Raw genomic sequence first — 115,343 nt, 5'->3', positions numbered from 1 at the left:
CGTTGCGCCGGGCGTTCTCGCGCTCCTCAGGCGTGCGGTAATCGGTCAGGATGATGGCGAGCATGGCGGTGAAGAACGCCACGGCGATCGAAATCGCGTACACCCACATCGGCTTGAAGACGGAGATCGTCAGGAGGGAGGTGAAGGCGAAGGCGTGCGTCTGGACGCCGTCGAAGGGCGCGGACAGGATCGCGATCGTCAGGCCGCCAGCAAAGCAGCCCAGCAGCATGCGCGGGTAGATACCTTTGAAACGCAGGTGGATGCCGTACAGCGAGGGCTCCGAAATGCCACCGAACAGGCCGGCCGCGAGCGCGCCCGAGGCCGTCTGGCGCATCTGCACGTCACGCTCACGCATGGAAATAAACAGGACGCCGGCCGTCGCGCCGAAGCAGGCGAAGTTCCACGCGCCCATCGGGCCCTGGATGAAGTCGTAACCAAGGGTCTGGATGTTGATCAGCATGAGCGCGTTCAGCGGCCAGTGCAGGCCCAGGGGCACAAGGAACGGGTAGAGCATCGGGATGAGCAGCGCGAACACGAACGGCGCGTTGGAGTTCATCCAGGACAGGCCCGAACCAATCCCGGTGCCCATCCACACGCCGAGCGGGCCGATGAGGAAGGCCGTCACCGGAATCATGATGAGCATCGAGAAGAAGGGCACGAACACCATCTGGATCGACTCGGGGAAGATCTTCTTCAGGCCGTGGTAAAGGACGGCCAAGACCGCCACCATGATGAGCGGCACGAACACCTGCCCACCGTACTCATTGAGCTGCAGCGGCAGGCCGAAGATGGTGGTCGAACAGGAGGTGGTGCCGAGGGTGTCGTTCGTCGTGCACAGGGTGTCAGCGAACAGATCGGGCTTGGAGAGCTTCATGAAATCCGGCGTCATGAGGGCGGCCATGATCGTGGCGCCCAGCCAGGGGTCGACCCGCAGCTTCTTCGCCGCATTGTAGGCCACCATGATGGGCAGGAAGTAGAACACCGAACGCCACATAGCGTCAACAAACACCCAGGTCGCGGGCTTGTCCGTAGCACGGAAGTCCACGATCTCCAACGCGTCGAGCACGGCCGTGGTGGCGATGATCAGCGAGGCGCCCAGCAGAACGCCAAGGATCGGGCGGAAGGAATCCGAGAGGTATTCGAAGAAGTTGTCCAGCCAGCTGAAGCGCCCGCGGGCCTTCGAGCGGGCCTGGGCCTTGACCTCGGCGTCGGTCAGCGTGGCCGAGCCTTTCATGTCCGCAAGCGCGTTGATGGCTGTGAACATCGTTTCCACGCCGCCGCCGCAGATGACCTGCAGGCGGTCCCCGCTCTGCGGAACGACGCCGAGCACGCCGTCCGTAGCGTCGAGTGCGGCGGTATTGACCTTGCTCGCGTCATGAAGCTCAAAACGCAGGCGAGTTGCGCAGTGGGTCAACGAGCGGACATTGCCCGCGCCTCCCACGTTGTCGATGATCGAGCGTGCGCTCGTGGTTGTCGACGTCATCGTCTCCTTCTTTCGTATCGCGGTTGCCCGCTCAGTGACCCCGCCAGCGTTGGCAGAGCCCGAGGCGTCGGCCGTTCACCGGCCCGACAACAAAAAAGACCTAAGACATCGCAATTGATGCCTTAGGTCTTGCCTCAGTGAGTAACAACCCCAAGTGAAAACTGTAGGACCATGTTAACCACGTGAGAGGAATTGTGACAAGCCTTTTGTCCAATGTGTGCCACAAGCGATTGGCGCGGCTCACGGCCGCGGGCGCATCGGCCAAGGTCAGCCCATGGCTGCCTTAATTTCCGCGATGATCGCCACACGCTCGGCCGGAGACGCATCCGCGGGCACCTGCACCTTAACACCGAGGTAATCGACGACGCCGCCCGCGCCAGTCTCACCGTCCGCGCCTGCCGCGACGAATTCGGCCACGAGCTCGGGCGTCATCAGGCTGGTCGGCTCAACGCTCTTGAGAGGCAGATGCGTGTCGCCCCAGCCAGGGCCGTAGGCGGTATCCGTTCCCCCAGCACCCGAGCAGATCAGACCGGCAAGCAACCCCCGCTCGGCCAGCAGCTGCGCTTGGGCACGCGGCCGGTCGACGTCGTGCGATTCGATGACGGACCGCCCCCAATTCAGGGCAATCTTCACCCCTGCCCGTTCGCACGCTTCGATTTCTTCGCCAAGGGAAAGGAAGTTCTTCTCCCCCGCGCCTGCCCCGCCGCGCGCGTCGCAGTGTTCGAGGACGATGCCCACACCCTCGGCCGCGGCCAGTTCCCTAAGCTCGAGCAGCGATGCCACAAGCGCCTGGGCGTCGGCAATGTGGCTCGGGGCCGACTGGAACTCGATGCACTCCACCACACGCTCGCCGGCGCTCTCGTTAAGCTCCCGTACGGCGGCGAAGATCTGGCGAGCCTGCTCCAGCGCGGCGGCCCGGCCCTCCGCATCAGGTGAGGCCAGCCCAAAGCTCGGGTCCGTTCCCAACATTCGCATGGTGTCCGGGATGGCAGTGACGACGCTGTGCGGGAATCGCCCGGCGAGCTGGCCGGCGAGCCAGGCCGGATCGGCGTCGAGCCCTCCGCCACGCCACGGAATCTCGAGCCCGGTGGCTAGTTGCGTCAGGCCCGCGAGGAATTCCTCCTGCTCGTGCCGCGTGCCCGGCATGGCCGCATAAGCACCAACAATAAACATTCTTTCTCCTTATCGGGGTCGGATTGAAAAGGCGTAATCGCCGGTAGATTCGCCGGTGATCATGGGCGGGTGAAGATCGCGCATGCGCAGGATACGGCGGCGGCCCACGAGCCAGTATGTCATTCCCAGCGAGAAAATCAGGATGCCCGCGAGCACCGCAAGGCTCCCCCAATACTGCTGGTCAGTTCCGCCCGAAATCGCTACCCGGAAGGCATCCACCGAGTAACGCATCGGAGAGATAACTGACAGGGCACGGTAGAACGGGTTAAGCATATCGGTGGGGAACGTGCCGCCCGAGGCCGGCAGTTGCAAGATGAGCGCCACGAGGAACACCGCACTCTGCGGTGAGCCCAAGCCCAGGCGTACCCAGTAGGCCAGCGACATGAAGGACAATGCGGCAACGACGAGCAGCAAAACGAACAGCCACGGGTGGGCCGGGTGAAGCCCCAAGAAACCCCACACGCCTAGCCCCATAAGTAACGACGACGTCACGCCGATCACCGCGAATGGCGCAAAGCCGTGAACGGCGGTGGCGAGCACACTGCCGCGTGAGAGCGCGGCGCGCCCTGAAAGGGTCCGCATCACGAGGAAGAACGTCACCGATGACACCCACAGGGCGATGGAGAAGAAGAAGGGCGCGAGCCCGCGGCCGTAGGTTTCGGCGTCGTTATCCACCACCGTATTGATCGTCACGGGCGAGGACATGATCTCGGCGAGCCGGTCCACTTGAGCGTCGGTCAGCGCGGGGATCTTGGCCACGCCCTGCTCGAGGCCGTCGGCAAGCTTGCCGGCGCCCGTGTTGAGTTGCTGCATGGCGATGTCGAGTTTGGCAATCGCGTCGACGAGCTGGCTCGCTCCCGCCACGGCCTTCGGGATCTTGCCACTGACAGCATTGACCAACTCGGTCAGCTTCGTCTTTCCCGCATTGACCTGATCCACCCCACCCCGGATTTCGTCGGCCGCCGAGCCCACGTTGCGCAGCGCCTGGCCCACGTTGGCGAAGGAGGAATCCAATGCGCCCAGGGCGGCGTCGGCAGCCTCGACCGCCGACTTCATAGCTCCGTAGTCGAGGTGCGCCTGCAGATCCGAGGTGAGGGACATCTGGCCCGACACTGAGCTCGACAGGTCACCCAGCAACGAGGAAGAAGCCGCGATGTCTTCCTGCAACTTGGCCAAGAAGGCGGGGTCGTTAGCGAGGGCAGGATTAGCGACAATCTGGGCGAGCGCCGAACGGACGGCGTCGAGAGCACCCTTGCTCCGCCCGATCACGTGGTTGGCGTCCCCGGAGAGGCTGCCCGTTAGCTTAGCTAGGTTGAGGGCGTTGTCCTTGAGCTTGGGCAGCGTGTCGTTGACGTAGCTCCGCAGCGGGCCGAGTGCAGCCTTGACGCTGTCCTTGCCCGCCTCGAGTCCCTCAGTCATGCCGCTCAGTCCGGAGATCGAGCCGGTCGCACCCGAGACGCCGAGGAGCACGCTCGTCGCCCCGCGGTCGAGCGTCGACATCGCCTCCGATAGTCCCTTCACATCCTCCTCGAGCCCCGCCACATCGACATCGGTCAGCGCAGCATTCAGCTTCCCCACTCCGTCCGCCGCCTGGGACAGCCCATCCGAGAGCTGGCGGGCACCCGTCGCGGCGTCGTTCATGCCATCCCGAATCACCGACAACTGGCCGAAAAGCGTGGAGAAATAGGCCTGCCCGACGGCCGAGTTGACCTGCTCTTGGATAATCGACTGCATCTGGGATAGGAGTGAGCCCGCGATGAATCCGTTGGCGTCGTCGCGGTGGAACGTGATCGTGGCGCGCTCGGGCTGAAAGTGCCCCGCGGACACCAGGTTGGCCGAAAAGTTCGGCGGCACGGTGACGACCATGTACACCTCGCCATTGCTCAGCTGCCTCGCGGCCGCGGGTTCGGACTCGGGAAACTGCCAGTCGAAACCGTCTTGCCCCTTGATGGCTTCCACGAAGCGGGCGCCCGCGTCGATGGTTTGCCCGTCGAAGTCCACCGGCTTGTCGCCGTTAACGATCGCCACCTTCACCTTGTCGATCTGGTGGTAGAGGTCCCAATTCGCGTGCAGGTAAACCCCGCCATATAGCGCTGGCACGATGAGGATAAAGATGAGGGCGATCACCGGGATGCCACGGTAATGCTTAAATTCCAGCGCGGCGCTCTTGAGGGGATGGATCATGAGGCCTCCTCACTTTCCGGGGCCTGGCGGTCTTCCGCGGCCTGGCGATCTTCCGCGGCCGTCTCGCCCACGCGCACGACGACGATCTCCCCCTCGCGCCCAAGGTCCAGCGGCTCCGACGGCGCCGGCGCCTCGCTCGCCGTATCAACCGACACGGGCGGCTCCTCGATCTTGTGCACCCGCGACGTCTTCTTCGGCACCAGATGCACGCGCACCGCCCCCACCGGCGCGGCGTCCGCATTCGTCGCGCTCACAACAATCGCCTGCCCATCAAAGGCAGCCAAGCGTTGCAACGCCTCATACAGTGCCACCATCTGGTGGGCGGGCACATCCTGATCTACCCCGTCAACGACGACGACCGCCGCCGGCCGCAACATCGCCAACACAGCGCACAGCATCGCCTTCTCGGCACCCGGCAGCTCCTGATAAAGCGCACCCCGGTCAATCTGGTAGCCCAGCCAATCCTCGATCCGCTCGAAACGTTCAGTCGCGGACCTCAACCCGATGCCGTCGTAGACCGCACGCTCGGCCATCAGCTCGGCCACCGTCAAACGGTCGTCGGGCGCTGCGTATTGGCCAATCCGCCCCACACCCGTATACGCGATGAGGCCAAAAGGGTCGGCTTCGGCGTCGTGAGATGCGACCACAAGCGAACCTGTGACTCGGCGCAAGTGCCCCACCAACGCGAGCAACAACGCCGACCTACCCGAGCCGGATGTGCCGTGCACAATACACAGCACGCCGGGGTCAAGCACAAGGTCAAGCGGCCCGAAAATGGGGCCGTACACCGACGACGCCGCGAGCCGCTGGGCGCGAAGCACGCTACCGTCGTCGTTGAGCGGGAATGGATACAGGTCCTCGGCGCCCCGGCGCGCATCCCTCCGACGCTTCGTCATAAACGTCACCAGATTTCAACTAGGTTCAGACCACGAAGTCTACTCCCTAGCCGACGCCCACCCCGAGGACCCTCAGGCCCGGTTCGCCCAGAGCGTGGGCGCGATTAATTCCGCATTCCGTGCACAGGAGCAGGGATAAAGCCGCCACGCGAGACGAAGTCGGCGCTGGAGACCCGTCGAATCGGCATGACCGGCGCGTAGCCGAGCAGGCCACCGAAGTCCACCTCGTCGCCCTCCACCGTGCCCGGCGCCGGGATGACGCGCACCGCCGTCGTCTTGTGGTTCATAACCCCGATCGCCGACTCGTCCGCAATCATGCCCGCGATCGTCTGGGCCGACGCGTCACCCGGGATGGCTACCATGTCCAAGCCCACCGAGCAGATCGACGTCATCGCCTCCAGCTTCTCCACCGACAGCGTTCCCGCCCGAACCGCCTCAATCATCTGGCGGTCCTCCGAGACCGGAATGAAGGAGCCTGACAGGCCACCCACGCGCGAGCAGGCCATCATGCCACCCTTCTTGACGGCGTCGTTGAGGAGGGCCAGCGCGGCCGTGGTGCCGTGCGTGCCCACCTGTTCCAGGCCCATCGTCTCGAGGATCGCGGCCACCGAATCGCCGACCTCGGCCGTGGGCGCCAGCGACAGGTCCACGATGCCGAACGGGACACCCAGGCGCTCCGACGCAAGCTCGCCGACTAGCTGACCCGCGCGCGTAATCTTGAACGCGGCCTTCTTGATCTCCTCGGCGACGTCGTTCAGCGGCGCGCCCCTCATCCCCTCAATCGCGCGCGCGACGACGCCCGGGCCGGACACGCCCACGTTGATGACGCAGTCCGGCTCCTCAACGCCGTGGAACGCGCCCGCCATGAAGGGGTTATCCCCCACCGCGTTAGCGAAGACGACCAGCTTGGCGCAAGCAATCGCGCTGCGGTCCGCCGTGAGCTCCGCCGCTTCCTTGATGATCTGGCCAAGCTCGGCGATCGCATCCATGTTGATGCCCGCGCGGGAGGAGGCCACATTCACCGAGCCGCACACGACGTCCGTCTCCGACAACGCACGCGGCAACGACCGAATCAGGGTGCGATCCGAGGCAGTCATGCCCTTTTCGACGAGCGCCGAGTAGCCGCCGATAAAGTCGACACCGACGGCCTTCGCCGCGCGGTCGAGGGCATGGGCGACGTCGACGACGTCCCCCTCCAGGCCCGCCGTGACAAGCGCAATCGGCGTGACCGAGATACGCTTGTTCACGATCGGGATGCCAAGCTCGCGCTCAATCCCGCGTGCCACCTCAACGAGGTTCGCCGCCTGCGTGGTGACACGCTCGTAGATAGCCTCGCACGTCTCGGCCATGGTGGACCGCTTGCACGAGAGCAACGAGATGCCCATCGTCACCGTGCGAATGTCGAGGCGATATTTTTCGATCATCTCCACCGTGGAAATGATGGACTGGGCCCTAGAGTGGAAAGTCATGACGCCCCTTACAGTTCGTTCATCGCGGTAAAGAGAGCCTCGGACTGGACCCGGATCACCAGATTCTGCGCCTCTTCAACGGCGGCAAGGGCGTCCTGGAGATCGTCGATCGAGTGGGGCTCAGGGGCGGCGGCCGCGTCAGCCGTGTCGGCCGGGCGGGCGTCAGCGAGCTCGACGCGCAGGATCATGGTGAAATAGCCACCCATAAGCGTCTGCGAAATGTCGAGAATGTTGGCCTCGTGCTCGGCCAGCGCGCTCGTCACCGCCGCAACAATTCCCGAGTGATCAGATCCAGTTACCGTGATAATTGCGAACATGGGCTCATTTTAACGGGCGAGGTAGGAGTGCCAAAAATGGCCCGGGCGGGCCCGCGCACCCCTTCGCCCACCCTGCACTAAGCTGATCCGCGCTGTATTAAGTTGGCGGGGAGATTCAGGGGGTCGATGCATCATTTTTTAACAACTCGGCCAGTGTCTCACGTGGGGTCATTCCGTTCAAGACAACTCGGGCTCGGTCGTTGAGTTCGTCTTGGACGAAAGCGACTTCCTCGTCGGTGATGTCAGCGAAGTTAGTTCCCTTGGGGAAGTATTCACGAATATCACGATTCAGGCGTTCATTCGACGGACGCTGCCACGGGCTATGCGGGTCAGCGAAGTAGACCTTGATATTGGTATCGACCTTGAACTGGGCTACCTGCGCCATCTCACTACCTTGATCCCAGGTGATCGAGGAGAAGGCCTTACTGGGCAAGGTCTGAACCATCTGGGTCAGTTTCTCAATCACGGTCGGTGAATCATGGCTCACCCCAAGACGAGCGATCAGCAAAAACCGTGAAGAGCGCTCGACTAGGGTGATCAGCGCTGTGTGCTTGCCCTTACCACCACCGATAATTAAATCTCCTTCCCAGTGACCTGGCGTCAGGCGCCCATCGACCTCGTGGGGGCGCAAATCGATTGAAGCGCCCTCGACCCACGTCTTACGCCCGCGCCCGGGAGTGCCAGCAAGAGCAGAACGAGCAATACGCCGTTGACGACCCGAACGCAGTCCTTTCTCCCGTTTAAGCTCTTGCCGTAATGCCCCACCCCCGTGAACATACAAAGCCTGATAAATCGTTTCATGAGACACACGCATCTGCCGATCATCTCCATAATCATGACGCAAACGAACACTGATTTGCTGGGGAGAATAACGCTTATTTAACAGCTCAACCACCTTCTGACGCAGCGCCACATGGGTAGTAAGCTTGCCCGGCTTAGGACGAGAACGACGCTGATGAGCGCACTGATGAGCCCAGCGAGCATCATAAGAACCATCAGGAAAAGCACCACGATTAATCTCACGCGTCACCGATGACGGACTACGCCCCAAACTTAAAGCGATCTGCCGAGCCGACTTACCATCAGCTAACCCCAACCCGATCGCCACGCGCTCTTCAAGCGTCATACGCCGGCCTCGACCAACCCTGCCATTACCAACCCGGTCAACACTGGCCACGACCGTGGCCCCACCAACACGGCCCCGTTGCAAAACTTCAACCATAGGCCCCAACATAGCCTGTTTCCCACGAACCCAGTTCGGACTATGACCAACCCGTTTCGCGATCTCGGCAACCGGCAAGCCCTCAGCCGTCAACTGCCACACCCGTACCCTAGCAGCCGCACGAGCCTGCGCCGGCCCACCCTGCCCACGGACCAACACTAAACCCGCCCCACGAGCCCAGACCTGAACCGAGTGACAATTAACCTTCAACTCACGAGCAACACTTGCACACGAACGTCCAGAAGCAACCAAGGCCACCGCATGATCACGAAACGACTGCGAATAAGGCCGAATCGGCGATCTACCAACCATTCAACACACTCCAAAAAGTAGTGCATTGACCCCTGGAACCTACCGCGTAGGTTAATACAGCGCGGATCAGCTTAATAGGGCCGCGAGGCGGCGTCGGCCGGGGCCAGCCAGGGTCAACGCCCGGGTCGGTTCACCCATATACCTTCGATGTAGAGAATTGGACCGATCTTCATATATACGAAGATCGGTCCAATTTTCTACATCGCAAGTCAGGCATCGGTTGGCATCCTAGCCGCCGCCCGCACAGCCTAGCCTTGCCGGGCCTTGAATCGCGGATTCTTCTTGTTGATGACGTAGGTGTGCCCGCGGCGGCGGACCACCATCGAGCCCGGCTGCGCAGCCAGGGACTTCAGGGATGCACGAACTTTCATGAGCGCTTCCTATCTCCATAACGATTGCGGAACTTCTGGACCTGGCCAGCGGTGTCGAGGATGCGCTTCTTCCCGGTCCACATCGGATGCGAGGCCGAGGAGGTCTCAACATCAACCACGGGGTAGGTGTTGCCATCCTCCCACTCAATCGTGTTGGCCGAAGTCATGGTTGATCGAGTCAGGAACGCGAAGTTCGCTGACTTGTCGCGGAATACGACGGGGTGATAGTCGGGGTGGATCCCCTTTTTCATGGGTGTTCCTTTCAGTTGGAGGCAGATGCTCTCGTCAGAAGAGCCCCGCCGGCCTGACGGCCTTACCGGCAGATGCGGGATTACCAAGAGGCCTTGTGAACGCCGGGCAGTTCGCCGGCGAGTGCGCGCTTTCGGAACTCGACGCGCGAGAGGCCGAATTTGCGCAGGTGGCCGCGGGGTCGCCCGTCGGTGATGTCGCGATTACGCAGGCGGGTGGGGGATGCGTTGCGCGGGAGGGAGTGGAGCACCCGCATGGCCTCGTCGCGTTCGGCGTCGGTGGCATGCGGTGAGACGCTAACTTTCTTGGCCCAGGCACGCTTTTCGGCGTACTTTTCCACAACGGCGCGGCGCTGGGCGTCTCGAGCAATTTTTGATTTCTTGGCCATTAGTTCTTCTCCACAAATTCCACGTGTGCTTTGGCGAGCGGGTCGTATTTCTTGATGCGCATGCGCTCGGGGTTGGTGCGCCGGTTTTTGGTGGTGATGTAGCGGAAGTGCGTTCCGGCGGTTGATTCGAGAATGACTTTTTTGCGGATGTCTTGACTCTTTGCCATTACAGCTTTTCTCCCTTCGCTAGCATCTCGGCGACGACGGCGTCGATGCCCCGTTTGTCAATGGTCTTCATTCCTTTGGTGGATACGGTGAGCGTCACGTGTCGCTTGAGGGAGGGTACCCAGTAGCGCTTTTTCTGGATGTTGATGTTCCAGCGGCGCCGCGTTTTGCGGTGTGAGTGTGAGACGTTGTTCCCGAACCCAGGCGTTGCGCCCGTCACTTGGCATTTTCTACTCATGCGGCAATAATAGAGAATGATTCTCATTATTAGCAAGGAGTTGTGATGCAGGTTTCCCTTCTTACCACCCTCGATCCCCTTCTGCGCGACGTCGTCACCCTCGCCCTCTCCGACACCGCGGCAATCCTCGAGGTGGAGATCACGCCTGAAGGCACACAGCTCGACCTCCAGCTACCGTCCGGCGCGCGAGAGTCGGCACAGGTGGAGCTCTCACACCCCTGCATCACCTGCTCGATTCGTCATGCGGTGATTCCTTTCCTTGAGGGGCGCGACCTCGATCGCGTTATCCTCGCACTCCCTGCGACGGTCGAGAGCATCTACGTGGCCCCCGCCCTCGCCGAATACCTCGACTCGGAGCTTTTTTCCAAGATCGAGCTCGGTCACGGCGATGCGCTAGACGAGCCATTCACTCTCACCTCCATCCTTACTGCCGTGGACGCGGCCACGAGCCGCGCCCTAATCCACGCCACACCGCTTGGCGAGGCCGATCTGATCATCGACGACGACGAACGCGACGCCGGCGAGGTACTCTTCTCCAACCTTGCCCACGCGGATGTCATCCTCTCCCTCGGCGAGGATCAGATCGGCCGAGCCATTTCAGGTCACATTAACCCCGATGCGACGATCATCGAGGGCCTCGAGAACATCTCAGCTGACGTATTGTTCGAGAAGGAGCACGACGTCGACGCGGCAATTTTTCGTGTTCACCCGGTGACGTGCATGGCCGGACCGAGCAGGCAGTTGGGCCAGGAAACCCCTGACGCTGGCACCGCAGACGGTATTTGGACCGTCACATTGGAGTCGCCGCGTCCACTGGACCCGGATCGTCTCCAAGAAAGCTTTGATTCCTTGGCTCTGGATGGAATACTGATCCGCGGTTGTTTCTGGCTCCCCGGCGAACACCACGAGATTAAGACGTGGAATTCTTCGGGCACCTCGTTAACGGTCGGAGCTGCGGGCGAGTGGGACGGCGACCCGATGACGCGGCTTGTGGTTACAGGATCGGGCGAATCTGCTGAAGCGATTCGCCGGGCCTTCAACGACGCCCTGATGGGTGGGGCGATCTTCCGCCGCTGAACTCGAACTCGCGCGGGCGCCGACCTCGCGCGGCTGCCACATGCCACACTCACGCGGGTCCCGCCTGCCACCCGCCACATTACTGCGAGACCGGATCGGCGTCGGGATCGACGTTGGTGCTGTGTGGCAGGCTTGGTGTCGTGCCTGTCGAGGAGCTCCTCGATGGGGGTGAGCTCTTCAGCGTCGTACTCAGCGAGGAGGTCGCGCGCGGTGCCGGGCTCGAAGGCGAGCTTTTCAACGGGAAGTCGGCGATCGTTGGTGATCTTGACGTCGATGAGCACGGGCGTCTTGGCTCCCTTGACTTCGCTGACGATGCGGGCGAACTCGGCGCCCGTCCGTGCCGTGTAGCCCTTGACGCCGAAGCCTTCGGCCAGCTTGGCGAAGTCGACGTCGGACAGGTCGATGCCCGAATGCGGCTGGTGGGTGTCGTCCTGCTCAGCCTCAATGAAGCCCAGAGACTTATTGGTGAAGACGACGTTGATGACACCCAGCCCCTGCTCGCGCTGGGCGACGAGATCTTGGATGGTCCTGGTGGCGCCGCCGTCGCCGCTGAGGGTCCACACCTCACGCTCGGGGAACGCCAGGCCGGCGTGCGGGCCCGCAGCCTCGTTGATCACCTTGTAGATGGGTTCGAAGCGCGCCGGCGGTTCGTCCATACGCTCGGCGAACTTCGGATTCTCCGGCATCTCCTGGAAGTAGTCCTTGTTCATGTTGGCCGTGGGGGCCTGACCGATGATAGCGAGCACCGGGATGCCGTCAATCTTGGCGTCGTAGAGGCCGTTGATGAGGTGGACGGCGCCCGGACCGGCCGGGCCGAGCATGGCGCCGATCTTGCCGGTCAGCTTCGCTTCGGCGACGGCGGCCAGCGAGCCGTCTCCTCGTGGCGCACACCCACTTAGCGGATGCGGTCCTTGAAGCGGTGGATCGAGTTCATCGTCGAGTCCAGCGAACCGCCGGGGAGGCCGTAAATTCGCTTAACGCCCCAGCCCTCAAGGACCTTCATCATTGCGTCGCCTGCATTGATCTGTGCCATGTCAACTACTCCTCATCGATATCGGATCGATTGTGGAGGCGTCCTCCGCGTCTCGTAGGGGGCGTCTTCCATGCTTGCGTTAGTTGACTCTTAAACTATTATTTTCTTGTGCTCTAGTCCCCTCGATCACACGACACGGCGGGCAGATTTCCTCCAGTAGACGAGGAAAAGCAGGGCCAAGGTGTTGCCATGGCCACGGCGCCAGAGGCACCACGCCGAGAAAGGACGCACATGAAAGAGTACGAAGGCAAGGACATTGCCGTCATTTGGAAGCCAGAACTATGCCAGCACTCCGGCATTTGCTGGCGGAGGTTGCCGCAGGTCTACGACACGAAGACGCGGCCCTGGGTGCAGCCGCTCAATGCCTCAACCGAATAGCTCATCGCCCAGATCGACGCCTGCCCATTGGGCGCGCTGAGCTACCGCTGGCTCAAGGACTAGCCCTACCCTCCAAAGACTGCGCCGTAGGCAAACTTGGGGATGAGTTCGGGCCAACCTTCACGCTAACGAAGGTTGGCCCGAACTCTTTCCCCGCTTGACGACTAGCGTAGCTGCGGGCGCAGATAAGAGATTTACTTGAGGCTGTAGGTCATGTCCTCCAGCTCCACGCCCTTAGTCTCAGGGATGTGCTTAGCAACGAGCCAGATGAGGATTGCACCTACGACGGCGTAGGAGAAGTACGTCCCCGACAGCCCTATGTACTCCTTGGTCACCGGGAAGAGGAAAGTGATGAGCGTTCCACCGATCCAGTTGCCCGCTGTAGCTACACCCAGTCCAGCCGTGCGGATTTGGTTGGGGAAGATCTCGCCAAGGAAGACCCACAGCACCACGCCCCACGTGCCGCAGAAGATGATGTACACGAGATGGACACTCACAAGAGCGATGAAAGCCCAAGCGCCCGTAAGGTTGAGAGCACCCGTTTCGGTAATCGTCCCCTGAGTGAAGGTGATAGCCGCCGCCAACATGGAGACGAACATACCGATCGCACCCCACAGAAGGAGGGGACGACGGCCAACCTTGTCGATCACCGACATACCAATCAGTGTCATGATGATACCGATGACGGAAGTCAGCACGGGGATGAAGACGGAGAGGTTGCCTGCGAAACCGACCGTCGTCCACAAATCCGTGGCATACAGCAGCACGTTATTAATTCCCACCATTTGGATGAGGAAAGCAAAGGCGAGGGCAATCCATACCACCGGTCGAAGGCCGTACTTCCCATCGCGCAAGTCCGCAAAGCGTGGGCGATGCCCCGATAGCGAGGAACGAATTTCGGCAATACGCCCCTGAGGATCCATATCCGAGCCCACAGCAACGATAATCTTTTCCGCACGATCTTCCGCACCGATCGACACCAGGTAGCGTGGCGATTCAGGCAAGAAGAGGACGAAGAATCCATACAGAAGGGCCGGAAGCAATTCACTGATGAACATCCATCGCCAGGTATAGAGACCAAACCAGGCCTCGGCATCAGCAGAGCCCGTCAGCCTCACCAAGATAAAGTTCGTAATGAACGCACCAAAAATACCGAACGCGATTGCCAGTTGCTGCAACGTTCCAAGCCTGCCTCGCTTGTCTGCCGGAGCGATTTCCGCAATGTAGGCCGGCGCAATTACAGCCGAAATACCAACACCGAAGCCACCCACCAAACGCCACCACGCCAGCGCCTCAAAGCTGAACGACAGGCCGCTCATGAGCGCCGACACAGCAAAGAGCACAGCCGCCGCGACCATCACGCGCACGCGCCCGATACGATTCGCCACACCACCTGCGATTGCCGCACCCACCGCGGCACCGAGGCTGACGATTGACACCACCACACCCGTCTCCCATGAGACAAGGCCGAAACCGGTGTCACTACCCGAGACCGACCCGATCGCACCGTTAATGACGGCGACATCGAAGCCGAAGAGAAAGCCGCCAAGCGCGGCCGCCCCTGCAATCTGCAGGAGCTTACTGTTGTTGCTCATGAGGGGTCCTTTCCAAGACTGAAGTGTGAGCTGGTGATTGGTGTGGCAAGGAAGGCGCGGATGTCATCTTTAACGCGCTCCCACGTGGAGGTACCCGGAACTGACAAGGCCCCGTGGAACGTTCCCGAATACATGTGTAGCTCTACCGCAACGCCGGCGTCGGCGAGGTCTTGCGCGAAGCGCATTCCTTCATCACGGAGAGGGTCGGCAGGGTTGACAACGAGGAATGTGGGTGGCATCGCCGATGCCGCAGCGCGCGAGGGAACATAAGGCGGGACAGCATCCGAAGCGCCCATGTAATGCCGCCAAGCCACGCTTGACGCCTCAAGCGTCCATATCGGCCCATCGCGGTAGGTGTCGAACGAACGCGTGACCATTCCCGGCTCAAGGCAAGGTTCGAGCAAAACGATGCGATCGACGTCGGGCCCCTGACCACTCGCCGCAATGATGGCCAGCGCCTGCTGAGCGAGCCCAGCACCGGCCGAATCACCATAGATGTACAGCGGTAAGCCCGGATACGCCCGCGAGAGATAGTGCAGAGAACGGACACAATCCGTGGCAGCTGCAGGCCACGGCCACTCGGGGGACAGCCGGTAATCCGGACTAGCGACGACCGCACCGCCAAAGACCTCAATCAGTTCGCTATTGCGAGCATCGTCGTAGCGCGCAGCGCCTGCAATGTAACCACCACCATGAATCGAAAGCACGACGGCCCGCGGCTCAGCACCACTCCTCAAGCAACGAAGTGTAAAAGCCTCATCTGAAGAGTCCGCCTGCCGATCATCGCCGGTTTGCCCACCAAGGTGAACCTCCTCAACAGTGACACCATCAGCGGGCCGAACGTCAGCCAGCAACTCTTCACCGCGGCGACGCATCGCGAGATAGTCTTCGGCATTCTGCTCGGGAGTGGCGTCAATGACGGGCTGAAGCTCGGCGGCGATATACGGCGTCGGAGATAATGGACGCTGCCCATAACGCCTCAGAAATTCGCCAACCACACGATAGAACTCCTCAGACTGATCCCTGCGAACCGTGTGGGAGGCGTCAGAGATCAGAACCGAACTGATGTGGGGATTGCCCAGGCTTTCGAGCTCGGACTGCCCTTCTCGGCCAAACAGGACGTCGCTCTGATCCCCGGTGACCAAGAGCGTCGGCACCGATAACCCGGCCAACACCTCACGTCCGCGCATTCCCACGACGCCGGTAGCCACAAAACGTCGATCCACCTGCGTCTTGCCCTGCGCCCACGCGCCATACTCGGATGCCGGCCACGCCGTGTAAACTTTCATAAGCTCAGTAATCGCCTCACCCACATGGTCAGTCACCAGCTCTTGGCGCTTAACCAAATCTCCCGCCGAACCGCGGTAGAGCTCCCACTGGCCGTCGGTCAACAGAGCGGGATCTTCGAGGACAAGCGCCTGAATCACCTCCGGCACATCATTCGCAATCGCGCAAGCCACCGCCCCACCGAGCGAATGACCCATCAGCACAACCTTCCGACTCACACTCTGCCGAGCCGCTTCAATCACGACAGAACGAACGGCAGCCGCGATCGCACGGAGCGGGTCGGCTAGCTCGGTGTCGTCAAAGCTACGCGAGAGGCCGTGACCTAACGTATCTACGAGGTAGACCTTCCACTCGTCTTTCCATTGCCGAGCAAGATCGGACAGGGACGCCGCATTATCCGTAACTCCATGTAAGGCGACGATAACCCCCTTAACCTCACAGCCCGATACCGAATAAGATATTCCGTGACTAGCCATCAAGACTTCCTTAGCGATAAAGGAGAGGGCATCACCGCCCTAGGGTGATACATAACACCCTAGGGTGTATGTATACTGGCTGTCAACCAACCTTTTACCGGAGGACACCTCATGGAACCCAAGTACGCGAAGGTCTACGACGCTCTGCTCGAGCGCATTGCAGACATGAGCCCCGGGGAGCGGCTTGAGAGCGAGGTTAAGCTCGCTTCATCCTTCAACGTTTCCCCAATGACGGTCCGCCGCGCACTCATGCTCCTCAGCCAAAACGGTCTGACAGTCGGCATCCCCGGACGGGGCACCTTTGTTGCAGACCGCGAGGAAGCGGCGTCGACACATAGGGCTTCGCCGAGCACAACTTCGGAAGGTCGGACTACCACAGCAGAGCCACTCACACATGTCAAGCTAATTTCTGCAGCGTTGCAGACGGCCGACGAAGGAGAACGGCAGCTCCTGCACACCACCGAGGAGCCATTCATTGCCCGAATCCAACGAAACCACTATCTTGACGAGGAACACAGCAAACTCGTCGGCATTGAGGTCGCTATCATCCGAGCCGATCTCTTCCCCGGCATCCTCGGACATGATCTCTCACGAAGCCTCCCAGAAATCCTTGAAAGCGACCAGTGGCAACTACGCAAACCGATCGAGACCTCGAGGACCATCCGCGCAACAATGGCAACGGCGTCTGAGACCAAACAGCTTCACCTTGCCGCCCCTGTCCCTCTCCTCGCCCTCGAGACTTCGTTCGTCGATGGCGAGGGCCTCACGCTTGCGGAAATCACATGCAAATATCTCGGTGACCAAATCGAAATCACCCTTTAAACAAGACACGATTGCCTACCAGCTCACCGCGTAGGCAATCGGCAACTTCCGGCCCGTCTGCGGGTCAGTGACCATCATGGTCGAGATGCCAAAAGCGCGTTCGATCAGGTCAGAGTCGAGGGTCTGCTTGGTCGGGCCACTGTCGAGGATGCGCCCGTCCTTCATGACCACCACGTGGTCCGAGTATTTGGCGGCATGCACCATGTCGTGGACAACCATGACCACGGTCCGCCCGTCCCGATTGAGATCGGCGACCAGGTCGAGGATGGCCAACTGATGGGCGGGGTCGAGAAAGGTGGTCGGTTCATCGAGCAACATGATCGAACTCTGTTGGGCCAGCGTCATGGCGATCCACATGCGCTGACGTTGGCCACCCGAGAGCTGGGTTGCCGGCCGGTCGAGGTAGTCGAGCACGCGAGTCGCCGAGGCAGCCTCCTCGATCTCCCGATGATCTTCCTCCGCTAGGGAGGCGAAGGCGCCCGTGTAGGGGTAGCGCCCGAAGGCGATGAGCTCGCGCGCGACCATCCCCTCGGGAACCGTGGGTTGCTGCGGCAGAAAGGACAGGCGGCGCGCAAATTCGCGCGTGCCGAAGTCCGCGATCGAACGTCCTCCCAGGCTGATATCGCCACCTTCAATACCCAATTGTCGGCCGATCGTCTTCAAAAGCGTCGACTTTCCGCAACCGTTGGGACCGATCAGCGCGGTAATTTCTCCGCTGGGGATCTCCAGATCGATATCGCGGATGACGGGCGGTCCGCCATATCCGGCCGAGACGTTTGTACAGGTAATCTGATCGTTCATTGCTTCCCCGTAACGCTGGTGACTCGCAACACCAGATAGATGAAGTAGGGCGCGCCCGCGATGGCGATGAGGGCTCCGACAGGGATTTCCGTCGGTGCGAAGGCCCACCTTCCCACGGCGTCCGCGCCGACGACGACGGCCGCACCGCCCACCGCCGCCACGGGCAACTGCCGTGAGAGGGACTGCCCCACCAGGAGCTTGGCCGCGTGCGGCACAATCAGGCCAACGAACCCGAGAACCCCGGCGGCCGCAACGGCGGCCGACCCGGACAGCACGGCAAGGACGACCGCGCCGACGCGTAGCGCCGAGGCGGGCACCCCGATGCTCCCCATCGTCGCGTCCGACAGGACGAGCGCATTGAAATGACGCGAAAGCACGAGGGCCACAGCGAAACCGAAGGCGACGGCCGGGGCCACCGTGACGGCGTCGTTCATCGTGCGGGCGTAAAGCGAGCCCTTGAGCCAGGTCATGGCGGCGCCGGCCTCCGGAGCGGCGCGGACGAGCAGCAGCTGGGTGAGCGCGGCGAGACCAACCGAGACGGCGACGCCGGTCAGGGCGAGGCGCGTGGGGTCGGCGAACGCGCGCCCGGCGGCGAGGAAAACGAGGGCGGCACCGACGAGCGAGCCGACGAACGCGATGGGGGTCAGCGCCGCCGCGGGCAAGGCGCCGAATCCGAGGAGCGCACCGACGGCGAAGAGGCCGCCACCTGCAGTAATGCCGAGCGTGTCAGGCGCGGCGAGCGGGTTGCGCAACGCCGCCTGAAGCAACGCTCCGGAGGTGGCCATGCCGACGCCCGCCAGCACACCCACCACGATGCGCGGCATCCGGTAGCGCCAGTAGAGGGCCTCGCCGGCGAGGACGCCCGAGACGACGTCGGCAATGGAGTGTTGCACGGCCCCGATCGCCATGCCAAGAATGCTCGCTAGCACGAGGAGTGCGCTCGCCACCAGCATCGACGCCGCAAAACGGGCCTTCATCGCACCTTCCCCTCGGACCTTGACCCGATATGGCGGATGCCCCACAGCAGCAGCGGCGTGCCGGCAATTCCGGTCAAGATGCCGACGGGCGTCTCAGCCGGCGCCCACAGCATCTGCCCCACCGAGTCGGCGACCAGCAGGACCGTGGCGCCAACGAGCGCCGCGAAAGGCAGGGCGAGCCGGTGGCGCGCTCCGCACACGCGGTTGGCCACCACCGCGGCAAGCAGGCCCAGGAAGCCGATCGGGCCGGCGGCGGCAACGCACGTAGCGGTCAGGATCACCGCAAGCACCACCGCGCGCCTGCGAATCGCATCCGGGTTAGCACCAATGGAGCGGCTAATGCTCCCGCCGGCCGCAAGAACGTCGAAAGCTCGCCCGGCCAAAGCCGCGCCGGGCAGGATCACAAGGATCGCAACCGCCGCAGGTACGACGTCCGGCCAGCGCACCCCGCCCAGGCGGCCGTTGAGCCAGGCGAGCACGGTGGTTAGCTGAGCCTCGTCAAGAACGAGGAAGATCGCCGTCAGCGCACTGAAGACGGCCGAGACCGCAATCCCGAGCAGCACCATGCGCTGTATCGCGTTCGCCCCGTGTCGATCCGGGGACCTCCCCCTCATGCTGAGCGAGATCGTCAGGCCCGCCGCCAGCGCACCTCCGACGAGCGCGCCGGGAAGGATGTAGGCGCCGTGGGTCGCGCCGGTGGCAAACGTCGTCGCCACCGCGCCGAAGGCCGCGCCCGAATTGACGCCGGTGATCTGCGGATCGGCCAGCGGGTTCGACGTCGCCGTCCGAAGGAGCACGCCGGCCACGCCTAGCGCCGCACCCACAGCGATCGCGGCGGCTAGCCTGTCATGCACCACGCCCCACACCTCGTCATACAGCCAGGGAGCATCCGCAGGCGCCTCCACGCTGACGAGGCGGAGCGCAACAATGGCGAGACTGACTGCCACGCACACCGATGCGGATAGCCTTCGCACGGTCCTGCTCCCCACGAGGAGAATCCTTAGGAATTGATGATGAGGTCGAGCATTGCCTCGGCGGCCAACGGCCCGCGCGAGCGCGACCAGGTGTCCTGCTCAACGTCAACGATCGTCGGCACGACGCTCGCGAAGGGGCTGGAGCGGAAGCCCTTCGTGTCGTTGTACAAGTACATGACGTCAAGCTTCATGTCCGGTAGCTTATCGCCGGTCAGCTCAGCGACGTCAGTCTTAGACTCGATGGCACTCTTTTCACCGTCGTAGCCGTAGTCGTACCCGGCGGCCGTCAGCAGCGAGCCGGGGAAGGAATCCTTGACCCACGTGTAGAGAGTGTTCTTCGACCAGCCGATTAAGGCCGCGCGCGTCCCCGGCGCCACCTTGGCCTTAGCTTCGGCGACCTTGGCCTCGATGCGCGCCCGGAATTCGGCCGCCTTCTCTTTTGCGCCGACCTTGGCGGCGACGTCGTCCATCGCATCCAACACGTCAGTGTACGTGGCGTCCGAATAGGCCGCTGTTGGGGCGATTTCCTTCAGCTGGTCCATAATGGCTCCCTGACGCGTGGGGCTTGCGAGAATCAGATCCGGCTCAAGAGACTGGATCACCTCGAGGTTGGGCTGCTTCGCCTGGCCGACCGAGGTGATGCCGTCGAGCTGTCCTTTGAGGGTGGCGGGCGCGGCGGACTTGCCGATTTCCACGATACCGACCGGCTTGATGCCGAGGACATGGAGGATCTCTTCGTAACGCCAATCGAGCGCGACGATCCGCATGGCGGTTGGCGCAGATGCGCTCGGCGTCGTGACTTCCGATGCGCCTTTGCCTCCGGCGCAGCCCGTAAGGAGGATGCCGAGGGCGAAGATCATCGAAATGAGGGCGGAACGACGCGGGCGGCGAACACCCTGGTCATGACGTGGCGATTTTTTATTTAGCATTCCGCAATGCTATTAGGGCACCCTAACTCATTGCAATTGTTCGAGGCGTTTCACACGGTTTGACGAACCACGATTAGCAACCAGGGCTGACAAGCAACCCCTTAACAACCTAAGTTGACAGCATGGAAGCAGGTGAAGTCATACAAACAGCCATGAACACACCCAGCCCCGAGCAGGGATTGCGCGCGGTGGTCGCGCTCCACGCCGGATATAGCTGGCAGCAGATCGCCGACATCCTCGGCGTGAGCCGCCAAGCCGCCCACAAGAAATATGCCAAACGAATCGACTCCAACATCCCCGTCCCGAAGAGAACCCGATGAGCATTATGGACAACCTTCACGCGATGACCTCCCTCGCCCGCACGAGCGTAGAGGAAGCCGCACGCTTCGGCCGGCTTGGCACCGCCGTCGACCACCTCCTCCTCGCCCTCACCCTCACGGACACCCCGGCCGGGCAGCTCCTGCGCACCCAAGGAGCGGCGTATGACGCAACCCTCGCCGCGATGCGCGACGCCGAGCAAGACGCCCTCGAAAGCATCGGAGTTACCCCGCCAGCGGAGCTTCTCCCTGCCGAGCCAACAACGACCGACGGCTTCACGGAACGCGCTCACCGTGTCTTTAAGAAAGCCAAGAATGTTAGGCCCGATTACCTCGCAATCCTCGAATCACTACTGTCCGAACCGAGCGGGACGATTACCACAATTCTCAGTCGTCTTGGCACGAGTGCCGAAGAACTTCGCACCGGGATCGCAAGCGTCGATGTTACGCAGTACCAGCACAAGGAAGGCAGCGCCGATCTCACAGCTGACTCTGGTCTTGCCGCCGCACGTGCCACGACGTCGTGCCCAGCAGCTATCGCCGTCGTCATCGACTATCTCAGCGATCCGAAGAACACCACAATGTGGGAGCCAAGCCTCCAAGGGCGCACGCTCGCCGCCGACGAGGGAGCTGAACAGTGGACAGCCCCGCCGTCCGGCAAGGGAACGCAATCACGAAGAGACTGCGCGATCCGCGTCATCCGGGAAACAAGCTCGGATGAGAGCATCCGCTGGCGTTTCGAACCAATAGGTGTTCTGCGTGCAAACATCATCCATGTCACGTTCACACTCATCCCAGACGGCGAGACCACCACCGTACAGATCGTCTTACGCTTCACCCCCATGGAGCGCCCACCGGTATTGCTGCGGCTGCTACGGAAGACAATCGGTTCTCCACTCGCACGCATGCACGCCGAGAGCATCAGTGGTGCGGTCAGTAGAGCTTTCCGCCCGTAAGCCGCCGCGCTCCTCGTTGGTACGCCGCCCGCAGGCTCGCGCTACCAGTGTCGCTTCTACTTGGGGCGCTCTTATTCGCTTTGGGCAGGCTATCACGGAAAGCAACCGGAACCATTTACAGCTACCTGCTGAGCATTAAACCATAGGCCTCGGGCAGGTTACCACCCTCTTTATCGGCACACGTCGTCTAAACTGATCTCATGCACACCCTCATTTTCCTCCATGGGCTCGGCGATTCCCCTACCGCATGGGACGAGGTTGTGGCGTCACCACTTTTAGCGGATTATCGGTGTCTAACACTGCCTCTTTTCGCTCCTGAGCTCCTCGATGGCTGGTCAATCGATAAAGCAACCGATATGCTCGCCACCAAAATGGGTGGAACGCCAGCCCACATTGTCGGCTTATCGTTGGGTGCGATTGTCGCCCTCAATACCGCAATCCGCTACCCACAACATGTGGCTTCGCTAGTCCTTTCGGCTCCGCAGGCAAAACTACCGGCCACCCTCATGCGAACTCAAAAGGTGCTCATGCGACTATTGCCGCAGAGAGTGATTTGCCCTCCGGAACTCACCAAAAGACAGCTAATCGCCATTTTGGATTCCTTAAATAATCTAGACCTAACGCCCGGACTATCGGATATCAACGCGCCAACCACCGTGGCATGCGGAGCGAAAGACAAGGCCAACCTGCGTGCATCACAGCGCACCGCGGCGGCAATCCCCAATGCTTCCTTGGAGATTATCGCTGACGCAAGCCACCAATGGCATACGCAGATGCCTCAGCGATTTGCTCAACTGATCGCACACCACCTTATCCACAGCTAATTGATCACGAACGTTTTTAAAGTACCCTGTTTAGTGCCCTGGGGCTGCACTTCAATCGGGCTAATGAAACTACTCGTCCCAGTGGCCCCTAAATTACCACATGATAGGCGAGCTGACTGTTTCCGAGGCCGTCAGCTGTCAGAGTTGGTGCGGTGGAAAAGCGCGCCAATAGCGTTCGCCACCATCGCGAGCACGCTGTAGGCCGCGCCGTAAATCAGCGCGGTGTAATTGAAGAATACGAACATCGGCAATAAGAAACACGCAATCGGGGCAAACACCCATAAAATACTCAGCCCTTCTTTGACTCCATCCCATGCCGCTAGAATGACGGTAACTGCAGGTAACAAAGCAAGCAAGGTGCCGAACAAGGCAGCCACGCCACCATCGTCCGCCACACGCTGCAAGCCAAAGGAAAGCGCAGACAGCACCATATAAGACACAAAAAGCAGGGCGATGCGGAGCCAAGTGTCCTTTGTTCCGAGTCTCATGATCTCTACTCTAGTGGGGAATCAGGCAGAAAACCGACAGAAGATGGAGGATTTTGAACCGCTGTTGGCGTACGCAAAGAATAGGCCGCAATCCCGCATCGAGCATCCATACTCCATTGCGCGGGTTCCGCAGATGACCACTTACTAGTCATCACAAGGGCGGCGTCCTGAAACGCCCACTGATACTACAGCTGGTTTCTTAGAGGATCTTAGGAGACCGCGACGAGAGTGTTGTATCCAGATGAGCAGCGCCACAAAACTATTTCACGGACGATACGCTAGAACCGCGTCTCTCGGAAGGGAGTGCGAGAAAATCTGGAGATGGTGTTATGGACGCGGCCTGCCCTTTCGCCAAAAACCGCTGGAGACAATGCTTGTACGAGGAAGCCCCCACTCTCTAGTCACGATCTTCTTTGCCTGACCGACAGTGCCACCCTCAGCACAAATCCACGCGAAATTGATATTGTCATGGGCGCTCGTTGCAAGCGCTGGAATCAGCGCACTTCCTGGATCTGCGTCACCGCGGTACACAACTGAGAAATCCTTCGGTGTGTCCGGCAGAATGTAGTCTTCGGACGGCACTTCAACCATCACCGTGAGTTTTACGCGAGCTAACTGGTTAACGCGAGCCGACTCCGCGATCGCAATCGCACCAGGCAGGCCTGTTTCATCGGCTAGCAACAGATGGTGACCGCTGTCTGGTGCAGCACCATAAAGAGCAGATCCTGAGATGAAACCCACCATATCGCCGAGTGCCACTCTCCTCACCCAAGAGGAACCGGGGCCGCCATGACCGGTATTGACAATGTCTACGACGAATTCGCCCTGCCCCGGCCGAGCCTGCCGAATGGTGTACCAACGCAACTCGGGCCGATCAGACTCGGGGATAGCCCTCAATTTTGAGCGAGGGTCCAAAGCCAACTCGGGCAATACAACGTCTCGGCCGGGTGGCGGCATAAGGAGCCCGAAGTACTCGTCGGGTCCCATGAGCTCAAATTCTTTGAAATCGGCACTGAAGAAGGTCATTCGCCGGAAGCTTGGGGTGACATCCTCTATACGGATGACTTTAGCGATAAACTGAATCGGTTCGTCTCGCTGGGGTGGCAGGGCCATAGCTTGGGAAGCTATTTTTGTGTATGTCTTAAGCAAGCCGTGGCCGAATCGTTTGTTAGACATGGCAATCAGCATAGCTTGCACGTATCTATCTTCAGAAGATAGATGGTTCACAGATTGTTAAGTGCATATCACTGGTATTGATGTACGCCATAGCTGGAATTTACTACGTGGTCGAATAGCGTTTCGAGGTGAGGAACCGGCAAAAGCCGAAAGAAAGCTCAGCTAACACTTTTTGATACACGCCAGATTTTGGGTGCAGGGGTGCAGTTGTGGGCACACGTCACGGATTTTAGAGCAGAGTGCTCCACAACTCCCTCAGCGGGAGAAGTCTCAACTCCTTACGATTCGTAATCCATTGTTCAAGTGTATCCGTCAGGATACACTTGAGGTGTGAAGATTCGGCAAACCGACGTGTATGCTCACTGGTTTCGCGAGCTAAAAGATGTCTAGGACAAGGCCCGAATCAATATTGCACTTCAGCGTTGCAAAATAGCTGGCGAAGTAGTGGGTGACGTCAAGCCGGTTGGTGATGGCGTTTTTGAGATGCGAATTCACGTTGGCCCCGGCTATCGGATTTACTACATGTCAAGAGGGAACCAACTTATGCTACTAGTCATTGGTGGTGATAGGTCCACCCAGCAGCGTGACATAACCAAAGCTAAACAGCTTGCAACAGAAATTATTAGGGAGGGATCATGGGAGTAAAAATCAGCACCTGGGATGCCAGCGAATACCTTGAAACCAAGGAAGATATTGCTGCCTACCTGAACGCGGCACTCGAAGAGGGTGACCCGACTCTCCTGCAGGTCGCACTTGGTGATGTCGCCAAAGCGCGTGGTGTGACCGCTATCGCGCGAGAAGCCGGTGTTGGACGCGAGTCTCTCTACAAGTCGCTTTCCGAAAACGGCAATCCGTCCTGGCAGACCATCACAAAGGTTCTCACTGCACTCGGGCTGAAGATCGAAGTCAAAGCCATTGCGTTAGCGTAAGTAAGAACTCAACCGTTGGCCTAACACCGTTGAGCAGATGCCTAACTTATTGCAATCAATCCTGCAACAATGGAGGTGTCGCGAACGGTGGGTAGATGGAGTAGATATGGGAAAGGTAGTTGCAGTTTGGGAAGAAGAACTTCCCTATACGCCCCATCAAATCCGGCAAGTCGTCACAGATTTAGCGAAATGGCAGTGGCGTAGCGATCTATCTGATTGCAAGGTTCTCGATGAACGCAGATTTATTGAGTTTCCCAAAAAGGGAAAACCGCTACGTTTCTGCACAACCCACTTCGAAGAACCTCACATATGGGAATTTCAGATTGATTCACCAGCCCTAACTGGCACGTGGAAAGGCACTTTCGATGCGACGGAAAATGACGGTTGTCTAGTCAAATTCATCGAAGACGTACAACCTCGCCAAAGATTAATGCCCAACTGGCTGGCAAAACGCTTTCTCACTGCCTACCAAGCCCAATATTTTCATGACCTACGAAATGAACTTCAATCGCGCTATAACTAGGTCTAATCCCTGACACCCAATGCCGTCAACACCTTTCATAACGGCCCTTGCACCCCTCAGACATCGATAACACAACTCTCTCACCCGAAAACGGCCGGCCATCTCATAAGAGCTCCACCCAAGTTGATGCATTGTTTTATTCCGGAGTGTTGTACACAGTTAGCTCTGCCTGCTGGAGAGCAGAACGCCTCTAGAGATTCAGAGACCATCGAAGACCGAGCATGATACCCTGCAACATGGTTCCTGTACGCGGTACATCACGTTGGTGGAGCTAAGGGGATTCGAACCCCTGACCTTCTCATTGCGAACGAGACGCGCTACCAACTGCGCCATAGCCCCTGTCCTGATGATCATAGCACCCCAAACGGGCTACCTTCACGCCAGCCCGAACGTCTACTAGGTCACGCCCGAATTCTGCGCCCGAGTTCCGCCGGCTTCACAAACGCCCGGCGAAGTCTGTCAGCCACGCCGCGAAGGCACTTGGGGCATACGCGTACCAGTCTTGCGAAGCCTCAGGCACGACGCCGTACTCCCAGCCCGCGTCCGCCGCCATGCCTTCAACCGTGTCGACAGCATTCACCGTGTTTCTCTGCGCCGCACCATTCTTGAGCGCCGTAGCTGCCTTCATGCCACCGCGGTCCTTTGCGGCAGCGACGGCCATGCGCGGCACCGAAAGGTCGGGTGCCACACCCGCAGCGTCCACGCCAACAATCGCATCGAGATACCTGCCGGCGTCGCCAGCATCCGCCGCGCATTCCTGCCCGCGCCGGATACGCACGCCCACCTTGAGGCGCACCGCTTCTGCCCTACTGACATGCAAACGCGGTCCGGAAAGGAACAAACCCGCCACCCGGCCCGGATGCTCGGCCGCGTATTGGATCGCCGCAATAGCACCCGTCCCCTCACCCACCACGAGAACCGGCTCCGTCAGCCCCATCATGGCCAGGTCACGGTTGATCTGGGCGAGCATAGCCTTCCTGCACGCTGCGGCGTCGGAGCCCGCCCGTGCCCCGGCGTCGTGCGTGCACACAGCGGCAAACAGATCCGGAGCGACGACGGCCCAGTGAGGGGGCAGGTGATCGGCCACGGCGCGCCAGACTCCCGGCGTGCGCTCGTGGCTATGCACAAAGGCGACGGCGTTCATTACGCGCGGCGGCGGTCCAACAGGGCGTCGAGGGTGGACCCGCCACCGAGGACGTCGGAGCGAAGTTCCTCGGCGCCTGTCATCTCGGGCGCCGCGTGGGGCGCTTCGAGCTGGGCGTCGCCCAGGCGCTCGCCGAGCTGGGTGGGACGGAACGGCACCTCCGCCTCGGGCGCCTCGGGCGCAACATAGGGCTTGACCGTGCGGCGCGTGGGCTTAAGTGTGTAGGACGGCGCCTCGACCGGGCGCGGGGTCGGCCGGGCCAGACGCTGCGCACGAGCCTCAGCCACGGCGGCGGTCCGCGCAACCGTGGTTTCCTTCACCGTTACCTTCGTAGCGCCCTTCACGGTATCCGCTGCCACATCCACGGGGTCGGGAGCGTGCTTCACGACGTCGTCGTGAGGGGCCCGCCCGGTCGTCTCGGCAGTCTTGGACGGGGCCTCGGGCTTCATCTTGCCAGCACGCAGGGCTTTGTTGGCCTTGGAGATGCGTTCGTCGTCGTCGGCGTTGAGGGAAGACCATGCCGAAACGAGGTAGCCGAAGCCGACGAGGTATACTCCGCCGACGGCCGTCGTCGCGATGGCGAAACCGCTCGATAGGCTGGTCGTGCCGGCGAGGATCCAGAGTATAACCGCGAGCGCCACGAGTGCGACACCGCCGGCGAAGCCGCGTTGCTGGTAGGCACCACGCTGGGCGATGCGGGCACGAGCGCGCGAACGATCACGGGCGATGGCGCGCATCTTGGCAGCGTCGGGACCGCGGGTGCCTGTGCGCCTGGTGGGTGTGCTCATTGTTCGCTCCGTTGTAAAGATTCTTCCGTGTTCGCCGCTGGCCTGGTTGAGCGTCCGGCCGGTGATCAGCCTCAGGTCTTCTGAGTAGCGTTCACCGATCGGTGCGTCCGCGAGGACGGCTCGCTTGCGGGTGATCTGGGGTACGACGTACACCATGAGGAACAACGCTCCTACGGCAACAACCGCCCCTTCGATACCCATGCACCCACGCTATGACGAAAGCGTGGCGATGCCTGAGAATTGGCGGGGCGTGTTGCTGAGGTAGCTAAGAAGACGCGTATTCCCACCCCGGAAATCCGGCATCCTTCACAATGGTCACATCCGTAGCCTGTGACGTTACCTAGCGTTCAAAGACGAGGCATTCGAGCGAGTCGCCCACCTGCACCACACGCTGGTCCTCCGGAACGATCGCCAGGCAATTCGCCTTCGCGAGCGCGCTCAAAAGCGGCCGTGCCGGCTCGCCCAACGGCTCGACGTTATAGCCCTCGTGAGGGTTGCCCACCACACGTGCGCGCACGAACTCCCTCGTCCCGGCCGGCGACTCCCAGCCCGCCAATGCGCGCGCCATGATGGAGCGGCGGTGGATGGTGGAATATCCAGCCATGTGCCGTAGCGCGGGGCGAATAAAGACCTCGAATGCCGTCATGGCAGCAACCGGCGAACCAGGCAGACAAAACACCGTGGTGTCCTCCTCGAGGCGGCCGACACCGAGTTGGCGCCCAGGAGCCATGGCGACGTTGTCGAAGCGGACGGTTCCGAGCGGGGAAAGCACTTCCTTGAGGGTGTCACCGCCGCCGTAAGACAGGCCGCCGGTGGTAATGATGATGTCAGCACGAACGATCTGATCTTCGAGCAGCTCGCGCAGCTCCCGCTTATCATCCGTGACGGCTCCCACACGGAAGACCTCAGCTCCGGCGTCGCGAATGGCGGACGAGAGGGCGTGCGAATTCGCGTCGTAGATCTTTCCGCGGGTGGCGGGCATGCCGGGCTCTTGTAGCTCGTCACCAATTGCCATGACGACGACGCGCGGAGCCGGATGAACCATCACCGTCGAGTGACCCGCCGATGCCAGCACCGCGATCTGGCGAGAGCCGATGCGGACGCCTGCTCGAAGCAGCACCTCGCCGGCTGAGAAGTCCTCCGATCGGCGTCGTATGTTCTGCCCCGGCTTCGCCTCTGCATACAGGCGGACCTCGGCCCGGCCCTGATCCGTGTCCTCGATCGCGATCACGGCCTCCGTGCCCGCCGGAAGAACGGCGCCCGACGAAATCCTCACCGCCGCGCGCTCCACCAAAGCCGTGGGATCAACCGTATCGGCGCGCACTTCTTCCACCATCGGCAACGTGACCGGATTGTCGCGGCTCGCCCCGACGACGTCGCCCACCCGCACCGCATACCCATCACGGGCGGCCAAGTCGGCCTGCGGGACGTCAACGAACGAACGCACATCTTCGGCGAGGACGCACCCCACGGCGTCGCTCAACGCCACAGCAAATGGGGGCAACGGCGTGGCCACTGCCAGGCATTCGGCGAGATGGTCGGCAACTGACTTCATGGGGCCTCCTCAAGACTGGGACTCAGTTTACCCGAGAGCGTAGAGCGCCGATGCGAAATCGCTTTCGTGAAACAATACAAGCATGTCCATCTCTCCGTTGAGCATTCCCGACACCTCTGCGGTGGACGTCGAGGAAGCCAAGCAGATTCTGCGCGCCGCCGTACGTGAGCACCGCAAGCAACGCAATAAACGTATGATCGCCGACGTCGAATCCCACTGGGTCGAGACGGCCATGGGTTTCGTGGGTTCGCGCGAGCTGGTCGCGTGCTACGTGTCAGTCAATCAGGAGCCGCCGACTCAGGCTCTACTCGGCGCTCTTCACGAGGCCGGAAAGCGTATTCTGCTGCCGAAGCTGGGCCCTGGGCTTTCGCGCGCCTGGGGTTTCTTCGAGCCCGGGACGTCGCTGGTGCAGATGGCACCCGGCCGGCCGCCGGAGCCTGAGGGCCAGGCCTTCGATAACGACATTCTCGACGAGGTCGAGGCGATGATTATCCCCGCTTTGGCCGTTTCCCATCAGGGCGCCCGTCTTGGTCAGGGCGGCGGGTGGTACGACCGCGCCCTCAAACGCGTATCCGCGAATGCACTGGTCGGGGCGATGATTTATCCCGAAGAGTTCATTTCGGAGGCGATCCCCCAGGACGACATGGACGTCTCCATCCCCTACGTCATTCAGCCCGCCGAGGTGGTGGCCACGTTCGCCACCCGGTAGCGGGCTTGACTGGCAGAAGTTTTCCACATCCAAACCAACGACGCCATAGCCCGGTTTTCGTCCACACCCCGCGGCGTGCGATGTGCCCACTTGGCACAATCGGGCCATGGCTCACTCTCACCCGAGGCGCAAGGCGCCGACAACCGCACGTTCCTCCTCCTTCCGCGCACTCTTGTGGCGGTGGCGGTGGGTGGGAGTGGCCATCCTCGTCATCCTCGTCATCCAAGCGCTCGCGCCCGTCAAGCCTGAGGTGCCGCGCTACGCCATCGTCGTCGCTGCCAAAGATATTGCCGGTGGGAGCCTCATCGGAAAAGGCGACGTTGAGATCTGGACCTCCACTGAAGACATCCCCGGCGCCGCTCACGAACTCGAGGCGGTGATCGGTGAGCACGCCGTTGCGCCCCTTGTGGCAGGGGCACCGGTGCAATCCTCCAACCTGCTCAACTCCGAGTTTCTTCGCAGCAGACACGACGGATCGGTCATCGCGGCACTCCCCATCGCGGACGCGGGCGGGCTGGCCATGGTCCAACCCGGGGTCAGGATCGACCTCTACGCCCCTCCCGGCGAATTCTCCGAGACGCAATCCGCTACCTTTCTTGCACGCGACGTCCTCGTAGCTGGAATCGCCACCACCAAGGGAACGAGTTCGTTCCTCGGCTCGACCGCGGACACGCGCGTGTTCTACGTGGCAGTTCCCAAGCCTGGGATCGAAAAGGTGCTCGGGGTGGCCGCCAAGTCCCCCGTCCATGCCGTCCTGTCCGGCCCGGTTAGTTAGATCTTGCCGAAATGTGGTGGCACTTCATTCAAGATCGCCCGGTCGTGCGGGCTCAGCTGCGAGGCGCCGGGCTTGTTGTAGCCGCTTGGCTTCGCCGATGGCGAGCCCTGATCCGTGGCGTGAAGAACCTCCTCGGCGGAGCCGTACTCGCCCGAAGCGATGCGCTTGGCATCCACCTCAGACAGCATGACGACGCGCCGCGAGCCCCGTCGGCGCACCGGCCTGCCGGCTGCGCCGACGGCGTCGTCGATCACGGGCTCGTTCTCAGTCACGATTCTCACCGAACGGATCGCCCTCGCCCACGTCTCGGCCGTCATGACCGACGGCCAGGCCGTCGCCACTCAGGTCCAGGGGGTCATCGCCGAGGTCCAAGCCGTCCTGGCGCTCCTCGACGATCTCGTAGTCCACCTTCATGTTGAAGGGATCGTCCACCTGGGAGCCCCGCGGCTCCGAAACGGACCCCGGGTCGGCGGCTTCGTTGTCCTGACCGATGTTATCGTTGGCGTGCTCGTTAGCTTGCTCGTTGGCGTGCTCGTCGTCCTGGCCGGCGGCTTCGTTGTCTTGGCCGATGTTGTCGTTGGCGTGCTCGTTGGCGTTCTCGTCGCGCTGAACAACGTCGTCGCTAGCAAGGCTCTGCTCCGCCTCCTCAGACATGGCCTGCGTAGGAAGCGAATCGTCGGCGTCGGTCTCAACGTCGTGCGCGATATCGGCGGCATCGACGTCGTCATCTGCGCTCGGACCCGCGAGCTCTGCCTCGACGCCCTCCGGCATGCCAGGCGCGGCGACTGCCGGCTCATGTGCAACGGCGACGTGATCACCCGTCGGCTCAAGGCCCTGCTTCGGCTCGGTGTCGACGATGTTGGCTGCTACTCCCACCAGACCAGAGCGGCGCGCAACGTTGCGGAGGATGATATCCACCTGTTCACCGCGGCGTTCAATGCCGAGCTCGGAACGCAGGTCGTAGACCAGCTCGTCCTCTCCTCGCACCAAACCGTCGGATGCGATCCAGGCGATCATGTCATCCAACTGGTCATCGGTGTAAGCAGCCAAGCTCAAGCCGGGAATCACGTCCGGGCGGGCCAAACGGCGGCGTGCCACGGGAGCATCATCAATGCCCACGGCAAACCGCTGCGCAGCTTCCTGTTCCTCCAACTGCGGCGCCTGTGCGACCTCTGAGCCGTCCTCGGTCATCATCGGGACATGAACCGGCTCCGGCTCCGCCTCCAGGTGGCGCGCCCGCAATAGTGCCTCGATGGCCGATACCTGGCCAGCCGGGTCGATGAAGAGCGAGCTCGAGAACGTCTGGAAGACGGCCCAGCCCCTCGCCTGCAAGGCATAGATCCAGAACCGGTCACGGCGTCGTAACGACCGCTCGGCGACGTAAGCCTCGTCGTCCAAGACCACCGCGACCGTGAAGATACCATCCTTACCCACCACAAGCGGAATGCGCGGGGCATCCTCGTAACCATAGCTGGCCCGCGTGTCCCACCCATGTGCGCGCAGGCGCGCCGCGACATCCGCCAGTAGCGGAGCCACCTCCTCCTCATAGGTCACCTTGGTGGCCTCGGAGCCGTCGGCATCCTCGATGAGGCGTGCAAGCAACTTGGGGCCTGGAGTCGAAACTCGGCGCGTGTCGATGTCGCCGGGGCCAAGCGCGGAAATCACCGTCAAGTCCGATCCGGCGGCCGCGATCGCATCGATCAAGCCCGCTAGACCGGACGGCGTCGCGAGCGCACCAAACGTGTGCAACACGCGACCGTGAACGGTTTTGCCGTAGCCGACCGAAAGAATCACGTGGTCACGCTTGAGGCCCGAAGCGCGCGTGATATCGGTGATGACGAACTTCTTCAGCCTCTTCACGTCATTCGAATCGGCAGCAATGATCGCCTCCCGGACGCGGCTAGCATGCGCCACCGAGAGAGTAACAACGGCGAGCGTCTCGCCCGGGCGGGAGATTGCGTGTTCAATCACCGCGTCCACCACGGCGTCGACCTCCACCTGGGTCGATTCGACGGCCCCATCCCCGGAAGAACCAGGGACGCCACGGCCGTCAACGTATATCAGGCGCGATGCCCGGCCTGCATGAACGGACGGAATCGCGTCGAGGTCGTAGCCGATCTCCTTCAGCGCATACGTCGACAGGGCGTCATGCTCCGCCTGGAACGTCGGCAACTCCGCGACGGGCAACACATCTTCGAAGATTCGCATCGCCTCCGAACCCGGGCGACGCAAGTCACTGACCACAACCGCCTGGCGGCCACGCATCATCGGCGAAATCAGTGGCGCTACGGCGTCGCTGGCCTCCACGATCGCAAGGTCAGCCCACGGCATCGGGGGAATAAACTCCGCCAACACGTTTGGCGGAACAACCCAGACGGGACGCGCGCTTTGAACCAGGCGAGAATAGGTGGCGATCGCATCGCGCAGACCAGCCGTGCCGTGCTCGGCCAACGCCTCGTCGAGGCGCAACGTGTCCTGACGCCGCGCCTGCATCGCCGCGCGTGCATTGTTGACAACCGCCCGCAGAACAGGCCCGGACAGGGTCCGGGTATGGGCGCGGTCGAGCTCGCGGAACTGCTCGAGCAGGTCGGCGATATCCCGCGGCCCCAGGCTCGCCACCGTCGGCGACTTCAAGATCATCTCCTCGAACACTGCGCTCGTGTAGGCCAGGTCGAGTTCGCCTCCAATCCTGTCGGTCGCCACACCGCGCACAACCATATCCTCGAGGAAGGTGCCAAACCCGCGCTCCCGCAACGAAGCAAGGGTGGCGTTGCGCTCGGGAAGAGTGGACATGTGCCCGGCGTCCTTCACCAGTGCAGCCAATCGCTCCTGAAGGTCTTCGAATTCCATGTCGAAGAATGCTTCTCCGCCCAGGAAGCCCGAAAGCGATTCGAGGTCGCGCTGGACTTCGGCGCGCGTGGCGCGGATCTGGGCGAGCCCATCGGGAAGCGTCGGCCAGCCACCCTCCGGGCTGTACCGGCGCCACACCTCACGGCGCTCCTGAACCTTCAGCAGCTCCTCGTGCAGATTCGCGGTCGATTCACCGGGCCGAACAAGGTCGAGCGCCTGCTTCTTGTATCGACGCCGATCCGACATCTTCATCGAGTGTCCATGCTCGTCACGCCACTCCTTCGAGGCTGTGGCGACGGCAAGATTCATCGGCGACGTCTCGAAAACCTGCGGCAGGAATGTATCCAGGGAATCGGCGATGCCATCAAGGACATCGATCTGCTCGAACCACTCAGCCAACGACTTCGGCTGCTTCATCGAAGTCTCCCCCGCCGCGCGCGAGGACTGACTGATCGCCGCGGGAACCGTGATGTCGTTGAGCCGTCGAACCTCGTCGAGAGCCTTCTGCCCGTCGGTGGCGTTCGAAATCGTCGACGCTGCCCACGCCGACCGCGCAATCGCCGGATCGAACGCATCCAATTCGGCCGCGCGATCCAGATCGGCGAGGATCGAATCCACGCCCTCGTGCTTCATGACACGAACCGCGGTCTTCCCCAGGCGCACCCGCGTCTGGGGTGCGTCAGGCTTAGCCATGAGCGCCGCCAGCTTTTCGAGCAGGTCATGGACCGAGGTAGACCAGGTTTCGTCCTCGTGATGGAGGTCGCGGACGAACGTTTCGAGCTGGCGGCGGACCGAGACGAGCTTCGAGCGCAGCTCAATCGTCTCGTCCGTTGGAAGGTGCGGGCTGGCGAGGCGCAATCCCGTCCGAATCCGCTGGGCGACCTTCTCCACGGCGGAGAAGTCAAGAACGAGATCCCCCAGGCCTAGCCTTTCCAGCTCTTCAATCAGCTGGCGTCCAGACGAGAGCCGCGCAGGCACGACGACGATCGACCGATTCGACGCCGCCGCATCTGCACATATCGACGCCATTGTTTGAACGCGCTGCGATCCGGGCGGACAGTCCACCACGATCGAGCGCCCGGAGGCCACGGCCTCGACGGCGTTGAGCTCAGCAACGTCAAGATCGCCGGCACCCCGCTCGACCTCAGGCGCGCGATCCTCGTCCCCGCCCGGAGGCAGGGGTGCAGCCGATAGCCTGCGGGTCTCCTGGTCGCCCGCGAGCGCCATCATAATTCCCGAGGTGCGAATATACGGCTCCATCGCCTCCAGGTCGGCGAGCATCGTGCGCTCCGGCCGCGCGAAGCACCCCAAAAGAACCTCGTTCTCGTAGGCAAAACCGGGCAGGTACATCTTGCCGTAGGTAATCACAAGATCTAAGAGCGCGTCGAGATCCTCGGCCGTCGCCGCAGAATTTCGCAGGTGAGCCACGTGCTCGGCAGTGGCCCCGTTCTCCCTCAAGGCACGCATGAGGGCCGGGTTGATTTCGGTGTGGTTGAGCTGCCGGACGACGGCGTCGCCACCGTCAACGAACTCAAGCGAGACCGCGCGGAAGATCGCCGGCTCGGAAACCTCAACCGCCTCTCGCGGTTCCTCGCCGCGCCCCGCTGGCGTTTCCGCGTGCTCCGCGTGCGCTCCGGCACTGACGCCCGCGGACCCGGTGGCACCGTTGGTGTTCGGGGCGTCTGCGGCGTGCAAAGCGCCTGCGGCGTCGACGGTTTGTGCCTCGTCGAGGTCGGATGCTCTCGCGTCGTCGGACGCGGCTCCGCCGCCGCCCGTCGTGCTGCTACCGGCCATGTCGCCGCCAGCAACCCCGTCAGCGAGCTCCGTGCCAGGCGCGATCTCTTCGAAAGCCGCCATGGCGGCGTCGTCAACCATCGGGAATACGGCGGTGAGCTCGCTAAATTCCACGTTGGTTGGGGTGTCGGAGGAGATTTGCGGCAATTCAGTCCACGTCAGTTTCCCGACGCTCATCGACACCGGCGCATGCCCATACATCTCGGCAATCCGCTGAGTCGTGGCACGAAGCCGGCGCACGTTGTTCATGGCCCGCACCTGCGCGAAACGCTCACGAACCAGCGACGTGATCCGGACCGACGAGCCCGACGAAAACGCCGCAAAACCCGTCGGATGTGGATGGGTCAGATCCACAATTCCATTCGCCTCGTCCGAGGTGGTTTCGTCAGCCTTCTGTGCGCGTTGGGCCAGGTCCGAGTGCCACGAAGAGTAAGCCTCGTCGAGGAGTTCTTCGCGCGTGCGCGTGGGAGCAGGTGCCGGAATGCTGGCATCCGCTGCCCCACTGGGCCTTGCCAAATCGTCTGGCGAGGCCGCGCCGAGTTGTGACTCGGCGGTCGCGGCGGACCTCCGGTCGGCGTTCGACGCGCCAGGGTGATTCACCGGCGGCTGAGACTTCTTGCGTTTAAAAAATGGGCTCACACCTTTACCGTACCGATAACGCCCATCACACCGATAGACGCGCGCCGAAATCTGCGAGGGCGTCCCTGGCTGGGGAGCTCGAAACCACCGCGGGAGCATCAAAATTCGGCATCTCGACGGAAACATGCGGTTGCGGCGGGCTCCCCTGGCACTTTCGAGCTACAGGGGAGGTTTGGTGCTACCGAGACGATCCTAAAATGTTCTCTGACATCGCATTCGCCGCGCCAGATCCTCATTCGACTCCGACGGGGCTCGCATACCCCACAGGTGGAGCTCGCATCCGCAGAACCTGAGGCCTACATTTGCGGAGCCGGGCATGAAAAGTGCCCTCGATAGGAATCGAACCTACGACACCGGCTTTAGGAGAGCCGTGCTCTATCCACTGAGCTACGAGGGCATGCCCTGCCAGACTACCGGAAAGTCGCCGAGGGTGAAAACGCCGACCCATTGTGAATTATCGACCATTCCACCACCGACACCTCCGGGTCGCGATCACGGCAGTCGTCAGTCGTGCCAAGAAGTCCGACTCACACAGAGCCGATGATGCTTTCAGGCCACAGGCGCACGCAGAGGAGGCCCGCCACATGCGGGCCGCCGTCAGTTCACTGACTGAATCTCCCAGTGTGATTGCCCGGCTCCGCAGCCATGTTCGGCTGCCCCTGGTAATTCGGCGCCCGGATCCGTCAGTTCAGCAGGCCGGCTCCACGCTGCAGTAAAGTGGCCCACACCCCATTAATGTGCGGGCATTTCAGGCGGGCATCAACAGGTTAGTACAGCGCGGGCGGGTATAGGGCGACGGCGGGCAGCAGAGCCGGGACGTCGCGGTAGCCGCGCGCCAGGCAGGCGCCCCGGCCCGCCGGCTGCGCCCCGGCGCGCCGGCCGCCGGATTTACCCTTTGAGGCCGGGCTCGTCGTCGTCGACGAATTGGGCGGGCCCGGGCCCGCGGTCGTCCCCGATGCGCACGCGCTTGGGCACCACCATCGTCGGGCAGGCGGAGTAGCCGAGGAGCGTCTGGGATGTCGAGCCCAGCAGGAGGCCCGCAAACCCGCCGCGACCGCGGGTGCCGAGGACCATGAGGTCGGCGTCGTCCGACATTTGTGCCAGAATGTGCGCCGGGCTACCTTCGAGCGCCTTGATGTCGACGGTGATTTTGCGGCCCTCGTCCACCTCGGCGAGCTGCTTGGCGACGTCGGCCTCCATCTCAGCCAGGTATTCGTCCTGGAATGCGTACGAAGGCACCCACCCCACAGCCGAGGAGTTGACCGCCGCCACGACCGTCAACTTCGCACCCCAGCGATCCGCCTCCCACACTGCACGTTGGAGGGCCATCTTCGCGTGGTGCGATCCGTCTACTCCACATACGACGTGTTCGATCGGCACGTTCGAGCGCGGTGAGTCCGTGGGCACGACGACGGTCGGGCAGTAAGCGTTGGCCGGGACTGCGGACGAGACCGTGCGCAGGAGCCTGTCAGCCAAACGCCCCGTGTGCTGGGTTCGCCCGCCGACGACGACGAGGGCCACCCGCTTAGAGATTTCCACCAGCACTTCGGTCGGATCGCCGAACTCGAGGGCCGAGGTGACCTCGACACCCTGACCCTCGACCGAGGCCACCGCTTCGGCAACGATCTTCTGCGCCGATTCGTACAGGTGATTGACGTTGCCCTGACTGATTTGAAACTCTGGAACCATGTATTGGGATGGCAGCTCGTAGCCGCACACGATGTGGAGACGTGCTTGGCGCGCGCGTGCCTGCGCGAGCGCCCATTCGAGGGCGGAGTTTCCCGCCTCGGAGCCATCAATACCTACGACAACAATGTTTTCATGCGCCATTGCATCCTCCTCAGTTGTTAGTTTCATTGTCCCAAAGAGGAGGCCCGAGCGAAAGGAAATCTGGAGATCGAGTAAAAACTCGGTAAAAAGAAGCGGGTAAAAGAAGGAGAGGAAAAGAAAAGGACCCCGAAGGATCCTTTTCGAAAATCTGCCGTGCTCGCGCTCCGGCTAGGCGCGCCCCAGAGCGAGTGACGCTTAGAAGACGCGGATGACGACCGGGGTGCCAATGGCCGAATCGGGGCCGGTGGTCGTACCCAGCGAGGGGTTCCATGCGCCGACGTTCATGCCATTGCCAAGGGAGATGGCGACGTGGCCGGGCCAGTAAAGGATGTCGCCCGGGCGCGCCTGCGAGTAGGGGACGCGCTTGCCGACGGAAAGAACAGAGGTGGTCGAGCCGCCGATTGCCACGCCGTGCTGAGCGTAGACGTAGCGGACGAAGCCGATGCAGTCCCAGCCCGCGGGGGTGGTGCCGCCCCAACGGTAGGGGGCGCCGGTGTAGGACATGGCCGTGCCGACGATGGAGCCCGAGGCGGCCGGGTTAAAGGCCACTTTCTCTGCCGTCTGAGCGGTGCGGGCGGTTCCAGTGCGTTCGCCAGCGATCTGGCCGTTGGCCGTGGTGGTTGCCGGGGCTGCGGGCCCGGCTTCGAGGACGACGGTCTCCATTTCCCATTCGCCGGCCGAAACGGTGTTCAGCTCGACGGTGGCGACCGTGTTCGCCGTCGCCGCCGGGGTCGCAATCGCGACTGCGGCTGCCTTGAGCGGTTCGGCGTTGTCGTTACCCGCTGCTAGCGCAATCGGCGCTCCGAGTCCCATGAGCATTCCTGCTGCGGACGCGGTAGCTGCTGTCGTCATGGTTGACTTCGAGAAAGTTGCACGAGGTGCAACCATTTCGTGACGTCCCGCCATAAAAATTAACTCCGTATTGCTTGCCAACTTCAGTATCTTCGTTCGCCTAGATCTACACGATCCCTGCAAACCCAGATATCAGCATAACGGGCCAATAACTTTTTGTCACGATTTGATAACGATGTGATACGTCACTGAATCTTGCGCAGGAAAATTCCTCCGGCCACATCGGCAGAAAGCCGCACAGAATCGGCGTCGCGGGAGATGATTGCGCTATCGGAATCGACAACATCGACGGTCACGTTTGTTCCCGGCAGGAACCCTTCGTAGGCGAGCATCGCCAGGTTGTCGACGTCGAGCTGGGCGGACTCCACGATCCGGTCGATCACGTACACCGTCCCGTCACCGGCGGGCACGTCCATGACGGACACGACGCCGGCCTTGGCGAGGTCGAGCACGCCGTCCGAGTTAGCCGCGGGGATCACGTTTCCATAGGGATCGGTGTGCGGGTTATTGAGGAGATCTTCGATGCGGTCGGCGACGTCGTCGGACACCACGTGCTCCCAACGGCAGGCCTCATCATGCAGGCGCGGCCAATCGAGCTTGATGACGTCGAACAGTAGCCGCTCGACGAGGCGATGGCGGCGCATCACCTGGTTGGCGTGGTGGCAACCTTCTTTGGTGAATTCAATTTCGCGGCTGCGACCCACCTTCACAAGCCCGTCACGCTCGAGGCGGCTCACGGTCTCGGACACAGTCGGCCCCGACTGCCCAAGCCTTTCCACGATGCGCGCACGCAAAGCCGGAATGTTTTCCTCTTTCAGTTCATAGACCGTCTTGAGGTACATCTCGGTGGTATCAATCAGCTGGCTCACGTCTCCCCCTTCGTCGTATCGCCATCTTACCCGGAACTCGGCCGCTCGTGGCCTGCAAGACTTTCTCCACAGCGCCCGGTAGGCGAAACGCATCCACACCGCCGCGCCGCGAGTGGGAAGATCGATACATGAACGAGCCATTGAATTTTTCCCACCTGCCCGCCGACGGCCGATTCGGTTCCGGCCCATCCAAGGTCCGCCCGTCTCAGGTGCAGGCGATCAGCACGGCCGGCCTCCTGGGCACGTCCCACCGCAAGCCGGGGGTGCGCGAGGCGGTGGCATCGATACAGTCCGGCCTCGCCGAGCTCTTCGATCTTCCCGCGGGCTACGAGGTGATCCTCGGCAACGGCGGCGCCTCGGCGTTGTGGGACGCGATCCCGTTTTGCCTCGTGGAGGACATGGCGCAGGCTGCCGTCGTCGGCGAATTTTCCGGCAAGGCGGCGCGCGCGCTCGAGCGGGCCCCCTGGCTACCGGCCGCGGACCTGCGCCGGGTGAAGCCGGGGCAGATGATTGAGTGCGAGCCGACTGACGGCGTCGACACCTATCTCTATGCTCACAACGAGACGTCGACCGGCGCGACAACTCCGCTGCGGCGCATCGGGGACGCAGGCGCACTCACCGTCGTCGACGGGACCTCGATCGCGGGCGGCATCGGCTTCAACGCGGCCGACGTCGACTTCTACTATTTCTCCCCACAGAAGTGTTTCGGCGCCGACGGCGGCTTGTGGTTAGCCCTCGCCTCGCCCGCCGCGCTCGAACGCATCGAGCGCCTCAGCACCGAACGCTGGGTGCCAGACTTCCTCAACCTCTCCCTCGCGGCAGCCAATTCACGCAAAGCCCAGACGCTGAACACGCCCGCGATCGCCACGCTCCTCATGCTCGAATCGCAGGTGAGCTGGATGCTGGACAACGGCGGCCTAGCCGGAATGGAGGCCCGCTCACGCGCCAGCTCCGGCGCTGTCTACGCCTGGGCGGACGCGCACGACTTCACCCGCCCCTTCATGGCCGAAGAATTCCGCTCGCCGGTAGTATGCACGATCGACTTCGACGACGCCGTCGACGCGGCTGGCGTCGCCCGCTCACTTCGCGAAGTCGGGATTTACGACATCGAGCCATACCGATCGTTGGGACGCAACCAGTTGCGGATCGCCACCTTCCCGTCGATCGACACCGGCGACGTGCTGGCGCTACTCGAGGCAATTGACGTCGTCGTCGGGAGGCGGTGAGTCGCACACGGCAGTTGCGCCCCGCACGGTAGCACCCCGCACGGTAGCGCCCCGCACGGTAGCGCCCCGCACGACATAAGGAAGCGGCCCCGAGGCTAAGCCCGGGGCCGCCGACGTCTTCAGCCGGCCCGCGCCGGCAGAACTTGCCCCTACTCGAACTCGCCCTCCCCGAGGCGAACCCTAAAAGAGGACCATCCCTCGGCTAGGACAGCCCGAGGAGCGCATTGATGGGGGCGAGCAAGAAGTAGATGACGAACGCGCCGGCCGTCAGGTACATCAGCGAATGAACCGAACGGGCCTTACCGATGACGATCTGCATGAAGACGTAGGTGATGAAGCCGACTCCGATGCCCACCGTGATCGAGTAGCCGAACGGCATGAAGATGATGGTCATGAAGGCCGGGATAGCGACGGACAGGTCGGACCACTTGATATCCACCACCTGCTGCATCATGAGGAATCCGACGGCCACGAGCGCGGGCGCGGCGGCCTCCGAGGGAACCATCGCGAACAGCGGGGCTAGGAAGGTGGCCAGGAGGAAGAAGGCGCCGGTGAAGATGGCGGATAGGCCGGTGCGTGCGCCGTCGGCGACGCCGGTGGCCGACTCGACGAAGGACGTATTCGACGACACGCCGCCCACGCCGCCCGCGATCGCACCGAGGGAGTCGACCAGGAGGATGCGCTGGGTGTGCGGCGGGTTGCCTTCCTCGTCGAGGAGGTGGCCCTCAGCGGCGACGGCCACCATCGTCCCCATCGTGTCGAAGAAGTCGGCGAGCATGACCGAGAAGGCCAGCACAACGACGGCGAGGATGCCGATCTTCTGGAACGGCCCCACAACGGAGAACTGGCCGAGCGTGCCGAAGTCGGGGACCTGGATGGGCGATCCCGACAGGGCAGGGATCGTCAGGCCCCAGCCGCCCACGTTTTCGGCACCCTTCGGGCCGAGGTGGCCGACTGCCTCCACCACGAACGCCAGGACGGTGCCGCCAAGAATGCCCCACAGGATCGCGCCCTGCACGTGGCGAACCATGAGCGCAATCGTCAAGCACATGCCCGCGATGAAAACAACCAGCGGCCAGGTGGAGATCGAACCGTTGACGCCGAAGGCCAGCGGCGTGGGGCCGGTGCCGACGATACCGGAGTTGATCAGGCCGATGAGGGTGATGAACAGGCCGATGCCGACGGTGATGGCGGTACGCAGAACCTTTGGCACCGCGCGGAAGATTGCTTCGCGTAGCCCAGTCAGAACCAGCAGGACGATGACGAGGCCCTCGATGACGATGATGCCCATGCCGTCGGCCCAGGTCATGCCCGGGAGCTTGACGATCGTGAATGCGACGATCGAGTTCAGGCCCAGGCCCGCGGCAAGCGCCAACGGGAAGTTGGCGACCGCGCCCATGAGGATCGACAGGACGCCTGCGACGAGCGCGGTTCCCGCGGCGATAGCCGGAAGGTTAGGCTCGGTGCCTCCGCCAAGGAAGTGGCCGGTCGAGTCCGGGCCCGAGAGGATGATCGGGTTCAGGACGAGGATGTATGCCATCGCGAAGAACGTCACGAGGCCGCCGCGGAGCTCTTGCCCCACGCTCGAGCCACGCTCGGTTAGACGGAAGTAGCTCTCGAGGAAGCTAGGGGACGTGGTGTTCTGCTGTGCGGTCGCAGTGCCCTTAGAAGTACTCACCCGTCGAGTCTCACACCGCCACCAGGGGCGATCAAATTGCGTCTCACAAAACGGACGCCTTTTGGCCATTTTCTGACCACTTTTTGGGATCTGTGACGAGACGAACAACGACGCCGTCGGCACACCCCGCGCCCTGGCCCAGTCGCGCACCCACGCCCCAGGCCAGGCGCGCCGACAGGACGAGCCGGCGCGACGGCGTCGTCCAACCTACGGAACGTCGGCCTGCACGAGCCGGCCCGCGCCACGAACGTGGGCAACGCCGTCGTCCGCCCGAAGAAAAGCGGCCTGACCGGTGTTGAGCAAACAGTACTGGCCGCTGGCCGTACGTATTTCCGCAGCGCCAGCCAACGCCAGGATGATGCGTGGGCCGCCGCCGCGGAGCTTGACGCGAGCCGAGGCGTCTCGCAGGTCGATGATGGACAGCTCGAAATCGTCCACGGGCGCATAGTACGTGGACTGCACATGGGAGATACGTTCGGGCGCGATGCGGATGGGCGGGGCCGCCACGGTCTCCATGACGTCGATCAGCTCGGGGACGTCCACATACTTGGACGTCAACCCTGCGCGAAGCACGTTGTCTGAGTTGGCCATGATCTCCATGCCGAACCCCGAAAGGTAGGCGTGGACCGTGCCCGCGGGCGTGAACATGGCCTCGCCAGGCTTGAGCGTCACAGGATTGAGCAGAAGGGAAGCCACCACGCCAGGATCGCCCGGGTAATAACTCGCGAGCGTGCCCACGATCGAATCCGCGCGCTGGGACGGGGAGTCTTCCGGCGGACGCGCGGCACACGCAGCCACGACCTCAGCGACGGCCGACTCGCTTGGGCGAGTCCCCTCCAAAAGCAGTGAAGAAAAGGCACGCCGGACGCCCCTCGCGTCCGGTTCGCACCGGATCACCGCCGCCAGCTCGTCAGCGAGCGGGGCGCCCAGCCCCTCAAGCACGCCGATGATTCGCCGCGGCGAGCGGAAGCCGACGAGCGCCTCGAATCGCGTGAAGGCGTAGACGAGCTCCGGCTTGTGGTTGGCATCCTTGTAGGACCGGTTCGGCGCATCGAGCGCGATCCCCTGCCGGTCTTCCCGCGCAAAGCCCACGCGGGCCTGCTCGATGGAGGGGTGAACCTGCAAAGACAGCGGCTGGGCTGGCGCGATCAGCTTCAGCAGGAAGGGCAACTGCCCTTCCCCGCGCCTGGCCACGTCGCGCCCGAGGATCCCTACGGGATCGCTGGCCACGTATTGACGCAAATCGCTTTGGCACGCGCGCGCCGCGCCGATATCGCGAGTATCGGCCGCGGCCAAGGCGAGCGCCTGGTTGCCAACCTCGCAACGCGCGGGGGCCGCCGCATGCGCGCCGAACCACAGCTCTGCCACGGGGAAGTTTCCTTGAGCCATGCCAAAGAAATTCGGGATGACATCGCGGGCTCCCCATGCGTAGTCGCGGACGCGCCCCTGGATCACGTGCATGGGCGCGGGACTATCCCTCGAGCTCGACGATATCCAGATCGTCGTCGTCAAGAACGGGATCGCTAGGATCCCACATCTTTTCCGGCTTGGGGGTGTCGGTCTCGGAGTGGGCGCCACAGCCGTGGTCCAGCGAGACCACCTTGCCGTCAAACGCGCTCCATTCGTTGGCGCACACGCCGAACAGCTGGCGCGCCGAGCCACCCATGTGCATCAGGTAGCCGCACGTGGAACAGGGCGCCTTCGCCGCGCGAGTCGCAGCGTTGTCCGGCCCGTTTTCGCCTTCGTACCAGCGCTTGTAGGCGTCCATGCGGCCCTCATCTGACAGCACTCGCACCCGCCCCAGGCCGAGCTCGAATTCTGCAATTTCATCACCATCGATGCCGGTGGCTTCAAAGCCCTCATCGAAGCGCGGATCGGCGTTGGCCTGGAGGTTAGAGTCATCAGGGTTATAGGGAAGTCGATCTGTGCCCGTGACGTCTCCCGGGCGAAGGCGATCCGCCCACGGCACCCATTCGGGCGCAAGGAGCGCCTCCGGGCCCGGACGAAGCGAAACCTCGTCCACCGTTCCCTTGCGCCCGCGCGGAACGCGCGAGAGCGTGACGGTCCAGAACCACCCCTTGTAACCGGGAAGGAGGCAGGCGAAAGCGTGCGTCACCACGCGTTCGCCTTCCTGAACGACGCCGGCGTGCTCGCCGATGTTCGACACGTGGGTGACATCGTGGAGGGCCTCCCGGGCCTGATCAACAGCCCGGGCGAGCGTCTTTTCCTTCGTGACGTTCAGGGATGGGTTAATGCGATTAGACATCGAAGTCCTCAGCGAGAGCGCGCAAGGCCTGCGCGATGCGCGGGCCGCCTTCCGGGTAGCGGCCACGGCGAAGTGAGGTCGAAGCGTGATCGAGGATCTTGATCAGATCTTCAATGATGGGAACCATGTCCTCAGCCGGGCGACGGTTCGCCGCCGCCAACGACTTCTGCTTTTCAATCACCGACACCTGCAGGGCAGCCGGGCCACGGCGGGTGTCACCAATACCGTATTCAACGCGCGTCCCCGGGCGCAGGCGCGCACCAATCGGGACCGAGCTTTCGGGCAGGTAGACTTCCTGGCCGTCATCGCCGGAGATAAAACCAAAGCCCTTCTTATCGTCGAAGAACTTCACCTTTCCTGTGGGCACCTGACGCTCTCTTTCATGCTTGGGTAAGTACGTCCATACATTATGGCACTTTCCGTGGATTCTTTTCGCTTCCGATTCTGACACATCCCTCCGACAAAATTTCACGACGCCATGTTGCCCGCCGTCCCACCAGCGAAGACGGTGTCGGGGAGCGCTCCACCACGCTTACGGCTGATCTATGTCGCACGAGGGCCACGCAGTTGGTAGCGTGATGGTGCGCACCACAGGTTCGCAGATTTGGTTGAGGAGGTCTTCTTGAGAAGGTCACACATTGTTGCCGCTGGCGTGTTCGCCCTCGGCGCCACCCTTATGCCGTCGGCCGCATCCGCCGAACCGCCCCAGGAATTGACCTCCCGCTTCACCGACCTGGCAGACCTCGCCTCCAACGATTCCGCCATCGAATCCGAATTGAACAAGATCCCCGGCAAGGATTTTTGGATCGTCACGGTGAACAACACTGACGGCATTGACGCCCAAAAGTGGGCTCAAGAGACCCATCGACGTTCGGGGATGGACCGCTACGACGGGGTCATCGTCATCTCCTCCGGCACCTCCGAGGTCGGGTGGCACTCCACAGCCCCGGACCCCGGCGTCTCCGAAATTACGATCAACAAAGCCGCCAACGACGACGTCATGAAGCTCTTCAGCGCCCAAAAGTGGGATGAAGGCATACTGGCGTTGGCGAAAAATGTCGATTCCCTCGCACGTGGTGGCGACGCCGTCGTCGGCGGTCCCGCCCAGATCCCCTGGGTAGCCGTCGGAGGAGGCGCACTCGCACTCGGCGGAGGCGCACTCGCCATGGGAGCGGCACGCAAGCGTCGGTCGGCGAAAGCCTCGCTCGAAGAAGCTGACAAGCAGGTTCAGATCGCGTCGGCAGCCCTGCTCGCTACCGACAACGACGTCCGGGCGGCCAGCGCCGAACTCGAGTTCGCCCGTGCCGAGTTCGGGCTCGAGGCAACCAAGAGCTTCCAGCAAACGCTCGAAAAGGCGAAGGCCGCCACGCAGTCCGCGTTCCAGCTCCATTCCCAGCTTCACGACACGGATCCTGAGACACCACAACAGAAGGTGGAGCTCAGCGAGAAGATCACCGAACTCGTCGGGACAGCGCGCCAAGCGCTTGATCTTCACACCAAAGAGTTTTCCGAACTGCGCAAGCTCGCGGCGAACGTCGATTCCAAGATCTCCGAAATCCGCACTCGCATGTCCGAGATTGCCGGCAGGCTCGATCTTGGGCGGCGCACGCTCGACAACCTCGAGGTCAACTACCCGGCCTCGGCACTTCAAACCTTGCGCACCTACCCCGACCAGGTCGCCCACCTACTCGAGGCCAGCGAAGAATCGCTCAAGGCCGCCGGCAACGAACTAGCTTCCGATGATCGCAACGGGGCCGTGCCCTATGTGCGCATGGCAGAAGGCACACTCAACCAGGCCTCGCAGCTCGCCGAGACGTTGCTCAATGCGCCGAAGGAACTCGAAGCGGAACAGGAAGAGGTCCGACGCCGCATCGAGTCACTTTCCTCCGATATCGCAGACGCCAAGCGACTCGCACCCGCAGATCCCGCCGTCGCACCACTGATGGCCACCGCTCAGGAAACCGTGCAACGAGCCTCAGCTGGTCAAGTCGATCCTTTCCGCATGGCAGAAGAACTGCATGACACCGAAAGCAAGATTGACCTCGCGCTCGAACCGTTCCGTCAGGCCGACGAGGCTCGTAAGAAGCTTCAGGCCGACGCGGCCCACGCGTTGCTGATCGCCAAGCGCGCGCTGGACGAAGCCGATTCAACGGTGACACGTTACCGGGCCTCCACCCGTAGCGGCGCACGCGAACAGCTCGCCCAGGCCCACGACCTTTACCTGCGTGCCACCCAAGCAGGTAGCCCGCAGGAGCAAATCCAGCTCGCCGAGGCAGCACGACTCGCCGCAGGACGCGCCAAGCAGGCCGCGTTCAACGACATCGAGCGCATGGATCGTGGCGGCCCCTACGGATCCGGCGGCTACTCCTCGCGCGACGATTCGTTCGCTGGAGCCATGGCCGGATCCATCCTCGGCGGCATCGCCCGCGGGATCATCATTGGCGGCCTGTCCGGCGGCTTCGGCGGTGGCGGAGGCGGCGGCTTCGGCGGCAGCGGCTCCATCGGTGGCGGCGGAGCAACTGGCGGACGCCGCGGATTCTAAGACCCAACTATTAACTATTGAATAAGCCCAAACTAGAAAGGCAACACCATGGCAGAAAAGCAGTCCATCCTCGGACGCATTTCCCAGCTGGCCAAGGCCAACATCAACGCGATCCTCGATCGTGCCGAGGATCCTCAGAAGATGCTCGACCAGATGGTACGCGACTACACCAATTCGATCGCGGAGGCAGAGGACGCCGTCGCCGTCACGGTTGGCAACCTGCGCCTCGCGGAGGCTGACTACAACGAGGACATCACCTCGGCTCGTGAGTGGGGCCAGAAGGCTCAGGCCGCCGTCGCCAAGGCAAAGGAAATGCGCGAGGCTGGCAACGAAGATGGCGCCGCCAAGTTCGACAACCTGGCAAAGGTCGCCATTGAGCGTCAGCTCCGTCACGAGGGCGAGGCACGCACCGCTGAGCCGATGATCACCGCTCAGGAGCAGGTGGTGGAGAAGCTCAAGGACGGCCTCAACGTCATGCGCGGCAAGCTCGAGGAGCTTAAGGCCAAGCGCGATGAGCTGGTGGCCCGCCAGAAGTCGGCCGCCGCACAGAACAAGGTGCAGGACGTTATTTCCTCCCTCAACGTTCTTGATCCCACCTCCGATCTTGCTCGTTTCGAGGACAAGGTCCGCCGCGAGGAGGCTCTCGCTGCAGGCCGCGCCGAGGTCACGGCATCTTCGCTCGACGCTCAGTTCGCCGAGCTCGAAGACTCCGGCCGTATGTCCGAGGTCGAGGCCCGCCTGGCCGCCCTGCAGTCGGGTGAAGCACCGAAGGCGATCGAGGGCAAGGAATTCACTGATTACTAAACCGCGCGGCCTGGTGCTGACCTCGAGGTGCGAGCCCTTACAACTGGGCGGCATCGTTGAGAGGCTGCAGCAGTAGCCTCTGAGGTGGTCGGAAACGTCAAATATTTCCGACCACCTCCTTTTCTTGCCGATTTTTCGCCGCGCGCATGCCGTCGTCGTCCGGGAGCGAGCATTGCGTTCGGCTGGAGGTGCCAGACCTTGCTCTTGGGTGCAGGAGTGGACGCTGGACGCCCGGTCGCGGCCAGCAGAGCCGGCGCGACGCCGGCCGCACAGCTCGGCGCGAGTAGCGTAGTGCGCCATCGGTGAAGCGCCGACTGTGAAAATCACGCCCGCGATAGCATTGGCTTATGTACATACTTATTGATGGTGAAAATATCGACGCCACGTTGGGCGTCAACATTCTTAAACGCGCCCCGCACCCGGAGGAGCGCCCCCGCTGGGACCGCGTCCTGCATTATGACCCTTGGGCTGACGGGTCGGCGACGAGCGAAGTAACGGGCGAGGAACCGACCAGCTCGGACGGCGTCGGGACAACTGGCCTTTTCTACATGAACGCCACTCAGCGCACCGCCATGACGTTTGTCCAAGCGCTCTTGGCGATCGGCTGGCAGCCTGTGCTACTCACGAGCAATGACCCCGATGTGAAGATCGTCGACGCCGGCATCCAGCGCACGCTCGAAGCTATCGCAAAGTATCGCCCGGGTAGGGACATCGTTATTGCCTCCCACGACGTGGATTATTTGCCGCAGGTGAGGCAGCTGCTCGACGCCGGCCACAGGGTTGCGATTGTGTGTTTCCGCGAGTATCTCTCGGCTCAGTTGGCGGAGCTTGAGGAGCGTGGATTGAAGATCGTGGATCTGGAGTATGATATGTCGGCGTTCAACCAGACCCTCAATCGTATCTACCCCATTGACCTGAACGATTTCGACCCGCTCACCTTCATATAGAGCGGCACTTGGCGTCCACCTAGAGGGGCGTCGGTTTCATCGAACGCGGATTGGCTGTGGATTGTCTTCCTGTTGTGCGCGTTTTTGGGGCAAGATTGATCCATGGTTGCACAGTTAGGTAAAGAAAAACCCGAGGCAAAGATTCTCGTCGTTGACGATGAGCCGACGATTCGTGAATTGCTCTCGGCATCGCTCCGCTTTGCGGGGTTTGACGTTGCCACCGCCCAAAACGGCGCGGAGGCAATGCGCGTGGAACGCGACTTCCTGGCAGACATTGTTGTCCTCGACATCATGCTGCCCGACATGGACGGTTTCGAGGTTCTCACGCATCTGCGGGAACGTGAGCCCGATCTGCCTGTGCTCTTCCTGACAGCGAAAGATGACGTGCAAGATCGTGTCCGTGGCCTGGAGGTTGGTGCGGACGATTACGTCACCAAGCCGTTCTCCTTGGAGGAGGTCGTGGCCCGCATTCACGCTATTTTGCGGCGAACCAATCCGGATACGTCCGAACCCGACGTATTGCGTTATCACGATCTCGAAATGGATGAGGATAGCTATGAGGTGCGCCGTGCCGGCCGCGACGTCGACCTCTCGCCAACCGAGTACAAGCTCCTGCGCTACCTGCTGATTAACGCCGAACGCGTGGTGTCCAAGATTCAGATCCTTGAACACGTGTGGGACTACAACTGGGAGGGCGAGGCCTCCATCGTCGAGTCCTACATCTCCTACCTGCGCCGCAAGATCGATTCGCCGGAGGCACTCGGCATTGACGACCCCGCGGAGGCGGACGCACTCGAGCCTCTCATCCACACTAAGCGCGGCATCGGCTACGTGCTTCGCCGGGCGAAATGAGTACTGCCCTTTTTAAGGACCGGCGCCCGGCGCCGAAAGTATGGCGGACCCTCTCGGTTCGCATCGTCTTCGCGTTCATGGTGCTCATGGCCTTCGTGCTCATCACGATTTCGTGGCTCGCTACCGTCACGCTACGTGCTTCCCTGATCGACGAAGCGGACCGAAACCTCCGCTCGTCCGGGCGCACGATGGCCACCGTCACCGTCGAACAGCTCATCAACGACACCCGCGATCAGCTCCTGCCCAGCGAGTTCTACCTTTTCATCACCTATGACGACAAGGTCAACGGCAAGCCTTACAGCCACATTACCGTGGTTAACTCTCACATCGCGGAGGAGAACGGCACTCCGCTCAATCCCGAGGAGCTCGCCGAACGCAAGTCCTCGGCGCCTTTCACCGTGCCATCAACGCTGGACGGCCAAGAGTGGCGAATCATCACCACCGAGCTCAATTTTTCGCCGACGACGTTGACCTCCGTCGGCACCGTCGTCATCGGACTGCCCCTCGAACAGATCGATGAAACGGTGCGCAACCTCGCCGGTGCACTGGCCACGCTCGTGCTCATCACCCTGGTCCTCGGCGCGCTCGCAGCTTACCTCCTCGTGGATCAATCCCTCACGGGCCTGCGTGACATTGAGCGCGCCACCCACGAAGTTGCCGCCCGGAATCTGTCCGTCCGCGTCCCCACCGGAACAGACGGCTCGGAAGTTGCCCTCCTTGGCCAGTCCATCAACAAGATGCTCTCGCGCGTGGAGGAGTCCTTTGACGTGCAGGTGGCCTCGGAGAAGCGGATGCGGCAGTTCGTCTCGGACGCCTCCCATGAGCTGCGCACGCCCCTCGCCACGATTCGTGGATATGCCGAGCTTTATCGCCTGGGCGGTGTGCCCGCCGAGGGCGTGGATCAGGCGATGTCCCGTATCGAATCGGAGTCCGAACGCATGGCGCACCTCGTTGACGACCTGCTTCAGCTTGCCCGCCTCGACGAGCGCCGCAAGATCAACATGCAAAACGTCGATCTCGCAACGGTCGCGCTCAACACGGTGACGGATTTTCATGTGCGGGCCCCGCTCTGGCCCGCCGAGGTCATCGGCCTTCGCGGCGAGGAGCCGCGCTCTGTCGTCGTGAACGCAGATGCCGAAAAGGTCACGCAGGTCATCACGAATTTGTTGTCCAACGTCATCACTCACACGCCCGAGGGGACGGCGGTGGAGGTCGCCGTCGGCGTCGACCCTGAGCGGCCCGACCGCGGAATCGTCGAAGTGCGCGACCACGGGCCCGGTATCACCGCGGACGAGGCCGAACGCATCTTCGAACGCTTCTACCGCACCGACACCTCGCGATCACGCGTCTCGGGCGGCTCCGGCCTCGGCCTAGCGATCGTCTCGGCCATTATGCAGGTTCACGACGGCGTCGCGTGCGTCTCCGAAACAGAAGGCGGGGGCCTAACGGTGCGGCTCGAATTCCCGGGAGTGTTGGACGAGAACGGCGAGCCCGTCGTCGTGAAGAAAAAGCGCGAATGGCGCGGGCGGGGACAGTAACCGACCGCCACGAGCAACAACTCGGAGCTACTAGGGGCAGCCGCTAGCAAGGGCCACTAGGTGACTTTGACCGGCCTAAATTTCCTCGGGGTAGGGTGAGCTCTGCTCAAGCATCGCCACAATGTGGGAACGAACGCGAGCCATAAACGCCTCCGGCTGCTCGCCCTCATGGGCATACATGGGCTTACCGATGAACATGTCGATCGGGGGCCGATTGGCGGCGGGGAGCACGGACCCGACCGGCATGGCCTCGTGGCCCCCGCGCATTGCCAACGGAACAATCGGAATATCAAACTTGATGGCCAGCGCGGCGGCGCCCACCTTGAATTCGCCCATCTCTCCCGTACGAGAACGCGTACCCTCCGGGAAAATGAGGATCGGGATGCCGTCCTTGAGGAGGCGCGAGGTCATGCCCTTGGCGCGGCCGGCGTTCGGGTCACCAGACTTGTTCTTGCGCTCGATCGGATACGTGTTGAAAAAGAGCGAGGTCACCTTCGAAATAGCGGGGCGACGATACCAGTAATCCGCAGCGGCGCCCGTGGCGAGCCGCTCCGTCATGTGCTCGGGCAGGAGGGTGAAAACCATCGGCGCATCCAGGTGCGAGGTGTGGTTGCCGACTACAATGTAGGCGCCCTCGAGACCCTCCACGTTGTCCTGGCCGGTGACAGTGGTGGAAAGGATCGTCTTCAGGGCCGGGCGCGTGAAGAATCGGCGCACGTTCTTACGCGCCCTCATCTTCGACTCCGAATGGTAGTCGTCCAGCGGGTGAAGCTCGCTCATCGGCGGCCTTTATTGAGCTTTTTCACCGCCGCGGCCACCACCGGCGCGGGCGCGTGCTTGGCCAAGAAGCCAATCAGTTTGAAGCGCTTGGAGGGAGTTGACGACGTCTTGCCCTTCTCGACGTCGGCCAGGCACTCGGCGACGACCCGATCGGCGTCGAGCCAGAGGAAGTCCGGAATCGACGAGGTCGACACGCCGGTTCGCGCATGGAACTGCGTGCGCACCCAACCCGGGATGAAGGTAACAACCTGCACGCCGAAGGCAGCCGCCTCGATCGCGAGGGAATCCGACCACACACGGACGAAGGCCTTAATCGCCGAATATGCGCCCATGGGTGCCGCGCCCGACATCGAGGACGTGTTGATGATGACGCCCTCGCCGCGCTCTTTCATCGCCGCGGCCGCCGCTCCACCCAACACCATCGGCGCCAACGCCATCAGCTGGGCACCCGCCAGGAGCTCGGTCGGATCGGCCGTGGTCATCTTGGCATACAACCCGGCGCCCGCATTGTTGACGAAGACGCTGACCGGGGAGCTCGCCGAACCCAGGCGCTGCGAGACAGCCGCGACGCCGGCGTCGTCAGCCAGGTCAGCGACCAACGTCTCCACCTCAACGCCGGCGTTTCGAAGAGCCTCAGCCGCCTCGTCCAGGCGTTCGGCGTTGCGCGCCACAAGAACGAGATCCAAGCCGCGTTCTGCTAGCTGGCGCGCGAAGGTCAAACCAAGGCCTGAAGAGCCACCGGTAATCAGCGCACGACCTCGCAAGACAGAGGATGGATGAGTCATTCTTACCTACGTTCGCAGCCGCGAAGGCGGCATCGGGGATCAATCAATTCAGATACTACTGCCATTGTAGGTAGAATCGCGGAGGTCATCGAAATTTTGGAGTGAGATGTCTCGTAACGTTGTGCCCCAATGGGTCACGCAATCTTTTGTGCGTTCGGCGATTGCCGTGGGCGCCACCTCCCCGCGCGACGACATTGAACGCGTGTGCTACCACCTCATTGAGCTGTGGTCGAGCCCCGGACGCACCTACCACGGCACCCAGCACCTCTTCGATCACCTCGCCCGCATTGACGCCCTGGCGGCCGAGGCCCACGATGCCGATGTGGTGCGCCTGGCAGCGTGGGGACACGGCCTCGTCTTCTCGACCGATGGCCAGGCGATTTATACCCGCAACGGCGGCGAGGATCGCGGGGCGTCGGCTGCATTGGCCGCCAAGCACTTCCTTGACCTCGGCATTCCCCCGCAGACCGTGGAGGCCATCCGCGAGCTGATTGGCCACATGCGCCGCCACCCGCTCCCTATGCCGGAGTCAGGGATGTATGAAGCGGAGGACATGGACCTCCTCGTCCTGACCGACGCTCACCTCGGTGCCTTGGCTTGCCAGCCTCAGAAGTACAAAAAATATATGGAAAAGATTCGCCAGGAGTATGCTCACATCCCCGACATCCATTTTTTGGAAGCCCGCCTGGAGGTTGTTACCCGGCTTCTTGACCGCCGCCGCATCTACACCACGCCCTTGGCCGCACAGTGGGAGGATTCGGCCCGGCAGAATCTTCAGCTCGAGCGCCAGCGCCTGCTGGCCAAGCTTGAGAAGGTCAACACTGGTCTCATTCCCGTGATCCGTGTGGATGACAACGGCAACCCGATTCCGCCCGTGACACTGTCGGAGTCCGTTGCGAGCGCGACCGCGCTCACCGAGCCCACATCCCCGACGCCGACGAGCGCCGAGCCTACCGGCCCCACTGTTCCCTTTGGCGAGTGTGCCGCGGAGGTTGAGGTGCCCGCGAGCGGGATCGGCGAACCGGCGGCCGGCGGTGTGATCGCTGGCGAGGCCGGCGTGGACCGCGCTGTTGACGCAGGCTCACGCGAAACCCCGGTCGCCGCAGTGGGTGGACCTGGGCTTGCTCCCGCGGGCGCTTCGGCGTCTGTCCCCGCACCGGCCGCGCCCGCCACCGCGACCGACCCGGCCCGCACTAGCGACGCCTCGAGCCTTGAGGACAAACCTCTGCCGCCTGACCCGGAACAGGCACAGCCCTCGACGTCAACAGACCCGGACGGCCCCCTGGAAGCGGGGCCGGACGGCGTCGAACCCCGGACCTTGCTCACTGAGTCTCCCACGTCCGAGCTGGCGTGGATCAAGGAAGATGCCGCGTCCGGCGACTTCGCAGTCAGCGGCGACAAGCCGGGTTCCTCCGGCCAGCACGACGAGCCGCCCGCCGAGCCCGCTGTTTCGTCCGCCGAGCAAGCCGAGCCGCCCGCCGCGCCTACGCCAGCCTCTGAGGCTGAGAACAACGCCGAGGCGCTGGAGAGCCCGGATGAGCCCGGCGACGTCACCGCTGAGCCCCGAGTCGCCACTCCCGGCGCGGCGCCCTCGCAGACGGTTCATCAGGGCTCCTCGCTCGAGGAGGCCTCCGAGGACCTCGAACCGGGCTCGCCGCGCCGTGCTCTCACGGCTGAGGAAGTCAAGCAGGCCCGGCGCGACGAGATCGCCCGCGCCACGCGCGAAAAGATCGAGCGCGCCAAGGACAAGGACACAGAGCGACGCGACTTCGGCGGGGAATTCCCGCGTAGTCTCGTCGAATAACCGCGCGCAGGCCTCGCGCCTCACCGGCGTACCCGCCCTCACCGGCGTACCCGCGTGCCCGCTCCTCAACCCGGCGCCCAGCCGCCTAAATCTCGCTGACATAAACGATGGGCCCACCAAGCATCGCTCGGCGGGCCCATCAGCTTTTGGCGCTTTAGTACATGCCACCCATGCCAGCGGCATCGTCGTGGCCAGCAGCGGCCGGCTCAGGCTTGTTCGCAACCACGGCCTCCGTGGTAAGGAACAGGCCAGCGATCGAGGCCGCATTCTGCAAAGCAGAACGGGTGACCTTGACCGGATCGGCAACGCCGGCGGCGAGCAGATCCTCGTAGATGCCCGTGGCGGCGTTTAGGCCCTGACCCGCGGGAAGCGTGCGGACCTTCTCTGCCACGACACCGCCCTCGAGGCCAGCGTTCTCGGCGATCTGCTTGAGCGGAGCAGCAACGGCGTACTTCACGATCGCGGCGCCGGTTGCCTCATCGCCCTCGAGCTCGAGGGTCTTGAAGACAGTGTCCGCGGCCTGGAGCAGAGCAACGCCACCGCCGGCGACGATGCCCTCTTCGACAGCAGCCTTAGCGTTGAGGACGGCGTCCTCGATGCGCTGCTTGCGCTCCTTGAGCTCGACCTCGGTAGCCGCACCCGACTTGATGACGGCGACACCGCCCGCGAGCTTAGCCAGGCGCTCCTGGAGCTTCTCCTTGTCGTAATCCGAGGTGGAGTTCTCGATCTGGGTCTTGATAGTGGACACACGTGCCTTGATGTCCTCAGCGGTGCCCGCGCCCTCGACGATGGTGGTCGAATCCTTAGTCATGACGACCTTGCGAGCCTGGCCGAGCATGGTGATGTCGGCGGTCTCGAGCTTGAGGCCCACGGTCTCCGAGATGACCTGGCCACCGGTGAGAACAGCCATGTCCTGGAGCATTTCCTTGCGGCGATCGCCGAAGCCCGGCGCCTTAACGGCTGCGGACTTGAAGGTGCCACGGATCTTATTGACGACGAGGGTGGCAAGAGCCTCGCCCTCGATGTCCTCGGCGATAATGGCGAGCGGCTTGCCCGTCTGCATAACCTTCTCGAGCAGCGGCAGGAGATCCTTGACGTTGGAGATCTTGGACTCGACCAGGAGGACGTATGCGTCCTCAAGGACGACTTCCTGACGCTCCGGATCGGTGACGAAGTACGGGGAGAGGTAGCCCTTGTCGAAGGACATACCCTCGGTGAGCTCGAGCTCAGTGCCGAAGGTGTTGGACTCTTCGACGGTCACAACGCCTTCCTTGCCCACCTTGTCGAGAGCCTCGGCGATGAGCTCGCCGATCTCCTTATCGCCGGCGGAGATGCCTGCGGTGGCGGCGATCTCCTCGGGAGTCTCGATCTCCTTGGCGTCAACAAGGAGCTGCTTGACGACGGCCTCAACGGCGAGGTCGATGCCGCGGCGCAGGGCGATCGGGTTGGCGCCCGCCACGACGTTGCGCAGGCCTTCCTTCACAAGGGCTTGAGCAAGGACGGTTGCCGTGGTGGTGCCGTCACCTGCGACGTCGTCAGTCTTCTTAGCGACTTCCTTGACCAGCTCAGCGCCGATGCGCTCGAACGGATCTTCGAGGTCAATTTCCTTGGCGATGGAGACGCCGTCGTTGGTGATGGACGGTGCGCCCCACTGCTTGTCGAGAACGACATTGCGACCCTTCGGGCCGAGCGTCACTTTCACGGTGTTGGCGAGCAGGTCAAGGCCACGCTCCATACCGCGGCGAGCTTCTTCATCGAAATGAATGATCTTTGCCATGCGAATTTCCTCCACGTTAGTGGTTGTCCAGCCAATGCCCGCGACGGACGGCGAGCGCCCGACCGGTCCTTTCCCCGGCCTTGCGCCAGCCTCATCGACTGCAGAATTATCACTCTCACTTCAAGAGTGCCAATAGAGATTTTGGCACTCACGGCCACCGAGTGCAAATCTTTCTACGACGCCGTCGGGCCGGTTTCACGCCCAGCTAAAAGTTGAGCGACCCCATATCAACTTATGGGGTCGCTCCCTTCAGCTCACGCGACGCTAGCGCAGGATCACCACAATCGTGCTGCCCAGTTGGGAGGCGCGCGCGGCGTCGTCGACGAGGTTGACGATCCCCAGCTTCTCCCCTGCTAGCTTGGCAGTCCCCGCAAATTCCCGCCCGCTGTAGTAGATCGTGGACTCGGCCGGAGCCTGGCTCTTGTAATCGCCAACCGCGGTGTTCGTAAAGCCCGCGCTCTTCAACACCCTGGCTTTCTGTCCAGCCAAACCGCTGGTGCCGCGCCCGTTTAGGACGAGGATACTGTGGGCGAGGTTCGGCTCAGCCGCGCTCGCGCTCACCGACGGCTCCGGCGTCGGCGCGGTCGGTGCCGTGGTCGGCGCGGCCGGTGCCGTGGTCGGCGCGGTCGTGGGAACAGTGGACGGCGCCGTCGTCACCTCGGTGGGCGTGCTCACCGCAGCCGCGCTCGCCTCGGACGTGGCGGTCGTCTCGGACGCCGCGGGAGAATCGCTACCCGCAACCAGCTTGCCGATACCAATGCCCAGTAGCGGTGCAAGCACCAACACGGCGATCAAAGCGATCACCCACGGTCGGGAGCTGCTCGGCGCGCGGTGGACGCCAACCGTCGTACGCTCGGCGGCTTGGCGATCAAATTCGTCTTCAGGATATGTAGTGGCCACGGCCCTAGCCTACAGCGAAACGACGCGTATGCGGGACTCGACACCTACTCCTCGCCACTCCGGCGCTCGGCCAGGCGTCCCTCGCGTAGCCTGCGCAGACGATCGACGAGGACCGGGTCAGCCCTCCACACGCGCTCAGAATCGAGCATGCGCGAGAGCAGCATGTAATACTTCGACGGGCTCATCCCCAACTCGCCCCGAATAGCCTGATCGCGCGTCGCACCCAGATGCCACCAGCCGCGCTCAATGCGCAAGATCGTGCGCTCGAGTTCGGTCAGCTCGTTTTCAGGTTCCTCTCCCATGCTCCCACTTTACGACGCCGCACCGACACGTCCTGACACGTGCTGGCATGCGCCGAATCACCAGGGGCGAACCGCGGCGGTAGGACCGAACCGGCAGCTTCTGCGCGGGCATGGATTTCTTCAGCGCTTTGACGACGGCGTCGTCCATTCGAAGCGGTGCTAGCGTAGAGACCATGGAACTACGCGAGATCATCGATCCGGAATGGGCCACGGCCCTCGCCCCCGTCGAGGCGGATATTCACGCCATGGGCGACTTCCTCAGGGAGGAAAACGCGGCGGGTCGCGGCTATCTTCCCGCAGGCGAGAACGTGTTGCGCGCCTTCACCTATCCGCTGAGCAAGGTCCGCGTCCTGATCGTGGGCCAAGACCCCTACCCCACACCCGGCCATCCCATCGGGTTGAGCTTCGCCGTTGACCGCGACGTTCGTCCGCTCCCGCGCTCCCTGTCAAATATCTATCGCGAACTTTACGAAGATCTCGGCATCACGCCGGCCTCCCACGGCGACCTCACGCCCTGGTGCGAAAACGGGGTCATGCTGCTGAACAGGGTTCTCACCGTGACGCCGGGCGCGCCCGACTCCCACCGCGCAAAGGGTTGGGAGAAGATCACCGACCACGCTGTGCGAGTGCTGGCCCGGCGCGACCAACCGCTCGTCGCCGTCCTGTGGGGAAAGAAGGCGCAAGACCTCCGGCCACTGCTGCGCGACGTGCCCACCGTCATGTCCGCCCACCCCTCGCCGCTGTCTGCCACCCGCGGATTCTTCGGGTCGAAGCCGTTTTCCAAGGTAAACGCCCTGCTCGGCGAGCAGGGCGCGCCGCCGATCGACTGGCAGCTCTGAAGCGGTGGGGGCGCCGGCGCCCGGGCCGGGCGGGGCCCGCTTTAATGGTGCGGCGGCACCGGCACCTACGACACCGCTGGGCCGGGAACTCCAATCGCGGCGTCGAGCTCACAAAATTCGTCGAGCGTGAGTTTGCTTCCCGCATTGAACGAGCGCTCAGCCAACGCTCGAAGCCCAGGCCGGATTCCGTCCGACACCTCGCGGGCAGATTGGGCCTGCGGCTTGTCCGCCCACACCGAGAAGTAGGCGCCCACAAGCTGGGCCGGGTATCCGGACCGTGAAATCTCACCACCAACGGCCGTCCCATCAGCGGGCTCACCGATATCCGCTCGCCCGCCCGTAGTCGCGGCTGTTCCGGTAAGCTCTCCGGCACGCCCCGCGGCGCGAGCTCCCACACGCTCCCCGGCGAAGATCTCTTGGCGATGCCCGCCCGGCAGGCTCGGGAAGAGCCCGGGATGCCAGTCGGCCTCCCACACCCGGGCGGCTGTCGGATAGCAGTAGCCTGCGTTTTCACCGAGCACGTAGTAGAACAACGCGTCATTGAAATTGACGACGCCGTGCCCCTCACCCAACGCAACGTTCACGGGCGCCATCTCGGCATGCCAGTTCGTCCACCACGTAACCTTCACGCGGGGATCGAGGCGCACGAGGCGAGCTCGAAACATACCATCGTTCCACACGCGTGGCTCGAAGCCACGCGCCGCGACGTCGTCGGCGATCTCGTTGACAGTCGCGGTGAGCAGATCAAAGCCCGTCGCGTCGGGGCCAAAACGCTCGCGAGCAGCGCGGCTCAAGCCAGAATAGGCCTCGATATGAGCGAAATCCACGAACTCGTCCCCGCCGAGGTTCCAGGCGTGACACCCGGCGAAGACGTCGGCCATGTCGTTGATGAGTGCGTGGGCAAAATCCAACGCCGCGGGCTCGGCAATATTGAGGGCGTGGCCGGTATCGGGGATGGCAAGGGGCTCGGCGTCGGCCGGTCGTTGCGCAGCGGGCAGCTGCAGATCCGGGTGTTCGGCCAGCGCCTTGCGAAGATGACCGGGCATGTCGAGCGAGGGAATCACAAAGATGTGCAGGTCGCGGGCCAGTTCGATGATCTCGGCCGCCTCGGCCCGCGTGATGACATGCGCCGACATCACTTCCGGGTGACCGGGATTTTCCAAGCGGAAGCCTTCGTTTTCTGAGAAGTGCCACTGGAAGGCGTTCACGCCCACGTCAGCGGCCCGGCGTAGCTCATCCTTGATCCAGCGCGCAGAAAAGAACTTTCGCGCAGCGTCCAGGTGGAGGCCACGCTCGGCAACCGCGGGCGCCACCCATGCCACCCCGCACGGCACGTATCCGCGAGCGCGCACGTTGTGCAGGATCTGGCGCGTTGCCCGGAAAAGCCCCACGCCCGCCGCCGCACGGATGCGTACGCCGTCCATCGTGACGACAATTTCGGCCCGCTCGGCGTCAATCGTGCCGGGAATGGCGTCGAGGCCCGGGTCGAGCTTGAGCGAGATGATCGTCCCGCCGTTTCCGGCCGGCGCGCTTCCCGACGGCGTCGTCAGACCACGCTCACGAAGTTCGGCCCGCAAACGCTCGGCCTCCCGTTCGCATCCGGGCCCGCCCACTACCGTGACGTCGGCCAGGAGGAGCCGCCCGCCCGCCGGGGTGAAGGACCGTGGTTGCGGAATCGCCGCCCAGGCGATCATCCCTTCACGCCGCCTTCCTCGACGCCCTTGAAGAACTGCTTCTGGAGGGTCGCGAAGAGGAGGATGATCGGCACGAGTGCGATCATCGTGCCGGCGGCGATCGCACGCGGGTTAGCGCCGAGGCTCGAGTTGAGGTATTCCATGCCGACAGTCAGGGTGTACTTGGCCGGGTCGGAAAGAACCACCAACGGCCACAGGAAGTCGTCCCACGCGCCGATGAAGGCAAACAGCGCGACCACCGAGACCATGCCACGAATATTTGGCCAGACAATGTGGCGCAGGCGCTGAAGGGTGTTAGCTCCGTCCATGGTGGCGGCGTCAAGGATTTCCTTCGGGATCATGCGGCACGCGGCGGTCACCAGGAGGATATTGATCGCCGAAATCGCGCCCGGGATGAAGACGCCCCACAACGTGTTGGCCATGCCGAGGGACTTGACCGTCAGGTACTGAGAGGTCAGCGTGACCTCGCCGGGCAGGAGCAGCGTGGAGAAGAGGACGGCGAAGACGAGTCCCTTGCCGCGGAAGGTCATGCAACCAAGTGCGTAGCCGCCGAGGGTTGCGAAGACGACGTTAGTGAGCACCGTGCCTACACCCACCAGCAGCGAATGCCAGGCGTAGGTGAGCACCGGGATCGTGTTGAACACCGTCCGGTAGTTATCGAGAGTCGGCGCCTGGGGGATGATGGAGGGAGGGAAGTCGTAGATGTTTTCCACTGCCCCCTTGAAGGAGGTCGACAGCTGCCACAGGAAGGGGAAGACCATGACCACGAGGATGGCAAACAGGAGCACATACTTAGCGATGAGGCCGCCGAGGGAGGGCTTGAGAATGTCCACCGAACCCTTCATACGGTAGGGACGATCGTGGTTAACGCGAACCGGCTGCGGTGTGGGAACGGCGGTTGCGGGGATGTCGTGTTGTTGCGTCCTCATCGTGCATTCTCCTCAAGAGTTTTGCCGGCGCTGGCCGCAACGAGCGGCATAGAGGTATCGGGTACGGTCTCGGCTTCTTTGCGGCGCTTGGCGATGAGCTGCTTGACAGTCTTCTTGGAACGACGAGCGGCCATCGCATCGCGGATGAGGTCGCGGTTGGAGGTAAAGCCGACGATCGCGAGCGGAACCAGCGTGAGGAAGAACAGGACGAGAGAGATGGCCGAGGCGTAACCGATTTGCCCGCCCAGGCCCTTGCCCATCGCTTGGATGAGCATCACCACGGACATCGAGCGTCCGCCGGGGCCGCCCGAGCCGTTGGACAGAACGTAAAGCTCGGTGAAAACTCGCATCGCAGCCACGCAGATGAGGACGGCCACCAGCATCATGGGGCCACGCACGCCCGGCACTGTCACCGACCAGAAGCGGCGCCAGCGGCCGGCTCCGTCGATCGCAGCGGCTTCGTGGAGCTCGCGCCCGATGTTCGACAGCGCGGCGAGGTAGACGACCATGTAGTAGCCTAAGCCCTTCCACACTGTCAGCCCGATCGCGCAGGCAATGAGGAGCCAACGGTCAGAGAGGAATTCGATGGGCCGGTCGATCATCCCGAAGAATTTCAACGCCTCGTTAACGGTGCCAGATCCGGAGAAGAGGAATTCCCATACGATGGCGACGACGACGGCCGAGGCAATGACCGGGAAATAGAACGTCGTCCTAAAGAATCCCACGCCCGGGATCTTCTCATGGAGGAGGAGTGCCAAGAGTAGGGGCAGGAATGTCAAGAATGGCACGCACACCACCACGTACACGAGTGACGTAGTCAGTGCGTAGGTGAAACGTTCGTCGGAGAACAACATCCGGAAGTTATCCAGTCCGACGAAGTTCGCAGGCTGGAGGGGACGAGCATCGGTGAAAGCTAGTGCCACGGTGTTGAGGAAGGGCCACAGCGCGAATACGAGGACCCACACGACGCCGGGCAACACGAGGAGGTAGGGAATGTACCAACGTTGCAATTTCATGAGCTCGTCCCCTCCGGTTTCTTACTTCTGCAGAGTCTGCTGGGCGTGTTCAACAGCTTTGTCGAGGGCTTCCTTCGGCGTGATCTCGCCTTTAACAGCAAGCGCGATCTGCTGCTTGGCGAAGGTCTCCATCTCGTCGGTGTAACGCGGGTTACCGGTCATCTTGGCGGCATCCATCTGCTTGGCGGCTAGCTCCGTGGCAGTTTTTTGCTCCGGATTCTGGGCTGCCTGCGCGAACTTCGACGGATCTGCGTTAGCGGCGATCGTGCCCGGGAAGAAGCCGACGGCGAGTTTGACGAAGGCGATCTGGTTGTCCGTGTTGGTCACGAACTCGGCGAACTTCATGGCGAGCTCAGGGTTCTTGGACTGCTTGGAAACCGAGATGCCCTGGACGAAGAGCGGCGGGTTGCCGAAGCCGTGGCTGACCTTAACCTTGGGCAGGAGGGTCGGGGAGTTCACCGCGACGTCCTTGTCAATGTAGTTCGGGCCAGCGGTGGTCCAGGCAACGGTGCCCTTGTTGAAGTTGTTGACGTTGGCGTTTGCGGCGCCAGCGTTCTGGAGTGCCTCGGGAGTGATGGCACCCTTTTTGTAGAGATCGACGTAGGTGGCGATAATCGCCTCGGCCTCGGGGGTATTAAAGACGAACTTGCCATCCTTGATGATGTCGAGCTTGCCGCCTGCATCCGAGACCATGATCTGTAGGCCCTTCGGGCTGGGCAGGTCAGAGATCGTGGGGATGCCCTGCTCGCCGAGCTTGGCTGCAAGCTCCCAGGTCTCCTTGTAGGTTGCCGGAGCCTCAGTCATGCCGCCCTTCTCGAGCAGCTCGGTGTTCCAGTAGTTCAACTCGGTACCGAGGTACCAGGGGAATCCGTAGACTCCCTCAAGCCCGTCGAATGTGTAGGCGCCGACGCCGCCGGGAACGTATTCCTTAATGACCTTCGAGTCCTTGTTGAGGTCGACGAGCATGTTCACTGATGCGAGCGCGTATGCGTACTCGGGTGGCAGGTTGACGACGTCGGGCAGCTCGCCCGACTCGGCCTGCTGGAGGACCTTGTCTTCGTAGCCGTCGCCCGGCTGGTCAAGCCACTTGACCTTGGCGCCGGGGTTCTGGGACTCAAATTCCTTGATGAGATTCTCGAAATAGGGGGTGAACTTTTCGTTCTTCAGAGACCAGGTCTGGAAGGTGATCTCGCCCGTGAGCTTTCCGTCAGCGCTGCCGGTGCCAGTGGAGGTGGCCGCATTCGAGCCAGATCCGCCGGTGCACGCAGTCAGCGACAGTGCTACGGCAGCCGCGAGGGCTCCTAGCTTCTTAACTTTCATTTTCTTCTCCTTCGAAGAAGTGCTTCCCAGTTGGAAGCTAGTTGTTGACGACGATGCGAGGCACATCGCCATTGAGGGTTGATGCCATCCACGAGTCGAAGAACTCGTGGCTAGCGTCGGCGAGGTCACGCCCGTCAGGGGTGAGCGTGATGGCCATCGTCGGCCTTTCGATCCGGGTGGGTTCAGCGTCCGAATACCGTTCGATTGCCTCCTTGTAGGCGCTCCCGATCGGCTTGATATCACCGTCTGAATCGAAGAGTCCAAGGGTGTATTCGACCTCGGGGAAGTCCACGAGGTTCCGAGATACGTCGTGTGAGCACCACCAGGTGATGGCCTGGAGGTTGGGGGCGGTGCCGCCACCTTCGGCGCCAAGGAGGCGGTCGATGTTGGCGGTGAGGAATCCCGCTGCGTCGGCTGGATCCACATAGTTAGATGGCGAACCGATTTCTTGGAGCCAAACGCCCCGATCGGGATCAGCGGACCATCCTGCGGCTAATTCGCACAGATAACGCGAGTACCACTCCAGTTCGGGTGCTCCTGCGCCCAGGCGCGGGCCAACGCGCCCAAAAACCCATGAATGGACCGTTGTGAGGTCACCAGCATTGACGGCCGCCGCCGGGGTAAAGGGGTGGGTGTTATCGAACCAGAGGTCTTCGTCGTGCGTGTGGACGTGGGTACCTTCGGGCCACACGGTTCGGGCGGTTCCCAGCAGATCCTCGAGCCAGGCGTCGATCTGGTCGATGCTTGCCCGGTGCTGGTCGGGGTGACGATCGGCGGCGAACTGAATGAATTCGTTGCCAAGGCTCAGCCCACGTGCTCCCCTGACGTCCCTAAGGCGGGTGGCCATGGCGTGCACGAGTGCGCGTTCGCCGGAGACAACGTCGGCATCGGTGAAGAGGTTTCGCCGGTGCCAGGTGCTGACCCAGGCAGGTAGGAAGTCGAAGGATGACAGGTGGCCTTGCAGGACGTCGACGTAGGTGTTCATCCCACGCTCTGCCGCCAGCTCGACCACGGTGACGACGTCGTCAAGGCCAGCTTCGCGGATGAGGCTACGGTTGGGCTGCAACAGGGGCCACAGCGGAAAAATTCGCAGGTGGTCGACGCCGAGGGAGGCGATCGCGTCAAGGTCGGAGGCAATCGCGGCCGGGTCAAAGTCGAGCCACGAGTGGAACCAGCCCGCGCGGGGCGTGTAGTTGACGCCGAATTTCATCGGGTCTCCTTTGCGGTGGGTGCAGTGCGGGGGCGAACGCGCAACGTCGCTATCTGGAACGGCGCAAGGTCAAGGGTATGATCGTCGCCGACGGTGGTGACGGCCGGCGCCTCGGATGAGGGACGGTAGCGAAGGTCGGTGGCACTCACGCTTACGTCGGGCCAGGTCAGGGTGACGGTGGACGGAGCGCCAGTCGCCTCGTAGAGGCGGAGGACGACGTCGCCCGAGCGATCAGGGGCCATGGAGACGGACTCGATGACGGCGCCGGTGCACGCGAACGGTGCGCCGATGGTGGCGGGAGCCGGACGCAACGGAAGGTTGAGCTGCTGGCCGTCCGCGACGGCGTCGAGCACCTGTGCGCCGGGATGGATGCGGAAAGTCCAGGTAAAGCGACCCTGATCCTGGTTCGGGTCGGGGTAGATGGCAGACTTGACGAGAGTGGCGCGCACGTCGCTCCAAGTGCCGCGGCGCCCAGCCCCGTGGCGGGTGATGTCCCAGCCGTAGGTGGCGTCGTTGGCGATGGACCACGCCGCACCGGCGTTGGCTAGGCGAACCCAGCGGTGGGCGCTGACCTCAAACTTGGCTTCCTCCCAGGAGGTGTTGGTGTGGGTCGGCCGCGAAATGTAGCCCATCTGGGTCTCGTACTGGGCGTGATCCGTGTGGATGTCCACGGGGAAACTGAGCTTGAGTAGCTTTTCGTGCTCGTGCCAGTCGACCTCGGCCTTGACATCGACGTAGGGCCTGCCGGGCGCGAGCGTCCACTCGATGTTCATGCTCGAAGCACCGAAGGTGGCGTGTGCGCGGGCGTAGGCCGTCTCACCCTCGACCCCGACGCCGTCGCTCACCAGCTCCAGGTCCTCGCGGGTTCCCTTGTAAAAAGAATCGATGTCCCAGGCATCCCACATATTCGGGAAGTCCTGGAAAATCGAGAACACGCCCGCCCGCTGACCTGCGGGGATGTAGGTGCGGGTGGCGTCGGAGATCTGGGCGCACGTGCCGTCGTCGTTGAACTCGAGGGTAAGCACCCCGTTCGAGATCCGCGATCCCTGCACACGTGCCGGCTCGGATGATTCCGCACCTGCCGCCGCCTCGAAAGGCGCCACGCCCGAAGAGGAGAAAGACGTGGCGTTTGCGAATGAGGCAGCGGCAGGGCGACCCGTGGCCAATAACGTCAGTGCGCCTTCGATGAGGCGTTCGCAGGTGGCACGTACGTCTGCATAGATCGCGGCCACCTCACGGTAGACCCACGCCACGGACGTGCCGGGAAGAATGTCATGGAACTGGCAAAGCAACACGTTGTGCCACACCTTGCGCAATTCGTCGTACGGGTAGTCCGCTCCGGCGAGGGCAGCCAGCGTGCACCACAGCTCGGTTTCCCGCAGTAGCGCCTCGGAGCGGCGGTTGCCCTGCTTGGCAGCGATCTGCGAGGTGAAAGTGCCACGGTGAAGCTCGAGGTAGAGTTCGCCCACCCACACCGCGGGATCGGGCAGGTCCGCCTCCGCGCGATCGAAGAAGGCGTGCGGGGATTCGGCCACGACGCGCGGGGCCCCACGCAGGTCAGACATGCGCTGGATGCGCGCCATCATGTCGCGGGTGGGCCCGCCTCCGCCGTCGCCGTAGCCGAACGGAAGAAGGGAAACGTTCGTGCGGCCCTTGTCCTTGAAATTGTTCACGGCGTGGGCGACCTGGGCGCCAGTGACCTCCGAGCCGTACGTGTCGGCCGGCGGGAAGTGGGTGAAGATGCGCGAGCCGTCCAGCCCCTCCCACAGCAGGGTGTGGTGCGGGAAGACGTTGGTCTGGTTCCAGGAGATCTTCTGGGTCAGGAAGCGGGTGATGCCGGCCTCGCGGGCGAGTTGCGGGATCGCGGCCGAGTATCCGAAGGAATCCGGCAGCCAGATTTCCTTGCACTCGATACCGAAGGCCTCCTCGAAGAAGGACGCTCCCTCCACGATCTGGCGGGCCAGCGCCTCGCCGCCGGGCAAGACGGCGTCCGGCTCCACCCACATCGCACCCACAGGGACGATCGAGCCCTCCGCCACGTGCTTCTTGACGCGCTCAAAAAGCTCCGGGTCCTCCTCGGCCAACCAGGCAACATGCTGCGCGGCGGGGAGGGCAAAGACCAGCCCGGTGCCGTCCTCAATGAGGCGGCAGACGTTGGCGAGCGTGCGGTTGACCTTGCGCTTGGTTTCTCGGATTGGCCACAGCCAGGCGGAGTCGATGTGCGCGTGCCCGACGGCCGAGAGGCGGTGCGCTCCGGGAAGTGCTGGGCGCTCCATGATGGGCTTGAGGACGTCGCGGGCCGCGGCGGCCGTGCCGGGGATGTTGTGCAAATCGAGCTGGTCGAGCGCGTCGTTGAGGGCGTACAGGACCTCGAGATCGTCATGCCCAAAAGGCTCGCCCTTAGCCTCGATCATCTCGGTGAGCACCTGGATGTCGAGGATCAGTTCGGCGACCTCCGTGTGGCGTACCACGACGTCGGCCTGCTCAAGCACGTACATATCCTCGCGTGAGGCCGTGAGCTTATCGCCATCGAGCGTTTCCTGGAAGGGCAGCACATCAAGCAGAAGGGGGTTGGCGGCGGCCTCAATGGTGAGGTGGAAGGTGGCGCCAGGTTCCTGCGGGAGCGGGATCCACTGGTTGCGCGGGTTGATGGCCTTGATCGCAACCCCGTCCTCCCCGCGCACGAGCCCCTCGGCGAGGAAGCCCACCGAGTGATCCGGGAAGCCGAGGTTGATGCGGGCCTCGACCGTATCACCGTCCGGAACATCCGTGGGAATCGTTCCTCGCACATCAAACCAGACCGTCTGCCACGGCTTGCCCCACGGCTGCCCGGCGGAGATGGGCTGGAATTGCGCGTCTTCTCCCGGAGCTACGGGCTCTCCTACGACGCCACCTTCTTCGTCCGGCACACGCCACATGGTGAGCTGGAGCGGAGAAGCGACAGAAAATTGGGCGCGCATGATGCGCTCGCTAAGCGTACGATTAATGCGCTTGAGGAGGAGCGAATTGTCCATCGGAGGCCTTTCTGCCGAGAGCTTCGTTGTTCTCGTACATCTCACCCTAATAACTAAACCGATTTAGTGCAAGCTTTTTGTCCGATGAGTTACATTAGAATTCGAAATGGCCCCATAACGAGGACGAATGTGGTGTCACAACACGAAAAGGAGTAGCGGTGGCGAGGAAGACCATTCGCGATATCGCCAGAGAAGCCGGCGTGTCCCCCACAGCCGTCTCTTTCGCACTCAACGGCCGCCCGGGGATCTCACCTGCAACGCGCGAGCGCATCCTCGCCATTGCTGAGCGATCCGATTGGGCACCCAATTCGCGCGCACAGTCACTCTCACGATCGAAGTCCGACGCCGTCGGCCTCTTCATCGCCCGCAAGCCCGACTCCTACAACACCGAACGCTTCTTCTTTAACTTCATCGTCGGCCTCCAAAACGCCCTCACCGAACAGGACCTAGACCTCGTCTTCCACACCGGCCCCCACGCCGACGCCGAAATCGCCACCTACCGCACATGGTGCGCCCAAGGCCGGGTGGACGGCGTCGTCGTCGTGGACCCGCGCGTCGACGACCCGCGCATCGCCGCCCTGCGAGAGCTGCAGATGCCGGCCGTCGTCGTCGGAAAGAGCGTGGAAGGCTTCGCGTCCGTCGTCGCCGACGAACGCTCCATCATCACCACACTCGCCGGGCACCTATACGAACGCGGCGCCCGCACGATCGGCTACGTCACCGGCATCGCGAACCTCGTCCACACCCAGGAGCGAATCGAGGCGCTGAAAGAATTCGCCGCCGACCACGCCATCACCGCCCTGCTCGCCTCCGGCGAGGACGCCACCGAAGAATCCGGTCACGCGGCGATCCGGCAGCTCCTCAACAGCGACACCACCCCCGACGGCATCATTTTCGACAACGAAATCCTCGCCCTCGGCGGTTTCAACGCCCTTCGCGCCGCCGGCAAGGAAATTGGCCGCGACGTACTGATCTGTTCCTGCGAAGACTCGCCCCTGTGCCGCATCGTTACCCCGGCGATCACGGTCGTCAACCGCGAACCCGCCGAACTTGGCCGGGTATCCGCCGAGCTCCTCATCCGCGCCCTCGGCGGCGAATCCGCCCCCTCTCTCGAACTCGAACCGGCGCCGCTGCTCAGCCGAGAATCGACGGCAGGCTTGCGCTAGCCCCAGCGGCGTTGCGGTGCGATTCCAGGGGCTGAGCGCCGCACAGGGTTTCGCTGTACTCCTGTGTCGCGGCAGCCCGTTTTCAGGCCGCCTCGGCCGCCACTGAGCGCCACACAGGGTTTCGCGGCGCTCGCACGGCTTTAGGTCAACTTGAGCGCGCCAGCGAAGGTCGGCGTCAGCGGAAGGTTCGGCATGAGCACGCACTGCGCCGCGTGATAGACATCCGGCTTGCCCGGCCACGTGATGCCCGACGGCGAATTCGTCCGGTCCAGCTCGTGAATCCAACGGCCCGGCGCCTCAATCAGGTGCTCCTTGGCGAACGCAAGGAACGTATCGAACCACCGCTCCATGTCGGCGACGACGTCAGCCTCGCCCACCTCTTGCCCATAGGTCGCGAAGGCGGCGGACGCACTCAGAGCCTCACACACCGTCCAATGCATGCGCTCGTGGACGACAGGGGTGCCAGCAAAATCCGTGGTGTAGACGATGCCGGGCTCGCCGTCGGCAAACCACCCGTCGGCGATCGCCTGCAAGAAGAGTGCGCGCGCCTGCGAAGGAAGACGGTCAAGATCGGAGTCTTCGCGGGCGACGTCTGCGGGGGCGGCGGGCACTTCGGCGTCGTTGGTGGCGCCTGCGGGGGCGTCGTCGGCATCAGTACCATTGGAAGCGTCACTCAGACCACCAAGTCGGGCCTTCGCAGCCCAATAGTGCATCGCAAGGCGCGCCCATTCGATGCCGTGACCAGGGGTAAGGCCGAAGGGGCGGAACGGATCGGCGGGACGATCCTTGTTAAAATCGGGAAGCAGATGCCAGTTGGCGTCAAAATGCTCAGGGATCCGCCAACCAATCTTCTCCGCCTCGCCGAGCACAAAAGCAAGGATCGAGCCAGCCTTCTCCAACCAACGCGGATCGGCGGTGGCGTCCCATGCGGCCAGCGATGCCTCAAGCGTGTGCATGTTTGCGTTTGCACCCCGATAGTCCTCGCTCTGAGTAAATCCCCGGTCGAAAGACTCGCAGACCAGGCCAAACTCGCACTCCCAAAAATGCGACTCGTGCGCATCGAGGGCCAGCTCGTACAGCTCGCGCGCCCCCAGAATCCCGGCCTGCATACCCGAGCTCGACGCGAGAAGCACAAAAGCGTGGGCATAGGCAGCCTTGCGCGCGTCTACTTCGGTCACCGGCGCGCCCGTCGCATAGTCGAGATTCGTGAAGAACCCGCCGTAAACGGCGTCGTAGAAATTCTCACGCAAGGCCGCGATGCCGTGTGTTGCGAAGTCGCGAGCGGACTCGTCGCCGCGGAGCGTGGCGAGGCAGAAGACGTGAGTCATACGGCAATTGATCCACAGCTGGAGACCCGCGGCCTCATCGGCGTTGCCGGCAGCATCCAGCGTGGAAAAGCCGTATTGCGTGCGCGAGCGCCGCGCAAAGTCAACGAGCGCTGCAAACTCGGAGTCGAGCCACGATTGAAGCTGGTCGGTCACGATCATGATGCGTCCTTACATCTATTGCGTATTACGTATTGTAGGCCTGGTGTCCGCCGCGGGCCTGGTGTCCGCGAGGCCGGGGCTTTCCCCTTGCCGGTGTCGATAGCGAGCCGGGCCCGCGTGGGTTAGGGCGTTGTGCCCGCGTGGGCGTGCGGGCATCGCACCCGCTTGGGCGGGCAGGCGTCGCACCCGCGCGGGGTGCGCGCATGGCCAACCTCAGCCTAACAAAACCGGTTTAGCCCCCGGAAGGTTTTCACCGAAATTCTATCGCGCAATGGCGGCGACGTCGTGCAGTGCCGCGGGCAGCGACGGCGTTCGCGAGCTCAGACGACCAGCACATCCGTTGCAGGCCAATGGTGACCGGGGCAACGCCATGCGCATCTCGACCTAGCACTGGCGGGCGTATCCGGGATTCGCCGCGCATGCCGCGATTCGCCAAACCCTCAAACCGGGCACACCACATCCCGGAAACTCCGCCGCAGGCTACAGTTAGCCTGCCCCGGAAGCTCCAAACCGTCCGCGTAGCTCGAAAACGTCGAGGGAGCATCCGCTTTCGGCTTGTTTCCGTCAGCCTTGAGAAATTACGCGCTACCGCGGCAATTTCGAGCTACGGGGAGGCCTCTTAAGTACCGCCTTCGCGCTACCGCGGCAACTTCAAGCTCCCCCCGACGCACCCCTTCGCGCTACCGCGGCAACTTCGAGCTACGGGGCCGGGACCTGGCCGAGCGCGACATTACGATGAAAGGCAAGAGATGGCCCAAGCAAGCACGCGACGGCGAACCCAGTGCTCGCAAGTGCGGCACGTCGAGCAGGCATGGGGCCACACGGAAAGATTTGGATGAAAATATCAACCTGCGCAACCACATAGATTCGGACAGCCGGATCACACAACTGCTTTGTAATTGGATGACACCCATCAAGTTTCGTGCGGCTTCCCAGCTTTTCCCGCCCACTCCAACGGAACAAAACCTGACACGCTTCAGTGAAGACGTAGCCTTCCCGAAAGCGATTCCGGATGAACGGGTCTTGAGTCGCAAATTCCGCCCCCCGCACACATCAAGTGAGATACGCTTCACATAAAAGCGCCTGTGTGCTATTATTCGCATACACCCCCTTTAGAAATGAAATCGCAAATGCACACTTTCGCAGCCATTGCTAGCGCTGGACCGTTAGTACTCTCAACGTTAACCACGCCCTCGACCCCCACGGCCTCCGCACCTGATGGTGTTTCCGATGCCTCTGAAACGTACATCGAAGGAGGGCACATTCAAGGTTACGATCCAACCCGATATGACTATGCCCCTCCTTCACCCCAAGCCTCTTTGCGGTCTGCGTGGGGACACCAAACGATAGGGGGTTTTACTTTCGGGTTCAAGGGGCTGTCACCAACCATCCCGAGAGGAACGCTCGCACATGACATCCAAGGCGGGTCAACTTACATCAGACAAGAGGCTGCACGGTACCTACTTCTTGCCTCCGCCAACATATGCAACTACAGAATCGACTTCCAAAACAGGGGTCTTGACGGTACGATTTGGGGCACAGACAGGGGCGCCACGGAAAATAGTTGCGCTTGGCGCCTAAGTGCCACCCGAGAACTAAATGTCCCACGGCATGTGAGGCCAGGGTATCAATGCGCCAGGCTCTTTGTCGGAGGAATCTTCCGTGGCGAGCAGTGCCGCAACATCGTGAGGTGAAATTGTGGGTAATGAGCCAAAACGAATGTATTGGACAGGGATGATTGTTGGGCTTCTCAGCATTCCCTTCTTCGCCCTGATTGTTCCTCAGATCGCCGCACTATATATCTGCCAAGATGAGCTACGCAAAAATCCTGAGGTAAAATGGCCAAGTCGGCTTGGCATAGTTGGCGCATCCATAGCCTCAATGATAGTTGCACTGATCCTTTTGAGAGTGCTATCCACTATTTTCTGGCCAGTAGATTAATAGGGTTAGCACCAGGCCCGAAAGTGCGATTTCTACACCTGTTGCCGCAAGGGCGCGCATCAGCCGCAAGGGTGCATGTCATGAGGCCCCAGTCGCGAGGGGGTGGAGCTCGGAATATTTGACGTGTTCCCCGGAAGTTGGACTGGCTAGGGCGGGCTAAGCGCCAAAAATGGCTTCAACCCTCACTGGATCGAAGCCACAAGTGGAGCCCCCTGTCAGACTCGAACTGACGACCTACGCTTTACAAGAGCGTTGCTCTACCAACTGAGCTAAGGAGGCGTCACCTTGCGGGTGCGCCCGCGCGGACGAAACAAGTGTGCCAGATAATGCGCAAGATTGACAACGTCTAGGCACGAGTGTGGCCATCACGCTGGCCACACTCTCACCGCTGAAGCGCCGTCACCGCAGCCAACGACGCCGTCACCGCAGCCCACGCCCAGCCGCCGCCGAGGTCCGCACTAGGAGGCCAAGCGCGCAAGCCTACTTCTTGCCGGCGTCGATGGCGGCCTGGATCACGGCCTCGACGTTGCCGTCCTTGAGCCAGGAATCGTCAACCGTGCCGTTGACCTCGAGGGTGGGAGTGGCGTTGTAATTCTTCCCACGGAAGGCCTCCGTCGCCGATTTGACCACACCCTTCCAATCTTCGGCGGCGATGGATGCCGGCAGGTCGTTGACAACATCTTTCGGAACACCAACCTTCGCGGCGATATCAGCGAATTCCGCCTCAGTCGGGTGGGAGGCATGCTCTTTGACGGTCTTCGCGGTGCGCTCGAAAAGTGCGTCGTTGTAGGCCCACGCCTGCTCGGGCGCGTATGTAGCGACGTAGAACATTGCGGCCGTGGCGTTGTCCGAGATGGGGTTGTTCAGGGTTGCCACCGGGTAGAGGCGAACGGAGAGTTCGCCGGCTTCGGCGTGCTGGTGATACTTCGCGGCGTAGCCGGACTCGAGGTTGATGCAGCCCCCGCAGGTGTAGTCCGAGTAGACCGAAAGTACCCCGGCACCCTCGACGCTCTTACCCGCAACGCCTTGCGCATTCACGTCGATGCCGTAGTCGTCGGTGATGTTGGCGATCTTGGCCGGACGCGCGGTGCCGGTGTAGGTGCCGGTGTTCGGCTGGCCCGTCTTGCCTAGGAGCTGGAGCATGGCGAAGACGACAAGCAGGAGCGCGACGAGGGCGCCCCCAATCATCAGGGCCTTGTTGCGGCGCTGACGCTTGGCTTCCTGCTCGCGCAGAATGCGGGCCCTTTCGCGAGCGATCTCGCGCTTTTCCTTCTTGGAAGCCGCGTGGGCTTTCTGGTCGTTTCCTGCCATTGTTCCTCTATCTTTCCGGTTCGTGCGACGCGCACCTGGCACACACAATCCAACCGACGCGCACTTGGCACGCATGACACCTATGTGTTGATGCCTAAAATAGCTTCACACCACTCTGGCTGACAACCACAACGGCCGCCATCGACACGACTAGCGTAATCGCCAGCCAAAAGAGCCGGTAGCCTGCCGATGGCGCGATGCTTTCCATGACGTAGCGCGCGCCCTCGCGCCCGTTGGCGTTGGTCCCCATCAGCCAGGCAACAACGAGCCCGACCCCTACCCCGACGGCGTTCGCGATCGGCGTCGTGAACGTGGTGAACAGACCTAGGCCGGTGAGGGTGGCCCATCCCACGCCGGCTCCCACCGCCAGCGACACGAGGGTGCGCAGCGCCGCGCCCAGCAGCGTCAGTGGCGATCGAGCGAATGCTCCGACGACGTCGTTGCGGTACGGTCCCCCGCGCCTCGCCCTGCGTTCTTTCAGGTCGGCTTGCGCGCCGCCCAGCCACGACACTGCGAAGATGAGCGCCCCGGCGGCTGCCGCGGCGGCGACCGGCCACGCCAACGCAAAAAGCACGACGATGACGCCCACCGCCAGCACCTGCAAACGCGCCTTTCGTGGTGGCTTGTACCACCCCGGGAGCGCCTGCCCGGGGGCGTATGGGCAGCTCAGGGCGTCGGGTTGGGCGGCGTCGCCGGCGATGGGCGCGGGCGGCTGGGAAAAGGCAGGACGGTCGAAGATGGAGGTTCGTTGCGGGCCGCCGGGCGCGACGCTGGCCGGGTGCCCACGCTCGACGTCTTGGTGCCCGCCACGACCGGGGTCGAAGGTCGGCATGTTGGCGGTGTTAGGCGGCTCGTGCACCGCCGGGGGCAGCGCCGGCCCCGGATACGCCTGTTGGCGGGTGGGGTCGAGGCTATACGGCGTCGTCATTTGGCCGGTTTGGTCAAGATCGCCGACGCCGTAGGGAGCCGTCGCGAACGAACCCCCGGTGACGATCGGGCGGGTTGCGCCGACGTTTTCCGCCAGCGCGTCTTGAGCCGACTCGTCCCAGACCTGGGTGTGCTGAGTGGCTGGCTCCTCCCAGACCTGGGTGTACTGGTCAGAGGCGCCAGCGAGCTCGTAAGAATCCGTGTAGCCGGTGGCTTCGCGAGCGCTGCCAAACCCGCCACTGGCTTCGCCGGTGGCCAGGGCCCCGAGCAGGTCGGCGAAATTGAGGCGTCCCTCGAGTCGTGGCGAGAGGGCGGCGCGAAATGCCCGGGCAACGCCCGCTGGCAGGCCGTCGAGCTGGGCGTCGCCGGTGATAACCCGATGCATGACAGCGGGCGAATTCCCTACTCCGAATGGCGCTCGTCCGGTCGCGGCATAGGCGAGGACGGCGGCGAGCGCCCACCAGTCGGCGTCGACGTCGGGATCCTGACCGCGGATCACACGTGGATCGCAGAAGCCCGGGGTGTGGGTGAGGGAGCCGGTTTGGGTCATGCGCAGGTCGTCGCCGAGCTGGGCGATGCCGAAGTCGATGAGGACCGGCCCGTCTGCCCCCATCATCACGTTGGAGGGCTTCAGGTCGCGATGTAAAACCCCCGCGTGATGGATCGACTCCAGCGCGGCGGATAGTTCTTGGCCCAGTTCGAGCAGGTCGCCACCCTCGTAGCGCCCGGATTCGCGCACGTCTCGATCGAGAGTCGGGCCCTCGATGAGTTCGGTGACGATGAAGATTTCTTCCTCGTCTGTCTCTGCGTCGAGGATCTGAGCCACATATGGGCCCTTGACGCGTTGGAGCATTGCCACCTCGCGGCGTAGCCGTTGGCGCGCGCGGGGGTCCACGGCGAGTTCGGGGTGCAAGAGTTTGAGGGCGACGTCGCGCCCGTCGGCGTCGATCGCACGATAGACGACGGACATGCCTCCTGAGCCGATCTTCTCCACGATCCGGTATCCACCGATCGTCGAACCTAACCGCATGTCACCTCAATTCTTGCAAGACCGACTAGTTTTCTCTGGGCGAAGCCAACAAAACCACGCCAGTTCCTAGACCTGTTGCCGAATAGCGTCATTATTGTCTTACAAATCTCAATAGTGCTTACTCTACAGCCCGGAGAATGTGTAAGAATACTGGGGACGTCAACGCCGATGTTGATGTCGTGTCAGAGTTGACACACTGACACCTTTCACAACGGATCGTCCGGCACGTACCTGCCGGTGAAGGGAACCATGAATAATGGCGACTGTTACATTTGAAAACGCTACCCGCGTTTACCCCGGAGCAACGACCCCTGCTGTTGATGCTCTTAACCTTGAAATTAAGGATGGCGAGTTCCTCGTGCTCGTCGGCCCTTCCGGCTGTGGTAAGTCCACGTCGCTTCGTATGCTTGCCGGCCTGGAGGACGTTAACTCTGGCCGCATCTACATTGGCGACCGTGACGTCACTGACGTCACCCCGAAGGACCGCGACATTGCGATGGTCTTCCAGAACTACGCCCTGTACCCGCATATGACCGTTGCGGACAACATGGGCTTTGCCTTGAAGATCGCAGGCGAGGATAAGGAAGTTATCCGTCAGCGCGTTGAGGAAGCGGCCAAGATCCTGGATCTGACCCAGTACCTCGATCGCAAGCCGAAGGCACTCTCCGGTGGTCAGCGTCAGCGCGTTGCCATGGGCCGTGCAATTGTTCGTAAGCCGCAGGTCTTCCTCATGGACGAGCCGCTGTCCAACCTTGACGCCAAGCTCCGTGTTCAGACTCGTACGCAGATCGCGTCACTGCAGCGCTCGCTCGGCGTCACCACCGTGTACGTCACCCACGACCAGACCGAGGCCCTGACCATGGGCGATCGCATCGCAGTCCTCAAGGACGGCATCCTCCAGCAGGTTGCTTCCCCGGCTGAGATGTTCTCCCGCCCGGCCAACGCCTTCGTCGCAGGCTTCATCGGCTCCCCGGCCATGAACCTTGGCACCTGGCGTGTCGAGGGGAACGACGCCGTCTTTGGCGACGCCCGCTTCCCGCTCCCGGCCGACGTGGTCGAGGTTGCCCGCAAGGACGGCTCGCTCACGGTTGGTCTGCGCCCCGAGGCTCTCGAGGTTGCTCCCGCCGGCCAGGGCGGCATCCCGGTGAAGGTCACCTTCGTCGAGTCGCTCGGTTCTGACGCTTACGTCTACGGCACCGTCGTCGGCGCAGAGCGCGAGTCGGACAAGTTCGGTTCTGGCGACCAGTCGGAGACGATGGTTGTTCGCATCGAGCCGTACCACGTGCCGGCTGCTGGCGAAGTCATCTACCTCAAGCCGAAGGCAGAGCACACCCACTTCTTCTCCACCTCGACCGGCGAGCGCATCGAGTCCGCCGTCACTCGCGATGTGATGAAGGACGTGGATAACGCCGCCGCCGAGGTCCGCGTAGAGGATCCGCAGGCCTAATTTCAGGCACCCACGACGCCGGGGCTCAGGTTTACGCCGGGCTCCGGCGTCGCCCATATCCGGCTCAGGTTTAGGCCGGGCTCCGGCGTCGTCCACAGGCTGACTCGGGCCTCGCCCGCGCTCGGGTAAAGTGGTATCCCGGTTTACGCATCTTGAATGAAAGAGGAGAGGCATGATCAAGTCGTTGCAGATCACTTCTGCACAGGTCGAGCCCGCACTTCTTGATCTTCCGTGGAACATTCCGCTTGAGGAGTGGCCCATGGACATCATCGCCGCGCTGCCTCGCGGAATTTCCCGCCACATTGTGCGCTTCGCTTATTTGGCGGGCAAGGTTGTCGCCGTCAAGGAAATCGGCGAGTCGGTTGCCTACCACGAGTACGAAACGCTCCGCGACCTTAACCGCGTAGCCGCGCCGTGCGTGGAACCGCTGGCTGTGATTACGGGCCGCTACGACGATAACGGGGAGCCACTCAACGCCGCCCTCGTCACCCACCATCTTCCCTTCTCGTTGCCCTATCGCTCGCTCTTCGGGCAGGCCTCGATGCGCACGGACACCGTCCACCGCCTCATTGACGCCCTGGCCGTTCTCATGGTGCGCCTGCATCTACTAGGCTTTTACTGGGGAGACGTCTCGCTGTCGAACACGCTGTTCAGGCGAGATGCGGGCGAGTTTTCTGCATACCTCGTGGACGCGGAGACGGGCGAACTCGAGGACAACCTGTCCCAGCGCAAACGCCACTACGACATCGACGTGGCCCGCGTGAATATCATCGGCGAGCTCATGGACTTGCAAGCCGGCTCCATTCTTGATCCCGAATTTGATGCCATCGCCGTCGGCAACCGTTTTGAAGAGCGCTACCGCGAACTGTGGGACGAGCTCACCAGCGAGGAGTCCTTCGACCGTTCCGAGCGTTGGCGCGTGGATGCGCGCATCCGCCGGCTCAACGACCTGGGCTTCGAGGTGGGCGAGCTCGCCATGTCCACCGACATCGACGGCACCTCCATTTCCATTCAGCCCAAAGTGGTCGATCTCGGCCACTATTCGCGCAAGCTCATGCGCCTGACCGGCCTTGACGTCGAAGAAAAGCAGGCGCGACGCCTGGTGAACGACATGGAGTCCTACCGTGCGATGACGGGCAAGTCGAACTTCCCGCTCGAGATCGTGGCTCACGAGTGGATGATGAACGTCTACGAGCCGACCGTGTCGGCCATCCCCGCCGAGTTGCGCGCCAAGCTCCAGCCAGCCCAGCTCTTCCACGAGGTGCTCGAGCATCGCTGGTTCATGTCCGAACGCGAGAATCGCGACGTCCCCATGGCCGAGGCCGTCCCTGCCTACGTGGCCGAGGTCCTCGCTCACCGGCGCGACGAATCACGCTTCATCGGGGCCGACGCAGACGGCCCGACCACGGAAGAGTTCGAGATCGGCACGATCTTCGGCGACTAGGGTCGCATCCGGGCGCATATGAACCGCCGGGCGCGTCCGTTCGCTGCGCACCCTAGAACTGGGCGGGCGGGTTGACCAGGTCGAGCATCTGCCTGCGGGCCCGGCCGAGCACGTACATCTTGGCGCCTTCCTGGACGGACTGCGCGCCCTGAGGGGCCACGCGAACCGCCGGAGGCGTGGGGGTGGCAGAGCGTAGCTCGCGGTCGATTGCTTCCATCAGCGCTGGTCCGCAGTCCACGATTGCACCGCCGACGGCGACCGTGTCCGGATCGAGCGTGAGGACCATGGGTGTGAGCGCCCTGCCCATGAGCTTGCCAAGTTCGCCAATAAAGGGCTTATCGCGATCGATCTGCTGGGCGTGGGCGAAGACGGTACGGATGGGATCGCCATGCTGGCCTTCGAGCTCTCGCAGAAACTTCGACACCTGCATCCATGCGCCGTCGGTGTCCTGCAGGATTTCCCCGGCGGCGCCGTGGGCGCCCTCGAGGAGGACGCCGCCAAAAATGAGGCCGCAGCCGATGTCTTCCGAGCAGTGTATCGCGATCATTGACTCTGCCGAGTCTGGGGCATTGAGCTGGCTGTACATCCATTGGGCTGCGACCTTGGCGTCGTTGAGCGCGACCACCCGTGCCTCGTGCCCGCGCTCGGCAAGAATCTGGTCGAGGCGGCCGACCCACGCGTTGTCGTTGAGCGCGGGGAAGGACTCGGAACGAACCACAAGCCCACGATTGACGATTCCCATCACGACGACGGCCACCGAGTAGATTGGGCGCTCGATCGAATCGAGAATCTCACCAAGCGCGCCGACGAGGCGATCGCCGACCTCGGACGGGTTGGAGAAGTCCGACGCTAGGCGAGTGATGACGTCCCCCGCGGCGTCGAGCGCGAAGGCCTGTACGACGTCGTAATTCACGCGCAAGACAACGCTGCAGTGGTGCGAGCGGTTGAGCGAGAACAGTTGCGGTTTGCGCCCACCGGTGGCGTGGGCACGGGTGGCGGTCTTCGTGGCAACGAGGCCGTGGTCGATGAGGTCGCCAAGAATGCGGGTCACGGTTGGGCGCGAAAGGCCACTGAGCTGGCAGACATGGGTAATCGAGAAGACGAACGGTTCCGACGAGAGCACGTTGAGCACAGCGTTCGTCGAATTGTCACGGGTGAGTGTATTCAACCCGGATTCCCCAGCCAAAAGTGGGGTCAAAGCCGTTTGCCTATCCATACAGTTATTATACACGGCACAATTTGGTTACGAAACACGATTCAAAGAGGGGTTGTGTAACTGGGTTTCTTTTCATTAGAATCGCTCACATCGGCAATGACGCCGCACTAGTCAAGGAGTATTCATGAAACGCTCGTTTAAAACTTTCGCCGCCGCGGTAGCCACGCTCGCGCTCCTAGCGGGATGCGGAGGAAGTGGCACCACCGAGTCGAAGGACACCGCCACAAAACTCAACATGTGGGTCCCGCCGCTCGCCGCCAACAACCAGGACAAGGAACTGTGGGACGAGATCGTCGCACCGTTCGAGAAGGACAACAACGTCGACGTCAACATTACCGTCATCCCCTGGGACGCCTACGAGACCAAGTACCTCACCGGCATCTCCTCCAACGACGGCCCCGACGTCGGCTACATGTACTCCGAAATGATCGGCGACTACATCGCCAAGGGCCAGCTCGTCGACCTCACCGACAAGGTCACCAAGGAGCAGAAGGATAACTTCTACTTCCTCAAGAACGGCGAATTCGACGGCAAGCAATACTCCATCCCGCTCATCGTCGGAGGCGCCCGCGTGCTGTTCTACAACAAGGACCTCCTGGCCAAGGCCGGGGTCGAGGCACCCACCACCTGGCAAGAATTCCTCGACGCCGGAGTCAAGCTCAAGGAAGCCGGCATCAAGCCCTACACCGCCGCGTGGGGCGACCCGGCCCGCGGCGCCATGAACCACGTCTTCTTCCCCTACCTCTTCCAGGCAGGCGGCAAGCTTTTCGCCGACGACGGATCCAGGACCCTCTTCGATTCTCCCGAAATGATGGAGGCCGCCAAGTTCGTCATGGAGCTGCGCGATAAGGGCGTACTCGACGAGACCGCAACCGGCACCACCCCCGAAACCCAGCGCAAGGACTTCGAGGAGGGCAAGGCCGCGTTCGTCATCACCTCCGACCAGGACATGCAAAAGTGGACCGACGCCGGCATCAACTGGGGCGCCATCACCTCTCTCAAGGGCAAGCAAGAAGGCACGTTCATCGCCTCCGATTCCCTGGCCATGCTCAAAAAGTGCGGCGATCAGGACCTGTGCTACAAACTGATCTCCTTCGTCACCTCCGGCCCGCAGATGGAGAAGCTCCACAAGCAGGCCGCGTTCCCTCCGCTGGGCAAGGACGAGAAATCTACCTACCCCGAGCAGTTCGCCAAGATGTACGCCGAGCAGGCCAACATCCTTCACCCCCTCCCCGTGATCCCCAACGGCACCGGCACCTATCAGGTTCTCTACGAAAATCTTCAGCAGATGCTCAACGGCCAAAAGACGCCCGAGCAGGCGCTCGGCGACGCAGCAACCGAAGCTAACGCAATGCTGGCCAAGTAGGCCAAATATCTTTGAGTTGGTGCCGCTTCACCCCTCCCCTTGAGGCGGCACCAACTCATCCACGACCACACAGAGGTGAACTTATGGCGAGGTCAACGACCGTTTCGCAGAAAAAGAACCGCAGCCTATCGCAACGATGGTCCGGGACAGCCTACGTGCTACCCTCCTTCGCCATCCTCCTCCTCATTGCGCTCATCCCCATCGTCTACACGGCCTACCTGTCGTTCACCAAATACGATGTGCTCTCCGACCCGATCTGGGCCGGCACAGCTAACTACGAAAAGCTTGCCACCGACCAGAAATTCTGGTCAGCCCTGAAGAACACCGTCATCTACACGGTCTTCACCGTGCCGCTACAGATTTTCATCCCGATGCTCCTCGCCGACATGCTCGCCAAGACCAAGGAGAAGTGGCTCTCCGGCTTCGTGCGATCGGTCCTGTTCGTACCCGTCGTTGCCTCACTCATCCTCGTCGGCACCGTCTGGCGCTACATGCTCTCCGGCGACACCGGATTCTTCAACTCGATCCTGGCCGATTTCGGCGTCGGGCCCATTAACTTCCTTGGCAATCCCACGTGGGCGATGGCCGTCGTTATCATCGTCAGCGCCTGGAAGAACATCGGATACTTCCTCGTCCTCTTCTACGCCGGCGTCCTCGACATCCCGGCAGAACGCTACGAGGCCGCATCCGTCGACGGCGCCGGGCGCGTCCAGCAGTTCTTCCACGTGACCATGCCTGGCCTGCGCCCGGTCACCGTCCTGTGCGTCATCCTGTCAACGATCTGGTCTTTCCAGGTCTTCGACCTCGTCTACGTCATGACCGGCGGTGGCCCCGGCGGCGCAACCACCACCCTCGTCATGGCCATCTACCAGCAGGGATTCAAGCTGTTCCAGATGGGAAGCGCCTCCGCCATCGCCATCGTGCTACTCATCATCATTATCATCTTCTCCGCCCTGCAGAAGCTTGTCATGAAGGAGGACGAGAACTAATGCGCGACCACACCTCACACGCCGACGCACGTACCGGCCACAATGCACGGCGCGGACGCATCGGAAACGTCGTCCTCTGGATCGTCATCGTTCCCCTCCTCGTGCTCGCGGTCCTGCCCTTCATCCTGATGGTCGTCAGCTCCCTGCAGCACACGACCAAGCTCACGTTCTCCGTCACCCCCGACGCCCTCACCTTCGACAACTACGTCAACCTCTTCACCGTGCAAGGCTTCGGCTCAGCGCTGCTGACGTCCCTCAGCGTCGTCGTTATCGCATGCGTCCTCAACGTGATTGTCTGTTCTCTAGCGGGCTTTGGCTTCGCCTTCAAGCGCTTCCCCGGCTCGGAAGCCCTCTTCTGGCTCTACCTGGGCACGATGATGATCCCCGCCCAGGTCACGATGATCCCCATGTTCATCATGTTCCGTGAGATGGGCATCCTCGGCTCACACTTCGCACTAGCCATCCCCGTAGTCAACGCGTTCGGCGTCTTCCTCATACGCCAATTCATGTACTCCATCCCCCACTCCCTCCTCGACGCCGCCCGCATCGACGGCGCCTCCGACTTCCGCATCTTCCTGACGATCATCGTCCCGCTCATCAAGCCGGTACTCGTGGCGTTGACAGTATTTACCTTCCTCACCACATGGAACGACTTCATGTGGCCGCTCATCTCACTGACCTCCGACGACACCCGAACCGTCACGCTCGCCGTCTCCCAGATGACCGGCGCCTTTGAAACCCAGTACGGCATGGTCATGGCGGGAACGACGATCGCCTTCCTCGTTCCCTTCCTCGTCTACGTCGTCCTCCAACGCCAATTCGTTGAAGGCGTCACCTCGACCGGCATTAAGGGCTGATAACACATGACCATCACATTCGAACTGTGCGATTCCCTGACAAAGGTGGTTCCCGCCGAGACTCCTCGGCGCAACGACGCCGCCCTCAGCGGCCTCATTGGCGAAACCCTGTCTTTCCAAACCGCCTGGCTAGACACCATGCCGCGCGCCGCGCGCTCCCAGATTACCGTCACTGTCACGCCCGTCTTCACTGACGCCGATAGCGTGCCGGGCGGGGCTTCGGAGGGCGTGCCGGGCGGCGTCGTGACCAGCGAGAGCGTGGCCGCCTTCCACGTAGGCCTCGTGCCCGCCAACCTCCCCGCACCCGACGTCCCCGACGACGGCTACTTCACCACCACCCCCACCCTCCTTCCCGACCCCCTCGAGGAGCTCAGCCTCTCCCGGACGAAAGCCGGACACACCGCCGTCGTGCAATCCGCCCACCGCGGCTGGAACTCACTCTGGTGGGACATCGAGGCCATGCCGGGCCTCGTCGGCATCGAGATCCAAGGCGCCATCCGCACCCGCCACGGGCACTTCCTCAGCCCCGAGACGGAAGTCGTCTGGAATGAGCGGCTCGACGTCGTCGTCAAAAACCGACATCTACCCAAGCCCAGACTCCACAACATTCAATGGTTCCACGCTGACTCAATCGCCAACTACTACGGCGTTGAACCCTGGAGCGAAGAGCACTGGCAAGCCGTGCGGGCACACATGGAATCGTGCGCGCGTATGCGCGTCAACACCATCCTGACGCCCGTGTGGACGCCGCCGCTGGATGTCGCCCCCGGAATTTACCGGCGCAACGTCCAACTCCTCGACATCAGCGAACGCGCAGGCACCTACCACTTCGACTTCACCAAGCTCGACCGCTGGCTCGAGCTGCTCCTCGAGGCCGGGCTGACCGACGTCGAGGTGCCCCACCTCTTCACCCAATGGGGCGCGCACGCCTGCCCGCGTTTCTGGATCAGCAGCGACGACCAGGGCGGAACAGCGGCGGACGGCCGGGGCGGAGTAGCGGCGGACGGCCCGCGCAATGAGCCACAACCTCGCTTCGGCTGGGACGTGGCCGCGACGTCGGCCGAATACCACGACTTCCTCGCGCAACTCATCCCCGCGCTGCGTGAACACCTCAATGAGAAGGTCGGCGAGGACCACGTCTGGTACCACGTCTCCGACGAACCTGAGGCCGAACATTATTCCTCGTACAAGGAGGCGCGGGACTCCGTCGTCGCACTCCTTGATGGCGCCCAGCTTATCGACGCGCTTGGCGACCCCGATTTCCAAAACCTCGTCCAAACGCCCATCGTCGCATCCGACGCCATACCCCGCTTCCGCGAGCGCGGCATCAACCCGACGTGGGTCTACTACTGCGTGGCGCAGGACTTGGGCGTAGCAAACCGCTTCCTGGCCCAGCGCCCCAACCGCCACCGCGCCCTGGGCTTTCAGCTCTATCAGGGGCAGGCAGTCGGTTTCCTACATTGGGCGTTCAACTTCTACAACACTCAGTATTCGTTGCGGGCCCTCGATCCTTACCGGGACACCTCTGCGGGCGGCGGCTTCTACTCCGGTGACGCGTTCGTGGTCTACCCGCTTCCGGGCGGGCAGGTCATGGAGAGCCTGCGCCACCGTATGTTGCGCGCCGCCTTCGACGACCTCGCCGTGTGCCAGCTGGCGGAGGAGATGGTCGGGCGCGAGGCCGTACTCGATATCATCAACCCCGATCGCGACCTCGATTACAACTCGGGATGGGTCAGCGAGGCCGAACTGTTGCGGCGCCGGGCGGCGCTCGATGCGCTGATCTCGTAGGTCTGCCGGCCCGCCCCTAACCCCGCAGTTCCTCGATGACGAGCTCCGCGATCTGGATGGTGTTGAGAGCCGCACCCTTGCGCAGGTTGTCGCCCACAACGAAGAAAGACAGCCCCTTCGCGGGATCGTCGGCGGCGTAGTTCTGCCGCACGCGCCCCACATAACAGGCGTCGTTTCCAGCGGATTCTAGCGGGTTGGGAACCTCGGTGTATTCCACGCCGGGGGCAACCTTGAGAAGCTCAATCGCGCGTTCTACCGAAATCTCGTTCTCGAACTCGGCCGACACCGCCATCGAGTGCCCGGTAAACACGGGAACACGCACGCACGTGCCCGCGACCTTGATGTCTGGCAGGCCCAAAATCTTGCGCGACTCGTTTCGTAGTTTCTGCTCTTCGTCGGTCTCGAAGGTGGCGTCATCCACGATGGAGCCGGCCAGCGGCACAACGTTGAAGGCGATCGGAGCAACATAGGGCTTCGTGTCAGCGGGGTGCGCGATGGCGTACCCATCCACGGCGAGCTCCTTGAGGGCCTCCCCTCCTTCGACGCCGGCGCGGGCCTGGTTGGCTAGGGCGTTCACGCCGGCAAGTCCAGATCCGGACACGGCCTGGTAGGAGCTCACGACCATCTTTTTCAGCCCGGCTTCATCGGCGAGTACCTTGACGACGGGCATGATCGCCATCGTGGTGCAATTGGGGTTGGCGATGATTCCCTTCGGGCGGTCCTTGATCGCCTCCGGGTTAACTTCGGACACGACGAGCGGCACCTGCGGGTCCTTTCGCCATGCGGAGGAGTTATCGACGACGACGGCGCCCGCCGCCGCAAATTTCGGCGCGTACTCTAACGACGCCGCTCCGCCGGCCGAAAACACAGCAACGTCGATTCCTGAGAAGTCGGCGTCGGCTACGTCTTCAACCACGACGTCGTGCCCCCGGAATGGCAGAACGGTGCCCGCCGAACGAGCCGACGAGAAGAACCTAACCGCATCGACATCCACGTTGCGTTCTTCTAGCAATGTGCGCATGACGCGTCCGACCTGGCCGGTTGCGCCAACAACTGCAAGGGTGATGTTCATCGTCCGCTACCTCCGTAAACGATTGCTTCTTCTTCGGCATCTAGGTCGAATGCGGTGTGTACGACTCGGACGGCCTCGGGTACGTCGCGGGCGTCGAGCACGGTGGAGATACGAATCTCCGAGGTGGAAATCATGTCAATGTTGATACCTGCTTCGGCGAGGGCGGCGAAGAACTTCGCGGTCACTCCCGGGTGCGACCGCATACCTGTACCTATCAGCGAGAGGATGCCGACGCCGTCGTCTTGCTGAATCTGGTCGAAGCCGAGGCTCTCGCGGGCTGCCTCGAGGGCGTCGACGGCGAGCTGGACCTCGGCGATGGGCAGCGTGAAGGAGATGTTGGCTTGGCCTGGCTGGTTGACGGGCACATTTTGGACGATCATGTCGATTGACGAGCCGGCGTCGGCGACCACCTGGAAGATGCGGGCGGCGGCCCCCGGTTCGTCGGGGACGCGCGTGATGGTAATTTTTGCCTGCGATGTATCGTGGCTGATCCCGGAGATGATCGGGGCTTCGTTGTCGCCGTCCCAGCGGCTACGGGTGGACTCGTTCACGATCCACGTTCCTTCCTTGTTGGAAAACGATGAGCGCACATGTAATGGCACGTCGTAGCGGCGAGCGTATTCGACTGCACGCAGGTGCAAGATTTTGGCGCCGTGTGCTGCCATCTCGAGTGTTTCTTCGTAGGTCAGCGCCGGTATTTGCCGGGCGGACTTGCAGATGCGGGGGTCGGCGGTCAGCACGCCGTCGACGTCGGAGTAGATTTCGCACACGTCCGCACGCAGTGCCGCTGCGAAGGCGACGGCGGTGGTGTCGGATCCGCCGCGGCCGAGCGTGGTGACGTCTTCGTGTATGTTGACGCCTTGGAAGCCTGCGATGATGGCGATTTCGTCGGCTTGCAGGACGCGGGCGATGCGTTCGGGCACGACGCCGACGATCGACGCCTTGCCGTAGGCCGTATCGGTGTGGAGGCCGGCTTGTTGGCCGGTGAAGGCATGGGCGTGCACGCCGAGGTCGGTCACGGCCATGGCGAGGAGCGCCATGGAGATGCGTTCGCCGGCTGTGAGCAGGATGTCCATTTCGCGTGCGCTGGGTGCATCCGTAACTGAGGCGGCGAGGTCGATCAGTTCGTCGGTCGTGTCGCCCATGGCGGATACGATGACGACGACCTTGTTTCCGGCCTGATGCGTGTCCACAATGCGTTTGGCGACGCGCTTGATGCCGTCGGCGTCGGCGACGGATGATCCGCCGAACTTTTGCACGATGAGAGACACTTTAACTCCTTATTATTGGTGCCCTCATGGTATGTGAGGTTTGCGTATGAGGCACGGGACTCTCATCTGGTGGGCGTATGGATGCGTTGGCGGCCTTCCATGGCGCGGGAGATGGTCACTTCGTCGGCGTATTCGAGGTCGCCGCCGACGGGTAGTCCGGAGGCCAGGCGCGAGACGATGACGTTCATGTGGGACAGGTTAAGCGAGAGGTAGGTTGCGGTAGCCTCGCCTTCAACGTTGGGGTCCATGGCGAGGATGACCTCTTGGACTTCACCGGATCCGAGGCGCGCGTAGAGTTCTCGGATGCGCAGGTTGTCTGGGCCGACGCCGCCGATGGGGTCGATGGCGCCGCCGAGCACGTGATATTTGCCGCGGTATTCGCGGGAGCGTTCGATGGCGACGATATCTTTGGCCTCTTCAACGACGCAGATCACCGAGTCGAGGCGGCGCGGATCAGAGCAGATTCGGCAGAGCGTGTCTTCGGTGACGTTGCCGCAGACTTCGCAGAATTTTACCTTTGATTTCACGGATTCGAGGGCGTCGACGAGGGCCTGGACTTCGGCGTCGTCAGCTTCGAGTAGGTAAAAGGCGATGCGCTGGGCGCCTTTGGGGCCCACCCCGGGCAGGCGCCCGAGTTCGTCAATGAGCGTCTGTACGGCGCCGTCGTATACTCCGGCCATTAGCCCTCCTCACGTTCTTCGATCACTTTAGCGTCGAAGCGCTCGAGCACAACTTGTAGACCCACCACGGTTGACTGTGAGATATCGGGGTCGTCCGCCGAGGCGCCTTCCCACTCGGGATTTTCTTCTGCGGGTTCGGGTTCGTCGTCCGGGTCGCCGACGGCGGTCAGGTGCGTCACCGGTCCCGGCGGCGGACTCCACTTTCCTCGCGTCGTGTGTGTGAAGGGGTCTTCGACGGGTGGCACGGTAAAGGGCATTTTCACGACGCCGTCACCCGCGTTGTCGGCTGTCTCACCGTAGCTGGTGACCATGTTTGCCGGCAGGTCGGCGGGCGGGGGCATGGGGAAGTTCTCGGCGGCCGATCCGAGGATGGAGGCGGCCGAGGATGTAGGAGTTGCAGGCCAATCGGGCCGAGAACCAGGGGCCACGGCTTGGGAGCTCGACGGTTCGGACGTGGGTGAGGGTTGGAATGTGGGCGAGACTTGCGATGTTGCGGGCGAGGCATGGGAGGCACGTGCGCTGGCGTTCGGGTAGCCATGGGGTTCGCCGTAGAGGGCCTCGTCATATTCGTCGATGGGCTCGGGGCCAGGTTCGAAGACCGGTTCGCTATTCGCCGGCTCGAGTGAGTGCACCTGCCGCGCTTGCTGGGATGGGCGTGTTGGCGGCGACTCCGGTTCCGGTTCCATAGCAGGCGCCGCAGTGGTTTCTCGCCCGGGAGCGGCCGGCTGTGGTTGCGTAGCTGGAACCGGCATGGGTGCCCGTTGCGGGGCCGACTCGCCAAGGGCGGCGGCGCCTGCCTTGGCCTCGGAGTCGCCATGAGTGGTGGCGTCAGCGTGAGTGGTGGCGTCGGCGTGCGGCTGCGTTGGCGCCGCGACCTGCGCGGCACTAACTTTTGGGCCCTCTCCCCCTGCCCTGCCTTGAACGCGCAGACTCAGGTTGAGATGCGTGGAGAGAATCTGCTCGACCTCGCGAGCGCCCCGGGCAGTGAAGGCGTTGGCCACGCCCGGCTGATCGAAGCCGACGTATAGCACGCCTCCTTCGACGCTCACCGGTCCACGTGCTGCGTTCAGTTGCGCGTGGGCGATGCGTGACAGGCTCTGGTCAGAGATAATCGCACCCCAGTGTGAAGTGACCTGGGCCAACGGACCCTCGCTCGCTGAGTCCTGCGCGGGTGCTGGTTGTTCTTGCCTTTGCGGGTTCTCCGGCGCGTTGACTCGCTCGCCCCTCGGCCGACTTCCACCCTCTTCGCCACTCGGTTCGTCCACTGGCATCGCGGGCATCGGCCGAACACGCGGATCCATCTGATCTAGCCGGCGCTGACGATCGACCAAGGATTCCTGAGGCGCTGGCATACCCTGCCGTGTCGGCCGTCCTTGCTCGATTGGCAGGTTCTGTTGACGTGGAGGCTCGTGAGGAGCGGGTGTCTCTTGCGGTTCGGGAACGCTGTGAGCACTGGGAGCCATTTGAGGAGCGGCAACAGCCTGAGGAGCGGGTGTCGCCTGCGGAGCGACTCCCCCTTGTTGAGGTGTCCGGCTCTGCGACGCCGGCTGCCTTTGCGGCGCCTGCTGGCCTTGTTGCACAGCGCTAGCCTGAGGTGTTTGGGGGGCCCGTGGCGCTTCTTGCGCTTGTGGCCCTTGCTTGGCTTGAGGTGCTTGCTGGGCTTGTGGCGCCGCAACGGAGCCAGCCCGCGAACGGAACTTGGCCAGGCTACTGGCCACCTCGGGGGTCGGAGCCTCTGGCCCGTTCTTAACGACCGCCTGCTGTTCCGGAGCACCCACGCGCGCAATGATCAACCGTGCACACAGCAACTCCAGCTGCAGCCGCGGCGCAGTTGCGCCCGCCATCTCGCTGAGTGCCTCATTCGTCAGATCCGCGCACTGCGAGGCGCGTTCGGCACCCAGCGCGCTCGCCTGGTCAATCATGGTCGCATACTGGTCTTCAGGAACGGAAACGAAGACATCCTTCGCTTCTTCTCCTGCCAAGGAAATGATGACCAAGTCACGCAACCGTTGGAGAAGGTCCTCCACGAAACGGCGCGGATCATGACCTGACTTCACAACTGCATCGACCACGCCGAAAATTCCTGCACCGTCACGAGCTGTGATCGCATTGATAGCTTCGTCCAGCAAAGTCGCCGACGTGTAGCCGAGTAGCGCCACCGCGCGTTCATAGTCCAGGCGTGTTCCTTCCGAACCACCAATAATCTGGTCAAGCACGGACAATGTGTCACGTACGGAGCCTGTTCCCGCCCGCACAACGAGAGAGAGCAGATCCTTCCCAGCGCTCACACCCTCCTGCGCGCACAACAGCGCCAGGTACTTTTCCAAGTCGAGCGGCGGCACAAGACGGAACGGATAGTGATGTGTGCGCGAGCGAATCGTCCCGATGACCTTTTCGGGCTCGGTCGTGGCAAAAATGAACTTCACATGCGGAGGCGGTTCCTCAACCAGCTTCAACAGTGCATTGAAGCCCTGGTTAGTGACCATGTGTGCCTCATCGATGATGAAGATCTTGAAGCGATCCCGCACCGGAGCGAAACCGGCCTGTTCCCGAAGCTCTCGCGCGTCATCGACGCCGCCGTGCGACGCCGCATCAAGCTCCACCACGTCCAATGACCCGGAACCGTCCCGCGAAAGCTCCTTACAAGAATCGCACACGCCACAGGGCGTAGCCGTTGGATACTCAACGCAATTCAGGCAACGCGCGAGAATACGCGCCGAGGTGGTCTTCCCACATCCGCGCGGACCGGAGAACAGATAGGCATGCGTAGTGCGACCCGCTTCCAGGGCAGCCTTCAGTGGCTTGGTGACGTGATCTTGACCGATCACTTCCTGGAAAGACTCGGGCCGGTAACGGCGATACAGGGCGATACTCACGCTCCCTAGTCTACGCAAACCCTCCGTCAAATTTTTCTCGCTCCACCGCCCACCACTGCAATCGCACCGATAATTTCAGTTATCCACAGGCGGTGCGTTTCCGGAATGCTAGCCTGTCCGTTGACTCACCACGAAAGCAATACCTACAAAGATCTAGTCCTTCATGTAAAGAACAACATCCAGACCCTGGTCAGGGTGATAGCTCCATTCGGCGGATATGTCATCCCATTCGGCATGCTGACGTCCGTCAAGGGTACGCGTCGCCTCCATCGCCGTTAAGACTCGCTCTGGTGCGCGAACAGCACTTAGGAAACAACCTAAATACTCTGGGCCCATGCCCGCCGGATCCTGTGAACCGACACCATTCAAAACCAGAGTTTTTTCGTTATCGACCAGCCTAGCCCCTGGATGTGGCTTGCAGGAACTAACCGCCATTCGCAAAACTTTCTCCTGTGCAACAATCAGCTTTATTTCTTGTGAAAGTGGCGCTTCTAGGCCATCGTCTGGCTCTTGTTGTTTGACCTCGCAACGCTTAAATTTTCCCAACTCGATTGGCACATTTTCGTTACCTTCGGCGGCAAAAGTAACTTTTGTAAATCCTGCCTCTTGAAGCTTCGTAGAGGCTCTTGCACACTCATGAAACTTAACGTAAGGCACTGTTCCTGTTTCGACCTTTTCAGCTTCGTCGCATGCAGAAAGCGTTGTCACGACTAATAGCACAGAGCTAAGAATTAGAGCAATACGGGTTTTGAGCATAAAACTAGAATACGGGATCACGCGCACTTTCGTTTCGCATTCACAAGACATCGTTGCAGTCAAAGATCTAATCCGTACAGACGCATGTGACCCCTGCATGGAAAGCATGCAAATAAACGAAATATCGCGAAAGCAAGATACCCCGCCTCCCAAACGGGAAACATGGTTATCCCCGGAAGATGGCGGAGTCAATTGGCACGCCGAGCCCTGTTGCGGCATCACGGGAGACGTCGATGCCGGTGTGGGTATTGCACCCGGCGGCGAAATGGCGATGAGGGCATTGGAGCGCCCGCCCGGGCGGCGAGCTCGGATTAGCTCAACCCTCTGAAACAAGGGAATTGCTTCAGGGTTGGTGGTGAGGTTAGCTTCACGGCGCACATCTATCTGTGGAAGGTAACCGTAACAGATGTTTGCAATACGTTGACGTTAGGCGTTAATCACGATGGCAGACAACACCCTCAACTAAGTCAACAACCTATACCGGCTTATTCAAACACCTTTCGGGCATTATGCTGATGTAGTTTATTTACGGAGCGTCTATCATTCGGATAGGCAGAGCGTCGAAAGTGGGCAATTTTTAGCTATGTTTGAGAGCAGCTTCCCGCCACCGTGGGATAGATATTCCGAGCACGCTGGAATTGAATCCTACGGACATTTGGCCGAGCGTTCCGAGCAAGTGAAACCTGCTGTGCGGCGGGTAGCGCTAAGCGGGTGCCCAAAGCCTCCAGCCGTTGCGACTATTTCTGATCTCGCCCGCGTATTCCGAGTAGAAGACGCCGAAGCTGCAGAAGCGTTCGGCAAGGGGAGCAGTCAATCACCTCCTATACTCCGCCTCAGAAAGCTGCCATGCTCACCCGCCACGAACCAGCCCCCTACGACGGCGCAGGCGAAGAAAACCAAAACAAGAACAGGTAAACGTGTACGCATTTATTGACGATTCAGGCGACGCCGGCATGAAATTCAGGCAAGGTTCCTCAACTCACCTTGTCTTGTCAATGTGCCTGTTTAAAACAGAATCGGCATGGAAATCCACTGAACAAGCCTTGCTTGCGATTCCGGACTACATGAAAACTGCAGGAGAGTTTAAGCACGCCAAGATGAAAGAACGTCATCGGGACGAATTCTTCAAACGCATCGAAAACGAAGATTTCCACGTGAGGGCAATCATCATCGACAAAAAACAACTCACTAGCCAGTTTCTCACCTCTCACGCCAATGAAATGAAAACTTACTTCATTAGGCAACTGTTGACCCACACATGGGAACAAGTGACTGATTGCCGCATCGTGATCGACGGAGCGGACTTGCGCGCTTTCGGCGTCAAGAGCACTGACTACCTGCTTGAGCACGCGAACGGCCACGGCACACGAAACACCGCTTCAGAAGTGGTCTGTGAAGATTCACGGAACTCCATCGGGCTACAGCTTGCCGACATGGTGGCAGGAACGATTATGGCAGGACTCAAGAAGGGTGAAAGGGTGACCTCTACTGAAAGGTGGAGTCAAGTGCGTAGACGAGCCCGGCAGCCCGCTGGGAATTGGTGGGTTTTCAGAAGCGAATAGTAGGAATAGAGCCTATCCATGTGCTTGTCATGGCACGCCACCATACGGAGACTGTTCGGCTCTATTCGCTTTCAGTTTAGGTGTGAATCAGCATCTTGTGAAGTAGTAATTTGAAGTTCACAGCAAATGGTATTGTCGGAGCTGGTTCCTACACGGGTTGGCGCGACCGAAGAAGTTCTTATTAACGCCTGTGCCGGCCTGGGTGCGCATGTAGTGTTTGCGCCTCTTGGCCTTGCCGTCGCTTAAGTGCACAAACTTAACCTGATTCTCATCGATTCTCGGCTCCCGGCATCCTCCCTGCGCGCCGTGACCGCCCATGAATACATTCTGCCACTCGGCCATCAAGGCCCACAGGAGCCATACATAGAGGCCCGTGCAGACGGGGAAGCCGCACTCTCCCTCCGAGTACGAGCTAGCCGGTGGCTAATAGACAAAAGTGTGTCTTATGATCAGGTTTTTCGTTGGTGTGATGCGGGAAGGTCAGGGTTCTTAAGAGACGCCGAAAGCGGTTGCCTCGTTGACATCTGCCCGGTTATGTCCATGGGTTGAAAAGACCCAACCCGCATGCCCGGCGGTGGTTTCTGGTGTGTTCTGAGCGTATTAGGCCGCTCCGACAAAACCGCACCACACCGCAAACCCGCAGGAATGCAACGAAAACGCCCCTCCCGGGGCTTCCGGAAGGGGCGATCTGCGGAGGATGGGGGATTCGAACCCCCGAGGGCGTTAACCCAACCCGCTTTCCAAGCGAGCGCCATAGGCCGCTAGGCGAATCCTCCTCGGTACAGACTCAAAGAATCTGAACGCCTCTCAGTTTACGAAACGCGGGCCGTTTTAGGAAATCAGGCCGCATGCTCTCCCGGGTGGAGTTAGTCTCATTCGGCTCTAAGCAGGCCGAATCACTTCTACACATCATTCTGGGCGTGCGGCATAGAGCTGAAGTCATGGTAGTATTGTTGTCGGCTCCCCACGTGGCGTCATCTTGAGGAACTCCCCCAGGGCAGGAATGCAGCAAGGGTACTTGGGCTCTGGCGGGTGCGTGGGGAGTCTTTCTTCAATCGCCGCGTTTAATGCCCAGGCTGCTTCGAAAACCAAAAGCTGCGCTCACGCGGGTCTTCCACCCGGTATCGTATTCGAGACGGACGCCAAACTCCTCCTGACATCAGGTAACAATGAGATGGCCACTGTAAAGAAATGGTCGGGCCCGACGTCATCGACGGATCTGGATTGCCCCGAAGCGTCACGGCGTCGTCACAGTGTCTGGCATCACTGCGGCACAGCGCTAGGCGCTAATTTTCCTGACCGGATGGACATCTTGAGTGTCTCTCGGTCAGGAGTAAGGGTGACGCTGAGTGTGTCTGCAAGCTTTCCAACGGCGTGCCATGTCTCTTCCTCAGTACACGTCAGAAGGCTCCCTTGCGGAAAAGCAATCTCCCAGATCATCCATTCGCCCTCATAACGCCGATCGATGCTGCACTCGATATCGTGTTCAAGTCTGCCTTCCGCGGCATCAAGCGCGAAGCCAACGTCAACGATCTTGCCGTCAATATCAACATCTACCGTGAAGAAAGGGGACTCGCCGAAGTAACCAGTCTGCGGAAATATCACGGCCCCGGGAGACTTCCAGCCAAACCCACTACCGTCCGCCCAACAGTAAACCGTCAACGCCCTCGTGTCTGGCCGGAACATTACCAAACCACCACGATCACGAAGGTGCCACGACCAAGACTCAAGTCTGCCCCCGACTTCATCGACGCACGCATGCGTCTCCATCATAGCCGTTCTTTTGTTTTCTTTGTCTTGCGGTTTCGACATTGATTCTAGGTTGGTCGCCGTTCCAGAGCCTACTGGAGATTCGGTAGCCACCGCCCAATCGACCGGAGATAGAATCACGCATCATCTTCTTCCCCGCATGCCGCAGCACTATCGGCTAGATTGGATGCGTGAGTTCTAACGCCCGCGCAGAATACCGCAAGCGCACGCAGCAACGTCAGACCGTCATCTTCGGCTCGATCATCGCCGTCATGGCGGTACTTCTTGTGTTTGGGACGTTGGTGTGGTCTGGAATTCTGCCTTTCCCCGATAAAAAGTTCTCCCAGCCGCCCACGGCCGAGACCGTCGTCTGCCCGACGGCGGACGCGGCCCCCGTCACCCCCTCCACGATTACCGTCAACGTGTACAACGCAACGAATCGTTCGGGACTAGCTGGAAATGTCGCTGCGTCGCTGGCAACCGCGGGCGTCGTCATCTCCGGTACGGCGAATTGGGCTGGCGACGAGTTCGAAGAGCCCGTCCGGATTTATGCCGGTCCCGCGGGCGTCACCAATGCTTACACTCTGCGCGCTTACTTCCCCGGAGCAACCGTTCACGCCGACCCAAACATGACCAGCCAAGTCGTTGAGGTCGTCGTCGGGACGGCATATTCCGAGATGGTGACAGCGCCGACGGAAGAGGACTTCACCGCGGCGATGAGCCCGATCAAGGGTTGCGTTCCGTTCGCTGATTTCAGCTAGCCCCGAGATTTTCGACTAGTCCCCGGGAAGCCGTGGCCACGCCCGCGAAAGGTACCCGACGACGCCGAAGCTGACCGTAACCGACGACGCTGCGACACGGCCATACGCACACACGCCAAGGCGGGCCTACCAGAAGGTAGACCCGCCTCATCGCAACGAACGTCAAGCCCGAAAGCTCAGCCCTCGAGCCCGGGCGAAAGCTGATTCCGAAAGCCCCGAGCGAAAGCCAACCCCGAGAGACCCACGCCAGCAAGCCACTAGCGCGGCTCGCGGTTGAGTGCGCCGGGCTCGAGTTCGGCGCCAGCGGGAGCCGAGGCTGGCGTCGCCGGTTCGATGGTGGTGCCGCGCCAGCGCGAGAGCGCGCGCATGACGTGGTAGATGATGATGGCTGAGAATGAACCCAGCGCAATGCCCTCGAAGACCATGTCGCCCACGTAGAGCGTGTAGTTGGCAATGGCCAGAACCATGGCGACGGCGGCGGTGTTGAGGTTGACCGGGTCGGAGAAGTCGACCTTGTTCTGTACCCAGATTCGCACGCCCAGCATGCCGATCATGCCGTACAGCACGGTCGCGGCGCCGCCGAGGACGCCCGGCGGGATGGTGGCGATGAGCTGGCCAAACTTAGGCAGCATGGAGAGGCAGAGCGCGATCCCGGCTGCCACCACGTAGGCGACGGTGGAGTACACGCGGGTGGCGGCCATGACGCCGATGTTCTCGGCGTAGGTGGTGGTTCCCGATCCGCCTCCGGCGCCGGCGAACATGGTGGAGACGCCGTCGGCAAATAGGGCGCGTCCCGTGATGTCGTCGAGGTCTTGGCCGGTCATCGCAGACACGGACTTGACGTGGCCGACGTTCTCAGCGACGAGCACCAGCACGACCGGCACGAAGAGCCCGAGCAGGGCCAGGTCGAAGTCGGGGGCGCGGAATTGCGGCACGCCCACCCAGCCTGCCGAGGAGATCGCGTCGAAGTTGACCTCGCCGCGCACAACCGCGGTGACGTAGCCGACGAGCACACCGATGAGGATCGACAGTCGCCCAAGGATGCCCTTGAACAGCACCGTCGAGAGCAGGATGGCCAGGATGGTCACGACGGCGGTGACGGGCGCCTGCTTGACGTTTCCCCACGCGGCGGGCGCGAGGTTGAAGCCGATGAGTGAGACGATCGCGCCGGTAACGATCGGCGGCATGAGCTTGTCGATCCAGCGTGCGCCGGCGAAGTGCACGACGACGCCGACCAGTGCCAGCGCCGCGCCTGCGGCGATGACGCCGCCTTGAGCCAGGGAGGCTTTGGCCTCTTCGACCGGCGCGCCACCGCCGGCCACGTACCCGGTGACTGCGCCGATAGGCGCGATGAGCGCGAACGACGAGCCGAGGTAGGAAGGTAGGCGCCCCGCGGTGATGAGCAGGAACAGGATCGTGCCCAAGCCGGTGAAGAATAGTGTGGTTGCCGGATCGAAGCCGGTCAGTAGGGGTACTAAAAAGGTGGCCCCAAACATGGCCACCACGTGTTGTGCGCCGATGCCGAACGTCATCGGCCACGACAATCTTTCATTGGGAAGAACAACTTCGCCCGTTCCGATGGAACGTCCATCGCCGTGCAGCTTCCAAGTAAAAACAGCCAATCGAGCCTCCATGCAGTTAAACGATGAGGCGCCCGCGGCCTAGCCGCGTTAACGACCCTGCACGATAGTACTCACGCTTGCCCCGGACACGAAATCCATCTCACGATGTGCACGCCACACCGTCCGCCCTCTGGACGTGCGGGCGGGGGTTCACGACGCCGTCGCCACCGCCCGCGCTCGCGCCTGACAGTGCCGTTCGGCCCGGCCAGAAGTGGTGGTTTACTTGGCGTAAAGGACCTCAAAGTATTCGGTCACCACATCGCCGGAGGGATCGAAGTCGTAGCCGAACTCGTTGCCCTCTTCTGTGAAGAAGCGCTCATGGTCGGCACGCCACGTCGCGAGGTCGCCCTCGCCTTCGGCGTCGGCTACGTCGGGCCCGATCTCATCGAAAGGTGTCACAACGACGTCGGTGTTACGCAGCAACGCCCGCGGCCGGCCCTCGCCGTCGCAGAGAATCCACATGTCGTCCGGCGTCGGGAAGGACTCGCCTTCGAGGGCGTAGGCGGCAGCGTAACTGGAGGTCGCGCGCTTGGCTCCGGTGAGGACGAGTTCGGCTAGCCTGTTGGCGGCCACCCGAGTCGCCCCGAAGGCAAAGGCGCCCGGGCGTAACGAGACGAGGTCGGTTTGCCCGCCGACGGCGTCGATCGGGTTGAGCTTGCCGGCGATGATCGCGTGCGTCCAGAAAGCCTCGAGGTCGGCGTCGGCCGGCTCGATCGGAAGTCCGAAGCTAGTCATGGCTCTCCTGCCAGTTGCGCATGTGTTTCCAAGTCTCGATGTCGGACTGCCGCTGGCTGACAACCTCGCTGGCGTAGGAGGTAGCCACGATGCGGGTTAGTCCTGAGACGACGCCTGCCCCGCCTAGCGCGGCGAGCATCTTCCTCGACTTGCCCGCCCCCGAACGATTGAAGGCTACGGCTAGCACGGCACCAGCGATCGCCGTCTGGGCGGCCGAGGCAAGGGCCACGGCCCACGGGCGCTCCAGGTAGACCTTGCGGTAGGCACCCATGACGGTCGGCTCCACGAAGCCCTCCCCCGCGAGTTCGAAGGCGAGGCGGTCTTCGAAGGCAGCGCCCGCGGTACTCGGGCGGAAGAGGCGCGAATTGGGGATATCGCTCAGTGAGCCGAGCCCCTCGAGGGAGTCCGCAATTTCCTTCGGCAGGCCCAGTGCGGCCACGAGGGCGCGCATGCCCATGGCGGCGTTGGCCTGGAGGGCGGTGCGAATGTCCACGAAGCGGGCGGCAATCACGTCGGCCACCATCTTGCGCGCGACGGCGCCGGCACCCGTTTCGTCCACGACGAACTCGTAGGCTTCCGATCCCGGCTCAATCCAGCTGAAGGCCGGCAACTCGCCGGTCCAGTCCCAGGTCAGGTATGAATTATCGCGCCGGACGTAGAGGGTGGGATTCTGCTCCGCGCTACCTGCCGAGACCGTGATCTGGAAGGAGGGGCGCGGGAAGATTTTGCGCACGGAGTGCAGGCTGGTATCGGCCACCATGACGAGTGCGTCGCCGAGCTTAGAGACAGCCACATCCGTGTCCTCGGTCTTGACGATGCCCGGTACTTCCGACAGCGGCAGGTCTGCGATCACCATCATCGGGCCCTCGCGGTCGTAGGCCTCGGCGTGGTCGTCGGGCTCCTGTGGGCCTTCGCCTTGTGCTTCGCCCGGTTCCTCACCAGGCGCTTCGTCAGGGTCTTCGAGCAGGGCCTCGTCGGAAACGTCAACCGAGCCGATGTCGATCGGACCGTGCGCGACGATGCCATCGAGCTCCACCTCAACCTTGCGTAGGCGCTCGGAGATTGCCTCCAGCAGGTCGTTCACCGAGCGCCCGCGGAAGACTGTGCCTTCCTCATCGAGCGTCGCCACACGACGTCGGCGTCCGCCGACCGCCACCTCGAAGTCGAAGCCGCCCCCGCCGTCGGACGCGCCGCGGCCCAAAATGCGCTCCTCCTCGAAGAACGTTAGGACGTCGTCGTCGGTCACCAGCGTGTGGTCAAGACGTTGGATGTGCCCACGAACTGTGCGCCAAGATCCCATGTCGCCTCCTTCAGTTTTCAGCATATCGCAGGCGATGGCTCGCCGGTTGGTGAGCGGGGTAAAGCCCGCCTGAAGTTTAGATGGAGCGCCGGTGCTGATCGATCTGGTACAGCGCGATGCCCGTGGCCACGGCCGCGTTGAGCGACTCGGTCGAACCGTCGATCGGAATCGAGGCGACGACGTCGCACGTCTCACGCACGAGGCGCGACAGGCCGCCGCCCTCCGAACCCGTCACGAGGACGAGCGGGACATCAGCCATATTGACCTCACCGACGACGGCGTCCCCGTCGCCAGCCAGCCCGACGACGAAGTAGCCCAACTCCTTGAGATGCTTGAGCGCACGCACAAGGTTGGTTTCGCGAGCAACCGGGAGACGCGCAGCCGCGCCCGCCGACACCTTCCACACTGTCGCATTCACCGACGCCGATCGGCGCTCGGGGATCAACACACCGTCTGCACGGAAGGCGGCCGCCGAACGCATGACAGCGCCAAGGTTGTGGGGGTCGGTCACAGAATCGAGTGCCACGATCAGACCCGGGCGTATCGATTCGGCGGCGATCTCAACCAGGTCCTCAACATCCGCATAGTCAAAGGGCGGGACCTCGATGGCGATACCCTGATGAACCGCGCCGTCGGTCATCTTGTCCAGCTCCGTGCGGGTGACCTCCACGATCGTGGTGCCCGTGGCCATGGCGGCGCGGGCAACCTCGGCCACACGCTCGTCGTGAGACATGGCCCCAACGAGGAACACCCGCTCATAAGGGATACCCGACTGGACCGCCTCGTAGACCGGGTTGCGCCCAGCGACGAGCTCGTAGCCTTCGGGCTGACGCAGAATACCGCGCAACTTCGGCCCCTCGGCCTTACGTGCCACGGCTTCACGTTCTTGCTTCTTCTTATATGCCGGATGGTAGGTACGATCCTCGGCCTTCGGCGTCGGGCCCCTGCCCTCCAGGCGCTTGCGCGAATGGCCGCCCGTGCCCTTGCTCGCACCCTTGCGGGCATTCTTACGTACGGCGCCGGGGCGTCCGCGATGAGCGTTAGCCAAGGTCTCCACCTACTTTCCATCGTGCACCCTCGGCCGAATCTTCGACCACAATGCCTGCTTGTGTGAGCGAATCGCGCAGTGAGTCCGCGCGTGCCCAATCCTTTTCGGCGCGCGCGGCGGCGCGCTCATCCAGAATGCGGTTGACCAGGGAGTCAAGAGCATCATGCATCGTCGAGGATGCCTCCGTGTGCCGCCACGGCTCCGCCATCGGATCCAGTCCCAACACGTCGAGCATCGCACGCACCAGCACCTGCTCGATACGCGCCTCCACGTGATCGTTGTTCGCGAGCGCATTGTTGCCCGCCGTCACATGCTCGTGGATAACAGCTAGGCCGGCTGAGACGTTGAGGTCATCGTCCAGGGCCTCGACGAATTCGGCCGGAAGATCGTCGCGGCCAACCGCGGCAATCTCCTGCAACGGAACCTCGCCGACGGTCTGCACTGACCGGTGGACAAACCCCGCTAGCCGATCCCAGATCGCGGCGGCCTCGGTGAGAGTGGCCTCGGAATACGCCACTGTCGAGCGGTAGTGAACGGTTCCCAGGGCGAGGCGGACGATCACGGCTGCGTGCTCGGTCAGAATGTTCTCCACCGTGAGCGAGTTACCCAGTGACTTGCTCATCTTTTCGCCCTCAATGGTCACCCACGCGTTATGCATCCAGTATTGGGCAAAGTCCTGCCCGGCGCCATGGGACTGGGCCTGTTCGTTCTCGTGATGTGGGAAACGAAGATCGATGCCGCCGGCGTGAATGTCGAACGCGTCGCCAAGGTACTTGCCTGCCATCGCCGAGCACTCAAGATGCCAGCCGGGGCGGCCGCGCCCCCATGGCGTGTCCCATGAGGCGCTCTCCGGCTCTCCCGCCTTGGGCGCCTTCCACAGTGCGAAATCGTGCGGACCACGCTTGTCGGCTGCCGCTTCGTCGTCGTCAACGTGCAAATCGGCCACTGACTGGTTGGTGAGCGATCCGTAATCCTCCAGCGAGGAAACGTCGAAATACACGTTCCCGCTGTCCCCCGCGTAGGCGTGCCCGCGTTCGATGAGGACCTTCATGAGATCAATCATCTCGGGAACATGCCCGGTTGCACGCGGCTCGTAGGTAGGATCAAGCACGCCGAGCGCGCGATAAGCCTTGGCGAATTCGTTTTCAAATCGGTAGGCCCATGCCCACCACGGCGCGCCCGCCTCGGCAGATTTCGCCAAGATTTTGTCATCGATATCCGTCACGTTGCGGACCATCGTCACTTCGTAACCGGAACGCTTCAGCCACCGCACCAACACATCGAAGGCGAGAGCGGAGCGCATGTGGCCAATGTGGGGGCTACCCTGCACGGTGGCACCACACAGGTAGATACCCACCTTGCCCGGATTGAGAGGTGTGAAATCTCGTAGCGACTTGGTCTTCGAATCAAAAATCTTCACTATCCTAGACTACCGGTTCATACTGAGCCCGCCCACATCGATTCCGACCAATTTACCAACCGGTAACCGAAAGACGTATGTTTAGAACATGGACATCCACGCAAGCGCGGGCAATGCAGCCCTCGATTCCACCCGAATAAGAACTTTCAATAAGGACGTATGGGCTTGGGGCCTCTGGGATTGGGGCTCTGCGGCATTCAACGCCGTCGTCACCACGTTCGTCTTTGCCGTTTACCTGACGAACGCGAAACTCTTCGGCCCGGATGCGAACCGACTTCTCGGCTACGCCATGACTATCGCGGGTCTTTTCATTGCACTCATTGCCCCGGCTCTGGGGCAGGCTGTTGACCGTAGCGGGCGTCGTAGCACAATTCTTCGCTTCACGACGTTGTCTACCGCGCTTATCATCGCTTGTCTCTTCTTCGTCACGCCAGGTCAACATGGCTTGATGCTTGGGCTTGTTCTCTTAGCGCTGGGCAATATCGCATTCGAGACTGGCTCGGTCATTTACAACGCCTTGATTTCCGACATCTCTGCTCCACATAACGTCGGGCGTATATCTGGTTTCGGCTGGGGCTTGGGCTACTTGGGCGGCATCGTGCTACTCATGATCCTCTTCGTCGGCTTCATCTCTCCCGACGTCGGCTGGTTCGGCGTAACCAAGGAAGCCGGGCTTAACATCCGCGTCGCGATGCTTATCGCTGCCCTGTGGCTCCTGACCGCGTCGCTACCTTTGCTCTTCAGGCTCAAGAACAAGCCTGCTCGCACAGATACACCCCGGCTGGGCGTTTTCGAGGCGTACCGCCAGCTCTTCCGTTCGATTGCCGAGCTGTGGCGGCATGATCGCCAGGTGGTGTGGTTCTTGCTCTCGTCGGCGATTTACCGCGACGGTCTGGCCGGTGTCTTCTCCTTCGGCGCCGTCCTAGCCGGTAATGCTTTCGGTTTTGCACCCAACGAGGTCATCATTTTCGGTGTTGCTACGAACGTGGTCGCTGGTATCGCCACGATCAGTTTCGGATGGCTTGACGACAGGATCGGCGCACGCGCCGTCATCATTATCTCGCTCGTATCGATGGTCGCTATGGGCATGTCTGTGTTCTTGTTTCACGACGGCGTCGCCGGGCTCACCCCGAAACAGGTGTACTGGGTGTTCGGCCTTGTGTTGTGCATCTTCGTTGGTCCCATTCAATCCGCATCGCGCACTTACCTAGCCCGTATCGCACCTCCCGGCGAGGAGGCTGAGATCTTTGGCCTGTACGCGACGACGGGGCGCGCCGTCTCTCCACTTGCACCCTTCATGTACTCCACCGCTATCACGGTAGGGGCCGGCGTGATGGGGATCGGTGTTGGCGAGGCCGCCTACTTCGGCATCCTCGGCATTACGATCGTGCTCGTGCTTGGCCTGCTGGCGTTCTTGCCGGTCAAGGCTCAGCCAAAGCATCAAGGCTAATTCACGACAGTGCGCCGGGCCCATGCCCGGCGCACTTTTTACCCACGTGCGGCGAGTCAACGGACCACGACTTCGACCTCGAGCGTGCGAGTCTCACCCGGCTGCACCATCACCCTCGCCTTTTCTTCACTGCGGTTGAGCATGTTTGCCATGGTCAGACACGGCTCAAGGGCAAGCGACTTCAACGGGTCACGCTTGAGCGGAGCGCCCGTGAAGACGTGGAAGTTTGGCCTGCCGACGCCGTTGTCCACCTTCATCGACATCTCCACCTCATACCCGAGCCCAGTGTCGAGATGGGCAGTGGCCCACCCACGGTCGACGCCGAGGCCAGTGAAGCCCGTGTCGAGGTCGGGGTCGAGGGGAATCTCTCGCGACAACCTGTCCAGACCTTTCTCGAGCGCACGGAAGGCTTTCTCGCCAGGCAACGGAAGGAGGCGATCGTCGGTCACTATCGCATGCGTGGCGGCCAGTTGCAGGTGTGCCTTGGCCATCTCCACCCGGACGTACGGGTGCCACCCCAGGGCGACGGGTATCTCGCGCCCGCCCGCGTTGCGCGCGGCTATCCGCACGCCAAGCTTTCCCGAGTCAGAGATGTCGTACCGGACCCGCACGTCGACCGGGCCGGGGTAGGCCGGCGAGTCAGGAATCGTGGTAGCTAGCTCGATGTGATCACCGATGATTTCGTAGTCGACGACGCCGTCGGGCCAGGTTTCGCTGACCACCTCAAACTCCGCCGACCACACTAGCCCATGCAGGCCCTCGGCGTTGGTGAGGCCGAGCGTGGAGCGGGCCACGCCGTCATCGTCCCAGGTGGCATCTTCGGTTCGGTTCGACCACGGCGCGAGAACGGCGTTGCGGAACCCGTCGTTCTCTTCTTGCTCGGCCAAGCTGCGATACCCGTCGAGGACGGAGGTGCCGATGCCGGGGTCCCAGTCGAAGATCGTGGCACCGCGCGTGCTTAACGTCAGCCGTTGGCTACCATTCGTCAGTTGGATGATCATTGGTGCTCCTTTGCTCTGACCATCAAAATGTGTCCGACATCGATTTCGCACCCGCTAGCGCGTCAGCAGTGCCGTGGCGATCGCCGCCAGTCCCTCGTCACGGCCAGTGAAGCCCATGCGATCCGAGGTGGTCGCCGCAACCGATACCGGCGCACCGACCACCGCGCTCATCGCCGCCTCCGCTTCCCCCTTGCGCGGAGCAAACCTCGGGCGTTGCCCGATAATCTGGACGGAGACGTTCTCAATCATCCACCCGGCCTCTCGCACGAGCCGGACCGACTCGGCCAGCAACACCTCGCCCGACGCTCCGGCCCACTCGGGACGATCCGTACCGAAGACGGCACCCAACTCGCCCACACCGGCGGCCATCAGCAAGGCGTCGCAGGCCGCGTGAGCGGCGACGTCGGCATCCGAATGCCCCTCGAGCCCGCGCACGCCATCCCACTCGAGGCACGCCAGCCACAGCGGGCGTGCGGGGTCTGCGGAAAACTTGTGTGCGTCAAAAGCCGTCGCCACGCGCATCGCCATTACTCGTCCCTCGTTAACAACATGTGTGCCACCGCCAAGTCCCAGGCGGTGGTTACCTTCATCGCCTCCGGCGATCCCTCGACGAGCACCACCGGCTCACCCATCGCCTCCACGAGCGCCGCGTCGTCCGGGGCGGCGCTCGCCTCGTTCGCGCCGCGCTCCCAGCCGGCCCGGTGCGCCCGCCGCACGAGCTCCGTGCGGAAGCCCTGCGGCGTCTGCATCGCGCGCAGCTTCGCACGGTCCAACGTGGCCACCACGGGTTCCACGTCCACGACGCCGTCGGCACCACTCACGCCACCGGAGCCAGCGGCCTGCACCTGGCGTGGGCCGACCTCCTTGATCGTGTCGGTCACGGCGAGAGCCGGGACGACGGCGTCGTGCCCCGCCTCCAACGCGCGGCACACGCGAGAAATGACGCTCACCGGGGTCAGCGCCCGGGCGGCGTCGTGGATAAGAACATAATCGCTGGTCACAGCCGCCAGACCGTTCGCAACGGATCCCTGGCGCGTGCTACCGCCCACCACCAGGCGGGCCGCAACCCCACCCTCGGCCAAGGCGTCGGTGAAAGCCGCGCGTGCCTCAACGCCGGCGGGAATGGTGACGACCACGTCGTCAATACCGGCCGCGTTCATCCCGCGGATGGCATGCACAAGCAGCGGCACCCCGCCCAGGCGAACCAGGGCCTTGGGCATGTTCGCGCCCAGCCGCGTGCCCGAGCCGGCGCCGGCAATGACGGCGGCGAAAGACATTAGTCGGCCGATTCAGCCGATTCCGGAGTCGCAGCGGTGGCTGCCGATTCGGCGTCGATACCCATCACTTCATCGAGCAGGGCGTCCGCCTCTTCGTCCGTGATGTCACGGGCAAGGGCCACTTCCGAGCCGAGGATCGCGCGAGCCTGGCCCAACATGCGCTTCTCACCAGCGGAAAGACCGCGATCGACGTTGCGGCGGGAGAGGTCACGTACGACCTCGGCCACCTTGTTCACGTCCCCCGAGGTCAACTTTTCGCCATTGGCCTTGTAGCGACGCGACCAGTTAGCTGGCTCCTCGACGTCCGTCTCACGAAGCACGCTAAAGACGCGCTCAAGCTGCTCCTCATTCGACACGTCACGCACACCGACCTGCTCGATCGATTCCTGCGGAACCTGGATCACCAAATCGCCCTGCAGAATCCGGAGGGTGAGGTACGTGCGCGTCTCGCCGCGCATCGTCTTTTCCGAGATTTCCTCGATGTACGCAGCCCCATGATGCGGGTAAACAACCGTTTCGCCAACTTTGAAGGTCACTGGTGGATCACTCTTTCCTGAATCGACTGCGGCCCATTCTATCATTGTGCCCTTCGCGGTTCTGCCCCTATTTTTACGCCGTCAATGTAACGACGCCGTCGGCGCGCCTTCACGGGGTGGCTATGCCGGATTTGACACCAGTTTGTAGCCCAGTCCACGCACGGTCAACAGCAGGGCAGGGTTGGTCGGATCGGTCTCGATCTTGGACCGAATGCGCTTAACGTGTACGTCGAGCGTCTTCGTGTCGCCGATGTAATCCAGGCCCCAAATGCGGTCGAGGATCTGGCTACGGGTCAGGACTCGGTCACGATTGTGCATGAATAGTTCGAGCAACTCGAACTCACGCAACGGCATGGACACCGGCTCGCCGGCCACGCGCACCACATGCGCGTCCACATCCATTTCCACCTCACCGGCCACCAGCAGCTCCGCGCTGTGCTCCTCCACGTCTCTCACGCGGCGCAACACCGCCCGGATGCGCGCCACGAGCTCGCGGTAGGAATACGGCTTGGTCACGTAGTCGTCCGCGCCGATCTCCAAGCCGACCACCTTGTCGATCTCCGTATCCTTGGCGGTCAGCATGATGATGGGCACGCCCGATTGTGCACGGATACGCCGGCACACCTCCGTGCCGGACAGCCCCGGAAGCATGAGGTCGAGCAGCACGATGTCCGCATCCGTGCGGGCAAACTGCTCCATCGCCGCCACGCCGTTCGACGCCGTCGTCACCTCAAACCCGTCCCGGACCAGGTTAAACTCCAGCATCTCGCGGTAGGTCGGCTCGTCTTCGACGATGAGGATGCGCGTCATCAGTTCCCTCCGTTCGTGTGCGATGCGGGCGACGCCGTCGTGGCCGGTCGCGTCGTGGCCGGTTGCGGCTGGGCGGGCGGCGTCGGCGCGGTGCCTTGGAAAGCGGCGGGCAGAATCATCGTGAAAGTCGACCCCTGGCCGGGTTTGCTCCACACCTTGACGCGTCCGCCGTGATCCCCAACCACATGCTTAACGATCGACAGGCCCAGGCCGGTACCGCCCGTCTCACGCGAGCGGGCCCGGTCCCCACGGTAAAAGCGCTCAAAAATACGCTGCTGGGCCTCGGGCGAAATGCCCTCGCCTTGGTCGACCACGGCGATGCGCACCTCCCCCGAATCCGCGCTCACACCAACCGACACCTGCCCGTGCGGCTTCGAATACCGCACAGCGTTGTCGAGAAGGTTGCGCACCGCCGTCGTCAGCAGCGCACGATCGCCATACACCTGCAGGTCAGGCGTGCCGCCAGAAACCAGCTTGACCCCTCGCGAGCGCGCCTCCACCCGAACGCGGTCGAGGGCCTCGGCCACGACGTCGTCGACGTCAACAAACTCTGACTCAGCCAACACGTTCGCGTCCTGCAGGCGCGAGAGCTGGATGATCTCCTGGACCAGCTCCGACAGGCGGGTCGCCTCAGTGCTCAGGCGTGCCGAGAACCTGCGCACATGCTCCGGCTCGTCAGCCACCTCCGTCATCGCTTCAGCCAGCAGGCCAATGGCCCCCACCGGCGTCTTCAACTCGTGGGAAACATTCGCCACGAAATCACGCCGCATCTCCTCCAGGCGCCGCTTTTTCGTGTTGTCCTCAAAAAGTATCAACACCTTGTCGCCCGACATCGGGGTCGCACGCACCCACAGGCGCAGCCCAGGGACGTCCTCATCCAGGCGCGGCAACCGCAAATCAAGATCCGAGACTTGGCCCGAGCCTCGCGCCTCCTCGGCGAGCTCGCTCAGCTCCGGCCGCAGCACACCGTTGGCAATGAGGCCATAGGCGTAAGTGATCGAGGACGCCCGCACCACCGCGTTATGTTCGTCAAGAACAATGTGGGACTGCGGAAGGGATGCGAGCAGAGCGGTCACATCCGTGTCGTCAGCAGGCGGGAGCTCCCGGGCCGTCTGGCCAAAAAGGCGCTGGGAAATCTCGTAGGCAACAATCGCCACCACCGCCACAAATATTCCGAGGAAGAAACCCACCCCGAATGCAACACCATCTGCCATAGACCTAACACTAGACCATCATTTTGCCCGACATAGCAACAAAAACCACCCGCTCGACCATCATTAACCAACCGTTAACCTCCCTTGCGTGCCACGTTTACCTTGCGCTGGTGAAATGGGCTCACGACGCCGTACAGGCACCTCCCGCCCGTCACGGCCGCAAGCGGGGTCGGCCCGCGGAACCAGCTGCGGGGTCGGCCCGCGGTCAGAGCGCGGTGGGCGCCCGGAGCGCACACCCGAAAGGAGCACGCGTGCGCGAACAATTCCGTCAGCAGATGCAGGAACTCACCGACACCCTCATCTTGCAGGCACAGGCCGCATCGAAGGCGATGAATGGCGCTGCGGCGTCGTTGAAGAATGCAAACCTCGCGTTGGCCGAACGCGTCATCGACGCCGATCACTCCATCGACATGCTCGAACGAAGCATCGATGACATGGGCATTTCGCTTCTGGCCCGGCAGGCGCCCGTAGCCGGCGACCTGCGCACCGTCGTCTCCGCCCTGCGCCTATCCGCAACACTTGAGCGCATGGGCGACCTCGCGCGCCACGTCGCGTATGTTGCGCGTGGGCGATTCCCGAATACTGTCGTCCAGGGCGACGTTCAGGGCCTTTTCGAGCAGATGGCTGACAAAGCCGCTGAAGTGGGAAAGCTCGTTGCGGCGCTCGTTGAGACAGCGGACCTCACCATTGCCGACCAGATCATTCGCGGCGACGACGTCCTCGACGAGCTCCACGCGAAGACCTTCGACATTGCCCTCGACGACTCCCGCGACCTGAGCCGCCAAGAGGTCGTTGACATCATCCTGCTCGGCCGCTACCTCGAGCGCTTCGGCGACCACGGGGTGTCGGTCGCACACCGGATGCGCTTCCTCGTGACCGGCATGGAGGCCGACGCCGAGTAGGCGGCGGGGCGCCGGGGCCTCTTCCGCCGGCCCCTTCCGCCGAAACCCTATTAAGCTGATCCACGCTGTATTAATATACGCCAGCTTAATACAGCGCGGGCAAGCGCAGGCGAACGGCCGCCCGCGGCACACCCATGCACACCTGCGCCACCACGCCAACTCCGCCGTAAACCGCCGCCCGGCCCGCCACCCGCCACCCGGAAAGCTATCCACAGACGCCTCAGCGCACGGACAATCCACATTCAGAGGATCTTGCCAGCCCGGCCACGCGTCACCGAAGTATCCTCGGTGATGCGGAAAGGACGGACCAACATGGTGCACGGCGTAACTCTCTACTCTCACCCCATCCCGAACAGCACGCAGTACTACGAGCGTTGGATTGGCGATCGCGAAAGCGAATTTCGTGAGATCCAAGCCAGCGGTCTGCGCCTGCATGACGTCGAGGAAAATGACCCGCGCGCTCTTCGCAAGATTGCTCGCCGGCGGGGACTCACCCAGCCCCATCGGGGCTACATTTGCCCTGCTCCCGCGCCCGACGACGAACGCCGAAGCCGCATAGCCTCACTCCATCACATCAATTACATCATGCGACGCCGAATGGACCGCGCAAACTCGCAAGCCGTTTCCATTGCCGGACACTCGGCAGCCGTGCTCCTCGGCCTGCCACTCATGACACCGCATCCGGATCACGTGGTACGCCAGTGCGGGCCGCGCGGTAAGGCCAGCAGAACAGCCAATGCCCGCACGCATCGATCGTCCATCGAGCCCGAGACGATCGATTTCCTCGGTTTCAAAGTGTCCTCTCCAGCGCAGATCGTAGCCGATTTGGCAAGGTTCGCAACTGTTGAGGATGCCCTCGTATGCGCAAACTTTATTCTCCATGAACAGTTGGCGACGCGGGAGAGTATCGTCGCCATCTTGAAGCGGCTCCCTCCATCGCCGGGAATTGGACGACTGCGCCGAGTGGTGCGGCTGATGGATGGGCGCGTCGAGTCGGTGGGTGAATCCTTGCTTCTCCTCCGGCTCGACGATTTTCGTCTCCTACCAGCCGAGCCTCAGGTCTGGTTCGAGTTTGGGACGGTGCGGTACCGGTGCGACTTCCTTGATCGGGAGAATCGGCTCGTTTACGAGTTCGACGGCCGCACCAAAATGTATACGCCCTCGATGCTAAGAGATAACGACGTGCGCGCCAGCATCGCGCGCGAAACCGACCGCGACCGCCACTTTCGTGCCGCCGGCTTCGATCCGCTGCATGTGGTCTGGCAAGACGTGGTGACGCGTGAGGCATTCGGTAACTGGCTCACCGCCGCCCGGGCGCGTGGCGTTCGTTTCGCCTGGTCACCCCGCCGAACGCCCGATACCGCGGCTTGATAACGACGCCGAACCCGCCGTCGCGCCCAACACCCGGAACTGGGCACCCGGAACTGGGCACCCGGCGCGACGCATCTGGCGCAGGCCAGCCGGTCAGGGCCGAGTGTACGGAACGGGGTACCCGGCGCGGGGCCGCCTCGAAACCCGGGTAAAATGACCGCCGCTGTACTAACCTACGCCAGGTTAGTACAGCGGCGAACAGCTTAGTACAGCGCGGGCGAAGACCAACCAAGGCTCCCCCAGCGCGGGCGCGAGGCGACCGGGGCGAGGGCCCGCCTAGCCGGCCTCGCCCAGCTCAAGGCTTACTTGCCCTGGTTAGCGACGGCCTCGATAGCTGCCTTGGCGGCCTCGGGATCGAGGTAGGTGCCACCCTTCTTGACCGGCTTGAGCGTCTCCTCGTCGAGCTCGTAGTAGAGCGGGATGCCAGTGGGGATGTTGAGGCCGGAGATGTCCTCGTCGGAGATCTCATCGAGCATCTTCACGATTGCGCGCAGCGAGTTGCCGTGGGCGGCGATCATGACGGTCTTGCCCGACTTCAGATCCGGAACAATGGCTTCATCCCAGTAGGGGGTCAGGCGTGCGATGACGTCCTTGAGGCACTCGGTCAACGGGATCGGCTCGCCGGCGTAACGCGGATCGGCATCCTGGGAGAACTCGGAGCCTGCTTCGATGGCGGGCGGTGCGACGTCGAACGAACGACGCCATTCCATGAACTTCTCGTCACCGTACTCGTCGCGGATCTCCTTCTTGTTCTTGCCCTGGAGGGCGCCATAGTGGCGCTCGTTCAGGCGCCAGTTGCGCTTGACCGGGATCCAGTGGCGGTCGGCCGAATCTAGCGCAAGGTTGGCGGTCATGATCGCGCGACGAAGCAGCGAGGTGTGGAGGATGTCCGGCAGGACGCCGGCGTCGGTGAGAAGCGTGCCTGCGTGGCGTGCTTCCTTCACACCCTTCTCCGAGAGTGGCACATCCACCCAACCGGTGAAGAGGTTCTTTGCATTCCATTCGGACTCGCCGTGGCGGACGAGCACCAACTTGTAAACCATGTTCTTCCTTCTGCTCGAAAGGTGGCGCGTTATCGCGCATGTGCATCATTCTAGCGTTTTAGTCACGTCATGTTCTGGGACCGACGCCGGTGATGCGGCTGAAAATGTTTACTCGTCGGGCCGTCAATGTCGATTCCGTCAAGCGCACGCTCGATGGCGTGGTCTTCCTCGTCCTTCTTTTGCTTACGGTAGGAATGTGCAAGCATCGCGATGAAGAGGGCGATAGCGATGGTTGCGACGGCAAGCAGCCCCCACATCCAACCCTGCATGACGAAGACGGAAGGTTCGGCGGAAAGTGCGGCGACGGCGTCGTCGGGCAGGGCAACGCGTTCGCCACGAACGAGAAGTCGGTGAGTGTTGACGGCGTAGGGCGTGCAGGTGAAAAGGGTGAGGAGGTCTCGCCCAGCTTCGGCGGCTAAGTCTTCAATGTCGTTGGGGAGGACGGTTTTGATTTGGTCGACGCGGTAGGCAAGGGTTTGGCCGAGGACGTCGACAAAGATGAGCTCGCCTTCTTTGACCTTGGGGAGGTTGTCGAAGAGGGTGGCGCTTGATAGTCCAGTATGGGTGGTGAGAACCGCATGGGTGTTTTCACCGCCGACGGGCAGGGAGGTGCCGTAGAGGTGGCCGACGCCCTTGTCGATAATGTCAGGGGTGGTGTCGTGTCGGACGGGTAGGTCGATGTCAACGGAAGGGACTCTCACCCGCGCAATGATGTCTCCCGTCAAAGAGAGCTGTTTTTGGTAGTCCGTGTAGGCGGGTGAGGCGGGATTAGCTACCTGTGTCAGCCACGGGTCGAGAATGGGGATGCCGGGAAGTTTCTTGTTGTATTCCTGGGCAGAGGCAAGGGCTGCGCTTCGGTCGGAGGCGTCAATTTCTTGGAGCTTGTTTCCGTATTGGGCAGCGAATTGTTGTTGCCGGTAGTTGTTGTAATGGGTTGAGACGATGGGGTAGAGAAGGGAAAGTATCCCGAGGAAGACCACGATGAGCGCGATGGTGGCTCCCTTGCGGGATTTGGTGCGTTCACTCATGATTTTTTCCTTTGCGGTTGTGTAGCCATAGTCCGGTGAAGATGAGCGCTAGTGCGAGGGCGACGCCGGCGGTGATGATACGTGGGTACATCCAGGTTTGGATCTGGACGGTGGGGATGTCAGCGGCGGGTGCGGGTGCGGCGTCGGCGGGTGATTCCATGGTTCGTTCTGCGGTGACGAGGAGGCGGAATTCGTTGAGTTTTCCGCCTTCGGGGGTGATGCAAGTGACGAGCGTGACGAGGTCGCGGTTTGGTTGTGGATGGATCTTTGCGAGGTCGTCGGGTCGGACGAGGTTGGTTTCGACGACGCCGTAGGTGAGGGTTTTTCCATAGACGTCGATGGTGAAGGTGTCGCCGATTTTAAGGTTTTCGAGGTTGGAAAAGTAGGTGTGGCCGGGCCAGGTGTGGTGGCCGGCGAGGACGGCGTGGGTGCCTGCGCCGCCGATGGGCAGGTGTGAGCCGTAAAAGTGTCCGACGCCGGTGAAGAGCGCTTCTTCGGAGGTTCCGTGAACGATGGGGAGGCGGGCGTCGATGGCGGGGATGGTGAGAGTTGCCATGACGTGGGTGTCGGCGAGGAGGGAGAGGTAGTGGTTGTAGGCGTCGCCGGAGTGGGCGGCGGAGTCTGCCCAGGGGTCGTCGAGGAGGCGGGGTGAGAGTTCGGCATTGTAGGCGGCGGCTGCGGTGAGGGCTTCGGCGTCGTGCGGGTCGGTGGTGGCGTGTTCACGCAGGTATGTGTTGGCGACGTTGAGGGTGGCCGCGTCGTTGCTTAGGTGTTCGATGAGTGGTGCCACGGACACTATTGCGGCGGCGACGAGCATGGTGAGGACGACGACGAGCGATCGTGCTTTCATGGCGCAACCTCCGTGATGGTGTTGTGGGGGATGTGTGGCGGGGCGGGAAGAATTCCCGCCCCGCCGTTGAGTCAGTTCATGCTACGCATTCTTGCGACGGTTGGAGTAGACATAGTAGCCAACTCCACCTCCAACGAGCACGACGCCGAGGCCGGAGATGAGGGCGATGCCCTGGCCACCGGTGAGCGGGAGCTTGTTCTTGAGGTTGTCGGGCTGGTTGATGACCTTCAGGCCCTGGCCGGCCTCCGGATCGGTCTGAGCGAACTTCGTCAGGTCGGCGATGGTGCCTTCCTTGGTCAGATCGAATTCGATCGGCTCGGCGAGGAGCTGGTAGCCGTCCGGGGACTTGGTCTCAACGAGGCAGTAGGAGTAGAAGTCCTTCTGATTCTTGATCTCGCCCTCGTTCTTGGCGGACTGGTTGCGCCAATTGGAAAGCTGGAGGCCCCTGATGACTGCAGCGCCGTCGCCGTCCGAAGGCTTTTCAGTGCGGGCAATGGGATCGTTCTTGTACTCAACGCCCTTACAGTTGTACTCGCCAGCGGCCTTGTCGAAGGTCGCACGGTAGACTCCGAACTCGGCTCCCTTGAGCGGCTCATCACTAGCGTTGACCTTCTTGATGAGAATGTCGCCGTACTTGGAGATGACCTCGTTCGAGGGGACGTCCGGAGGCGTGTTCGGAGGCGTATTCGGCGGGGTATCACCAGGCTCCGGCGGGGTGAGGCCCCTGCTGGTCCACGGGTAGTTGTTGGGGTAGAACGAGGCCTTGTTCTTGACCTGGCCATCCTGCGGCATGGAAGCAACCTTCGTCACGATCTCGGTGCGAAGCTTGCCATCCGGAGCCTTCGCTAACTTCCCTAAGCCGTCTTGAGTAAGAGAGAAACCGAGCAGCTTCTTTTCACTCTGTGTGAATTTGTAATCTTTATCCACAGTAAGCTTTTCGGGTTCACCATGAAGTGGCACAACCGTGAGCGTCGAGCTGACGTACTCGACGTACTCGGAAAGTTGATCCTTCACGTAGTAGTAGCCGAGGTCGTTGCCGTCGACCTCGCCGTCCTGGTTAGAATCGACGGCATTAATCGTGGACTCGAGGCGGTAGGTGATGTGCTCACCGATCTTGTAGCCGTCCTCGTTCTCCTTGCCCTGGTTACCATCGAGGACTTCCTTGGTCATCTCGGCGGCCTGGTTCTTGGGGTAGACGTGGACGTCGTACATCCAGGAGTCGCGCTTGTCGGGGTTAGTCATCGGCAGCGTCACGAGGAACGGGTGGATGCCGGTGATTTGTGCCGCGGTGTAATTCTTGGTTCCGTCCGTGATGCCCTCCGATCCCGCGAGGTCCTCGACGACGAGGTAGAGGCCAACCTTGGCCTGGATAGTAGCGTAACCCTCTGCATTCGTCGTCCCGGAGCCCTGCTTCGCGAAGGTGAACTTGGTACCCTCAATCTGGAGGCCCGTCTTCAGCTCAGCAACGCTCACCTTGCGCTCGTAAAGCGCCTTAGCGGCTTCCCACCCCTTGTTCGTGGTCAGGTCAACGCCATTAACCTTGTACAGGTCGAACTTAACGTTCTGCAGCGGCGTGCGATCCTTGATCTCCTGGCGCGTGCCATCATTCTTCTGTTGTTCCACCGGCGTGCCGAGGTACTTGTGGATAGACAGCTGCGTGGTTGCGTTCTTGTTGATAAGGGCGGGGTTGGCCGCGGACTGGTCCTGGCCGGCAACCGCGCTCTGCGGGGCCTTAGCGGTGTCAGCAAACGCGACCCCGCCCATGCCCATTGAGCCAAGCAGTGCAATGGCCGCGATGGCAGCCCCCGCACGTAACTTGTTCCTCTTCATTCTTTCTCCTAGCTCTGCGCTAATTATTTGATAATTCAGTTTCACGACCGCGAATGTTTCCGGTTTCGAACCCAGGCGGGCCCACAGCCGGTGGTCGTGAGGTAGCCCAGGGAGCCGATCGCCACGAGCATGATGCCCGCGAGGATGAAGGCC

At 62.3% G+C, this 115,343-nt stretch carries 100 protein-coding genes, 4 tRNA genes, 1 other RNA gene and 2 pseudogenes (2 of these 107 only partly in view); 32 read left to right on the top strand and 75 right to left on the bottom strand.

The features are described from left to right. From HLG82_RS00825 to rpmB, 12 genes are all read right to left on the bottom strand, one after another. On the bottom strand, nucleotides 1-1,483 hold the 5' portion of the coding sequence (locus HLG82_RS00825; RefSeq protein ID WP_193326878.1) for a glucose PTS transporter subunit IIA. The gene continues 536 nt to the left of window position 1, outside the view; the window shows 1,483 of its 2,019 coding nt (coding positions 1-1,483); the start codon lies at nucleotides 1,481-1,483; the stop codon falls past the left edge of the window. Nucleotides 1,484-1,750: 267 nt separating this feature from the next. Next, entirely contained in the window at nucleotides 1,751-2,656 is a 906-nt protein-coding gene (locus tag HLG82_RS00820; protein ID WP_193326877.1) for a DUF4862 family protein, read from the bottom strand. Nucleotides 2,657-2,665: 9 nt separating this feature from the next. Beyond that, nucleotides 2,666-4,840: a YhgE/Pip family protein gene (locus HLG82_RS00815; RefSeq protein WP_193326876.1), complete on the bottom strand. Its 2,175-nt coding sequence runs from the start codon at nucleotides 4,838-4,840 to the stop codon at nucleotides 2,666-2,668. Next, the gene (locus HLG82_RS00810) at nucleotides 4,837-5,736 is read right to left on the bottom strand and encodes an ATP-binding cassette domain-containing protein (protein ID WP_193326875.1); all 900 of its coding nucleotides are present in this window, start codon (nucleotides 5,734-5,736) and stop codon (nucleotides 4,837-4,839) included. The genes HLG82_RS00815 and HLG82_RS00810 overlap by 4 nt, the downstream gene beginning before the upstream one ends. A gap of 104 nt (nucleotides 5,737-5,840) precedes the next feature. After that, complete coding sequence (locus HLG82_RS00805) at nucleotides 5,841-7,205, bottom strand: PFL family protein (RefSeq protein ID WP_193326874.1); 1,365 nt, start codon at nucleotides 7,203-7,205, stop codon at nucleotides 5,841-5,843. A gap of 8 nt (nucleotides 7,206-7,213) precedes the next feature. Beyond that, entirely contained in the window at nucleotides 7,214-7,522 is a 309-nt protein-coding gene (locus HLG82_RS00800) for an ACT domain-containing protein (protein WP_193326873.1), read from the bottom strand. A gap of 115 nt (nucleotides 7,523-7,637) precedes the next feature. After that, nucleotides 7,638-8,648, bottom strand: coding sequence for an IS30 family transposase (locus HLG82_RS00795; RefSeq protein WP_193326020.1), 1,011 nt, complete (start codon nucleotides 8,646-8,648; stop codon nucleotides 7,638-7,640). Between the two features lie 656 nt (nucleotides 8,649-9,304). Continuing rightward, a complete protein-coding gene (gene ykgO, locus HLG82_RS00790) occupies nucleotides 9,305-9,427 on the bottom strand; it encodes a type B 50S ribosomal protein L36 (protein WP_193326872.1) in 123 nt (40 codons plus the stop codon). Continuing rightward, the gene (locus HLG82_RS00785; RefSeq protein WP_193326871.1) at nucleotides 9,424-9,678 is read right to left on the bottom strand and encodes a type B 50S ribosomal protein L31; all 255 of its coding nucleotides are present in this window, start codon (nucleotides 9,676-9,678) and stop codon (nucleotides 9,424-9,426) included. Before HLG82_RS00785 ends, ykgO begins: the two co-directional genes overlap by 4 nt. 80 nt (nucleotides 9,679-9,758) lie before the next feature. Then, on the bottom strand, nucleotides 9,759-10,064 hold the full coding sequence (gene rpsN, locus HLG82_RS00780) for a 30S ribosomal protein S14 (RefSeq protein ID WP_193326870.1): 306 nt from the start codon (nucleotides 10,062-10,064) through the stop codon (nucleotides 9,759-9,761). Next, nucleotides 10,064-10,231, bottom strand: a complete 168-nt coding sequence (gene rpmG, locus HLG82_RS00775; protein WP_193326869.1) for a 50S ribosomal protein L33 — start codon at nucleotides 10,229-10,231, stop codon at nucleotides 10,064-10,066. Before rpmG ends, rpsN begins: the two co-directional genes overlap by 1 nt. Then, nucleotides 10,231-10,467 carry a 50S ribosomal protein L28 gene (rpmB, locus tag HLG82_RS00770; RefSeq protein WP_193326868.1) on the bottom strand — a complete coding sequence of 79 codons (237 nt, stop codon included), beginning with the start codon at nucleotides 10,465-10,467 and terminating at the stop codon, nucleotides 10,231-10,233. Before rpmB ends, rpmG begins: the two co-directional genes overlap by 1 nt. A gap of 45 nt (nucleotides 10,468-10,512) precedes the next feature. On the opposite strand from rpmB, the gene HLG82_RS00765 reads away from it, so the two are divergent. Continuing rightward, nucleotides 10,513-11,544 (top strand): GTP-binding protein, encoded by a 1,032-nt coding sequence (locus HLG82_RS00765; RefSeq protein ID WP_193326867.1) that lies wholly within the window; start codon nucleotides 10,513-10,515, stop codon nucleotides 11,542-11,544. A gap of 326 nt (nucleotides 11,545-11,870) precedes the next feature. Here HLG82_RS00765 and HLG82_RS10545 read toward each other — a convergent pair. Continuing rightward, a pseudogene (locus HLG82_RS10545) lies at nucleotides 11,871-12,365 on the bottom strand (thiamine pyrophosphate-dependent enzyme); the annotation flags it as partial. A gap of 74 nt (nucleotides 12,366-12,439) precedes the next feature. After that, complete coding sequence (locus tag HLG82_RS10370) at nucleotides 12,440-12,577, bottom strand: hypothetical protein (RefSeq protein ID WP_197550979.1); 138 nt, start codon at nucleotides 12,575-12,577, stop codon at nucleotides 12,440-12,442. A 231-nt stretch (nucleotides 12,578-12,808) separates the two neighbouring features. Here HLG82_RS10370 and HLG82_RS00755 point away from each other — a divergent pair, with 231 nt between their 5' ends. Then, the gene (locus tag HLG82_RS00755; protein ID WP_193326866.1) at nucleotides 12,809-12,955 is read left to right on the top strand and encodes a (4Fe-4S)-binding protein; all 147 of its coding nucleotides are present in this window, start codon (nucleotides 12,809-12,811) and stop codon (nucleotides 12,953-12,955) included. 194 nt (nucleotides 12,956-13,149) lie between these two features. Here HLG82_RS00755 and HLG82_RS00750 read toward each other — a convergent pair whose 3' ends face one another. Continuing rightward, complete coding sequence (locus HLG82_RS00750; RefSeq protein WP_193326865.1) at nucleotides 13,150-14,550, bottom strand: sugar porter family MFS transporter; 1,401 nt, start codon at nucleotides 14,548-14,550, stop codon at nucleotides 13,150-13,152. Next, nucleotides 14,547-16,313 (bottom strand): alpha/beta hydrolase, encoded by a 1,767-nt coding sequence (locus HLG82_RS00745; protein WP_193326864.1) that lies wholly within the window; start codon nucleotides 16,311-16,313, stop codon nucleotides 14,547-14,549. Before HLG82_RS00745 ends, HLG82_RS00750 begins: the two co-directional genes overlap by 4 nt. Nucleotides 16,314-16,424: 111 nt before the next feature. Here HLG82_RS00745 and HLG82_RS00740 point away from each other — a divergent pair, with 111 nt between their 5' ends. After that, on the top strand, nucleotides 16,425-17,135 hold the full coding sequence (locus HLG82_RS00740) for a GntR family transcriptional regulator (protein WP_193326863.1): 711 nt from the start codon (nucleotides 16,425-16,427) through the stop codon (nucleotides 17,133-17,135). Between the two features lie 15 nt (nucleotides 17,136-17,150). Here the strand turns inward: HLG82_RS00740 and HLG82_RS00735 are convergent, their stop codons facing one another. Genes HLG82_RS00735 through HLG82_RS00720 form a run of 4 tightly spaced genes read right to left on the bottom strand, consistent with a single transcriptional unit; the run spans nucleotide 17,151 to nucleotide 20,816 of the window. After that, nucleotides 17,151-17,936 carry an ABC transporter ATP-binding protein gene (locus tag HLG82_RS00735; RefSeq protein WP_193326862.1) on the bottom strand — a complete coding sequence of 262 codons (786 nt, stop codon included), beginning with the start codon at nucleotides 17,934-17,936 and terminating at the stop codon, nucleotides 17,151-17,153. Continuing rightward, a complete protein-coding gene (locus tag HLG82_RS00730; protein ID WP_193326861.1) occupies nucleotides 17,933-18,913 on the bottom strand; it encodes a FecCD family ABC transporter permease in 981 nt (326 codons plus the stop codon). Before HLG82_RS00730 ends, HLG82_RS00735 begins: the two co-directional genes overlap by 4 nt. Beyond that, nucleotides 18,910-19,860: a FecCD family ABC transporter permease gene (locus HLG82_RS00725; protein ID WP_255313905.1), complete on the bottom strand. Its 951-nt coding sequence runs from the start codon at nucleotides 19,858-19,860 to the stop codon at nucleotides 18,910-18,912. Before HLG82_RS00725 ends, HLG82_RS00730 begins: the two co-directional genes overlap by 4 nt. A 53-nt stretch (nucleotides 19,861-19,913) precedes the next feature. Then, nucleotides 19,914-20,816 carry an ABC transporter substrate-binding protein gene (locus tag HLG82_RS00720; protein WP_216858947.1) on the bottom strand — a complete coding sequence of 301 codons (903 nt, stop codon included), beginning with the start codon at nucleotides 20,814-20,816 and terminating at the stop codon, nucleotides 19,914-19,916. Nucleotides 20,817-20,938: 122 nt separating this feature from the next. Here HLG82_RS00720 and HLG82_RS00715 point away from each other — a divergent pair, with 122 nt between their 5' ends. From HLG82_RS00715 to HLG82_RS00705, 3 genes are all read left to right on the top strand, one after another. Beyond that, on the top strand, nucleotides 20,939-21,136 hold the full coding sequence (locus tag HLG82_RS00715; RefSeq protein WP_193326860.1) for a helix-turn-helix domain-containing protein: 198 nt from the start codon (nucleotides 20,939-20,941) through the stop codon (nucleotides 21,134-21,136). Continuing rightward, the gene (locus HLG82_RS00710; RefSeq protein WP_193326859.1) at nucleotides 21,133-22,089 is read left to right on the top strand and encodes an SRPBCC family protein; all 957 of its coding nucleotides are present in this window, start codon (nucleotides 21,133-21,135) and stop codon (nucleotides 22,087-22,089) included. The genes HLG82_RS00715 and HLG82_RS00710 overlap by 4 nt, the downstream gene beginning before the upstream one ends. A gap of 200 nt (nucleotides 22,090-22,289) precedes the next feature. Beyond that, entirely contained in the window at nucleotides 22,290-22,913 is a 624-nt protein-coding gene (locus tag HLG82_RS00705) for an alpha/beta fold hydrolase (RefSeq protein ID WP_223245691.1), read from the top strand. 131 nt (nucleotides 22,914-23,044) lie between these two features. Here HLG82_RS00705 and HLG82_RS00700 read toward each other — a convergent pair whose 3' ends face one another. Continuing rightward, nucleotides 23,045-23,401 carry an iron ABC transporter gene (locus tag HLG82_RS00700; protein WP_129546581.1) on the bottom strand — a complete coding sequence of 119 codons (357 nt, stop codon included), beginning with the start codon at nucleotides 23,399-23,401 and terminating at the stop codon, nucleotides 23,045-23,047. A gap of 327 nt (nucleotides 23,402-23,728) precedes the next feature. Next, entirely contained in the window at nucleotides 23,729-24,577 is an 849-nt protein-coding gene (locus HLG82_RS00695) for a siderophore-interacting protein (RefSeq protein ID WP_193326858.1), read from the bottom strand. A gap of 402 nt (nucleotides 24,578-24,979) precedes the next feature. On the opposite strand from HLG82_RS00695, the gene HLG82_RS00690 reads away from it, so the two are divergent. The 3 genes from HLG82_RS00690 (at nucleotide 24,980) to HLG82_RS00680 (ending at nucleotide 26,029) form a co-directional block, all read left to right on the top strand. Beyond that, complete coding sequence (locus tag HLG82_RS00690) at nucleotides 24,980-25,222, top strand: type II toxin-antitoxin system RelE/ParE family toxin (RefSeq protein ID WP_255313949.1); 243 nt, start codon at nucleotides 24,980-24,982, stop codon at nucleotides 25,220-25,222. Further along, nucleotides 25,213-25,506 (top strand): addiction module antidote protein, encoded by a 294-nt coding sequence (locus HLG82_RS00685; RefSeq protein ID WP_193326857.1) that lies wholly within the window; start codon nucleotides 25,213-25,215, stop codon nucleotides 25,504-25,506. Before HLG82_RS00690 ends, HLG82_RS00685 begins: the two co-directional genes overlap by 10 nt. A gap of 106 nt (nucleotides 25,507-25,612) precedes the next feature. Continuing rightward, nucleotides 25,613-26,029 carry an SRPBCC family protein gene (locus HLG82_RS00680; RefSeq protein ID WP_193326856.1) on the top strand — a complete coding sequence of 139 codons (417 nt, stop codon included), beginning with the start codon at nucleotides 25,613-25,615 and terminating at the stop codon, nucleotides 26,027-26,029. A 263-nt stretch (nucleotides 26,030-26,292) separates the two neighbouring features. Here the strand turns inward: HLG82_RS00680 and HLG82_RS00675 are convergent. The 4 genes from HLG82_RS00675 to HLG82_RS00660 all read right to left on the bottom strand — a co-directional run bounded on the left by HLG82_RS00675 (nucleotide 26,293) and on the right by HLG82_RS00660 (nucleotide 29,516). After that, nucleotides 26,293-26,368 (bottom strand) — tRNA-Ala (locus HLG82_RS00675). A 97-nt stretch (nucleotides 26,369-26,465) separates the two neighbouring features. Then, nucleotides 26,466-27,173: an alpha/beta fold hydrolase gene (locus tag HLG82_RS00670; protein WP_193326855.1), complete on the bottom strand. Its 708-nt coding sequence runs from the start codon at nucleotides 27,171-27,173 to the stop codon at nucleotides 26,466-26,468. Further along, a complete protein-coding gene (locus tag HLG82_RS00665; protein ID WP_193326854.1) occupies nucleotides 27,173-28,162 on the bottom strand; it encodes a DUF6667 domain-containing protein in 990 nt (329 codons plus the stop codon). The genes HLG82_RS00670 and HLG82_RS00665 overlap by 1 nt, the downstream gene beginning before the upstream one ends. A 139-nt stretch (nucleotides 28,163-28,301) precedes the next feature. Then, nucleotides 28,302-29,516 carry a molybdopterin molybdotransferase MoeA gene (locus HLG82_RS00660; RefSeq protein WP_193326853.1) on the bottom strand — a complete coding sequence of 405 codons (1,215 nt, stop codon included), beginning with the start codon at nucleotides 29,514-29,516 and terminating at the stop codon, nucleotides 28,302-28,304. 82 nt (nucleotides 29,517-29,598) lie between these two features. On the opposite strand from HLG82_RS00660, the gene HLG82_RS00655 reads away from it, so the two are divergent. Next, complete coding sequence (locus tag HLG82_RS00655) at nucleotides 29,599-30,225, top strand: 5-formyltetrahydrofolate cyclo-ligase (protein ID WP_193326852.1); 627 nt, start codon at nucleotides 29,599-29,601, stop codon at nucleotides 30,223-30,225. Between the two features lie 106 nt (nucleotides 30,226-30,331). Continuing rightward, entirely contained in the window at nucleotides 30,332-31,000 is a 669-nt protein-coding gene (locus HLG82_RS00650; protein WP_193326851.1) for an SAF domain-containing protein, read from the top strand. On the opposite strand, the gene HLG82_RS00645 is transcribed toward HLG82_RS00650, so the two are convergent. The 6 genes from HLG82_RS00645 to HLG82_RS00620 all read right to left on the bottom strand — a co-directional run bounded on the left by HLG82_RS00645 (nucleotide 30,997) and on the right by HLG82_RS00620 (nucleotide 39,834). Continuing rightward, complete coding sequence (locus HLG82_RS00645) at nucleotides 30,997-31,272, bottom strand: hypothetical protein (RefSeq protein ID WP_193326850.1); 276 nt, start codon at nucleotides 31,270-31,272, stop codon at nucleotides 30,997-30,999. The two genes, HLG82_RS00650 and HLG82_RS00645, sit on opposite strands and share 4 nt — an antisense overlap. Next, on the bottom strand, nucleotides 31,265-36,283 hold the full coding sequence (locus HLG82_RS00640) for a putative endonuclease domain-containing protein (RefSeq protein WP_193326849.1): 5,019 nt from the start codon (nucleotides 36,281-36,283) through the stop codon (nucleotides 31,265-31,267). Before HLG82_RS00640 ends, HLG82_RS00645 begins: the two co-directional genes overlap by 8 nt. Before the next feature lie 324 nt (nucleotides 36,284-36,607). Then, nucleotides 36,608-36,680 (bottom strand) — tRNA-Arg (locus HLG82_RS00635). A 491-nt stretch (nucleotides 36,681-37,171) separates the two neighbouring features. Then, nucleotides 37,172-38,113 carry a universal stress protein gene (locus HLG82_RS00630; RefSeq protein ID WP_193326848.1) on the bottom strand — a complete coding sequence of 314 codons (942 nt, stop codon included), beginning with the start codon at nucleotides 38,111-38,113 and terminating at the stop codon, nucleotides 37,172-37,174. Nucleotides 38,114-38,308: 195 nt separating this feature from the next. Beyond that, the gene (locus tag HLG82_RS00625) at nucleotides 38,309-38,965 is read right to left on the bottom strand and encodes a C40 family peptidase (RefSeq protein ID WP_193326847.1); all 657 of its coding nucleotides are present in this window, start codon (nucleotides 38,963-38,965) and stop codon (nucleotides 38,309-38,311) included. 185 nt (nucleotides 38,966-39,150) lie between these two features. Continuing rightward, nucleotides 39,151-39,834 (bottom strand): metal-dependent transcriptional regulator, encoded by a 684-nt coding sequence (locus HLG82_RS00620; protein ID WP_193326846.1) that lies wholly within the window; start codon nucleotides 39,832-39,834, stop codon nucleotides 39,151-39,153. A gap of 128 nt (nucleotides 39,835-39,962) precedes the next feature. Here HLG82_RS00620 and serC point away from each other — a divergent pair, with 128 nt between their 5' ends. Next, on the top strand, nucleotides 39,963-41,060 hold the full coding sequence (gene serC, locus HLG82_RS00615) for a phosphoserine transaminase (RefSeq protein WP_193326845.1): 1,098 nt from the start codon (nucleotides 39,963-39,965) through the stop codon (nucleotides 41,058-41,060). Between the two features lie 202 nt (nucleotides 41,061-41,262). Here serC and HLG82_RS00610 read toward each other — a convergent pair whose 3' ends face one another. The 4 genes from HLG82_RS00610 to HLG82_RS00595 form a co-directional block, all read right to left on the bottom strand. After that, a complete protein-coding gene (locus HLG82_RS00610; protein WP_255313904.1) occupies nucleotides 41,263-42,738 on the bottom strand; it encodes an NCS2 family permease in 1,476 nt (491 codons plus the stop codon). A 207-nt stretch (nucleotides 42,739-42,945) separates the two neighbouring features. After that, nucleotides 42,946-44,199: a mannose-6-phosphate isomerase, class I gene (manA, locus tag HLG82_RS00605; protein ID WP_193326843.1), complete on the bottom strand. Its 1,254-nt coding sequence runs from the start codon at nucleotides 44,197-44,199 to the stop codon at nucleotides 42,946-42,948. Nucleotides 44,200-44,209: 10 nt separating this feature from the next. After that, nucleotides 44,210-45,004: a DUF3027 domain-containing protein gene (locus HLG82_RS00600; protein ID WP_193326842.1), complete on the bottom strand. Its 795-nt coding sequence runs from the start codon at nucleotides 45,002-45,004 to the stop codon at nucleotides 44,210-44,212. After that, the gene (locus HLG82_RS00595) at nucleotides 44,997-45,371 is read right to left on the bottom strand and encodes a cold-shock protein (protein WP_193326841.1); all 375 of its coding nucleotides are present in this window, start codon (nucleotides 45,369-45,371) and stop codon (nucleotides 44,997-44,999) included. The genes HLG82_RS00600 and HLG82_RS00595 overlap by 8 nt, the downstream gene beginning before the upstream one ends. Before the next feature lie 255 nt (nucleotides 45,372-45,626). On the opposite strand from HLG82_RS00595, the gene HLG82_RS00590 reads away from it, so the two are divergent. The 5 genes from HLG82_RS00590 to HLG82_RS00570 all read left to right on the top strand — a co-directional run bounded on the left by HLG82_RS00590 (nucleotide 45,627) and on the right by HLG82_RS00570 (nucleotide 51,687). Further along, nucleotides 45,627-47,546: a TPM domain-containing protein gene (locus tag HLG82_RS00590; protein WP_193326840.1), complete on the top strand. Its 1,920-nt coding sequence runs from the start codon at nucleotides 45,627-45,629 to the stop codon at nucleotides 47,544-47,546. A gap of 48 nt (nucleotides 47,547-47,594) precedes the next feature. Continuing rightward, complete coding sequence (locus HLG82_RS00585) at nucleotides 47,595-48,350, top strand: PspA/IM30 family protein (protein ID WP_193326839.1); 756 nt, start codon at nucleotides 47,595-47,597, stop codon at nucleotides 48,348-48,350. A gap of 347 nt (nucleotides 48,351-48,697) precedes the next feature. Further along, nucleotides 48,698-49,297, top strand: a complete 600-nt coding sequence (locus tag HLG82_RS00580; RefSeq protein ID WP_193326838.1) for a nuclease — start codon at nucleotides 48,698-48,700, stop codon at nucleotides 49,295-49,297. Between the two features lie 102 nt (nucleotides 49,298-49,399). Further along, nucleotides 49,400-50,149, top strand: coding sequence for a response regulator transcription factor (locus HLG82_RS00575; RefSeq protein WP_193326837.1), 750 nt, complete (start codon nucleotides 49,400-49,402; stop codon nucleotides 50,147-50,149). Then, the gene (locus tag HLG82_RS00570; protein ID WP_193326836.1) at nucleotides 50,146-51,687 is read left to right on the top strand and encodes a sensor histidine kinase; all 1,542 of its coding nucleotides are present in this window, start codon (nucleotides 50,146-50,148) and stop codon (nucleotides 51,685-51,687) included. Before HLG82_RS00575 ends, HLG82_RS00570 begins: the two co-directional genes overlap by 4 nt. A 75-nt stretch (nucleotides 51,688-51,762) precedes the next feature. Here HLG82_RS00570 and HLG82_RS00565 read toward each other — a convergent pair whose 3' ends face one another. Both HLG82_RS00565 and HLG82_RS00560 read right to left on the bottom strand, forming a co-directional pair. Beyond that, nucleotides 51,763-52,467, bottom strand: coding sequence for a lysophospholipid acyltransferase family protein (locus HLG82_RS00565; protein ID WP_193326835.1), 705 nt, complete (start codon nucleotides 52,465-52,467; stop codon nucleotides 51,763-51,765). Beyond that, nucleotides 52,464-53,252: an SDR family NAD(P)-dependent oxidoreductase gene (locus HLG82_RS00560; protein WP_193326834.1), complete on the bottom strand. Its 789-nt coding sequence runs from the start codon at nucleotides 53,250-53,252 to the stop codon at nucleotides 52,464-52,466. The genes HLG82_RS00565 and HLG82_RS00560 overlap by 4 nt, the downstream gene beginning before the upstream one ends. Before the next feature lie 106 nt (nucleotides 53,253-53,358). On the opposite strand from HLG82_RS00560, the gene HLG82_RS00555 reads away from it, so the two are divergent. Then, nucleotides 53,359-55,056 (top strand): hypothetical protein, encoded by a 1,698-nt coding sequence (locus HLG82_RS00555; RefSeq protein ID WP_193326833.1) that lies wholly within the window; start codon nucleotides 53,359-53,361, stop codon nucleotides 55,054-55,056. Between the two features lie 154 nt (nucleotides 55,057-55,210). Here the strand turns inward: HLG82_RS00555 and groL are convergent, their stop codons facing one another. From groL to HLG82_RS00540, 3 genes are all read right to left on the bottom strand, one after another. Beyond that, nucleotides 55,211-56,833, bottom strand: coding sequence for a chaperonin GroEL (gene groL / locus HLG82_RS00550; RefSeq protein ID WP_193326832.1), 1,623 nt, complete (start codon nucleotides 56,831-56,833; stop codon nucleotides 55,211-55,213). A 264-nt stretch (nucleotides 56,834-57,097) separates the two neighbouring features. Further along, nucleotides 57,098-57,733, bottom strand: a complete 636-nt coding sequence (locus HLG82_RS00545; protein WP_193326831.1) for a LytR C-terminal domain-containing protein — start codon at nucleotides 57,731-57,733, stop codon at nucleotides 57,098-57,100. Between the two features lie 44 nt (nucleotides 57,734-57,777). Next, on the bottom strand, nucleotides 57,778-58,035 hold the full coding sequence (locus tag HLG82_RS00540; RefSeq protein ID WP_193326830.1) for a DUF3263 domain-containing protein: 258 nt from the start codon (nucleotides 58,033-58,035) through the stop codon (nucleotides 57,778-57,780). Between the two features lie 173 nt (nucleotides 58,036-58,208). Between HLG82_RS00540 and HLG82_RS00535 the strand changes: the two genes are divergently transcribed. Then, complete coding sequence (locus HLG82_RS00535; protein ID WP_193326829.1) at nucleotides 58,209-58,874, top strand: uracil-DNA glycosylase; 666 nt, start codon at nucleotides 58,209-58,211, stop codon at nucleotides 58,872-58,874. Nucleotides 58,875-58,939: 65 nt separating this feature from the next. Here HLG82_RS00535 and HLG82_RS00530 read toward each other — a convergent pair whose 3' ends face one another. Genes HLG82_RS00530 through HLG82_RS00505 form a run of 6 tightly spaced genes read right to left on the bottom strand, consistent with a single transcriptional unit; the run spans nucleotide 58,940 to nucleotide 68,057 of the window. Continuing rightward, nucleotides 58,940-60,568, bottom strand: a complete 1,629-nt coding sequence (locus HLG82_RS00530; protein ID WP_193326828.1) for a family 20 glycosylhydrolase — start codon at nucleotides 60,566-60,568, stop codon at nucleotides 58,940-58,942. Next, nucleotides 60,565-61,497, bottom strand: a complete 933-nt coding sequence (locus HLG82_RS00525) for a carbohydrate ABC transporter permease (protein ID WP_193326827.1) — start codon at nucleotides 61,495-61,497, stop codon at nucleotides 60,565-60,567. The genes HLG82_RS00530 and HLG82_RS00525 overlap by 4 nt, the downstream gene beginning before the upstream one ends. After that, a complete protein-coding gene (locus HLG82_RS00520; protein ID WP_193326826.1) occupies nucleotides 61,494-62,513 on the bottom strand; it encodes a carbohydrate ABC transporter permease in 1,020 nt (339 codons plus the stop codon). Before HLG82_RS00520 ends, HLG82_RS00525 begins: the two co-directional genes overlap by 4 nt. 21 nt (nucleotides 62,514-62,534) lie before the next feature. Continuing rightward, nucleotides 62,535-63,833, bottom strand: coding sequence for an extracellular solute-binding protein (locus HLG82_RS00515; RefSeq protein ID WP_193326825.1), 1,299 nt, complete (start codon nucleotides 63,831-63,833; stop codon nucleotides 62,535-62,537). A gap of 37 nt (nucleotides 63,834-63,870) precedes the next feature. Then, complete coding sequence (locus HLG82_RS00510) at nucleotides 63,871-65,043, bottom strand: glycoside hydrolase 5 family protein (RefSeq protein ID WP_193326824.1); 1,173 nt, start codon at nucleotides 65,041-65,043, stop codon at nucleotides 63,871-63,873. Then, nucleotides 65,040-68,057: an alpha-mannosidase gene (locus HLG82_RS00505; protein ID WP_193326823.1), complete on the bottom strand. Its 3,018-nt coding sequence runs from the start codon at nucleotides 68,055-68,057 to the stop codon at nucleotides 65,040-65,042. Before HLG82_RS00505 ends, HLG82_RS00510 begins: the two co-directional genes overlap by 4 nt. A 158-nt stretch (nucleotides 68,058-68,215) precedes the next feature. Here HLG82_RS00505 and HLG82_RS00500 point away from each other — a divergent pair, with 158 nt between their 5' ends. Next, complete coding sequence (locus HLG82_RS00500; protein WP_193326822.1) at nucleotides 68,216-69,223, top strand: LacI family DNA-binding transcriptional regulator; 1,008 nt, start codon at nucleotides 68,216-68,218, stop codon at nucleotides 69,221-69,223. 140 nt (nucleotides 69,224-69,363) lie between these two features. On the opposite strand, the gene HLG82_RS00495 is transcribed toward HLG82_RS00500, so the two are convergent. The 4 genes from HLG82_RS00495 to HLG82_RS00480 all read right to left on the bottom strand — a co-directional run bounded on the left by HLG82_RS00495 (nucleotide 69,364) and on the right by HLG82_RS00480 (nucleotide 75,919). Continuing rightward, complete coding sequence (locus tag HLG82_RS00495) at nucleotides 69,364-70,710, bottom strand: AGE family epimerase/isomerase (protein ID WP_193326821.1); 1,347 nt, start codon at nucleotides 70,708-70,710, stop codon at nucleotides 69,364-69,366. Between the two features lie 2,144 nt (nucleotides 70,711-72,854). Next, nucleotides 72,855-72,930, bottom strand: a tRNA-Thr gene (locus tag HLG82_RS00490). A gap of 201 nt (nucleotides 72,931-73,131) precedes the next feature. Next, entirely contained in the window at nucleotides 73,132-73,962 is an 831-nt protein-coding gene (locus HLG82_RS00485; RefSeq protein ID WP_193326820.1) for a DsbA family protein, read from the bottom strand. 94 nt (nucleotides 73,963-74,056) lie between these two features. After that, nucleotides 74,057-75,919, bottom strand: coding sequence for a serine/threonine protein kinase (locus HLG82_RS00480; RefSeq protein WP_193326819.1), 1,863 nt, complete (start codon nucleotides 75,917-75,919; stop codon nucleotides 74,057-74,059). A gap of 256 nt (nucleotides 75,920-76,175) precedes the next feature. On the opposite strand from HLG82_RS00480, the pseudogene HLG82_RS00475 reads away from it, so the two are divergent. Both HLG82_RS00475 and HLG82_RS00470 read left to right on the top strand, forming a co-directional pair. Then, nucleotides 76,176-77,285: pseudogene (locus HLG82_RS00475) on the top strand (ABC transporter ATP-binding protein); the annotation flags it as partial. Nucleotides 77,286-77,538: 253 nt separating this feature from the next. Further along, nucleotides 77,539-78,810, top strand: a complete 1,272-nt coding sequence (locus HLG82_RS00470; RefSeq protein WP_193326817.1) for a DUF4032 domain-containing protein — start codon at nucleotides 77,539-77,541, stop codon at nucleotides 78,808-78,810. A gap of 52 nt (nucleotides 78,811-78,862) precedes the next feature. Here HLG82_RS00470 and HLG82_RS00465 read toward each other — a convergent pair whose 3' ends face one another. Next, a complete protein-coding gene (locus HLG82_RS00465; RefSeq protein WP_193326816.1) occupies nucleotides 78,863-80,026 on the bottom strand; it encodes an ROK family transcriptional regulator in 1,164 nt (387 codons plus the stop codon). Between the two features lie 124 nt (nucleotides 80,027-80,150). On the opposite strand from HLG82_RS00465, the gene HLG82_RS00460 reads away from it, so the two are divergent. From HLG82_RS00460 to HLG82_RS00445, 4 genes are all read left to right on the top strand, one after another. Then, nucleotides 80,151-81,392 carry an ABC transporter substrate-binding protein gene (locus tag HLG82_RS00460; protein ID WP_193326815.1) on the top strand — a complete coding sequence of 414 codons (1,242 nt, stop codon included), beginning with the start codon at nucleotides 80,151-80,153 and terminating at the stop codon, nucleotides 81,390-81,392. 83 nt (nucleotides 81,393-81,475) lie between these two features. Further along, on the top strand, nucleotides 81,476-82,381 hold the full coding sequence (locus tag HLG82_RS00455) for a carbohydrate ABC transporter permease (RefSeq protein ID WP_193326814.1): 906 nt from the start codon (nucleotides 81,476-81,478) through the stop codon (nucleotides 82,379-82,381). Then, complete coding sequence (locus HLG82_RS00450; RefSeq protein ID WP_193326813.1) at nucleotides 82,381-83,238, top strand: carbohydrate ABC transporter permease; 858 nt, start codon at nucleotides 82,381-82,383, stop codon at nucleotides 83,236-83,238. Before HLG82_RS00455 ends, HLG82_RS00450 begins: the two co-directional genes overlap by 1 nt. Before the next feature lie 6 nt (nucleotides 83,239-83,244). Further along, nucleotides 83,245-85,026, top strand: coding sequence for a DUF4091 domain-containing protein (locus HLG82_RS00445; protein ID WP_193326812.1), 1,782 nt, complete (start codon nucleotides 83,245-83,247; stop codon nucleotides 85,024-85,026). A gap of 16 nt (nucleotides 85,027-85,042) precedes the next feature. On the opposite strand, the gene HLG82_RS00440 is transcribed toward HLG82_RS00445, so the two are convergent. The 5 genes from HLG82_RS00440 to HLG82_RS00420 all read right to left on the bottom strand — a co-directional run bounded on the left by HLG82_RS00440 (nucleotide 85,043) and on the right by HLG82_RS00420 (nucleotide 91,681). Then, on the bottom strand, nucleotides 85,043-86,098 hold the full coding sequence (locus HLG82_RS00440; protein ID WP_193326811.1) for an aspartate-semialdehyde dehydrogenase: 1,056 nt from the start codon (nucleotides 86,096-86,098) through the stop codon (nucleotides 85,043-85,045). Next, a complete protein-coding gene (locus HLG82_RS00435) occupies nucleotides 86,095-87,369 on the bottom strand; it encodes an aspartate kinase (protein ID WP_193326810.1) in 1,275 nt (424 codons plus the stop codon). The genes HLG82_RS00440 and HLG82_RS00435 overlap by 4 nt, the downstream gene beginning before the upstream one ends. A 62-nt stretch (nucleotides 87,370-87,431) precedes the next feature. Continuing rightward, entirely contained in the window at nucleotides 87,432-88,049 is a 618-nt protein-coding gene (recR, locus tag HLG82_RS00430) for a recombination mediator RecR (RefSeq protein ID WP_193326809.1), read from the bottom strand. Next, complete coding sequence (locus HLG82_RS00425; RefSeq protein WP_193326808.1) at nucleotides 88,049-90,925, bottom strand: DNA polymerase III subunit gamma and tau; 2,877 nt, start codon at nucleotides 90,923-90,925, stop codon at nucleotides 88,049-88,051. Before HLG82_RS00425 ends, recR begins: the two co-directional genes overlap by 1 nt. 153 nt (nucleotides 90,926-91,078) lie before the next feature. After that, nucleotides 91,079-91,681 (bottom strand): hypothetical protein, encoded by a 603-nt coding sequence (locus HLG82_RS00420; protein WP_193326807.1) that lies wholly within the window; start codon nucleotides 91,679-91,681, stop codon nucleotides 91,079-91,081. Nucleotides 91,682-92,598: 917 nt separating this feature from the next. Here HLG82_RS00420 and HLG82_RS00415 point away from each other — a divergent pair. Next, nucleotides 92,599-93,243 (top strand): DUF3800 domain-containing protein, encoded by a 645-nt coding sequence (locus HLG82_RS00415; protein WP_193326806.1) that lies wholly within the window; start codon nucleotides 92,599-92,601, stop codon nucleotides 93,241-93,243. Nucleotides 93,244-93,934: 691 nt separating this feature from the next. Here HLG82_RS00415 and HLG82_RS00410 read toward each other — a convergent pair. Beyond that, nucleotides 93,935-94,019 (bottom strand) — tRNA-Ser (locus HLG82_RS00410). 179 nt (nucleotides 94,020-94,198) lie between these two features. On the opposite strand from HLG82_RS00410, the gene ffs reads away from it, so the two are divergent. Beyond that, nucleotides 94,199-94,295: signal recognition particle sRNA small type (gene ffs / locus HLG82_RS00405), an RNA gene on the top strand. Between the two features lie 211 nt (nucleotides 94,296-94,506). On the opposite strand, the gene HLG82_RS00400 is transcribed toward ffs, so the two are convergent. After that, complete coding sequence (locus HLG82_RS00400; protein ID WP_193326805.1) at nucleotides 94,507-94,848, bottom strand: hypothetical protein; 342 nt, start codon at nucleotides 94,846-94,848, stop codon at nucleotides 94,507-94,509. Nucleotides 94,849-95,183: 335 nt separating this feature from the next. On the opposite strand from HLG82_RS00400, the gene HLG82_RS00395 reads away from it, so the two are divergent. Next, on the top strand, nucleotides 95,184-95,753 hold the full coding sequence (locus HLG82_RS00395) for a LytR C-terminal domain-containing protein (protein ID WP_193326804.1): 570 nt from the start codon (nucleotides 95,184-95,186) through the stop codon (nucleotides 95,751-95,753). 257 nt (nucleotides 95,754-96,010) lie between these two features. On the opposite strand, the gene HLG82_RS00390 is transcribed toward HLG82_RS00395, so the two are convergent. The 5 genes from HLG82_RS00390 to cysS all read right to left on the bottom strand — a co-directional run bounded on the left by HLG82_RS00390 (nucleotide 96,011) and on the right by cysS (nucleotide 101,881). After that, nucleotides 96,011-97,375: a uracil-xanthine permease family protein gene (locus tag HLG82_RS00390; protein WP_255313903.1), complete on the bottom strand. Its 1,365-nt coding sequence runs from the start codon at nucleotides 97,373-97,375 to the stop codon at nucleotides 96,011-96,013. Between the two features lie 219 nt (nucleotides 97,376-97,594). Further along, entirely contained in the window at nucleotides 97,595-98,110 is a 516-nt protein-coding gene (locus HLG82_RS00385) for an ASCH domain-containing protein (protein ID WP_193326802.1), read from the bottom strand. After that, nucleotides 98,103-99,410: a hypothetical protein gene (locus tag HLG82_RS00380; RefSeq protein WP_193326801.1), complete on the bottom strand. Its 1,308-nt coding sequence runs from the start codon at nucleotides 99,408-99,410 to the stop codon at nucleotides 98,103-98,105. The genes HLG82_RS00385 and HLG82_RS00380 overlap by 8 nt, the downstream gene beginning before the upstream one ends. Before the next feature lie 76 nt (nucleotides 99,411-99,486). Next, complete coding sequence (rlmB, locus tag HLG82_RS00375; protein WP_193326800.1) at nucleotides 99,487-100,458, bottom strand: 23S rRNA (guanosine(2251)-2'-O)-methyltransferase RlmB; 972 nt, start codon at nucleotides 100,456-100,458, stop codon at nucleotides 99,487-99,489. After that, complete coding sequence (cysS, locus tag HLG82_RS00370; RefSeq protein ID WP_193327673.1) at nucleotides 100,451-101,881, bottom strand: cysteine--tRNA ligase; 1,431 nt, start codon at nucleotides 101,879-101,881, stop codon at nucleotides 100,451-100,453. Before cysS ends, rlmB begins: the two co-directional genes overlap by 8 nt. An 85-nt stretch (nucleotides 101,882-101,966) precedes the next feature. Between cysS and HLG82_RS00365 the strand changes: the two genes are divergently transcribed. Continuing rightward, nucleotides 101,967-103,328, top strand: coding sequence for an MFS transporter (locus HLG82_RS00365; protein ID WP_193326799.1), 1,362 nt, complete (start codon nucleotides 101,967-101,969; stop codon nucleotides 103,326-103,328). A gap of 56 nt (nucleotides 103,329-103,384) precedes the next feature. Here the strand turns inward: HLG82_RS00365 and HLG82_RS00360 are convergent, their stop codons facing one another. The 6 genes from HLG82_RS00360 to HLG82_RS00335 all read right to left on the bottom strand — a co-directional run bounded on the left by HLG82_RS00360 (nucleotide 103,385) and on the right by HLG82_RS00335 (nucleotide 108,166). Next, complete coding sequence (locus HLG82_RS00360) at nucleotides 103,385-104,329, bottom strand: aldose 1-epimerase (RefSeq protein WP_193326798.1); 945 nt, start codon at nucleotides 104,327-104,329, stop codon at nucleotides 103,385-103,387. A gap of 54 nt (nucleotides 104,330-104,383) precedes the next feature. Beyond that, nucleotides 104,384-104,857 (bottom strand): 2-C-methyl-D-erythritol 2,4-cyclodiphosphate synthase, encoded by a 474-nt coding sequence (gene ispF, locus HLG82_RS00355; RefSeq protein ID WP_193326797.1) that lies wholly within the window; start codon nucleotides 104,855-104,857, stop codon nucleotides 104,384-104,386. Further along, a complete protein-coding gene (ispD, locus tag HLG82_RS00350; RefSeq protein WP_193326796.1) occupies nucleotides 104,857-105,606 on the bottom strand; it encodes a 2-C-methyl-D-erythritol 4-phosphate cytidylyltransferase in 750 nt (249 codons plus the stop codon). The genes ispF and ispD overlap by 1 nt, the downstream gene beginning before the upstream one ends. Beyond that, the gene (locus tag HLG82_RS00345; RefSeq protein WP_193327672.1) at nucleotides 105,606-106,142 is read right to left on the bottom strand and encodes a CarD family transcriptional regulator; all 537 of its coding nucleotides are present in this window, start codon (nucleotides 106,140-106,142) and stop codon (nucleotides 105,606-105,608) included. Before HLG82_RS00345 ends, ispD begins: the two co-directional genes overlap by 1 nt. Nucleotides 106,143-106,262: 120 nt before the next feature. After that, complete coding sequence (locus HLG82_RS00340) at nucleotides 106,263-106,952, bottom strand: response regulator (protein WP_193326795.1); 690 nt, start codon at nucleotides 106,950-106,952, stop codon at nucleotides 106,263-106,265. Beyond that, a complete protein-coding gene (locus tag HLG82_RS00335) occupies nucleotides 106,952-108,166 on the bottom strand; it encodes a sensor histidine kinase (RefSeq protein ID WP_193326794.1) in 1,215 nt (404 codons plus the stop codon). The genes HLG82_RS00340 and HLG82_RS00335 overlap by 1 nt, the downstream gene beginning before the upstream one ends. A 251-nt stretch (nucleotides 108,167-108,417) precedes the next feature. On the opposite strand from HLG82_RS00335, the gene phoU reads away from it, so the two are divergent. Next, on the top strand, nucleotides 108,418-109,068 hold the full coding sequence (gene phoU / locus HLG82_RS00330; protein WP_193326793.1) for a phosphate signaling complex protein PhoU: 651 nt from the start codon (nucleotides 108,418-108,420) through the stop codon (nucleotides 109,066-109,068). A gap of 312 nt (nucleotides 109,069-109,380) precedes the next feature. Further along, nucleotides 109,381-110,439, top strand: a complete 1,059-nt coding sequence (locus HLG82_RS00325; protein WP_193326792.1) for a hypothetical protein — start codon at nucleotides 109,381-109,383, stop codon at nucleotides 110,437-110,439. 302 nt (nucleotides 110,440-110,741) lie between these two features. Here the strand turns inward: HLG82_RS00325 and HLG82_RS00320 are convergent, their stop codons facing one another. From HLG82_RS00320 to HLG82_RS00300, 5 genes are all read right to left on the bottom strand, one after another. Beyond that, complete coding sequence (locus HLG82_RS00320) at nucleotides 110,742-111,482, bottom strand: phosphoglyceromutase (protein ID WP_193326791.1); 741 nt, start codon at nucleotides 111,480-111,482, stop codon at nucleotides 110,742-110,744. A 62-nt stretch (nucleotides 111,483-111,544) separates the two neighbouring features. Continuing rightward, nucleotides 111,545-112,510, bottom strand: a complete 966-nt coding sequence (locus HLG82_RS00315; protein ID WP_193326790.1) for a class C sortase — start codon at nucleotides 112,508-112,510, stop codon at nucleotides 111,545-111,547. Beyond that, complete coding sequence (locus HLG82_RS00310; RefSeq protein ID WP_193326789.1) at nucleotides 112,503-113,360, bottom strand: class C sortase; 858 nt, start codon at nucleotides 113,358-113,360, stop codon at nucleotides 112,503-112,505. The genes HLG82_RS00315 and HLG82_RS00310 overlap by 8 nt, the downstream gene beginning before the upstream one ends. A gap of 81 nt (nucleotides 113,361-113,441) precedes the next feature. Continuing rightward, nucleotides 113,442-115,190: a SpaH/EbpB family LPXTG-anchored major pilin gene (locus HLG82_RS00305; protein WP_193326788.1), complete on the bottom strand. Its 1,749-nt coding sequence runs from the start codon at nucleotides 115,188-115,190 to the stop codon at nucleotides 113,442-113,444. 41 nt (nucleotides 115,191-115,231) lie between these two features. After that, on the bottom strand, nucleotides 115,232-115,343 hold the 3' end of the coding sequence (locus HLG82_RS00300; RefSeq protein WP_216858946.1) for a CLIPPER-2 domain-containing protein. It continues 2,501 nt past the right edge of the window; the window shows 112 of its 2,613 coding nt (coding positions 2,502-2,613); the start codon falls outside the window, past its right edge — the gene reads right to left on this strand; it ends in the stop codon at nucleotides 115,232-115,234.

The sequence above is a fragment of the Trueperella pecoris genome, assembly GCF_014926385.1.
GTDB classification, from domain to species: domain Bacteria; phylum Actinomycetota; class Actinomycetes; order Actinomycetales; family Actinomycetaceae; genus Trueperella; species Trueperella pecoris.
This window is presented reverse-complemented; position numbering and strand designations above follow the sequence as displayed.

Coding starts and splice junctions, on each gene's coding strand:
- HLG82_RS00820 (WP_193326877.1), bottom strand. CDS start 2,656: ATGTTTATTGTTGGTGCTTATGCGGCCATGCCGGGCACGCGGCACGAG.
- HLG82_RS00815 (WP_193326876.1), bottom strand. CDS start 4,840: ATGATCCATCCCCTCAAGAGCGCCGCGCTGGAATTTAAGCATTACCGT.
- HLG82_RS00810 (WP_193326875.1), bottom strand. CDS start 5,736: ATGACGAAGCGTCGGAGGGATGCGCGCCGGGGCGCCGAGGACCTGTAT.
- HLG82_RS00805 (WP_193326874.1), bottom strand. CDS start 7,205: ATGACTTTCCACTCTAGGGCCCAGTCCATCATTTCCACGGTGGAGATG.
- HLG82_RS00800 (WP_193326873.1), bottom strand. CDS start 7,522: ATGTTCGCAATTATCACGGTAACTGGATCTGATCACTCGGGAATTGTT.
- HLG82_RS00795 (WP_193326020.1), bottom strand. CDS start 8,648: ATGACGCTTGAAGAGCGCGTGGCGATCGGGTTGGGGTTAGCTGATGGT.
- ykgO (WP_193326872.1), bottom strand. CDS start 9,427: ATGAAAGTTCGTGCATCCCTGAAGTCCCTGGCTGCGCAGCCGGGCTCG.
- HLG82_RS00785 (WP_193326871.1), bottom strand. CDS start 9,678: ATGAAAAAGGGGATCCACCCCGACTATCACCCCGTCGTATTCCGCGAC.
- rpsN (WP_193326870.1), bottom strand. CDS start 10,064: ATGGCCAAGAAATCAAAAATTGCTCGAGACGCCCAGCGCCGCGCCGTT.
- rpmG (WP_193326869.1), bottom strand. CDS start 10,231: ATGGCAAAGAGTCAAGACATCCGCAAAAAAGTCATTCTCGAATCAACC.
- rpmB (WP_193326868.1), bottom strand. CDS start 10,467: ATGAGTAGAAAATGCCAAGTGACGGGCGCAACGCCTGGGTTCGGGAAC.
- HLG82_RS00765 (WP_193326867.1), top strand. CDS start 10,513: ATGCAGGTTTCCCTTCTTACCACCCTCGATCCCCTTCTGCGCGACGTC.
- HLG82_RS10370 (WP_197550979.1), bottom strand. CDS start 12,577: ATGGCACAGATCAATGCAGGCGACGCAATGATGAAGGTCCTTGAGGGC.
- HLG82_RS00755 (WP_193326866.1), top strand. CDS start 12,809: ATGAAAGAGTACGAAGGCAAGGACATTGCCGTCATTTGGAAGCCAGAA.
- HLG82_RS00750 (WP_193326865.1), bottom strand. CDS start 14,550: ATGAGCAACAACAGTAAGCTCCTGCAGATTGCAGGGGCGGCCGCGCTT.
- HLG82_RS00745 (WP_193326864.1), bottom strand. CDS start 16,313: ATGGCTAGTCACGGAATATCTTATTCGGTATCGGGCTGTGAGGTTAAG.
- HLG82_RS00740 (WP_193326863.1), top strand. CDS start 16,425: ATGGAACCCAAGTACGCGAAGGTCTACGACGCTCTGCTCGAGCGCATT.
- HLG82_RS00735 (WP_193326862.1), bottom strand. CDS start 17,936: ATGAACGATCAGATTACCTGTACAAACGTCTCGGCCGGATATGGCGGA.
- HLG82_RS00730 (WP_193326861.1), bottom strand. CDS start 18,913: ATGAAGGCCCGTTTTGCGGCGTCGATGCTGGTGGCGAGCGCACTCCTC.
- HLG82_RS00720 (WP_216858947.1), bottom strand. CDS start 20,816: ATGCTAAATAAAAAATCGCCACGTCATGACCAGGGTGTTCGCCGCCCG.
- HLG82_RS00715 (WP_193326860.1), top strand. CDS start 20,939: ATGGAAGCAGGTGAAGTCATACAAACAGCCATGAACACACCCAGCCCC.
- HLG82_RS00710 (WP_193326859.1), top strand. CDS start 21,133: ATGAGCATTATGGACAACCTTCACGCGATGACCTCCCTCGCCCGCACG.
- HLG82_RS00705 (WP_223245691.1), top strand. CDS start 22,290: ATGCACACCCTCATTTTCCTCCATGGGCTCGGCGATTCCCCTACCGCA.
- HLG82_RS00700 (WP_129546581.1), bottom strand. CDS start 23,401: ATGAGACTCGGAACAAAGGACACTTGGCTCCGCATCGCCCTGCTTTTT.
- HLG82_RS00695 (WP_193326858.1), bottom strand. CDS start 24,577: ATGTCTAACAAACGATTCGGCCACGGCTTGCTTAAGACATACACAAAA.
- HLG82_RS00685 (WP_193326857.1), top strand. CDS start 25,213: ATGGGAGTAAAAATCAGCACCTGGGATGCCAGCGAATACCTTGAAACC.
- HLG82_RS00680 (WP_193326856.1), top strand. CDS start 25,613: ATGGGAAAGGTAGTTGCAGTTTGGGAAGAAGAACTTCCCTATACGCCC.
- HLG82_RS00670 (WP_193326855.1), bottom strand. CDS start 27,173: ATGAACGCCGTCGCCTTTGTGCATAGCCACGAGCGCACGCCGGGAGTC.
- HLG82_RS00665 (WP_193326854.1), bottom strand. CDS start 28,162: ATGGGTATCGAAGGGGCGGTTGTTGCCGTAGGAGCGTTGTTCCTCATG.
- HLG82_RS00660 (WP_193326853.1), bottom strand. CDS start 29,516: ATGAAGTCAGTTGCCGACCATCTCGCCGAATGCCTGGCAGTGGCCACG.
- HLG82_RS00655 (WP_193326852.1), top strand. CDS start 29,599: ATGTCCATCTCTCCGTTGAGCATTCCCGACACCTCTGCGGTGGACGTC.
- HLG82_RS00650 (WP_193326851.1), top strand. CDS start 30,332: ATGGCTCACTCTCACCCGAGGCGCAAGGCGCCGACAACCGCACGTTCC.
- HLG82_RS00630 (WP_193326848.1), bottom strand. CDS start 38,113: ATGGCGCATGAAAACATTGTTGTCGTAGGTATTGATGGCTCCGAGGCG.
- HLG82_RS00625 (WP_193326847.1), bottom strand. CDS start 38,965: ATGACGACAGCAGCTACCGCGTCCGCAGCAGGAATGCTCATGGGACTC.
- serC (WP_193326845.1), top strand. CDS start 39,963: ATGAACGAGCCATTGAATTTTTCCCACCTGCCCGCCGACGGCCGATTC.
- manA (WP_193326843.1), bottom strand. CDS start 44,199: ATGCACGTGATCCAGGGGCGCGTCCGCGACTACGCATGGGGAGCCCGC.
- HLG82_RS00600 (WP_193326842.1), bottom strand. CDS start 45,004: ATGTCTAATCGCATTAACCCATCCCTGAACGTCACGAAGGAAAAGACG.
- HLG82_RS00585 (WP_193326839.1), top strand. CDS start 47,595: ATGGCAGAAAAGCAGTCCATCCTCGGACGCATTTCCCAGCTGGCCAAG.
- HLG82_RS00580 (WP_193326838.1), top strand. CDS start 48,698: ATGTACATACTTATTGATGGTGAAAATATCGACGCCACGTTGGGCGTC.
- HLG82_RS00575 (WP_193326837.1), top strand. CDS start 49,400: ATGGTTGCACAGTTAGGTAAAGAAAAACCCGAGGCAAAGATTCTCGTC.
- HLG82_RS00570 (WP_193326836.1), top strand. CDS start 50,146: ATGAGTACTGCCCTTTTTAAGGACCGGCGCCCGGCGCCGAAAGTATGG.
- HLG82_RS00565 (WP_193326835.1), bottom strand. CDS start 52,467: ATGAGCGAGCTTCACCCGCTGGACGACTACCATTCGGAGTCGAAGATG.
- HLG82_RS00560 (WP_193326834.1), bottom strand. CDS start 53,252: ATGACTCATCCATCCTCTGTCTTGCGAGGTCGTGCGCTGATTACCGGT.
- HLG82_RS00555 (WP_193326833.1), top strand. CDS start 53,359: ATGTCTCGTAACGTTGTGCCCCAATGGGTCACGCAATCTTTTGTGCGT.
- groL (WP_193326832.1), bottom strand. CDS start 56,833: ATGGCAAAGATCATTCATTTCGATGAAGAAGCTCGCCGCGGTATGGAG.
- HLG82_RS00540 (WP_193326830.1), bottom strand. CDS start 58,035: ATGGGAGAGGAACCTGAAAACGAGCTGACCGAACTCGAGCGCACGATC.
- HLG82_RS00535 (WP_193326829.1), top strand. CDS start 58,209: ATGGAACTACGCGAGATCATCGATCCGGAATGGGCCACGGCCCTCGCC.
- HLG82_RS00530 (WP_193326828.1), bottom strand. CDS start 60,568: ATGATCGCCTGGGCGGCGATTCCGCAACCACGGTCCTTCACCCCGGCG.
- HLG82_RS00525 (WP_193326827.1), bottom strand. CDS start 61,497: ATGAGGACGCAACAACACGACATCCCCGCAACCGCCGTTCCCACACCG.
- HLG82_RS00520 (WP_193326826.1), bottom strand. CDS start 62,513: ATGAAATTGCAACGTTGGTACATTCCCTACCTCCTCGTGTTGCCCGGC.
- HLG82_RS00515 (WP_193326825.1), bottom strand. CDS start 63,833: ATGAAAGTTAAGAAGCTAGGAGCCCTCGCGGCTGCCGTAGCACTGTCG.
- HLG82_RS00510 (WP_193326824.1), bottom strand. CDS start 65,043: ATGAAATTCGGCGTCAACTACACGCCCCGCGCGGGCTGGTTCCACTCG.
- HLG82_RS00505 (WP_193326823.1), bottom strand. CDS start 68,057: ATGGACAATTCGCTCCTCCTCAAGCGCATTAATCGTACGCTTAGCGAG.
- HLG82_RS00495 (WP_193326821.1), bottom strand. CDS start 70,710: ATGATCGTGACCGACCAGCTTCAATCGTGGCTCGACTCCGAGTTTGCA.
- HLG82_RS00485 (WP_193326820.1), bottom strand. CDS start 73,962: ATGGCAGGAAACGACCAGAAAGCCCACGCGGCTTCCAAGAAGGAAAAG.
- HLG82_RS00480 (WP_193326819.1), bottom strand. CDS start 75,919: ATGCGGTTAGGTTCGACGATCGGTGGATACCGGATCGTGGAGAAGATC.
- HLG82_RS00470 (WP_193326817.1), top strand. CDS start 77,539: ATGATCAAGTCGTTGCAGATCACTTCTGCACAGGTCGAGCCCGCACTT.
- HLG82_RS00465 (WP_193326816.1), bottom strand. CDS start 80,026: ATGGATAGGCAAACGGCTTTGACCCCACTTTTGGCTGGGGAATCCGGG.
- HLG82_RS00460 (WP_193326815.1), top strand. CDS start 80,151: ATGAAACGCTCGTTTAAAACTTTCGCCGCCGCGGTAGCCACGCTCGCG.
- HLG82_RS00455 (WP_193326814.1), top strand. CDS start 81,476: ATGGCGAGGTCAACGACCGTTTCGCAGAAAAAGAACCGCAGCCTATCG.
- HLG82_RS00450 (WP_193326813.1), top strand. CDS start 82,381: ATGCGCGACCACACCTCACACGCCGACGCACGTACCGGCCACAATGCA.
- HLG82_RS00445 (WP_193326812.1), top strand. CDS start 83,245: ATGACCATCACATTCGAACTGTGCGATTCCCTGACAAAGGTGGTTCCC.
- HLG82_RS00440 (WP_193326811.1), bottom strand. CDS start 86,098: ATGAACATCACCCTTGCAGTTGTTGGCGCAACCGGCCAGGTCGGACGC.
- recR (WP_193326809.1), bottom strand. CDS start 88,049: ATGGCCGGAGTATACGACGGCGCCGTACAGACGCTCATTGACGAACTC.
- HLG82_RS00420 (WP_193326807.1), bottom strand. CDS start 91,681: ATGCTCAAAACCCGTATTGCTCTAATTCTTAGCTCTGTGCTATTAGTC.
- HLG82_RS00385 (WP_193326802.1), bottom strand. CDS start 98,110: ATGACTAGCTTCGGACTTCCGATCGAGCCGGCCGACGCCGACCTCGAG.
- HLG82_RS00380 (WP_193326801.1), bottom strand. CDS start 99,410: ATGGGATCTTGGCGCACAGTTCGTGGGCACATCCAACGTCTTGACCAC.
- HLG82_RS00365 (WP_193326799.1), top strand. CDS start 101,967: ATGGACATCCACGCAAGCGCGGGCAATGCAGCCCTCGATTCCACCCGA.
- HLG82_RS00360 (WP_193326798.1), bottom strand. CDS start 104,329: ATGATCATCCAACTGACGAATGGTAGCCAACGGCTGACGTTAAGCACG.
- ispF (WP_193326797.1), bottom strand. CDS start 104,857: ATGGCGATGCGCGTGGCGACGGCTTTTGACGCACACAAGTTTTCCGCA.
- ispD (WP_193326796.1), bottom strand. CDS start 105,606: ATGTCTTTCGCCGCCGTCATTGCCGGCGCCGGCTCGGGCACGCGGCTG.
- HLG82_RS00340 (WP_193326795.1), bottom strand. CDS start 106,952: ATGACGCGCATCCTCATCGTCGAAGACGAGCCGACCTACCGCGAGATG.
- HLG82_RS00335 (WP_193326794.1), bottom strand. CDS start 108,166: ATGGCAGATGGTGTTGCATTCGGGGTGGGTTTCTTCCTCGGAATATTT.
- HLG82_RS00325 (WP_193326792.1), top strand. CDS start 109,381: ATGGTGCACGGCGTAACTCTCTACTCTCACCCCATCCCGAACAGCACG.
- HLG82_RS00320 (WP_193326791.1), bottom strand. CDS start 111,482: ATGGTTTACAAGTTGGTGCTCGTCCGCCACGGCGAGTCCGAATGGAAT.
- HLG82_RS00315 (WP_193326790.1), bottom strand. CDS start 112,510: ATGAGTGAACGCACCAAATCCCGCAAGGGAGCCACCATCGCGCTCATC.
- HLG82_RS00310 (WP_193326789.1), bottom strand. CDS start 113,360: ATGAAAGCACGATCGCTCGTCGTCGTCCTCACCATGCTCGTCGCCGCC.
- HLG82_RS00305 (WP_193326788.1), bottom strand. CDS start 115,190: ATGAAGAGGAACAAGTTACGTGCGGGGGCTGCCATCGCGGCCATTGCA.